Origin of the sequence: Streptomyces sp. NPDC088252, from assembly GCF_044740965.1 — a bacterium.
Taxonomy (GTDB): Bacteria; Actinomycetota; Actinomycetes; order Streptomycetales; family Streptomycetaceae; genus Streptomyces.
Genome location: NZ_JBIURS010000010.1, coordinates 170,311 through 284,992 on the forward strand (window position 1 = coordinate 170,311; position 114,682 = coordinate 284,992).

The window sequence follows — 114,682 nt, forward strand, 5'->3', positions numbered from 1 at the left end:
ACGGGCCACCGAACCACCCTGGGTGCGGGGCTTCTTGCCCGGCACCAGCGGCTGGAGGCCCTTGGAGAGCAGCTCCTGCTCGGCGGCGACGACGATCTTCGACATCGTCTTGACCGTCTCGATCGGGTACGCGCCCACGCTGGACTCGGCGGACAGCATGACCGCGTCCGCGCCGTCCAGGATCGCGTTGGCGACGTCGGACGCCTCGGCGCGGGTCGGCCGCGAGTTGGTGATCATCGACTCCATCATCTGGGTCGCCACGATCACCGGCTTGGCGTTCCGCCGGCAGAGCTCCACCAGGCGCTTCTGCACCATCGGGACCTTCTCCAGCGGATACTCGACGGCCAGGTCGCCGCGGGCGACCATCACACCGTCGAACGCCATGACGACGCCCTCCATGTGCTCGACGGCCTGCGGCTTCTCGACCTTGGCGATGACGGGGACCCGGCGGCCCTCCTCGTCCATCACCTTGTGGACGTCCTTGACGTCGTTGGCGTCCCGTACGAAGGAGAGCGCCACCAGGTCGCAGCCCATCCGCAGGGCGAACCGCAGGTCCTCGACGTCCTTCTCGGACAGGGCCGGGACATTGACCGCCGCGCCGGGCAGGTTGATGCCCTTGTGGTCGGAGACGACGCCGCCCTCGATGACGATGGTCCTGACCCGGGGACCGTCGACCGCGACGACCTTCAGCTCGACGTTGCCGTCGTTGATCAGGATCGGGTCGCCCTTGGCGACGTCGCCGGGCAGACCCTTGTAGGTCGTGCCGCAGATCGACTTGTCGCCGGGAACGTCCTCCGAGGTGATGGTGAACTCGTCCCCGCGGACCAGCTCGACGGGGCCCTCGGCGAACTTCGCCAGGCGGATCTTCGGACCCTGGAGGTCGGCCAGGACACCGACCGCACGGCCGGTCTCGGCGGCGGCCTTGCGGACCCGGTCGTAACGACCCTGGTGCTCCTCGTGGCTGCCGTGACTGAAGTTGAAGCGTGCCACGCTCATGCCGGCCTCGATCAGAGCGACGAGCTGCTCATGGGAGTCGACGGCGGGACCGAGTGTGCAGACGATTTTGGAACGGCGCATGAGGCGGATCCTATCGGTTTGTTTCGCTGCGGAATATTCCGTCTGGTGGAAGGTACAAAGGGGCGCGGGGGTGCTCAGTTGTGGTCCTGTTCGACGAGCGCGAAGGTCTGGACGGCGATCTCCAGCTCCTCGTCCGTCGGTACCACGGCGACCGCGACCCGTGCGTGGTCCGGTGAGATCAGCCGCGATGCGCCGGACCGTACGGCGTTCAGATCCGCGTCCACCGCCGGACCGAGCTCCTCGAGACCGGCGATCGCAGCCTCCCGTACCGGTGCCGAGTTCTCCCCGACCCCCGCCGTGAACACCACGGCATCCACCCGCCCGAGGACCGCCGAATAGGCGCCGATGTACTTCTTCAGCCGGTGCACGTAGATGTCGAACGCCAGCGCCGCGCGCTCGTCGCCCGCATCGACCCGGCGCCGGATCTCCCGCATGTCGTTGTCGCCGCAGAGCCCGAGCAGGCCGCTCCTCTTGTTGAGCAGTTCGTCGATCTCGTCCGTCGACATCCCCGCCACCCGCTTGAGATGGAAGGTGACGGCCGGATCGATGTCGCCGGAACGTGTCCCCATCACCAGCCCCTCCAGCGGGGTCAGCCCCATCGAGGTCTCCACGCAACGGCCGCCCGCCACCGCCGAGGCCGAGGCGCCGTTGCCCAGGTGCAGCACGATGACATTGACCTCCTCGGGGGTGCGTCCCAGCAGCTCGGCGGCCTTGCGGGAGACGTACGCGTGCGAGGTGCCGTGGAATCCGTAGCGCCGGATGCGGTGCGCGTCGGCGGTCTCGGTGTCGATCGCGTACCGCGCCGCGTACTCCGGCATCGTGGTGTGGAACGCCGTGTCGAAGACCGCCACCTGTGGAAGGTCCGGGCGCAGGGCCCGCGCGGTACGGATGCCGACGATGTTCGCCGGATTGTGCAGCGGGGCCACCGGGACCAGGCGCTCGATCTCCTTCAGCACCTCGTCGTCGACGACCACCGGCTCGGTGAAGCGCAGCCCGCCGTGCACCACCCGGTGCCCGATCGCCACCAGTGCGGGGGAGTCCAGACCCAGCCCGTCGGCGGCCAGCTCCTCGGCCGCCGCCTTCAGCGCGGACTCGTGGTCGGCGATCGGGCCGATCCGCTCACGCGGCTCGGCGCCTTTGCCGGCCAGCGGGGTGTGCACCAGCCGGGAGGTCTCCTCGCCGATCCGCTCGACCAGTCCGGCCGCGAGGCGGGAATGGTCGCTCATGTCCAGGAGCTGGTACTTCACCGACGACGAACCGGAGTTGAGAACGAGGACGCGATGCGCGGGCGCGGTGGAAGGGGCGGATGCGGTCGGGGTGGTCATGCGGTTCGCTCCTCGCTCTGCGCCTGGATCGCCGTGATGGCCACGGTATTGACGATGTCCTGGACCAGGGCGCCCCGGGACAGATCGTTGACGGGCTTGCGGAGGCCCTGGAGCACCGGACCGACGGCCACCGCGCCCGCCGAGCGCTGCACGGCCTTGTAGGTGTTGTTGCCGGTGTTCAGGTCCGGGAAGATCAGCACCGTCGCCTGACCCGCCACCTCGGAGCCCGGCAGTTTCGTCGCGGCCACGCTCGGCTCCACCGCGGCGTCGTACTGGATGGGGCCCTCGATCCTGAGGTCCGGCCGGCTCTCGCGGACCCGGTTCGTCGCCTCGCGCACCTTGTCGACGTCGGCGCCCGATCCCGAGGTGCCCGTCGAGTACGACAGCATGGCGATCCGCGGCTCCACACCGAAGCGGGCGGCGGTGGCGGCCGACTGGATCGCGATGTCCGCGAGCTGTGCCGCGTCGGGGTCGGGGTTGACCGCGCAGTCGCCGTACACCAGGACCTTGTCGGCGAGGCACATGAAGAAGACGGAGGAGACGATCGAGGCGTCCGCCGGGGCCTTCCCGTCTCCCGTCGCCCCGCCCGACGCGCTCCGCGCGGCCCCCTTGGTCCTGATGATCTCGAAAGCGGGGCGGATCGTCGCCGCGGTGGAGTGCACGGCCCCGGAGACCATGCCGTCCGCGAGCCCCTCCCGGACCATCAGCGTGCCGAAGTAGTTGACGTCCGCGACGACGTCGTACGCCAGCTCCAGGGTGACCCCGCGATGCGCGCGCAGTTGTGCGTACCGCTCGGCGAACGCCTGGCGCAGTTCGGAGGAGTGCGGGTCGATGAGCTGGGTGGCGGCGAGGTCGATGCCGAGGTCGGCGGCCTTCTTGCGGATGACGTCGGGGTCACCGAGGAGCGTGAGGTCGCAGACGTCGCGGCGCATCAGCACGTCGGCGGCGCGCAGCACTCGTTCCTCGGTGCCTTCCGGCAGGACGACCCGGCGCCGGTCGGCGCGGGCCTGTTCCAGCAGTTCGTGCTCGAACATCATCGGGGTGACACGGCCGCTGCGGGCCACCGAGATCCGGTCCAGCAGGGCGCCGGTGTCCACATGGCGCTCGAAGAGGCCGAGCGCGGTCTCCGCCTTTCGGGGCGTCGCCGCGTTCAACTTGCCTTCCATCGCGAAGAGTTGCCCTGCGGTGGGGAAGGAGCCGCCGGCCACCGAGACGACCGGGGTGCCCGGTGCGAGTCGCGCGGCCAGCTTGAGTATCTCCTCGCCGGGACGCTCGTCCAGGGTCAGCAGCACACCCGCGATCGGCGGGGTCCCGGCGCTGTGCGCGGCCAGTGACCCGATCACCAGGTCCGCCCGGTCCCCGGGCGTGACCACCAGACAGCCCGGGGTCAGCGCGTTCAGCATGTTCGGCAGCATCGCGCCGCCGAAGACGAAGTCCAGCGCGTCCCTGGCCAGCCCGGAGTCGTCGCCGAGCAGCACCGTGCCGCCGAGCGCAGCGGTGATCTGGGCGACGGTCGGCGCGGAGAGCGCGGCATCGTCCGGCAGCACGGAACAGAGGACGGGGAGCTGGGCCGCCAGCCGCTCGGCGATGGCATCGCGGTCCTCGGCCGCCACCCGGTTCACGACCATCGCGAGGACGTCGCAGCCCAGACCGGCGTACGCCCGGTAGGCGTTGCGGGCCTCGGCCCGTACGGACTCCGCGGTCTGGTCCTTCCCGCCGACCACCGTGATCACGGAGGCGCCGAACTCATTGGCGAGACGGGCGTTGAGCGCCAGTTCGTCGGGCAGCTGGGTGGCGGCGAAGTCCGTGCCGAGGACCAGCACCACCTCGTACTTCTGGGCCACCTGGTGGAAGCGTTCGACGAGCTGGGAGACCAGCTCGTCCGTACCCTGTTCCGCCTGGAGCGCGGATGCCTCGTGATAGTCCAGACCGTAGGCCGAAGCGGGATCCTGGGGGAGTCGGTAGCGGGCCCGCAGCAGTTCGAACAGCCGGTCGGGTCCGTCGTGGACGAGCGGCCGGAACACCCCGACCCGGTCCACCTGACGCGTCAGGAGCTCCATGACTCCCAGATCGACGACCTGGCGGCCGTCTCCCCGGTCGATACCGGTCACGTACACGCTGCGCGTCACGCGTGCTCTCCCGTCCAATTCTGTGGTTTGGGATGGTATTGCCATGTTGACGATACCCGTGGGGGCCGAGGCGCCGCCCGCCGGGCGAGAGGCCGTGTGCGCAGGGGTGCGGGCCCCCCGCCCGTCCGGTCGGACCGCCGTCGGATCCACTGCCATGTCCGGCGGGGCACCCGTGCGGGCACCCCGCGTCGGCCGGGAGCGCGAGGTCCAGACCTGACGTGGGACAATCGTGGTGGCTCACGGTACGGGGGATTCTGTAGTCGCCCCCGGAATGCACGACACTAGCGAGCAGGAGATACAGCACGATGCGCATCGGAGTTCTCACCGCAGGCGGCGACTGCCCAGGCCTGAACGCAGTGATCCGGTCGGTCGTGCACCGAGCCGTGGTGGGTCACGGCGATGAAGTCATCGGCTTCGAGGACGGGTTCAAGGGACTCCTCGACGGTCACTTCCGCCCCCTCGACCTCAACGCGGTCAGCGGCATCCTGGCCCGTGGCGGGACCATCCTCGGTTCGGCCCGGCTGGAGCGCGACCGGCTGCGCGAGGCCGCCGAGAACTGCGCCGAGCTGAGCCGCCGTTACGGCATGGACGCGCTGATCCCGATCGGCGGCGAAGGCACTCTGACCGCCGCGCGGATGCTGTCGGACGCCGGAATGCCCGTCGTCGGTGTTCCCAAGACCATCGACAACGACATCTCCGCCACCGACCGCACGTTCGGCTTCGACACGGCGGTGGGCGTCGCCACCGACGCCATAGACCGCCTCAAGACCACCGCCGAATCGCACCAGCGGGTCATGGTCGTCGAGGTGATGGGCCGGCACGCCGGCTGGATCGCGCTGGAGTCCGGAATGGCGGGCGGCGCGCACGGCATCTGCCTCCCCGAGCGCCGCTTCCAGGTCGAGGACCTGGTCAAGATGGTCGAGGAGCGCTTCGCGCGCGGCAAGAAGTTCGCGGTCATCTGCGTCGCCGAGGGCGCGCACCCGGCCGAGGGCTCCATGCCGTACGCCAAGGGCGAGATCGACCAGTACGGTCACGAGCGCTTCCAGGGCATCGGCAACCGCCTGGCCATCGAGCTGGAGACCCGGCTCGGCAAGGAGGCCCGGCCCGTCATTCTCGGCCATGTGCAGCGCGGCGGCACGCCGACCGCGTACGACCGGGTGCTCGCCACCCGCTTCGGCTGGCACGCGGTGGAGGCCGCGCACCGGGGCGACTTCGGCCGGATGACGGCCCTGCGCGGCAACGACATCGAGATGGTTCCGCTCGCCGACGCCATCACCCGGCTCAAGACGGTGCCCGCGGACCGGATGGACGAGGCCGAATCGGTCTTCTGACCCCGGGCGCGCGCGGCAGCGTCACCAGCGGTGGCCGACGGCCCCGACTGTCTCCCTTCACGGACGGTCGGGGCCGCTCGCCGTCCTGCGGCCCGCGGCCACCGAGGCGGTGCGGACGGGCTGCGACCCGGTGGTCCCGCACGTGGCCGACCGGTCGGAGGTCACCCGACAGGCTCTCAGGCGCTCGCCCCCTCCACCCCCGCCGTCCGCCAGAACCGATCCACGATCTCCGCCAGGAACTCCCGCCCCGCGTCGCCCGTCGCCCCGGCGCGTTCCGTGCCGGTGCTGCTCCAGCTGAGCGTCGACATCATCAGCGCCTGGTAGTCGGTGTGCAGCTGCTCCATCACGTCCTGCAGAAATCCGCGCTCCAGCGGAACCAGCCTGGCCACCGACCGGACATGCGCCTGCCAGCGCGTCGTCACCGCGCCGCGCAACAGCTCGGCCAGATCCTCCTCCCGGCCGGACACGGCCACGAACCCGGCGGCCGTCAGCCCCAGCACCTCGCTGAGCACCGCGGACTGGCGTTCATTGCCGCGCCAGCGGCCCGACTCCTCCATCCGTAGATACGCGGAGGTGCTCAGCCCCAGCAGACGCGCCAGTTCCTCCGCGGCCAGCTCCCGGGCCACCCGGTGCTCCCGCAGAGTGCGCGCGGCGGTGAGCAGCTCACCCGGTGAGCACCACAGCACCCCTGCCAGTGCCGTGAGTTCGTACTCGCTCGGGACGGTGAGCCCGCGCTCCCAGGCAACCACCGTCTCCGTGCCGACCCGGAGTCCGTACTGGGCCCCGAGGCCGTACGCGACATGGCCGGGAAGCATCCCCAGGGCCTCGCGGAGTCGGCGCGCGGCGGGAGCGTTGAAGGGCGGGGAGGGGTGCACGGCCCCACCGTAGGAGTCAACAGGTGGCCTGACTACGGTGTGTTCCACCGATATCACGGCTCGTAGGAACGTCCTAGTCGGCCCGCGTGTGCGGTGCAAGCCCCCTGCCCGCTTCCCCGTCACCCTCGGCCCAGGCCTCGACGCCTTCGGGTAACGGGCGCCCTGGGGGAACACACCCGGGGGCTCCTCGCCGGACCGGGCTCTCCGCCAAGCCGGCAGCGGGGCTCCGGCGCACGGTCCGCCGGCCTGCCGCCCGGGCCGTCCGGCGACAGGGCCGCCGACCGGTGGATGAGCTTCCTCGCGCTCCTCGCCGCACAGGCGTCCGGCGCCGCACAGGCTCAGCGCCCCTGGGCCACCCACCGGTAGTACAGCTCCGGACGCCCGATCTGGCCGTACTGCGGGCTGCGCACCGCGCGCCCCACCGTCACCAGGTGCTCCAGATATCGGCGCGCGGTGATCCGCGAGATGCCCAGCTCCGCCCCGGCCGCACCCGAGGTCACGCCGTCCGGAGCGGCCCGCAGGACGCGGGTGACGGCCTCCAGCGTCGGGCCGCTCAGCCCCTTCGGCAGCCGGGACGGCTGCGGGGCGCGCAGTGCGCCGAGCGCCCGGTCCACCTCGTCCTGGCCGCTCGCCTCACCGGCCGCCGCGCGGAACTCGGCGTAGCGCACCAGCCGGTCGCGCAGCGTCGCGAAGGTGAACGGCTTCAGCACGTACTGGACGACACCGAGCGACACCCCTTCCCGCACCACCGCGAGATCGCGTGCCGACGTCACCGCGATGACATCGGCCGAGTGCCCGGCCGCGCGCAGCGAGCGCAGCAACTGCAGACCGTGTCCGTCGGGCAGATAGAGATCCAGCAGCAGCAGATCGACCGGCACGCGGTCCAGCGCCCGCGCCGCCTCGGCGCGCGAGTGCGCGACCGCGGCCACCGTGAATCCGGGGACCCGGCCCACGTACAGCCGATGGGCGTCCGCCGCGACGGGATCGTCCCGACGACCAGCACCTGGATCATGCGGTGGCCTCCTTCGTGGTGTGCGTCGTGCGGTCGCCGACGGCCAGCGGCAATCGCACCGTGAACTCGGCACCGCCGTCCGGGCCGCGGTCCAGCGTCACCGTCCCGCCGTTGCGGTGCACCGCCTGCCGGACGAGGGCCAGGCCGATGCCCCGGCCCGCGCCGTGCGTCGACCAGCCCCGGTCGAACACCTCGGAGGCGTCGTCCGGATCGATCCCGGCCCCGGAGTCGGCGACCCGCAGCAGCAGCTCGCCCTCGTCCGCGAGCGCGGTGACGGTGACCCGCGCACGGGCGGCCCGGCCCGGCCCGGCCGTCCGCGGGGCGGGCACGGATTCCGGACCGGGCGCACCGGCCACCGCCTCCGACGCCGCGTCCACCGCGTTGTCGATCAGATTGCCGAGGACCGTCACCAGATCCCGGTGCGGCAGCGTCGCGGGCAGGGCGCCGTCGTCGATCAGACTGTCGTCCGCCAGCACCAGCTCCACCCCCCGCTCGTTCGCCTGCGCCGCCTTGCCGAGCAGCAGCGCCGCCAGCACCGGCTCGGCGACCGCGTCCACCACCCGGTCGGTGAGGGCCTGGGCCAGCTCCAGTTCCGCGGTGGCGAAACCCACCGCCTCCTCGGCCCGCCCCAGTTCGATCAGCGAGACGACGGTGTGCAGCCGGTTCGCCGCCTCGTGCGCCTGCGAGCGCAGCGCCTGGGTGAACCCCCGCTCGGAGTCCAACTCGCCGGACAGCGCCTGGAGTTCCGTGTGATCGCGCAGCGTCACCACCGTGCCGCGCTGCTCCCCGCCCACCACCGGGCGGGTGTTGACCACGATCACCCGGTCCGCCGTCAGATGCAGCTCGTCGACCCGCTTCTCGGAGGCGAGCAGCGCACCGGTCAGCCGGGGCGGCAGATTCAGCTCGGTGATCATGCGTCCGACCGCCTCCGGTTCGAGTCCGAGCAGCTCCCGGCCCGCGTCGTTGATCAACGCGATCCGGCGCCGCCCGTCGAGCATCAGCAGCCCCTCGCGCACCGCGTGCAGCGTGGCCTGGTGGTAGTCGTGCATCCGGCTCAGCTCGGCCGCGTTCATGCCGTGCGTGTGCCGCCGGAGCCGGGCGTTGATCACATACGTCCCGAGGCCGCCGAGCGCGAGCGCCCCGCCCGCCGCCATCCCCAGCGCCCCGAGCTGCGCCCGCACCTGCGAGGAGACCCGGTCGACCGTGATGCCCGCGCTGACCAGACCGACGATCCGGCGGCCGTCCCGGATCGGGGTGACGACCCGGATCGAGGGGCCGAGCGTGCCGGTGTACGTCTCGGTGAACGTCTCGCCGCGCAGCGCCTGCGCGGTGTGCCCGAGGAACTTCTCCCCGATCAGGCCGGCGTCCGGGTGCGTCCAGCGGACCCGGTCCGGGGACATGATCGTGACGAAGGCGATCCCGGTGTCCGCGCGCACCTTCTCCGCGTACGGCTGCAGCACGGCGGACGGGTCCGGGGTGCGGATGGCCTCCCGTACGGACGGCGAGTCGGCGATCGCCAGCGCGGCGGCCCTGACCTGCCGGGTCGCGGTCTGCTTCGCCTGCTCACGGCCGGAGACATAGGTGAAGAACGCACACCCGACCACCACGGCCGTGAGCAGCACCACCTGCATGGCGAAGAGCTGACCGGCCAGGCTGCGCGGGCGGGTACGGGGACGGGGGAAGCGCATGGCCACAGTGTGCCTGGCCGAAAACATATGAACGAAATGTACGTAACAGTGACCGGCGTCACAGCGAGGCGGGATAGTCGCCAAGCCCCCCAGGGACGGGGGAGCGACCCTGACGAGCCGAGGAGAACCCCGTGGGAGTGGCAGCCGCCAAGCGGGACCGTACGCATTATCTGTATCTCGCCGTGATCGCGGCTGTGGGCCTCGGCATCCTCGTGGGCTTCGCGGCCCCGGACGTCGCCGTCGAACTCAAGCCGATCGGCACCGGCTTCGTGAACCTGATCAAGATGATGATCTCGCCCATCATCTTCTGCACGATCGTGCTGGGCGTCGGTTCGGTGCGCAAGGCCGCCAAGGTCGGCGCGGTCGGCGGCCTCGCCCTGGGCTACTTCCTGGTGATGTCGACCGTCGCACTCGCCATCGGTCTGCTCGTCGGCAACCTCCTGGAGCCCGGCCAGGGCCTCCACCTCACGGAAGCGGTGCGCGCCGCCGGCGAGAAGCAGGCAGCGGGCGCGAGCGAGTCCACCGTCGACTTCCTGCTCGGCATCATCCCGACGACGATGGTCTCCGCCTTCACCGGGGGCGAGGTGCTGCAGACCCTGCTCATCGCTCTCCTCGCGGGCTTCGCGCTCCAGGCCATGGGGTCGGCGGGCGAACCGGTCCTGCGCGGCATCGGCCACATCCAGCGCCTGGTGTTCCGGATCCTCGCCATGATCATGTGGGCGGCCCCGGTCGGCGCGTTCGGCGCGATGGCGGCGGTGGTCGGTGAGACCGGGGTCGACGCGCTCAAGTCCCTCGCGATCATCATGGTCGGCTTCTACCTCACCTGCGCGATCTTCGTCTTCGTGGTGCTCGGCGCCATCCTGCGACTGGTCGCGGGGATCAACCTGTGGTCCCTGCTGAAGTATCTGGGCCGCGAATTCCTGCTGATCCTCTCGACTTCGTCGTCGGAGTCCGCCCTGCCCCGGCTCATCGCGAAGATGGAGCACCTGGGTGTCAGCAAGCCCGTCGTCGGCATCACCGTGCCGACCGGCTACTCCTTCAACCTCGACGGCACCGCGATCTACCTGACGATGTCCTCGCTCTTCATCGCCAACGCGATGGGTGACCCGCTGAGCGGCGGTGAGCAGGTCTCGCTGCTCCTCTTCATGATCGTCGCCTCGAAGGGTGCGGCCGGCGTCACCGGCGCGGGTCTCGCCACCCTCGCGGGCGGCCTCCAGTCGCACCGCCCCGGACTGGTCGACGGCGTCGGGCTGATCGTCGGCATCGACCGCTTCATGAGCGAGGCCCGCGCCATGACGAACTTCGCGGGCAACGCGGTGGCCACCGTGCTGGTCGGCACCTGGACCAAGGAGATCGACAAGGAGCGGGTGGACCGGGTCCTCTCCGGCGCGCTCCCGTGGAACGACGAGATGCTCAACCAGGACGCCGGGCACGGCGACGGCACGGACAGCGTTCCGGAGCCGCGCGACGGCGACCGGGAGCCGGCCGCGGCGAAGGGCTAGCCACCGGACCCCCGACCACACCACACGGCACAGGGCCGTCGCGGAAGCCTCCGCGACGGCCCTGTGCCGTCTTCTGCCGCGCTTCCTCCTTGCCTTGACGTCAGCGTCAAGGTCTACGGTCGAGGACATGCGAATCGGGGAGCTGGCCGAACGGGCCGGGACGACGACGCGGACCCTGCGGTACTACGAGTCACGTGGACTGCTGCCCGCGCGGCGGGCCGACAACGGGTACCGCGCGTACGACGAGGACGATCTGCGCCTCGTCCAGCAGATCCGGACCCTGCAGGACTTCGGGTTCGAACTGGAGGAGACCCGGCCGTTCGTCGAGTGCCTGCGCGCCGGCCACCCGGCCGGTGACGCCTGCCCCGCCTCGCTCGCCGTCTACCGGCGCAAGCTCGGCGAGCTCGACTCGCTCATCGAGCAGCTCCGGGTGGTACGCGCCCAGGTGGGCGCACAGCTCGCGAGAGCCGAGCTGGAGGCCGCGGCAGAACTTCCGGGCGGCCCGGAACCACGTTGTGAACTGGGAGGATGACAGATGATTCATGCGGCAGAGGGTGTGGCCGAGGTCACCGACGCGACCTTCGACGCGGAGGTGCTCGGGGCGGACCTCCCCGTCCTGGTCCAATTCACCGCCGACTGGTGCGGCCCGTGCCGTCAGCTCGCCCCCGTCCTCGGTGCCGTCGCCGCCGAGGAGGCCGGACGCATCAAGATCGTCCAGGTCGACGTCGACACCAGCCCCGGGATCGCGAGCAGGTACGCGGTACTGGCGACGCCGACCCTGATGGTGTTCCGCTCCGGCGAACCCGTGAAGTCGATGGTGGGCGCCCGGCCCAAGCGCAAGCTGCTCCAGGAGTTGGAGGACGTGTTCGCGCCGGCGTGAGACGGCGCGTACGGCCGAACCCTTCCACTCGGGCCCTGTCGGGAACGGCGGACCTCAACCGGGGATCAGAGCAGCGCTCGGCGCCCCTGCCTTGGGGGTGGGGCCGACCGGGGGCGATGTCGGCTGATGTCAGCGTCCAGCTTCGGGTCGTATGCCTCGGGCCGGACGCGTGCTGTACTCGCCGAACCGGTTGATGTGCCCAGCCAGATACGGCGAGATGTGCGCCAGGTCCTCCGGCTCGATCTCCCAGCCCTCCTCCAGCAGCGAGCAGTACGGCAAGGTGTATGCCTTGCTCCAGAGGGCCCTGGTGGAGTCGGACAAGGCGGGCATCGCGACCTTCGTGATGCGCGGGCGCGAGTACCTCGTCGCAAGGGGCTCGCCGGAGTTCACCCTCGCCACCGACATCCCGGCCTACTTCTGCGACCCTGCCAGCCCACGCCGACCAGCTCAAGGCCGTCCTCGCGAAACGCTCGGCTGGGAAACCCCAGCCGAGCGCCTGTATGAGTTGCTCACGGCCTGATCAACACGACCACGTGTTGCGACGACCCCTGGAAACCGCCGCGTACGGTTCCGGGGCCCTTCGCGGTGTGCGGGCGACGCGGTCACTCGGCCTTGATGGCCGCCGGCATGTTCAGCTTCGCCGCGCGGCGGGCCGGCCAGACCGCGGCCAGCATGCCGACCACGGCAGCCAGGGCGAAGAAGATGCCCATCCGGCCCCAAGGCACGACCAGCTCGTACGTCGTGAGCGAGGCGCGGATCAGCTCACCGGCGGCCCAGCCGAAGAACACGCCGAGCCCGATGCCGAGCACCCCGCCGAACAGGGAGATCACCAGCGACTCCAGGCGCACCATGCGCTTGACGCCGGAGCGGTCCAGGCCGATGGCGCGCAGCATGCCGATCTCCTGGGAGCGCTCGAAGACCGACATCGCCAGCGTGTTGACGACCCCGAGGACGGCGATGATCACGGCCATGGCCAGCAGCGCGTACAGCATGTTCAGGAGCAGGTTGACCGACTGGGAGATGCCCTCGGAGACGTCGTCCTGGTCCTGGACGGAGATCGCGGGGTTCTTGCCCAGCGCGTCGATCAGTTTGTCCTTGGCGGTCCCGGTGGCGCCGCCCTTCGTCTTGACCATCACCTGAAGGTCGCTGACGTGCTTCTGGTGCGTGCCGAGGACGCTGTTGTCGACGAGGGTCTGCCGGATCATCTCGTTGCCCTTGTAGACCCCCGAGACGGTCAGGGTCTCCTTCTTGCCGTCCTCGAACGTCACGGGGAGACGGGAGCCGACCTTCCAGCCCTTCTCCTTGGCCGTGCCGCTGTCGATCACCGCGTTGCCGCCGGCCAGGCCGTCCAGGGAGCCGGAGGAGAAGTCGAGACGGGTCAGCTCACCGAAGGCCGCGCCGTTGACGCCGGTCAGGTATGTGGTCCTGCCGCCGATGCGGACGGCGGAGCTGCGCAGCGCGCTGGAGGCGGTGACCTCGTCGAGGGAGGAGAGCTTCTTCTCCACCCCGGGGGAGAGCGGCGTCATACCGACCATGGACACCACGTAGTCGGCCTTGAGGGAATCCCTCGCCATCTTGTCAACACCCTTCTGGACGCTGTTCCCGATCACCGTCAGACCGGTGATGAGGGTCAGGCCCACCATCAGGGCGGAGGCGGTGGCCGCCGTACGGTGGGGGTTGCGTACCGCGTTCTGCCGGGCGATGGTGCCCACGATGCCGAACGCGCGGAGCGCGGGCCCGGCGAGGGCGATCAGTGGACGGGACAGCAGCGGCGTCAGGACGAACACACCGATCAGCAGCAGCACCGCGCCCAGGCCCATCACGGTCTTGCCGTCCTTCATGCCGGTGGCGACCAGCACGGCGGCGACACCGGAGCCCGCGAAGAGCGCGCCGACGGTGTTGCGGACGGCCAGCGACTTGGTGGTGGCGGTGGCGTGCACGCTGTTCATCGCGGCGACCGGCGGGACCTTCGCGGCGCGGCGGCCGGGCAGCCAGGCGGCGAGGACGGTCACGCCGACGCCGACCAGCAGCGCGGTGAGGACGGTGGAGACGGAGACGACCAGCGGGCCGTCGGGAACGATCGCGCCGGTGCTGCTCATCAGGGCGCGCATCCCGGCGCCGATGCCGACGCCGATGGCCAGACCCGTGACGGCGGCGACCGCGCCGACGACCACGGCCTCGATGAGCACGGAGCGGGTGACCTGGCGGCGGCTCGCGCCGACCGCGCGCATCAGCGCCAGCACCTTGGTGCGCTGGGCGACCAGCATGGTGAAGGTGTTGGCGATGAGGAAGACGCCGACGAACAGCGCGATGCCGGCGAAGCCCAGGAGGCCCGTCTTCACGCTGTCCATGCTCTTCTCGGTCTGCTCGGCGTCCTCCTCGGCGAGCTTCTTGCCGGTGGCGGCGTCGGCCCCCCTGGCGGGCAGGACCTTCTCGATCTCCGAGAGCAGCGCGGCCTGCGAGGTGCCCGGAGCGGCCTTGACGTGGATCTCGCTGTAGCGGCCGGGGCCGGTGAACAGCTTCTGGGCGGTGGCGTTGTCGAACAGCGCGAGGCTGCCGCCGGCCGTGACCGCGCCGTCGTCGGTGGTGAAGACGCCGGTCAGCGTGGTCTTGCGGACCGGTCCGTCGACGGAGATGCGGACGGTGTCGCCGACCTTGTAGCCGGCCTCGTCGGCGGTCCGGGAGTCCAGGGCGATCTGGCCGGTGCCGCGCGGGGCGCTGCCGTCGCGCATCGGGTAGCGGGGGTCCTTGCCGTCGGCGCCGGGGTAGTAGTTGCCACCGCGGGTGGAGAATCCGTGGCCGATCAGCTTGCCGTTCTTGTCAGCGATGGCGGTGAACCCTGTGACTGTGCCGGAGGCCGATTCGGCGCCGGGCACCTTGGCGGCCTGGTCGAGCAGCTTCCGGTCGAGGGAGGGCCGGGCACCGGGGCCGGTCTGGGAGCTGTCCGGCTGGATGGCGACGTCGACGCCGGCGTAGCCCTTGAGGGCGCTGTCGCGGAGGGCTTCGGAGATGGTCGAGGTGAAGACCAGGGTGCCGGAGACGAAGGCCACGCCGAGCATCACGGCGAGGACGGTCATCAGCAGCCGGGTCTTGTGCGCGAGCACATTGCGCAAGGCAGTACGGAACATGGGTGAGTCAGTCCTGGAGAAGAGGAGCGAAGTGCGGTCGGCTGCCGGGGGGTCAGTTGGTGCGTCCCTTGGCGTCGAAGCCCTTCATCCGCTCCAGCACCTTGTCGGCGGTCGGGTCGGGCATGTCGTCGACGATCCGGCCGTCCGCGGGGAAGACGACACGGTCCGCGTAGGAGGCGGCGACGGGGGCATGGGTGACCATGACGACGGTCTGGCCCAGCTCGCGTACGGAGTCGCGGAGTAAGCCGAGGACCTCGGCGCCGGAGCGGGAGTCGAGGTTGCCGGTGGGCTCGTCCGCGAAGATGATCTCGGGCCGGGAGGCCAGCGCGCGGGCGACCGCGACGCGCTGCTGCCGGCCGCCGGAGAGCTGGCCCGGGCGGTGATTGAGGCGGCCGGAGAGGCCGACGGTAGCCACGACGCGGTCCAGCCGGGCGTGGTCCGGCTTACGGCCCGCGATGTCCATGGGCAGGGTGATGTTCTCCAGAGCGGACAGCGTCGGCAGCAGGTTGAACGCCTGGAAGACGAAGCAGATCTTGTCGCGGCGCAGCTGGTGAGCTTCTTGTCCTTCAGACCGATCAGCTCGGTCTCGCCGATGCGGGCGGAGCCCCCGGATATCGTGTCCAGCCCGGCCATGCAGTGCATCAGCGTCGATTTGCCGGACCCGGAGGGGCCCGTGATCGCGGTGAACTGGGCCTGGTGGAACTCGACCGACAAGGCGTCGAGCGCGACGACCTGAGTGCCTCCCTCCCCGTAGACCTTGGTGAGTCCCGTGGCGCGGGCGGCCACCGCCGTGGCGTAACTGGCAGAGGGGAGGCCGAAGTGGATGGTGGTCACGGGGAGGAGCTCCTGTCGGGACATACGGGCCGCCGGAGGCGGCACGAGGTCGGATTTCGACGGTGGCTCAAGCGGCCGTGTCATGAGGACCCCTCCATCGTCGCCACGGAAACCGGCCCGGACGTCAACCCGTCTGACCGTCCCAGGGACAGTCCTGGGGCGCAGCCGTAACCTGCGCAGTCATCCCTGGGGATGATTGGGAGCCCTGACGAAAGTCGCGTGCGGGTGCGGTGCGGGCGATCGAACAGGCCCACGCCCAGTGTCGCCGCCAGGCCGCGGCGACCGAGGCCGCCGTGCTGCGTCAGGCCCGCGCAGCGCGCCGCCCGCGTACAAAGGGCGGCAGGGTGACCAGTACAGGACCGACACCCGGGCTCATCGGCTCCTGGTGCACCGTACGCCCGGCCCGCAGCGCGGGCCGGGCGCGCATCGGCTGTTTTCACGGGGATCTCCCGGCATCATCTCGCTTGCTTGGTCGAGGAGTTGGCCAGGCCGTGGCAGGCTGTTGTCGAAGGGCGCCGTTACGGAGCACGCGGTGGGGTCAGGAAGCGGGCTGCGGGGGCCGGCGCCCGGCACCAACTGGTTTTCGGCGACCGGTTGACGGCCACATTGATTCACCTGCGGCACGATCTTCCGCACTCGGTGTTCGGGCTGCTGTTCGGCGTCGACCGTTCCACGACCACTCGCGCGATCGGCGAGATACGTACCCTGCTGGCCGAGCGGGGATGTGCGGTCCCCGATCATTCCGGCCTGCGGCTGTGGTTCTTGGCGGATGTGTTCGCTTGACCTCGCCGTTTCGACGACTCGAAGCACCCCGGAGAACCCGACCACCGCGCCGGGCCCCCGCCATGCCCACAGGCAGGCCGGCAACCGGAATCACCGGTCCGACGCGATCGGTCCAGCCCACCCGCCCGGAGCGAAACGGCGAGGCCAAGGGGTGTCCCGTAATCCCTGGCGGGCGCGCGACGACAGCTACGGCACCTCGCCGCGTTGTCGGAAAGTCCGCATACATCCAGTATGCGGACGTCCCTCCGCCTTGCGATGCACCGCATCTGACGCCGCGCACTGATCCACCACGGATTACGGGACACCCCTTAGGACATGACGTCGAGCGGCCGCAGGAAGCGGCGCTCGTACCGCTTGATGCAGCGGGTGTTACGAGCCAGTTCGAAGGCATCCTGACACTCCGGGTCGGACATGCTGTCCGTGCGGTACTGCTCGTACGCGGCGAGACTGGGAAAGGAGAAGAGGGCGTAGGCGATGTCGCTGTCGCCCTCACTCGGCAGGAAGTAGCCGTGGTGCGTCCCGCCGAAACGGTTGACGAGCCCGACCCAGCGGCGCCCGTACTCCTCGAAGTCCTCAAGCTTGTCGGCGTCAATCTCGTATTTCAGATGAATGGTGATCACGCCCACATGATGCTGCATGCCGGTTCGGGCTCGAAGGCGGCCTTATGTACCCCGAGTCCCTTCCGAGCCTCGATCGCCCTGGCCTGGATGCTTTCCTTTTGGTGGGTATCTGAGAAACAAGTGGGTTCTTGGCGGGTGCATCCACCGCGTTGATCATGGCGCGTATGACTACGCATACGAACCCCGTCACCGTCACCGTCATCGGCCTCGGCGCCATGGGCCGGGCCCTCGCCGGCGCGTTCCTGGACGCCGGCCACCGCACCACCGTCTGGAACCGTTCCCCGGGCAAGGGCGAAGAGCTCGTCGCCCGGGGCGCGGTCCGGGCCGCTTCGGCCGAAGAGGCCGTACGGGCAAGTGAATTGGTGGTCGTCTGTGTTGTCGACCACGAGGCCTCGCGGCAGATCCTGGCCCCGTTGACGGACGCGCTCGCCGGGCGTGCCCTGGTCGATCTCACCTCCGACACCCCGGACCGGGTCCGTGCCTCCGCGGCCTGGGCCGAGGCGCATTCGCTCGACTACCTGGCGGGTGCGATCATGGTGCCGATCGAGGTGGTCGGCGGGCCGGAGGCGCTGATCTTCTACTCGGGTTCGCGGTCCGCGTACGACCGGCACGAGGCCGTGCTCAAGGCGCTCGGCGCCAACGTCCCGTTCCTGGGGCCCGAGCACGCACTCGCCGCGGCCTACGACATGGCGATGCTGGACTTCTTCTACGGGAGCATGGCGGGGCTGGTCCACGCCTTCGCCCTGGCCGGGGCGGAGAGCATTCCCGCCGCGGCCATCGCGCCGTATCTGCGGACCATCGTGGACATCCTGCCGCCCATCGTGGCCGGGACGGCGGTCGACATCGATGCGAAGCGGTACGACGGGGCCGGAGCCAACCTCGCCATGATGACCGCCGGTGTCGATCACGTGCTGCACGCGGCCGCCGGCAGGGGCCTGGACACGTCCCAGCTGGAGGCGATCAAGGCCGTCTCCGACCGTGCCATCGCCAAGGGGCACGGCGCCGACTCCTGGGCGAGCACGGTCGAGGCGCTCCGGGGCTGAGCGCGTCGATGGGGCGGGGGGCCCGCGGCCGGAGGTCGGTCGCGGGCCCCCGCCCCGTTCGGTTCACACCGGCTTGAACCAGACCGTCGCCAGCGGTGGCAGCGTCACCAGAATGCTGCCGGGGCGGCCGTGCCAGGTGAGCGGTTCGGACTTCAGCGGTCCCGGATGACGCACGTCGCTGCCGCCGTACCGCGCGGCGTCCGTGTTGAGGACCTCCGCCCACGCGACCTGGTCACCGAGGACGTCCGGGACGCCGATGCGGTAGTCGTGCCGCACCACGGGGGAGAAATTGCTGACGGAGAGAAGCGGCGAACCGTGCTTGTCGTAGCGCAGGAAGGCGAAGGCGTTGTCCTCGGCCGCACCGCCGTCCACCCAGTCGAAGCCCCCCGGGTCGGTGTCGCGCTGCCAGAGGGCCGGGGTCGCGCCGTACACCGCGTTCAGGTCACCGACCAGGGTGCGCACGCCCCGGTGGTCGCCCTCCGCCTCGTACGAGGGGTCGAGAAGCCACCAGTCCGGGCCGTGCCGCTCCGACCACTCCCCGCCCTGGGCGAACTCCTGCCCCATGAAGAGGAGTTGCTTGCCCGGGTGGGCCCACATGAAGCCGAGGTACGCCCGGTGGTTGGCGCGCCGCTGCCACCAGTCGCCCGGCATCTTGCTGACCAGGGCCTGCTTCCCGTGCACCACCTCGTCGTGCGAGATCGGCAGGACGTAGTTCTCGCTGTACGCGTACACCATCGAGAAGGTCATCTCGTCGTGGTGGTACTTGCGGTGCACCGGCTCCTTGGACACGTACTGCAGGGAGTCGTGCATCCAGCCCATGTTCCACTTCAGCCCGAAGCCCAGCCCGCCGAAACCGTCGGGGCCGACGACGTGGGTGGCGCGGGTGACGCCGTTCCAGGCGGTGGACTCCTCGGCGATCGTGACGACGCCCGGATTGCGCCGGTAGACGGTGGCGTTCATCTCCTGGAGGAAGGCGACGGCGTCCAGGTTCTCCCGGCCACCACGCTCGTTCGGCGACCACTGCCCGCTCCCGCGCGAGTAGTCGAGATAGAGCATCGAGGCGACGGCGTCGACCCGCAGGCCGTCGACGTGGAACTCCTCGCACCAGTAAGTGGCGTTGGCCACGAGGAAGTTGCGCACTTCCGTGCGCCCGTAGTCGAACTCCAGCGTGCCCCAGTCCGGGTGTGCCGCCCGCGACGGGTCGGAGTGCTCGTACAGCGGGCGGCCGTCGAACTCCGCGAGCGCCCAGTCGTCGCGCGGGAAGTGCGCCGGCACCCAGTCGACGATGACACCGATTCCGGCCCGGTGCAGCGCGTCGACGAGGAAGCGGAAGTCGTCCGGTGTGCCCATGCGCGAGGTCGGTGCGTAGAAGCCGGTGACCTGATAGCCCCAGGAGCCGCCGAAGGGATGCTCGGAGACCGGCATCAGCTCCACATGTGTGAACCCCAGGTCCTTCACGTACGAGGGGAGTTGCGCGGCCAGCTGGCGATACGTCAGGCCGGGTCGCCAGGAGGGCAGATGCACCTCGTACACGGAGAACGGCGCCTCGTGCACCGGTACGTCCCCGCGGTGCGCCATCCACTCCTGGTCCCGCCACTCGTGGTGCGAGGCCGTCACGATCGAGGCGGTGGCGGGCGGCACCTCGGTGCGGCGGGCCATCGGGTCGGCGCGCTTGGTGTGCGAACCGTCCGGGCGGCAGATGTCGAACTTGTAGAGCGTGCCCTCCCCGATCCCGGGCAGGAACAGCTCCCACACCCCCGAGGAGCCGAGCGAACGCATCGGGAAGCCGGTGCCGTCCCAGTAGTTGAAGTTCCCGATGACCCGCACACCGCGGGCATTGGGGGCCCAGACGGTGAACCGGGTGCCGACGACGCCCTGATGTTCCATGGGCTGGGCGCCGAGGGCCGTCCACAGCTCCTCGTGCCGTCCCTCGCCGATCAGATGCAGATCGAGGTCGCCGAGGGCGGGCAGGAAGCGGTACGGGTCCTGCACCTCTGTCTCGTCGTCCTCGTAGGCGACCAGGAGCCGGTACTCGGGAATGGAGGTCATCGGCAGCAGGCCCGAGAAGAGGCCGTCGCCGTCGTCGTGCAGCCGCGCCCGCAACCCCTTGGCCAGGACGGTCACGGATCGCGCGTACGGGCGCAGCACCCGGAAGGTCGCACCGCCGCGCACGGGATGGGCGCCGAGCAGGTCGTGCGGGGCGTGGTGCTCGCCGGAGAGCAGCCTGCCCCGGTCGGCGGCGTCGAGCGGGCGTGCCCGGCGTACTCCCTGGCTGCCGACGGCTTCCCCGGGGCGCGACGGTGCGGCACCGGTGGCCCGCTCGGCCGCCGGCTTCGTCCGCTCGGCAGGGGCGCCGGAGGCGGCCGGGGCGGCAGGGGTGTCGGAGGCGGATGCGTCGGAGGCGGCCGGGGACGCCGCCCTCGCCGTTGTCGGCGGCCGGACTTGGCGGACCTCGGGCTCGGTGGGGGCGGGCGTCTTGCGGGACGGCTTGCGGGCGGTCACAGGGACAGCCTCCTCGGAGGTGTTGTCGGGGCGGAACGGGGCGGCATGGGCACGGGCCGTGCGGGGGAGCGGGGCGGCGACGGCGGGGCCGCGAACGGGCGGGCGGCACCCGGGCCGTCAGTCGGCGACGGCGGCCAGGCGGTGGATCGCCGCCATCGGGACCGGAAGCCAGTCGGGCCGGTGCCGTGCCTCGTACAGCACCTCGTAGACCGCCTTGTCGGTCTCGTGGGCGCGCAGCAGCTCCGGTTCGCTGCGCGGGTCGACCCCCGCGGTCCTGGCGTACCCGTCGCAGTAGGCGGTCCGGCAGCGCGCCGCCCACTCGGCGTTCCACGGGCGGTGCGAGCGGGCCGCGTAGTCGAAGGAGCGGAGCATGCCGGCGATGTCGCGCACCGGGGGCTGCGGCCGGCGGCGCTCGGACAGCGGTCGGGCCGGTTCGCCCTCGAAGTCGATCAGTGACCAGAAGCCGTCGGTCGCGCGCAGGGTCTGGCCGAGGTGGAGATCGCCGTGGACCCGCTGTGCCGCCCAGCCGTGGCCCCGGTGTCCCAGCGCGGACACCGCGTCGAAGGCGGTGCGCAGTCCGGGGACGTACGGCGCGAGTGCCGGTACCGCCTGCGCGGCGGCCTCCAGCCTGTGCACCATCGCGGCGGCGAGATGCTCGGTCTGGGCGCGGCGCAGGGCGGGCGTCGGCAGGGCGGCGGCGAGCGCGGTGTGCACCTCGGCGGTGGCCCGGCCCAGTGCGTGGGCCTCGCCGGTGAAGTCGCGGCCCGAGGCCAGGGCGCGCAGGGCGAGCTGCCAGCCGTCCTCCGCGCCGCGCAGGAACGGCTGCAGCACACCGAGGGTGAGCGGTTTCGGTGCGGTGGCCTCGAACCAGGCGACGGGGGCGGGCACCCGTCCGCAGCCCTCGCGGGCGAGCGCGAGCGGCAGTTCCAGATCCGGGTTGGTGCCGGGGAAGATCCGGCGGAAGATCTTGAGGATGTAGGCGTCGCCGTAGACGAGCGAGGTGTTGGACTGCTCGGTGTCGAGCATGCGTGGTGCGAGCGGTGCGGTGATGGGGGCGCCGCCCCGGTCGAAGTGCAGGACGCCGAGGGTGCCCGGGGTGCGGAAGCGCTCCAGCAGGAGTGCGGCGAGACGCGGGTCGTGCAGGCCCTCGTAGACGGTGCGGCCCGCGAGCGGCCCGTCTGTCACATGGCCGATGAGCGCGGGCGCCAGCCGGGCCGGCAGCGCGGCCCTTACGCCGAGCAGCAGTTGGTAGCAGTCGTCCGGTGACTGGGCGGGCATGGACGGCTGGTGGGCCCGGACCAGCAGATGCAACAGCCCGGCCCCGGACCGGGCGCCCGCGGAATCGGTGTCCACCGGCAGTATTTCGGTCGCCGACACCAGCGAGAACGCGGTGATCGGCTGCCCCTTGCCCGCGAACCACCGCTGTCTGGGCAGCCATTCATGCAGCAGGGGAGCGAGAGACGGGAGCAGGGCTGTGCTGGCGGCAGCCAGGGCGACCCGGGTGGAGGCAGCCTCCGACATGGCATCGCGTCCTTTCCCCGGGCACACCACAGGATGCGAAGAGTGTCCCGGATTGCGGCAATAGCTGTCCGGCTGTGCGGGACGTGTCGGGTCAGGATGGTCCGTACGGACTCGACTCGAAGGGATCGAAACGCCGGAGGGGACCGGAAGAGACCGGAAGCGCTCGATATGGGGGAGAGGGTGCCCCGTGCGGGGCGGCGGAACCGCCCCGCGGTGGGTGGTGCGCGGTGGCGCAGGGTCAGCTCGGCGGCGCGTCCTTGCGCAGTCGGAACCAGTAGAAACCGTGTCCCGCGAGAGTCAGCAGGTAGGGCCACTGGCCGATGGCCGGGAACCGCACCCCGCCGATCAGCTCCACCGGGTGACGCCCGTCGTACGACCGCAGATCGAGCTCCGTGGGCTGCGCGAACCGCGAGAAGTTGTGCACGCACAGCACGAGATCGTCCCCGTGCTCCCGGGTGAAGGCGAGCACGGCCGGGTTCGACGAGGGCAGTTCGTTGAACGAGCCGAGTCCGAAGGCGTGGTTCTGCTTGCGGATCTCGATCATCCGCCGCGTCCAGTGCAGCAGCGACGACGGCGATGCCATCGACGCCTCGACATTGGTGACTTGGTAGCCGTAGACCGGATCCATGATGGTGGGCAGGTAGAGCCGCCCGGGATCACTGGAGGAGAATCCGGCGTTGCGGTCGGGCGTCCACTGCATCGGAGTGCGCACGGCGTCCCGGTCGCCCAGCCAGATGTTGTCACCCATCCCGATCTCGTCGCCGTAGTAGAGGATCGGGGAACCGGGCAGGGACAGCAGCAGTGCCGTGAACAGCTCGATCTGGTTGCGGTCGTTGTCGAGCAGGGGTGCCAGCCGCCGCCGGATACCGATGTTGGCGCGCATCCGCGGATCCTTGGCGTACTCCGCGTACATGTAGTCGCGCTCTTCGTCCGTGACCATTTCGAGGGTGAGCTCGTCGTGGTTGCGCAGGAAGATGCCCCACTGGCAGTTCTTCGGGATCGCCGGGGTCTTCGCCAGGATTTCGGAGACCGGGTAGCGGCTCTCGCGCCTGACGGCCATGAAGATCCGGGGCATCACGGGGAAGTGGAACGCCATGTGGCACTCGTCGCCGCCGGCCTGGAACTCGCCGAAGTAGTCGACGACGTCCTCCGGCCACTGGTTGGCCTCGGCGAGCAGCACGGTGTCCGGGTAGTGCGCGTCGATCTCCTTGCGGACGCGCTTGAGGAAGTCGTGCGTCTCCGGGAGGTTCTCGCAGTTGGTGCCCTCGCGCTGGTACAGGTACGGCACGGCGTCCACGCGGAATCCGTCGATGCCGAGGTCCAGCCAGAAGCGCAGCGCGGAGATGATCTCCTCCTGCACCGCCGGGTTCTCGTAGTTGAGGTCGGGCTGGTGGGAGAAGAACCGGTGCCAGTAGTACTGCTTGCGGACCGGGTCGAAGGTCCAGTTGGACGTCTCCGTGTCGACGAAGATGATCCGGGCGTCCGGGAACTGCTTGTCGTCGTCGGCCCAGACGTAGTAATCGCCGTACGGCCCCTCCGGGTCGGACCGGGACTGTTGGAACCAGTCGTGCTGATCGCTCGTGTGGTTCATGACGAAGTCGATGATCACGCGCATGCCGCGCTGGTGCGCGGCGTCGACGAACTCCACGAAGTCGGCCAGATCGCCGAACTCCGGCAGTACGGCGGTGTAGTCGGAGACGTCGTAGCCTCCGTCGCGCAGCGGCGACTTGAAGAACGGCGGCAGCCAGAGGCAGTCGACACCGAGCCACTGCAGATAGTCCAGCTTGGCGGTGATGCCCTTGAGGTCGCCGATGCCGTCGCCGTTGGAGTCCTGGAAGGACCGGACGAGGACCTCGTAGAACACGGCGCGCTTGAACCAGTCGGGATCGCGGTCCTTGGCCGGGGTGTCCTCGAACGTGTCGTGGACGGGCTCATTGACGATCATGGTGTGGGTGACCCTCCGGTCGGCGGGGACGGTCGCAGGACGACGATGTGTGCGGGCGTGACGCCCGGCTCCAGGCGCACATAGAAGGTCCTGCCCCAGTGATAGGTGACGCCGGTGAGCTCGTCGCGCACCGGCACGCTCTCGTGCCGGTCGAGGCCGAGTCGCGGCATGTCCAACGAGACCGTGGCCTCCTGGGTGTGGTGCGGGTCGAGGTTGACGACCACCAGAACGGTGTTCGAACCCGCGCGCTTGCTGTACGCGAGCAGCGCGTCGTTGTCGACGGAGTGGAAGTGCACGTCGCGCAGTTGCTGCAGCGCCGGGTGGCGGCGCCTGATGCGGTTGAGCCGGGTGATGAGCGGGGCCAGCGAGCGGCCCTCGCGCTCCGCCGACTCCCAGTCCCTGACCCGGATCTCGTACTTCTCCGAGTCGAGGTACTCCTCGCTGCCGGGACGGACCGGAGTGTTCTCGCACAGTTCGTAGCCCGCGTACACACCCCAGGCCGGGGAGAGCGTCGCGGCGAGAACGGCTCGCGCCTCGAAGGCCGGACGGCCCCCGTCCTGGAGATAACCGGGCAGGATGTCCGGGGTGTTCACGAAGAAGTTGGGCCTCATGTAGGAGGCGGTCCCGCCCGAAAGCTCCGTGACGTAATCGGTGATCTCCTGTTTGCTGTTGCGCCAGGTGAAATACGTGTACGACTGCTGGAAGCCGATGGCGGCGAGCGCATGCATCATCGCGGGCCGGGTGAATGCCTCGGCCAGGAAGATCACATCCGGGTCGGTCCGGTTGATTTCAGTGATCACCTTCTCCCAGAAGACCACCGGTTTGGTGTGCGGATTGTCCACGCGGAAGATACGCACCCCGTGATCCATCCAGAACCGCAGAATGCGAACGCTCTCCTCGACCAGTCCGTCCAGATCCTTGTCGAAGGCGATCGGATAGATGTCCTGGTATTTCTTCGGCGGATTCTCGGCGTAGGCGATCGTGCCGTCCGCGCGATGGTGGAACCACTCGGGATGTTTCTCCACCCAGGGATGGTCGGGAGAACACTGGAGCGCGAAATCCAACGCGATCTCCATGCGCAGGGTGCGGGCGGTTCCGACGAAATGATCGAAGTCGTCGAGGGTGCCGAGCTCGGGATGGACGGCGTCGTGGCCGCCCTCGGCCGAACCGATCGCCCAGGGCACGCCCACGTCATGGGGAGCGGGGGAGAGCGAGTTGTTGGGGCCCTTGCGATGGGTGGTTCCGATGGGATGGATGGGCGGCAGATAGACGACGTCGAAACCCATGGCGGCGACCGCGGGCAGCCGCTCGGCGGCTGTACGGAAGGTGCCGCTGACGATCCTCGCCGGGCGGGCCGTCGTCTTTCCCGCCCTGCCCTTCACGGCCGCTGCGGCCCGCCCGGCCGGTTCGACCCTGGCCCCCTCCGAGCGGGGGAACAGCTCGTACCAGGAACCGAACAGGGCCCGCCGGCGCTCGACCACCAGAGGGAGCGGGGGAGAAGCGGTGACCAGTTCGCGCAGCGGGTGACGGGTGAGGGCGGCTCGCGCCTCGGGGACGAGCGCCGCGGCCAGCCGGGCGGCGGCCGGGCGGGACTCGTCGCGCAGCGCGTCGGCGGCGGCCAGCACCGCCTCGCGCCCGTCCCGCTTGGGTACGCCCTTGGCGGCCCGTTCGTACAGTTCGGCGCCCTCCGCCAGGACGAGCCCGGTGTCGCTCCCCGCCGGGATCTTGATCTCGGCGCGCTGCCGCCAGGTGGCGAGCGGATCGCTCCAGGCCTCGACCGTATACGTCCAGCGGCCCTCGGAGTCCGGGGTGACATCGGCGCCCCAGCGGTCGGTGCCGGGCGCGAGTTCGCGCATCGGCGTCCAGGGGCCGGGCCGCCCGGCCGGATCCAGCAGCACCACATTGGCGGCGACGGCGTCATGGCCCTCGCGGAAGACGGTCGCGGTGACCTGGAAGGTCTCACCGGCAACGGCCTTGGCGGGCCTTCTGCCGCAGTCGACGAGGGGACGGACGTCGAGTACGGGAATGCGACCGATCATGGAATCACCTGGGGACTGGGGCTCGGGCTGAACGGGGCGCGACACGGCCGCGGGGCGCGGAATTCGCGCACCGCGAACGATGGGGTCCGTCCTTTCTAGCTGCTCCGTTGACGGCTGACGGGGTGTGGGCATGGCCGCTCCTGTCCGCATTCACTCGAATGGCACTCGAATGGCTGGGGTGCGGATGTGTTTCGCGGAGGTAAACCGGATGGACACCGGTCCCGCAGGTGCCTCGCATTCATGCTGCATTCGGGCGGCATTCGCGTGCTCTTGGGATGTGCTCGGAGTGTGTACCGAAGAAGCCTTCCCACATATCTCGGGGGGCCAATCCGGTGGTGTGTCAACTACTCGGGCGTATCCACGACGACCTGAATGCGCCGACGACCGCCCCGCGTGCGCGGGCTCACCGGTGCTCTTCCGGACGCCACTGGGCAGCTTTCTCCTTGGTGCGAAGTGCCACAAGACCGAACGAGGGAAGGGAATCGGCCATTACCCGTGTGACCGGTGTGCCTCGACCGGTCGAGAGGGGCCCCGGGTGCGAAAGAGGCGGGGTGGATGAGGCGTGGGGCGGGAAGCGCGGAGATCGCCCCGGAGCGGAGGCCGTGCGGGCGCCCCGTCCGGCGGCACACGCCGTGAGCCGTTCGCGCGCCGTGGCTGCGGAGTGCGGCCCGCCGTTAACGTCGGGGGTGACGGAGAGACGCACCCCGTGGTGCGTCCCGTCGGATTCGTACGTCCCCTGTAGAGGTGGAATGCGTGAAGGCCATTCGTCGATTCACCGTGCGTCCCGTTCTCCCCGATCCCCTTCAACCGCTCAGCGACCTCGCCCGCAATCTGCGCTGGTCCTGGCACACCGAGACCCGTGAACTCTTCCAGGCCGTCGACCCCCAGGTGCGGCGGACGGCGGAGTGCGACCCCGTCCGGCTGCTCGGTGCCGTGTCCGCTGGCCGGCTCGCCGAGCTGGCCCGGGACCAGCAGTTCCTGCACCGGCTGACCGAGGTCTTCGCCGACCTCCGGGACTATCTGGACGGGCCCAGGTGGTACCAGGAACAGCTGGCCCGAGGGGCCGGGCTCCCGGCCGCCGTCGCGTACTTCTCACCCGAGTTCGGCGTGACCGCCGCGCTGCCCCAGTACTCCGGCGGCCTCGGCATCCTCGCCGGCGACCATCTGAAGGCCGCCAGCGATCTGGGCGTACCTCTCATCGGGGTCGGCCTGCTCTACCGGCACGGCTACTTCCGCCAGAGTCTGTCCCGCGACGGCTGGCAGCAGGAGCACTATCCCGTACTCGATCCGAACGAGCTCCCGCTCACCTTGATGCGCGAGGCCGACGGCACCCCCAGCCGGGTGGTGCTCACGCTTCCCGGCGGCCGCTCGCTGCACGCCCACATCTGGCAGGCCCAGGTGGGGCGCGTACCGCTGCTGATGCTCGACTCCGGCGTGGAGGAGAACGCGCCGGGCGAGCGCGAGGTGACCGACCGGCTGTACGGCGGTGGCAGCGAGCACCGGCTGCTCCAGGAGATGCTCCTCGGCATCGGCGGCGTACGGGCCGTGCGGACGTACTGCCGCCTCACGGGACATCCCGCGCCGGAGGTGTTCCACACCAACGAGGGGCACGCCGGTTTCCTCGGACTCGAACGCGTCCGTGAACTCTCGGACAATGGACTGGACTTCGACTCCGCGGTGGAGTCGGTGCGGGCCGGCACGGTCTTCACCACCCACACACCCGTGCCCGCCGGGATCGACCGGTTCGACCGCGAGCTGGTCGCCCGGCACTTCGGGGACGACGGCGAGCTCCTGGGCGTGAGTGTCGAACGCATCCTGCAACTGGGCATGGAGACCTACCCGGGCGGCGAACCCCGGCTCTTCAACATGGCGGTGATGGGGCTGCGGCTCGCCCAGCGGGCCAACGGGGTCTCGACCCTCCACGGCTCGGTCAGCCGGGAGATGTTCGCCGGACTGTGGCCGGGCTTCGACGCGGCGGAAGTGCCGATCACCTCGGTGACCAACGGCGTCCACGCACCCACGTGGGTCGCACCCGAGGTCCTCCGGCTGCGCAACCGGTACGGCGGCACCCCGGGACGCTGGGACTCCGCAGCCGAGATCCCGGACCGGGAGATCTGGGACCTGCGGCGGCACCTGCGCGGACAGCTGGTCGCCGAGGTGCGCGAGCGGCTCCATGCCTCCTGGCGCACCCGGGGCGCGGAACCGGCCGAACTCGGCTGGATCGACGGCGTGCTGGACCCGGACGTGCTGACGATCGGCTTCGCCCGGCGGGTGCCCTCGTACAAGCGGCTGACGCTGATGCTGCGCGACCGCGACCGGCTGCGGGAACTGCTGCTCCACCCGGAGCGCCCGGTCCAGATCGTCGTCGCCGGCAAGGCCCACCCCGCCGACGACAGCGGAAAGCGGCTGGTCCAGGAGCTGGTGCGGTTCTCCGACGATCCCCGGGTGCGCCATCGCATCGTGTTCCTGCCGGACTACGGGATGGCCATGGCGCAGAAGCTCTACCCGGGCTGCGACGTCTGGCTCAACAACCCGCTGCGGCCTCTGGAGGCCTGTGGTACGAGCGGCATGAAGGCCGCGCTCAACGGCTGCCTCAACCTCTCGGTCCTGGACGGCTGGTGGGACGAGTGGTTCGAGCCGGACTTCGGATGGGCGATCCCCACGGCCGACGGTCTGGCCCTGGACGAGGACCGCCGTGACGATCTGGAGGCGGGCGCCCTCTACGAACTCATCGAGGACCGGGTCGCTCCGCGCTTCTACGACCGGGGCGGCGACGGGCTCCCCGAGCGCTGGATCGAGATGGTCCGCCGTACGGTGGGCACCCTCGGACCCAAGGTCCTGGCGGGGCGCATGGTGTCCGAGTACGTGGAGCGCCTGTACGCGCCCGCCGCGCGCGCCCAGCGAGCACTGGATCCCGGCACCGCGCGGCAGCTCGCCGGCTGGAAGGCCAGGGTTCGCGCCGCGTGGCCGCGGGTCGTCGTCGACCATGTGGAGGCCGTGGCGCCGGACGCCGCGGGCGGCTCGGCCGAGCTGGGCTCGGCGCTGGTGGTGCGGGTCAGGATCGCCCTCGGGGTACTGGAGCCGGACGACGTGGAGGTGCAGGCGGTGGCCGGCCGGGTGGACGCGGCCGACGGGATCTCGGACGCGCAGATGTTTCCGCTGAAGCCCGCCGGAGGCCAGGATCTGGAGGGACGCTGGCTGTACGAGGGACCGCTGGCCCTCGACCGCACCGGGCCGTACGGCTACACGGTGCGGGTGCTCCCCACGCATCCGCTCCTGGCCACCGGTGCGGAACTCGGTCTGGTGGCACTGCCCGCGGAGACGCTGGGGGACGGCGCGGGCCTGGTGATGCGCTGACGCACCTCCTTCCGGGCCCGGCATCCCCGTGGTGCCGGGCTCCTTCGTTCCTCGAACGCCGCGCCTTGACGTGTTCCATGCATGGCTTTAGTTTCCTCACCCGCTGCGGAGTTCACCATCGGATTCGATGTCCACATCTATGAACTCCATCGGCTGTCGGGCGAGTTGAGGACCGGACCTCCTACGACAAGGCGGTCGCCACGTTCCGCGGGCGCGTTCCCGCGTACATCTATCTGACGTCCGACGGGGCCCTGCCGAGGACCGCGCCGGGCAGCGGGCTCGACACCCGCGACAAGACCGTCAAGTACTGGCAGGGGCAGTCGACCTTCATCGACGGTCTCTCCCAGGAGACCTGCCGCGATCTCACGCACACCGGGTACGGACTCTCCGCCATCTCCCACATCGCCGAGACCGGCCGGATCCAGGGCCAGGACCTGTCCCCCGAGATCGCCGACCGCCTGCGGCACGCACTGGGGCTGCACGCCAAGTACCAGCTCGGTGCCGCGGTTCCCACGTCGTTGTGCGGCGGAACCCTGAAGGACGGCCTCGGCCCCGTCATCGAGGCCGGCTTCAACGCCCTGCACAACCGGATGGGCATCGCCATGACCAACACCCGGGCCCTCACCGAGCAGCAGCGGCCCGCCGGGTCCAACAACCTGTTCGTCGCCTGGGAGACCCTGACCCACGCGAACAACCCCGAGTGACTGGTGCCCGCCGCGCACAGGGGAACGCCCGGGAGGAGCGAGAGCTCCTCCCGGGCGTTCGTTGCCGGACCAGGCCCGGCTCCGGGTTCAGAAGGTCAGCTTGAAGCTGTTGATCTTGCCGGTGTCGCCCGTGTAGACGTCCTGGACCTTGAGCTTCCAGGTGCCGTTCGCCGCCACGGCCGAGGCGTTGACCGTGTAGGTGGTCTGGACGTTGGCCGCCGAGTCGGAGATCGAGGAGTTCTTCAGCCGGTAGGTCGTCCCGTTCGGGGCGACGAGGTCGATGACCAGGTCACCGCGCCAGCTGTGGGTGATGTCCACGCCGACCTTGAGGGCGCTGGGCGCGTTGCCGGTGATACCGGTGACGTTGACCGAGCTGGTGACGGCCGCGCCGTGGTCCGGGATGGCGACCGAGGTGGCGTTCTCGAAGACCTTGCCGCCCGGGTCCGGGTTGCCGCCGCCGTCACGGGTGCCGACGTTGATGCCGGCCCAGGCGTCGCCGACGGCCTTGTACTCGGCGCTGGTCGTGCCGTACAGCTCACCGGCCGCGGCGAGGGTGCCGGTGCGGGCCGCCGCGTAGTTCGTGGTGGAGGTGAACTTGGTGGTGAGCGCCTTGAACCAGATCTGCGCGGCCTTGTCGCGGCCGATGCCGGTCACCGGCAGGCCGTCGGAGGTCGGCGAGTCGTAGTTGACGCCGTTGATGGTCTTGGCGCCGCTGCCCTCCGAGAGCAGGTAGAAGAAGTGGTTCGCCGGACCCGAGGAGTAGTGGACGTCGACGTTGCCGATGCCCGAGTACCACGCGTCCTTGGACGCGCCGTCCTTGCTCGGCTTGTCCATGTAGCGCAGCGGGGTGCCGTCGCCGTTGATGTCGATCTTCTCGCCGATGAGGTAGTCGCCCTGGTCGGTGGCGTTGTTGGCGTAGAACTCGACCGCGGTGGCCATGATGTCGCTGGTCGCCTCGTTGAGACCACCGGACTCACCGCTGTACACCAGGCCCGCGGTGGCGGCGGTGACGCCGTGCGTCATCTCGTGCGCGGCCACGTCGAGGGCGGTCAGCGGGTTCGCGTTGCCGCTGCCGTCGCCGTACGTCATGCAGAAGCAGCTGTCCTGCCAGAAGGCGTTGACGTAGTTGTTGCCGTAGTGGACGCGGGAGTACGCGCCGACGCCGTCGCCCCGGATGCCGGTGCGGCCGTGGACGTTCTTGTAGTAGTCCCAGGTCTCCGCCGCGCCGTAGTGCGCGTCGGCGGCGGCCGTCTCGGCGTTCGACGGCGAGCCGTTGCCCCAGACGTCGGTGGAGTTGGTGAACAGTGTCCCGGTTCCGGAGGAGCCGTGGTTCAGGTTGTACGTCTTGTGGTTGCCGCGGCCCGTGTCGGTCAGCGTGTACGACGGCGCGGTGCCGAGGGTGACCTGGCCGCTGTACTCGGTGTTGCCGACGCCGTTCTCGACCGCCTGCCACTCGTACAGCTTCGCGCCGGAGGTCGCGTCCGTGATGACGTGCAGCTCGTTGGGGGTGCCGTCCTTCTGGAGGCCGCCGACGACGGTCTCGTAGGCGAGCTGCGGCTTGCCCTGGGCCATCCAGACCACCTTGCGGGGCGCCCGGTCGGCCTCGGTCTTCTTGGAGCCGTCGGCCCTGGCGAGGCCGAGTGCCTGCTTCTCGGCCGCGGCGGGGGCGACGTCGGCCTTCGTGTCCACGGCCTTCAGCGTGTTGCTGCTGACGCTGGACGCCTTGGTGACGCTCTCGGTCGCGCCGGCCTTGGACGCCTCGACGACCAGGTCGCCACCGAGCACCGGGAGTCCGGCGAGGGTGCGCTCGTAACGCGTGTGCGTGGTGCCGTCGTTGTCCTGGACGACGTCCCGGACGACGAGCTTCTCCTGCGAGCCGAGACCGAGCTCCTTGGCCGTGGCCGCCTTGGTCGCGTCGGCCTCACGGATCAGCTCGGCACGCTGGGACGGGGTGAGCTGCTTGGCCATGGCACCGTGCTTGGCGCCGGCGGTCGCAGCCGCTGCCGCGGTGGTGCCGGGGGTGGCGGTGGCCGTACCGGTCTGGACGCCGACGGCGAGGAGGGCTGCTGCGGCTATCAGAGCGCCGGTCGCGGTGGCACGACGGCTGGGCGTGGATCTCACGCGGACTCCTTCTGCGAGGGGGGTACCGGCGGCAGGGCGTGCCGTCCGGGGTGAGCGAGAAGTGCGCAGAACGGGGTGAAGAGTGTCAGCCGGAGGACGGTCCTGTCAGGACCGCGTCAACAAGTTGGCCGGAAGTCGTCCGTTGCCGTAAAGGTCATGTTCGTTAAGCGGACGTTTCGCCGATCATCACCGCGATGCCGTCCAGCGTGCGTCGCAGCCCGAATTCGAAGAGTGAGTCCAGGTCGAGCTCGAACTCATCGTGTTCGAACAGCGAGTTGAGGAACGGGTAGTCGCCGCTGGCCGAGATGGCATCGAACTGTGGCTCATTTCTTACCATCCACTCCGCGGCGGAGAGCCCGGTGTCCTGCCGTGCCTGTGTCTCCATGTCGCCGGCCATGGCCAGTCCCTGGACGTGGGCGAAAGGGGTGAGATGGATGTGCAGCTTCGTGTACGGCGGCAGCCCGGTGCCGGCCAGGGCGTGCAGTACCCACTCCGCGTACCGCATGGTGTGCGGGGACGCTGTCGGCCGGGTGAAGGAAGCCACGGCCTGTGCCATCCACGGATGGCGCCCGTACACCGACCGCAGCCACCGGGCGGCGAGTTCCGGCCCCGGCCGCCAGTCACGGGGCGCGGCGCCCGGCGGTCGTTCCCCGAAGACCTCGTCGGACATCAGCCGGACCAGCTCGGTCTTGCCCGGCACATGGCGGTACAGCGCCATGGTGGAGGTGGACGGAGTGGTCGCGACCCGGCGCATGGACACGGCGGGAAGCCCCTCGGCGTCGGCCAGTTCGATGGCGGTGCGCACGATCCGCTCACGGCCCAGGGCGGGGCCGGTCCCCGCGCCGGCGACCCCCGGAGCGGGACGTTCGGCGACCACCGTGCCGACCCCCGGCACCGCCCGTACGAGGCCTTCGCGGCGCAGCGCCGACAGCGCCTTGGTGGCGATGTGGAGCCCCGTGCCCTCCCTCGGCGTCGTGGTGGCCGCCCCGGTGGGCGGGGCGCTCGCCCGGCGCTTCGACCGCGGGTACGTCATGGGCGGCGGGTTCCTCGTCTCCGCCGCGGGCTTCCTCTCGCTCACCCGGATCGGGACGGACTCGCCGCTGTGGATGACACTCGCCGGGTCGGCCGTCCACGCGGGCGGGCTGGTCTCCGCGATGACGCTCGCCAATGAACTCGCCCTCGGTGCCGCGCCGCCCGAGCAGGCGGGCTCCGCCGCCGCCGTCCTCGAATCGGGTCAGGAACGCGGCGGCGCCCTGGGACGGCGCTGCTCGGTTCGGTCGGCGCCGCCGTGTACGGCCGTGACATGCGCGGCACCGCGACCTCCGTACCCGAGGCCGCGCGGGAGACGCTGTCCGGCGCGGTCGCGGTGGCCCGGCAGCTTCCGCACCGGATCCGGGACACGGTCCTGCCCACCGCGTTCCGCGCTTTCACCCACAGCATGAACACGGCCGCGGCGGAAGCCGCCCTCGCGATGGCCGGTGCCGCCGTGCTCTCCGTCGCCCTGCTCAGGGGCACGGGGTCCGCACCGGCCGGTGAAGCGGGCGGCGGCGCATCTGCCGAGGTGAAGCGCCGTCGTCCCGGGGCGGGGCCGGGTGCGTCAGCGGGTGGTGAGCACCATCCGGAAGCGGGCGGCGCCGGACATCATCTTCCGGTACGCCTCGTCCACCGCGTCCAGCGGCACGGTCTCGGTCATCGGGCGGATTCCGTGCAGGGCGCTGAACGCCAGGGTGTCCTGCACGTCCTGCGCGGTGCCCGACGCGTGGCCCCGGACGACCTTGCCGCTCATGATCAGCTGGGCCGGGCTGATGGCCAGCGGTTCGGGGTCCACGCCGATGACCACCAGCTCCCCACGTGGGGAGAGTCCGTCCACGGTCGCCGAGATCGCCTCGGAGTTGGCCGCGGTGGCCAGGACCGCCTTGGCGCCGCCGAGGGCCTGCAGCGCGTCCGCGACGGGGGTGTCCGCCGTGCTGTCGACGTAGTGGTGGGCACCGAGCTCCTTGGCGAAGTCGGCCTTGGCGGCTCCGCGGGCGATGGCCACGGTCTCGAAGCCCATCGCGGCCGCGTACTGCACCCCCAGATGTCCGAGGCCGCCGATGCCGAGCACGGCGACCAGGTCACCCGGCCGGGCGGAGCTGCGCCGCAGCCCGTTGTACGTGGTCACCCCCGCGCAGGCCATGGGTGCCGCATCCGCCGCCGCCAGTGCGTCGGGGATCCGGGCCAGGGAGTCCACCGGTGCGACCACCGTTTCGGCATAGCCCCCGTCGTACGCCCACCCGGGCACCTTCAGATACCGGCACACCACGAAGTCGCCCTGCCTGCAGGGCGTGCAGTGGCCGCAACTGCCGCCGAACCAGCCCACCGCCACCCGGTCGCCCACCTGCCAGGCGTTCTCCGCTCCCGCGCCGAGCTCCTCGATCCGCCCGGCGATCTCATGCCCGGGGACCACCGGAAACCGCACGCCCGGGAGCCCGCCGTTCACGAAGAGGGAGTCGCTGTGACAGACCCCGCAGGCCTCCACGGCCACCCGTACGTGGCCGGGTCCGGGCTGCGGCACCTCGCGTTCGACGATCTCGAACGGACCACCGGCGGTGGCGACCTGCGCGGTTCGATAGACGCTCATCTGGATCTCTCCGGGTCATGGGCGGACGCCCCCCGGATCCAGCAGACCAGCTCCGCCCCGGTCACGCGCGCCGGACGGGGCGGACGAGGGGCCGAACGGTGCGCACGGCGGACGGACCCGCGACGTGCGCACCGGACGCGCGTCCGGGCGCGTCAGCCGGCGAAGCCCGGCACCACCAGACCGGACTCGTACGCGATCACCACCGCGTGGGTCCGGTTCTGCGCGCCGAGCTTGGTCAGCACGTTCCCGACGTGCGTCTTCACCGTCTCCAGGCTCACCGTGAGGGACCCGGCGATCTCCGGGTTGGACAGGCCGGTGGCCGTCAGCCGCAGCACCTCCTCCTCCCGCCCCGTCAGCGCCGCCCGCGGCAACGCCTCGGTGGAGCCCAGCGGGCGGGCGGCGACCATCCGGCGCAGTGCCGCCGGGAAGAGGATCGCCTCCCCCGCCGCCACCACCCGCACTGCTTCCGCGATCTGCCGGACCGGAAGCCGCTTGAGCACGAACCCACTGGCCCCCGCACCGAGCGCGGCGATGACGTAGCCGTCGTTCTCGAAGGTGGTGATCACCACGACCTGCGGCGGTTCGGCCGACTCGGCAAGGAGTTGCCGGGTGGCCTCGATCCCGTTGCGACGCGGCATCCGCACAACCATCAGGACCACGTCCGGCCGCAGCCACCGCGCCTGCTCGACCGCCTCGACGCCGTCGACGGCCTCCCCGACCACCTCGATCCCCGGCTGTACCGCGAGCAGGGTGCGCGACCGCTGCGGGTCACCTCGTCGTCGTCCGCGATCAGGAGCGTGACGGGAGTGCCGGCAGGGATCGTGGTGCTGGTGCTGGTGCTGGTGCTGGTGCTGGTGCTGGTGCTGGTGCTGGTGCCGGTCAGGACGGCTGAGCTCTCGGGGCCGGTCGTGACGGCTTGTCCCGCGTCGGAGCCGATCACGCCGGCAACCGTACCGGCAGCCGGACCGCCAGCCGCCAGCGCTCCGGGCCGTCCGGGCCGGCCTCGATCTCACCGTGCAGCAGCCGCACGCGTTCGGCCAGGCCGGGCAGACCGTGCCCGGACGTCGGGAAGACACCCGGGCCCGTACCTCTGTCCGTGCCCGTCCGCTGGACCTGTGCCGACTCGCCCGAGAACTCCGGCTCCACCACCGCGCCCGCGTGCCGCAACCGGTCCAGCAGCTCGGGCAGGTCGGCCAAGGTCCGAGTCGGCGCTGTCTCCGCCTTCTCCTCGCGCAGCACGCCCAGCACGTAGTCCAGGTCCTCCAGCGCGGCCCGAGCCGACTCCTCGATGCTGCGCAGGGCGGCACGCGCCGCCACCGGGTCGGCGGAGAGGATCTCGCCCGCCACCGCCGCCTGGATCGTGGCCGCCGTCAGTGTGTGGCCGATCGAGTCGTGCAACTCGTGGGCCAGTCGGTTGCGTTCGGCCAGCCGCAGCTCCCGCTCGGCCGCCAGCGCGAGCCGCTCGGCCGACGACGGCCCCAACAGCCTCGGCGCCAACCACTGCAGCGCGTTCGTGATCACCACGCACACGACCGCCGCCAGCAGCAGGCAGCCGAGCGCCGCCACCCAGCCGCTCCAGCCACCCGTCACCCGCATCGTCCGGCCGAAAAGACTCAGGCCCGCCTCGGCGCGGAACCAACCCACTTGTGACGCCGTGAGCCCCGCCGCCTATCAGTGCGCGACTCTCAAGGTGCCGCTGGACTACAGCGATCCCGGCGGCAAGAAGATCGATATTGCGGTGTCCGACTGAAGGCAGGCAGTGCAAAGGAACGTCGCGGCGTTCTGCTGCTCAACCCCGGTGGACCCGGCGGACCGGGCCTGAACATGCCCGTCGACCCGGAATTGAACCTCCCCGAGAAGGTGAAGAGACAGTACGACCTCATCGGGTTCGACCCGAGGGGCGCCGGACAGAGCGCTCCCGTCGGCTGCGGTCTGACCGACGACGAGAAGAACGACGAGCGCTCGTACAAGGCCGAGACATTCGCGAAGGATGTGGAGTGGGCACGCACGGTGGCCGACAAGTGCCGGGCCAAGGGGGGTGACACGCTGCGGCACCTCATCACCGCACGCCCATCGACTCCGGCGAGGTATCCCTCACCGGTGACGACATCCGCTCCGAGCTGCGTGCCATGTTCTTCCACGTACAGAGAGCCGCCGAAAGGGTCGCCGAGCTGAAGAAGGCGGCAGAGGGCGAGGAGTCGGCCCGTCCGGCACGCCCGCGCGGGCCACGGGCTCCGTTCCACCGGCGTTCGCCCATGACGTCCCCCCCGGACAACGACGCCGCGAGCGCTTGGGCCGTGCTGTGCGCCGACACCCGTCCGTGGCCGCGCGACCCCGAGCAGTGCCGCCGAGACGCGATCCGTGACAAGGCCCGGTATCCGCTGTACGGCGACTTCGGGTCCAACATCAAGCCGTGTGCCTTCTGGAAGCGGGGCGGCGAGCTTGCGACAACGGTCGACAACGAGGTCGAGGTACTGATCCTGCAGAACCAGTGGGATCCCCAAACCCCCCTGGCCGGCGCTCAGGGCATGCACCGGGCAGTGCAGGCTCCCGCATGATCACTGTCGCCGGAGGGGAGGGGCATGGGATCTACGGCACGAGAACGAGACAGCTCGTCATACCGGCATCTTCACAGAGGACTTCAAGATGGTGCCCGCTCGGTGATGTCGGGCATGATGAATGTGCGCTGAACTCAAGTCTGAGGACAGGGGGTTGATCGATGCACGGACACGGCAGCGGCCGGTCCGCACGAGCTTCGGCGGTCGTCATAGGCGAGATTGACTGCGATGCTGCGACCGCATCGATGCTTGAAGAGGCAGGCCTCACCGGGTCGGTGCGTGAGGCGTCGCGCTTCCTCGCCGTCTCTGTCCCCGTCACCGTACGGTCCGTGCACGCGAGGTCCGGACTCGACCTGGTGGTCTCCGCGCGGCTCCATGCGCCTCGTGGCTGCCCGACTCCGGTGGTCTGTGCGCCGTCACCGTCCGTGGAGTACGTAGACACCCAGGCGACGACCGGCGCGAACGTCTCGGTCACCCCGGGCATCGGCACAGTCGGTGGCGGCGTGAATCGGACCACGAGCCGTCAGGAACTGGTCAGCAACGTCGTCGGAATCGGAACGGACCACCTGGAGTGGACAATTCCCGGCAGGCGCAGTGCAGTTGTCGGCAGTCGGGAGTTCCGGTTCTTCGTCCGTCAGGACGAAGTCCGGTACAGCTGGCTGGAATTGACGGCGGGGGTGAGTGCCTCCCGCGGCTTCTTGCGGCGCACGTCCTCGGAGCCCGCGGAGCAGCGCGTGTGGGTGCCGCTGGTCGCCGAGAGTTCCCCGCAAGCGGGTGCCACTCTTGTGCTTCTTGAGGGACAGCGTGAGGGGCGTGGTGGCGAGGCGGCGCGGTTCTACCTCGGGCGTCCGCTGGACCTGCCGCTCTTCATGACAGCGGACGGACCGGCCGTGGGAAGGCCGGATGACGGCGGCACCGTGGTCGGGGCCTTCCGCTGGTTCGACAGCGTCGACGGGCGGCCCGGCTTCCAGTGGGTCCAGAAGTCTTCGGACTGTGTCGTGTCGGTCGTGTCGGGCGAAGACCAGGGGGTGCGGATCCGCCCCGACACGACCGTGTTTGTTCCGGACGGAAGCGTCTTGCGTTTCCCCGACACCCGCTCTCTGCGCGTTCTGTACGAAGGCGAGCTGACGGCGGGCGGTCCCACCCTCCAGGACGTCCTCGATGTGTCGGTGGTCGTGGACGACACCGTGGTGACCACGCACCGCACCGAATCGAATTACGTGACGATTGGGCGCAGCCTCAAGGACATCAGCATCAGTCGGCCCGACATCAGCCGCACGCACGGAGCCCTCGAACTCTCCGATGACGGCTGGTCGTACACCCACCTGAGCGGCGCCGGCAATGCCGTGCTGCTCCGCGGGGACGACACCGTCGATGTGCGTCGAGACGCGGTCGTCCTTGTCCAGAGACACGACACCGTCGTGCTCAACGATCACGTGTCTCTCTCCATCGGCTGAAGCGATCTCGCTTTCCCCCGGGGCCTGACAGCGTGGAGGAGACGAAGACATGAGTACGAGTACGTCCGCGGAGCCGTCGACCGGGTGGAACACCGGTGATGTGATCGACGGGCTCTACCAGTTGACCCGCCTCGTAGGGCATGGAGGGATGGGTGTCGTCCACCGTGTGCGGCACCTGGGATGGGGCATCGACCTGGCGGTCAAGTCGCCGCTGCCGCAGCACGTGGCGCGCGCCACCGACGTGGAACGCTTCGTGGCCGAAGCGCATACCTGGGTTTCCCTGGGGCTGCACCCGAATGTCTGCAGTTGCTACTACGTGCGCGTGCTCAACGGGGTCCCGCGGCTGTTCGCGGAGTACGTTCGCGGCGGCAGCCTGCGCGATTCCATCGACACCGGCGCCCTGTACGCCGGGGACCCGGAGACGGTCGTCACGCGCATCGTGCGGATCAGCTGCCAGATGGCGCGCGGACTCGAATTCGCCCACGACAGCGGCGTGTTGCACCGTGATGTGAAACCGTCCAACGTGCTGCTCGACAGCGGCGTCGACGGGGTTGCGAAGATCACGGACTTCGGCCTCGCCCAGGCATTGAGCACGGCCCCCGGGGGTCCGTCCGTGGGCGGTCTGACTCCCGCGTACGCGTCGCCGGAGCAGCTCCAGGGCAGGCCGCTGGGCAGGGCGTCCGACGTCTACAGCCTCGCGGTGTCCGTGCGGGAGATGTTCAGCGCGGCCGCGTCGGCGCAGTCCTCCACCACCGTCGGACCGCTGACCCGCGTGACGTACGACAGCTCTCCGTCCGCCGACGCACCGACACGGCAGATGCCGGAATCCCTCGCTCTCCTACTGGACCGCTGCCTCGCGGAGAACCCGAGGTCCCGGCCCGGCTCGATGGCGGATATCGCGAGCGAACTGGAGGCCATCCATGGCCAGTTGGCCCCTGGGGCCCCGCTCCTCGTACCGCCCACGCAGGCTGAACTGAGGGCGGCCGAGTACAACAACCGCGCCCTGTCCCTGCTTGACCTCGGGCAACAGGAGCAGGCCGACGACCAGTTGCGCAAGGCACTCGAAGTGGATCCCCAGCACCTCGACGCAACGTACAACGCGGGACTGTTGCGGTGGCGGCGCGGCGAAATCAGTGACGCCGCCATGCTCTCCGCCCTGCGCGTCGCCGGCCGCCATGCCGAAGAGCCCTGGCACGCACACCTGTTGACGGCGCAAGCGCATCTTGAGCGCGGCGCCGTGGACAGCGCGCGAGAGGTCCTGGAACTGGTCGCGCGTGACCATGCCGATGAACCGGAGACGCGCTCCGCGCGGCAGGCTCTGGACTCCCCGGACCTCGGTCACTTCTCCGCCGCCGGGACGACGTCCGTGCCCTGGTACCCGGACCCGGGCCTCCCGCCCTTCGGCCAGGCCGGATTCACGCGGGACGGAACACGTGTGATCAGCGGAGACGCGAGCGGCGCGACCCGTCTGTGGGACGCGTCCACGGGGGAGTGTCTCCACAGCTGCCGGAACAGCGGGGTCTGGTCCGCCGATGTCAGCAGCATCGACGGCACATTCGGGCTCACGCTCGCCCGCGGTGAGTGCATCCGCCTGTGGAACTTCGCGACAGGGCGCTCGCTCCGTATGTACACCCCGGTCGGAAACGAGACCGTCCGTGCCCTACGCCTCTCCCCTGACCAGGCCAGAGCGTATGCCGTGACGGGGGACGGCGAACTGCTCGGCTGGAATCTCCAGCAGGGTACGACGGCGCCACGCGGCGCGCTGGTTCTCCGAGCGCTCTTGGACAAACGCGCGGCCTTCTCGATGGCGGAGGTGAGCCCCGACGGGGCCATGCTCCTCGTGTACCACGGAGACACTGAAGGCCGCCTGCATCTCGTGTGCCCCGGCTCCGCGGACCTCTCCCGTGCGCTCACGCAATCCTGCGCGCGGGTGTCGGCCATGGCGTGGACCGCGGACGGCGCGCGCGTGGTCGTCGCGAGTGACGACGCGATGGTGCGGGTCTGGAATGTGCGGACCGGCGAGTGCGAGCGTCGCGTGACGACGCTCCCCGGCATCACGGCGCTCGCTCTCGACGAGGAGGCCCGCTGGGCGTTGACAGGGAACGAGGACGGCACCGTCTGCCTGTGGGATCTCACCGAACTGCGCTGCCTTCGTACGCTGCACGGGCACACGGCGGGGGTGTGCGCGGTCTGGCTCTCCCCGGACGGCCGCCACGCGCGGTCGGTCGCCGCGGACAACACCGTCCGCTCCTGGGAACTGTGCGCTCCTGTTCGGTACACGGCCGCACTGCGCGTGAGCCGCCCCCGTCCAGTGGTCGACCTGACCCACTTCGGCGACCGGGCGCGCGAGCTGACGGCCCGGGCCGAGGTGGCCATCGCCGCCACCCACTACCGCTCCGCACACCAACTTCTCGGAGAGGCCCGCGCGTTACCCGGCTACGAGCGTGACGTGCGGCTCCTCCGTGCCTGGCGCGAACTCGCGGACCAGTTCCCCCGAACCGGACTGCGTACGGCGTGGATCAGACGGACGATGTCCGTCCCCGGTACCTCACTGCGCAGGGTGGGGACGAGTCTCTCCGACGACGGTCGATACGCGACGTGCGGGACTCTCTTCGGGGCGAACGTCTGGGATCTGCACAGCGGTGCGACACTGTTCGACCTCGACGACGGGGTGCTGGCGACCAGGCTCGACGCCGGAGGCCGCAGGGCTGCCGGAGTGATGTCCTCGGGAACCATGCGTGTCTGGTCGACGTCAGAGGGGGCGGAGGTCGCTTCGCTCGTCCCGGACGACCCGCACATCCTCACGTCGGCAGCCATCTCCGCCGACCTCAGCCGGGTGGTCGCGGCCGACACCGCTCACGTACTCCACGTCTGGGACCTGGCCGGTGGACGGCGCCTGCGCACGCTCACCGGACACACCTCGCGCGTCAACGCCGTCTGGATCAGCGCGGACCGGCGCACCGCGGTCTCCGGGGCGGACGACTCCCTGCGGCTGTGGGACCTGGCCGACGGCAGCTGCCTGCTCGACATCCCGGTCGATGACGCCTATGCCCCGCGCGACGTACGCGTGTCGGACGACGGCCGGCTGATCGTCGCGTGCGGGGACGAAGCGCCGTACCTGCGCATGTGGACCGGCACCGGGGATCGCGTGCACGCGTTCGCCGAGCAGTCGGACCGGCTGGTGTGCCTGGCGCTGAGCCGGGACGGCCGGTTCGTCTTCGCGGGCGATCTGGCGGGCACCGTGACGGTCCGGTCCGTCCGAACCGGTGACGTGGTGCACACCCTTGAGACAGGGCAGAGCGGGGTGCTCGACCTGCAGGTGACGCCGGACGGGCGGTACCTGCTCGTCGGCGGGCTCGACGGCACGGCGAGCCTGTGGGAACTGGACTGGGAGTTCAGCGTGCCGCACTCCTGAACCCGACCATGAAGAACCTGGGGGAACCTCATGCGCAATGAACTCAAGGTCGCCGACGACATCCGCGCGGAGCTCGGCACCGAGACGATGGACAGACTGCGGAACAACCTGGTGCCCGTGGACTGCCTGACCTGCGGCGAAGAGATCACTGGCGCGGATGTACTCAACCTCGCGATCGACGACGTGAACGTCGGACTCTTCGCCACCCTCCATCATCAGGAATGCCGCCCGTCGGCATGGGTGCACCACACGCCTGAGCAGGCCCAGAACCTCAAGGTCAACCTGACGTGGCGGGCGTGCGTGGTGGACTGGCAAGGGGGGACGCCCGTGCTGCTCGTGAACCCGTCGTGCGAGGCGGCGGTGCTGATCCGGACGAACGCGTTGGCGAACATGTTCGGCAAGGCCTGGAGCATCGGCACGTTGAACACGTACGCGGGTGCCGGATTCGTCTCGCCCGGGCAGGCCTCGTCGGCCCGCGACGTGGAAGGGCTCAAGGCGCGTCTCGAACCGACGCGGCTGACCGTGCTGGCCGAGAGCGGTCCCTTGGAAGGCACTTCGTGGCATGCGGAGATCTCCGCGGCCGGACTCTCCCGAGTACGGACAGCAGGGAATGTCCTGGTCGGGGTGACCACAGCGGTCGACCCGAAGCACGACGCCGTCACCGAAGCACGCCTCAGGGAACTGTCGCGCAGCGATGAGGTGTTGTTCTCACTGGTCCCGGTCGAACGTCCTGAGCCCGAGGTCGACCCGGAGGCCCTGATGGCGGTCATGGAAGTGGTCCGAAGGGGCATGGGTTCCGTGCCCGGCGAGGAGCACATCGCCATGACGTTGATGCTCTACCGCAACGGCAGCACCCTCGGGGCCCTGCCTCGCCCGACGGGGCGCGACCTGTTGGTGGTGGTGTCGATGGTGGCCGGGCTGTGCTGGGGAACCGGGCCCCTGCACGTGATGACCCATGACGATGGCACGGCTCGGCGCATCATGGACAGCTGCCGCAAGGTCTTCGGCCACGGCGGGTTCGTCGTCAGCCGCGTCGGCGAGCCGAGTTTCACGTCGGAACGACGCATCACCATCGGTACCTACCAGGAGATCGCCGCGGCGAGAGCGCGCTTCGACAGCGGCCCCCGCCCGTCCGCCGGCTTCCTGCCGATCGCTCTGGCGGTCGACCCTGTGCCCGACAGCGAGCGCGATGCCGTCCGCAGTCGCTACAGCCGGCTCATCGAACTGTGAAGCCGCAGTTGTCCAACGGCTGCTGCCACTGCGACGCGCTACAGGGCAACGTCCCCGTCCACGACGAGGCGTTGAGCCGCGTCGTCGCGGACGGCGCGGACGGGCCGGACACTGACGGCGTCGGCGATCAGGCAGTCGCGTGTCCCTCCGTGGGCGCCTCCCGGCTGACCGGACCGTGGAGAGCCGCCGCGTGCTCCCAGTCCAGGACGTGCCAGACGCGCGTCTCCGGGTCCTGGAAGTACGCCTTGGTGATGTCACCGGAGTCGACGGCGATCGGCCACTTCCCGGCGTCCACGCCCTGGTAGGGGCTGGGCTGGTTGCGGTAGTCGTTGAGTCCGTCGCCGTTGCGGCAGGCCCTCGATCTCCGCTCCGTAGTGGTGGTTTGCTCGGACGGTGCTCATGGTCACGCGGAATTGCTCACGGAGTCGCGGATCCTTGAAGCCCTCCCGTCACACCAGGCTCTCCCGCCACGCGCGGTGCAGGCCCGCGAACCTGCCCGTTCCGCCGATGAGTTCGGCCGGGGCGCCGTCCTCCACGATGCGCCCGTGCTCCATCACCAGGACCCGGTCCGCGATCTCCACCGTCGACAGGCGGTGGGCGATCACCACCGCGGTCCGGCCGTGCAGCACCGTGTCCATGGCCCGCTGCACCGCGCGTTCGCCGGGAATGTCCAGGGAACTCGTCGCCTCGTCGAGGATCAGCACCGACGGGTTCGCCAACAGGGCCCTGGCGAACGCGACCAGTTGGCGCTGACCGGCCGAGATCCGGCCGCCCCGCTTGCGCACGTCCGTGTCGTATCCCTCGGGCAGACCGGCGATGAAGTCGTGCGCGCCGATCGCCTTGGCGGCCTGCTCGATCTCCTCGCGGGTCGCGTCCGGGCTGCCGAGCGCGATGTTCTCGGCGACCGTCCCGGAGAACAGGAACGCCTCCTGGGTCACCAGGACCACACCCCGGCGCAACTCGGGCACGGCCAGGTCCCGCAGGTCGGTGCCGTCCAGCAGCACCCGGCCGTCGGTCGGGTCGTAGAAGCGGGCCAGCAGCTTGGCGAGCGTCGACTTGCCCGCGCCCGTCGAACCGACCACGGCCACGGTCTGGCCGGCCGGCACCGTCAGGTCGAAGCGCGGCAGCACCTCGCCGCCCGTGCGGTAGGCGAAACGCACCGAGTCGAAGACGACCTCGCGGCCCGGGTGCTCACCCGTGAGCGCGGGCAGCTCCCGCGGCTTCGACGGCTCGGGGACGGAAGGGGCCTGCGCCAGCAGACCCGCGATCTTCTCCAGCGAGGCCGCCGCCGACTGGTAGGAGTTGAGGAACATGCCGAGCCGGTCGATCGGGTCGTACAGCCGGCGCAGATAGAGCACGGCCGCGGCCAGCACACCGAGCGCCAGGGTGCCCGACGCCACGCGGTACGCACCCCAGAGCACGATCCCGGCGACCGCCGTGTTCGCGACCAGCCGGGAGCCGACGACATAGCGCGCCATCTCCAGCAGCGCGCCGCCGTTCGTCCACGCGTGTGTGCTGTTGAGGTCCTCGAAGTGCCGGTCGTTGATCCGCTCGCGGCGGAAGGCCTGGACGGGACGGATGCCGTTCATCGACTCGGCGAACTTCACGATGACCGCGGCGATCGCCGTCGACCGCGCCGCGTAGAGCACTCCGGCCCGCCGCTGGTAGAGCCGTACCAGCAGATACAGGGGAACGAAGGAGAGCACCGCGACCGCGCCCAGACCGAAGTCCAGCCAGAGCAGCATCAGCGAGATGGAGACGAACGACAGGATGACGCCGATCAGTTCCTGCAGACCTTCGCTGAGCAGTTCCCGCAGCGACTCCACATCCGTGGTGGAGCGGGAGATCAGCCGGCCCGAGGTGTAGCGCTCATGGAAGTCCACGCTCAGCGCCTGTGCGTGGCGGAAGATCCGCCCGCGCAGATCGAGCAGCACGTCCTGGTTGATCCGGGCGGATGCCTGGATGAACGCGTACTGCATGCCGCCCGCGGCCACCGAGCACAGTGCGTATCCCACGGCCACCGCGATCAGCGGCCCGTAGTCCTTGTCCCGGAAGGCGGGCACACCGCTGTCGATGGCGTACGCGACGAGCAGCGGGCCCGCCTGTACCGCCGCCTGCTGGACCAGCAGCAACAGGGCGGACACCATCACCCGGCCCCGGTGCGGCAGGAGCAAGGACATCAGCAGTGCGCGGGTCGCACCACGGGGCGTGGGCAGATCGTCCCGGTCGAACCGGTCCCCGGCACCGCCGGCGGGGGACGGGCCCTCGGGCGTCTTGCGCGCATCGCGCCGGTCGGCGGGCCCGGTCGTCGTCGTACTGGTCATCGGGTGCGGCCCTTCTCGGCGGGGACGTCCGGCACGAGGCGGTCCTCGGCGGACGGGTCGGGCAAGGCGTCCTCGGTGAGGGCACCCTCCTGCGCGCTTTTGGCGCCCGCCATCAGCCAGGCGTACTCCGCACTGTCGCGCAGCAGTTCCTGATGGGTGCCGACAGCGGTGATCCGGCCCTCCGACAGCAGCGCCACCCGGTCCGCCAGCATCACGGTGGACGGACGGTGCGCGACGACGATCGCCGTCGTCTCCTCCAGCACCTGCCGCAGGGCGGCCTCCACCAGAGCCTCCGTGTGCACGTCCAGGGCGGAGAGCGGATCGTCGAGCACCAGGAAGCGCGGCCGGCCGACCACGGCGCGGGCCAGCGCGAGCCGCTGGCGCTGACCGCCGGAGAGACTGAGCCCCTGCTCGCCGACCTGGGTGCCGATGCCCTCGGGCAGGTCGTGGACGAAGTCGGCCTGCGCGACCGAGAGCGCGCGCCGCAATTCTTCCTCCCCGGCGCCCTCGGCGCCCATCAGCACGTTCTCCCCGACGGTCGCCGAGAAGAGCGTCGGCTCCTCGAACGCCACGGACACCAGCTCGCGCAACTCCTGACGGGGCATGGTGGTGATGTCCCTGCCGTCCAGCGTGATCCGTCCCGCGGTGGCCTCGTGCAGCCGGGGCACGAGGGCGGTGAGCGTCGTCTTCCCGGAACCCGTGGCCCCGACCAGGGCCATGGTCTCGCCGGGGCGGATGCGCAGATCGATCCTGGACAGGACGGGTTCGGAACCGGCCTGCGCGTCGGGGTAGCGGAACTCCACGCCCTCGAAGACCATCTCGCCGTGGCCCGGCGTGTCCTTCGGAGCCGGGCCGTCGGCGGTGGCCGCGTCGTCCTCCTCGGCCACGTCCATCACCTCGAAGAACCGCTCGGTCGCCGTCGCCGACTCCTGGCTCATCGCCAGCAGGAAGCCGATCGACTCGATCGGCCACCGCAGCGCGAGTGCCGTGGAGAGGAAGGCGACCAGGGTGCCCGCCGAGAGCCCGCCGTCCGCGACCTGGACCGTGCCGAGGACCAGCGCCGCCCCGATGGCCAGCTCCGGGATCGTGGTGATGGCGGCCCAGATGCCCGCGAGGAGACGCGCCTTGTCCAGCTCCGTGCTCCGCAGCCGCTGCGAGAGGGCCCGGAACGCGAGGGCCTGGCTGCGGTGCCGTCCGAAGCCCTTGATGATGCGGATGCCGAGCACGCTCTCCTCGACGACCGTCGTCAGATCGCCGACCTGGTCCTGCGCCTTGCGCGCCACGAGCGAGTACTTCGTCTCGAAGATCGCGCAGATGATCACCATCGGCACCACCGGGGCGAGCAGCACCAGCCCCAGCGTCCACTGCTGCATCAGCAGAATGATGAAACCGACCAGGATCGTCGTGCCGTTGACCAGCAGGAACGTCAGCGGAAAGGCCAGGAACATGCGCAGCAGCATCAGGTCCGTGGTCCCGCGTGACAGCAACTGCCCCGACGGCCAGCGGTCGTGGAACGCCACCGGCAGCCGCTGCAGATGCCGGTACAGGTCGGCCCGCATCGCCGCTTCGACCCCCGCCAGCGGCCGGGCCACCAGCCACCGCCGTATCCCGAAGAGCAGGGCCTCGGCGATGCCCAGCAGCAAGAGGTACAGCGCGCCCAGCCAGACACCCCCCGGATCACGGTCGGCCACCGGGCCGTCGACGATCCACTTCAGTACGAGAGGGATCACCAGGCCGATGCACGAGGCGACTATCGCGACCAGCGCGGCGCCGAACATGCGGTTCCGCACCGGCTTCACATAGGGCCACAGCCGCAACAGTGAGCGTACGGTGGACCGTTCCTTGGGCTCTGCATCTTTTTCGGGCATCGCAGGTGAGCCTACGGTTCACCACTGACATCGCTCATGTGGTTTTTCGGCCGTCCGGTGGTGCCGGAGCCCCGGACCGGATCCCGTGGGACCCGCAGGTCGTACCCCGTATCAACCGATCGGCCGATGTCCGTTCGAGCGCGATGGACGATGGTGCGCCGGTGCCCGCGACACGATGCTCTTGGGCATGGCAATCATCGAAGTGGACGGGGTGCGCAAGGCCTACGCCGGGCGCCCCGCCGTGGACGGAGTGAGTTTCGCCGTCGACGAGGGGGAGATCTTCGGGATCCTCGGACCCAACGGCGCGGGCAAGACCACCACCGTCGAGTGCGTCGAGGGGCTGCGGGTTCCCGACGCCGGAACGGTCCGCGTCGCCGGTCTCGACCCCGTCGCCGACCACGACCGGGTCACCCGGCTGCTCGGCGCACAACTCCAGGAGAGCGAACTCCAGCCCAAGCTGACCGTGGCCGAGGTCCTGGAGCTGTACAGCGCCTTCTACCCGGAGCCCGCCGACTGGCGCGCGCTGGCCGAACGGCTCGGTCTGCACACCAAGTACGGAACCAGGTTCGCCAAACTGTCCGGCGGCCAGAAGCAGCGGCTGTCCATCGCGCTCGCCCTGGTCGGCAACCCGAAGGTCGTGGTCCTCGACGAGCTGACCACGGGTCTGGACCCGCGGGCCCGCCGGGACACCTGGAAGCTGATCGAAGACGTACGCGACAGCGGCGTGACGGTCCTTCTGGTCACCCACTTCATGGAAGAGGCCAGCCGGCTCTGCGACCGTCTCGCCGTGATCGACAAGGGCAAGGTCGTCGCCCTGGACACCCCGTCCGGCCTGATCAGCAGGGCCGGCAGCGCCACGGTCATCTCCTTCACGCCTTCACAGCCGCTCGACGACACCGAGCTGGGCCTGCTGCCCGGCGCGGTCTCCGTCGAGCAGAACGACGGCCGGATCGTCATCAACGGCACGGACGAGACGGTCAACGCGGTGATCTCGCTGCTGGCCCGCCACCGCATCACCGCACACCAGCTCCGCGTCACCGAGGCAACGCTCGACGACGCCTTCCTCGACCTCACAGAACAGGCGGCCTGAGATGACCACGGCGAACCCGGCCACGGCGACGGACACGCCGACCCCATGGGCGGCGGTGCTCAGGACCGAGACGCGGCTCTTCCTCCGCGAACCCGGCAGTCTGTTCTGGATCCTCGTCTTCCCGACCGCGCTGCTGACGATCCTCGGCCTGATCCCGTCCTTCCGGGATCCCGACGAGGCGCTCGGCGGCCGCCGCGTCATCGATCTGTACGTACCGGTGTCGGTGCTGCTCGCCGTGATCATGGCCGGGATCGGGGCCATGCCGCCCGTCCTCACCGGCTACCGCGAGCGCGGGATCCTGCGCCGGATGTCGACCACTCCGGTGCCGCCGTCCGCCCTGCTCACCGCGCAGATCGCCCTGCACGGCGCCGCGGCTCTCGGCTCCGCCGCGCTGGTGATGACCGTCGGCCGCGCCGTCTTCGGCGTGAGGCTGCCCGGACAGCCCTTCGGCTACGTCCTGGCGCTGCTCCTGGCGACCGCGAGCGTCCTCAGCCTCGGCGCGCTGCTGTGCGCGCTCTCCCGCACCACCAAGGCATCCTCCGCCATCGGAACGGTCGCCAACTTCGTGATGATGTTCACCGCCGGGGTCTGGATCCCGGTGCAGACCATGCCCGACACGCTCCGGCGCATCGTCGAGGTCACCCCGTTCGGCGCGGCCTCCCAGGCACTGGACCGGGCGGCGTCCGGCGGCTGGCCCGGCTGGGTGCAGCTCGGCGTCATGGCGCTGTGGGCGGCCGTGGTGACCGGGCTGGCGACCCGGCTGTTCCGGTGGGAGTGAACGTCCATGGGGGAGAATCCCCCCATGGACGCGGGGGACACGGCACAGGAGGGCGCGACCGGAGCGACGACGGCCGCGCAGTGGTGGGAACGGTTCTTCCGGTACGGGCCGTACGGCCTGCTCGGCCTGGGCACCGCGGTCTCTGCCGTGTCCGCCGGTCTCATCATGTCCCGCTCGGACGTGTACGCCGTCGCGGCGCTGGTCCCGGTGGCGCTCGTCCTCCAACTCTGGTGGGGGCGGGTCCGTCCGAGTGTTCCCGCGCAGTCGCGGGCGGCGCAGTTCTACTTCGTCGCCCGGACGTTGCTCGCCGCCGCACTGACCTCGTGCAACCCGTTCTTCTCCATGTTCGCGGTGCTCGGCTACTTCGACGTCGGCCGGCTGCTTCCGCAACGGGCCATGCGCGCCGGGCTGCTGGTCACCGCCGTCATCATGGCGGGCGCGCAGTCCGGCAGCGGCCTCCCGCCGGCCGACCTCATGAACTGGATCGCCTTCGGCGTCCTCTTCGCCCTGCACGCCACCCTCACCATGGTCTTCGCCCAGATCGGTGACCGGGAGGCCGAGCAGACCCGCGCCCGGGTCGACACCATCGCCGAACTGGAGTCCGCCAACGCCCGCCTCGAACAGGCCATGGCGGAGAACGCGGGCCTGCACGCCCAACTTCTCGTCCAGGCCCGCGAAGCGGGCGTCGCCGACGAGCGGCGACGGCTCGCCGCCGAGATCCACGACACGCTCGCACAGGGCCTGACCGGCATCATCGCCCAGCTCCAGGTGGTGACCTCGGTCGCCGACACCGACCCGGCACTGGCCCGGCAGCACCTCGACCGTGCGGCCGCCCTCGCCCGGCACAGCCTGGGAGAGGCACGCCGCTCGGTCCACGATCTGGTCCCCGCCGCCCTGGAGCACGACGACCTTCCGGGCGCGCTGAAGAAGACGGTCACCGGCTGGGGGGAACGCCAAGGGATCCGGGCCGAGTTCACCGTCACCGGGACCGTCGAGCCGGTCCACGACGAGATAGCCGCCACCCTGCTCCGCATCGCCGAGGAGGCCCTCGCCAACACCGGCCGCCACGCACGGGCCTCGCGGGTCGGCGTCACCCTCTCCTTCATGGGCGACGAACTCACCCTGGATGTACGGGACGACGGCCGCGGCTTCGACCCGGCCGCCCTGCAGCCGTACAGCGGCGCGGGGGGTTTCGGGCTCGGCGGCATGCGGGCCCGCGCCGAACGCGTCGCGGGCATCGTCGAGGTGGAGACGGAGCCGGGCCGCGGCACGGCGGTCTGCGCCCGGGTGCCACTGGTTCAGGACAGTCGATGACCAGTACGGTTGGCCTGCCATGGCTGAGGAACCCGCACGCGTCATCACGCTCGTCGTCGTCGACGACCACCCCGTCGTACGGGACGGTCTGCGCGGCATGTTCGATTCGGCCCCGGGGTTCCGGGTCCTCGGGGAGGCGTCGAACGGGGTGGAGGGTGTCGACCTCGTGGCCCGGCTCGACCCCGATGTCGTCCTGATGGACCTGCGGATGCCGGGCGGCGGCGGAGTAGCCGCCATCGCCGAACTGGCCCGGCGCGGTGACCGGTCCAAGGTGCTCGTCCTCACCACGTACGACACCGACTCCGACACCCTGCCCGCGATCGAGGCCGGTGCCACCGGCTATCTGCTCAAGGACGCCCCGCGCGACGAGTTGTTCAACGCCGTCCGAGCCGCCGCCGATGGCCGCACCGTCCTCTCGCCCGCCGTCGCCTCCCGCCTCGTCTCACGGGTGCGCAGGCCGGCGGCCCCGGACAACGACGCGCTGTCGGCCCGTGAGCGCGAGGTGCTGGCACTCGTCGCGAAAGGCACCTCGAACCGTGCGATAGCCGCCGAGCTGTTCATCAGCGAGGCCACGGTGAAGACACACCTCACCCACATCTTCGCCAAGCTGGGCGCCAAGGACCGGGCCGCCGCCGTCGCGATCGGCTACGACCGCGGCATCCTCGGCTGACGCCCGCGCCCCGCCGTTCACTCCCCGACCCGCAGCAGCAGCACCGATCTCTCCGGTACGGTCAGCGTCCCGCCACCGGGATGGACGGTGCCGGGGGCCGCCTCCTGGTCCTCCCGCGAGGTGTCCAGGACGAGTTCGTAGCTCTGCGCCCAGGGCGGCCCGGGGAGCACGAAGCCGCTCGGCCGGTGGTCCGCGTGCAGGATCGCCAGAAAGCTGTCGTCCGTGACCGGTTCGCCGCGCGCGTCCCGGCCGGGGATGTCGCGCCCGGAGAGATAGAGCCCGAGCGTGGCCGCCGGGGCGTACCAGTCCTCCTCCGTCATCTCCGCGCCCTGCCGGGTGAACCACGCCAGGTCCCGCAGTCCGTCCGCCGCCTGCGCCCGCCCGGAGAAGAAGGCGCGGCGGCGCAGTACCGGGTGGCCGTGGCGCAGGGTGAGCACCCGTGAGGTCAGCTCGGTCAGCGCCCGCCACTCGGGCTGGTCGAGCAGCGACCAGTCCACCCAGCCGACCTCGTTGTCCTGGCAGTAGGCGTTGTTGTTGCCGCCCTGTGTGCGACCCATCTCGTCGCCCGCGACCAGCATCGGCACCCCGGTGGACAGCAGCAGAGTGGTGAGCAGATTGCGCAGCTGGCGGCGGCGCAGCGCGTTGACGCCTTGGTCGTCGCTCTCGCCCTCGGCCCCGCAGTTCCAGGACCGGTTGTCCGAGGTGCCGTCCCGGTTGCCCTCGCCGTTGGCCTCGTTGTGCTTCTGCTCGTAGCTGACCAGATCGCGCAGGGTGAAGCCGTCGTGCGCGGTGATGAAGTTGACCGAGGCGTACGGGCGCCGGCCGCCCCAGGCGTACAGATCGCTGGATCCGGTCAGCCGGTAGCCGAGATCCCGTACGTCGGGCAGGGCGCCGCGCCAGAAGTCCCGTACGGCGTCGCGGTAGTGGTCGTTCCACTCGGTCCACAGCGGGGGGAAGGCGCCCACCTGGTAGCCGCCGTTGCCGACGTCCCACGGCTCGGCGATCAGCTTCACCCGGCGCAGCACCGGGTCCTGGGCGATCACCGCGAGGAACGGGGAGAGCATGTCCACGTCGTGCATCGAACGGGCCAGCGCCGCCGCCAGATCGAAGCGGAATCCGTCGACGCCCATCTCCGTGACCCAGTAGCGCAGCGAGTCGGTGATCAGCCGCAGGACGTGCGGCTGGACCACGTGCAGGGTGTTGCCGCAGCCGGTGTAGTCCGCGTACCTGCGGGCGTCGGGCTGGAGGCGGTAGTAGCCACGGTTGTCGATGCCGCGCAGTGACAGCATCGGGCCCAGTTCGCTCGCCTCCGCGGTGTGGTTGTAGACCACGTCGAGGATCACCTCGATCCCGGCGTCGTGCAGGGCTCGCACCATCCGCTTGAACTCACCGACCTGCTGGCCGGCGGTCCCGCTGGCCGAGTAGTCGGCGTGCGGGGCGAAGTAGCCGATGGAGTTGTAGCCCCAGTAGTTGTGCAGGCCGCGCCTGAGCAGATGGTCCTCGTGGGCGAACTGATGTACCGGCAGCAGTTCCACCGCCGTCACACCGAGCCGGAGCAGATGGTCGAGCGCCGCCGGATGGGCGAGACCGGCGTAGGTGCCCCGCAGTTCCTCCGGGATCCCGGGGTGCAGCCTGGTGAAGCCGCGCACATGGAGCTCGTAGATGACGGAGTCCGCCCACGGGGTCTTGGGGCGGCGGTCCTCGGCCCAGTCGTCGTCGTCGTGGACGACGACACCCTTCGGCACGTACGGGGCGGAGTCCCGTTCGTCGCGCACGGTGTCCGCGACCTGCTGGTGCGGCCAGTCCCTCACATGGCCGTACACCTCGGCCGGGAGGGTGAACGAGCCGTCCACGGCGCGGGCGTACGGATCGAGGAGCAGTTTCGCCGCGTTCCACCGGGCACCGGTCCAGGGGTCCCAGCGGCCGTGCACCCGGTAGCCGTACCGTCGGCCCGGCCGTACGCCCGGCACGAATCCGTGCCGGATCTCATGGGTCAGCTCGGTCAGCGCAAGGCGCGTCTCGTTTCCCTCCTCGTCGAAGAGGCAGAGCTCGACGGCCTCCGCGCCGCCCGCCCAGAGCGCGAAATTGGTGCCCGCCACGCCGTCGGGGCCGACCCGGAAGCGGGCTCCGAGCGGTGTCGGCGCGCCGGGCCACACGGTGGGCGGACGCCCCGTCACGGCCTGTCGCGCGCGCTCCCGCACGGGCGCCGTCTCCGTCTCCTGCGCTGCTTCCTGCTCGGCTGCGCTCGACACCTGCTCGCCTCCCGCGGCTCGTGGGGATCCGCACCGAAGAGGAGCGCACGGCGTCCCGGCCGCGGCTCCCCGAGTGTGGTCCTCCCCCTTGTTCTGCCCACCCGTGCGCCCGCGCTCACGTTTCCCCCGACCGGCCCCCGTCGTTGGGGGGACGTGAACCACGTAGCGAAGAGGGCGGTGGCGAACGCGGCCACCGCGCCGACTTGGGCAGGACTGCTCGTCGTGCTGGCTCTGCTGACCGGCTGCACCGGCACCGGAACCGTCTTCGAAGGGAAGGCGCGCTCCCCGCAGGACGCGATCCGGATCGTCCCGGAGGACGGGGCCAGCAACGTCGGCCCCGACGACCGGATGGAGGTGGAGGTCCCCGACGGGCGGCTGGAGAGCGTCAGGGTGACGCGGATCGAGGACGCGCAGAGCCAGGAGGTACCGGGCCGGATCGCGCGCGACGGCCGCTCCTGGACACCCCGGGAGAAGCCGGCCCGGCTCGGGCTCGCCGCCAAGTACCGGGTCGACGCGGTCGCCCTGGACGGCGCCGGACACCGCTCGGCCCGCCACACCACCTTCACCACGGTCGTCCCCGAGCACCGCTTCATCGGCTACTTCACACCGGAGAACCGGTCCACGGTCGGCACCGGAATGATCGTCTCGTTCAACTTCAACCGCCCGGTCAGGAATCGTGCGGCCGTGCAGCGCGCCATCCGGGTGAGCGCGGATCCGGCGGTCGAGGTGGTGGGGCACTGGTTCGGCGACAGCCGCCTCGACTTCCGTCCCGCCGCCTACTGGGTGCCGGGCACCGAGGTCACCGTCAAGGTGGGGCTGCGCGACGTGGAGGGCGCGCCGCACGTCTACGGCTCCCAGGACAAGACGGTCTCCTTCGAGGTGGGCCGTTCCCAGATCTCCCGGGTGGACGCGGCCGCCCACACCATGGAGGTGCGCCGCGACGGCCGGCTCCTGTCGACGGTCCCGATCACGGCGGGCTACCCGGGCATGGAGACGTACAACGGCAAGATGGTGGTCAGCGAGATGTACGACGTGACCCGGATGGACGGCCGGACCGTCGGCTTCGGCGGCGAGTACGACATCAAGGACGTCCCGCACGCCCTCCGGCTCACCGACTCCGGCACCTTCCTGCACGGCAACTACTGGTCGGACGAGGGCGTCTTCGGCTCGACCAACGTCAGCCACGGCTGCGTCGGGCTGCGCGACGTGCAGGGCGGCGGCGACGACACCCCGGCCGGCTGGTTCTTCGACCGGACCCTCGTCGGCGACGTGGTCGAGGTCGTCAACTCCAGGGACAAGCAGGTCGCACCGGACAACGGGCTCGGAGGCTGGAACCTGAGCTGGGCCCGGTGGAAGGCCGGCTCCGCCCTGCGCTGAGGCGCCGTCAGAGCGGCCGGGGGCCCGTCCGGCGGACGAGGACGGGCCCCCGGCCGGTCCCCGCGGTACGCCGTCCTCCGTCTCACCTGGTGAAGTCCTGGACAACTTGGGACTGAACGGTGACATCCGCAGGGTCAACTCCGCCGGTTCGGTGTGATTATCTTTCGCTGAGCGCGCATGTGCAGCGCGCGGGGGCGGGAACCTGTGGGTTCCCAGGGCCTTGGCGGGGCCGGGCCGTGTGAGGGGAGACGAGCACATTGAACGGGCAGCCGATATCGGGGACATCGGCCGGGGCGCACAGCGGGGGGCGGCGCGAGCGGCGAGCCACCGGGACGCTGGCTCTGGTACTTGGCGCGGTGCTGTTCCTGGTGACCGCGTGCGGCGGGGGAGACGCCGGTGACGCGGGCAAGGGCGGAAAGACCGAGGACACCACGGCCTCGCAGGCCGTGGTGACCGTCGCGCCGAAGGACGGGGCGGACTCCGTCGCCACCAGCGGGGCACTGAAGATCTCGGCCGCGCAGGGGAAGCTGACCACGGTCAAGGTCGCCGACCCCAAGGGCGCCGAGGTCGAGGGGAAGATCGCGGCGGACGGTGCGAGCTGGACGCCGGACCAGCATCTGGCCGCCGCGACCAAGTACAGCGTCCACGCGGTCGCCAAGGACGCGAAGGGCCGTGAGTCGGCGAAGGACACCAGCTTCACGACGCTGGTCCCGCAGAACACCTTCATCGGGCAGTACACCCCGGAGGACGGCTCCACGGTCGGTGTGGGCATGCCCGTCTCCATCCACTTCACCCGGGGCATCACCGACCCGGCCGCGGTCGAGAAGGCCATCAAGGTGACGGCCGAGCCGTCCGTACCGATCGAGGGCCACTGGTTCGGCAACGACCGGCTCGACTTCCGCCCCGAGGCGTACTGGGCCGCCGGTACCAAGGTGACCGTGAAGCTCAACCTCGACGGCGTCGAGGGACGCCCCGGTGTCTACGGCAAGCAGGCCAAGACGATCTCCTTCACCATCGGCCGCAGCCAGGTCAGCAGCGTCGACGCGAGCACGCACCGGATGAAGGTCGTCCGCGACGGCAAGCAGATCAAGGACATCCCGATCTCGGCGGGCGCCCCCGCGACCACCACGTACAACGGTCAGATGGTCATCAGCGAGAAGCTCAAGGTGACCCGGATGAACGGGGACACGGTGGGCTTCGGCGGCGAGTACGACATCAAGGACGTGCCGCACGCGATGCGCCTGTCCACCTCGGGGACCTTCATCCACGGCAACTACTGGGGCGGCTCCGGTGTCTTCGGCTCGGCCAACACCAGCCACGGCTGTGTCGGTCTGCAGGACGTGCGCGGCGCGTGGAGCAAGAAGACCCCGGCGGCCTGGTTCTTCGACAACTCGCTCATCGGCGACGTCGTGGTCGTGAAGAACTCCAAGGACCGGACGATCCAGCCGGACAACGGCCTCAACGGCTGGAACATGTCCTGGGCGGAGTGGACCAAGTAGCTCTCGTCGTACGGAACACGAGCGGGCCCAAGCTGTGACCGACAGCACCGGGCCCGCTCGCGTCAGGGGCGGCGGAGCCCGCTCGCTGTCGTGCACCAGGCCGTAACCTGCCTCTCATGACCGTAACCCTCGAAGTACGCGACGGCGTCGGCACGATCCTGCTGGACCGCCCGCCCATGAACGCCCTGGACGTCGCCACCCAGGACCGGCTGCGTGAACTCGCCGAGGAGGCCACCCGACGCGACGACGTCCGCGCCGTGGTCCTCTACGGCGGCGAGAAGGTGTTCGCGGCGGGCGCGGACATCAAGGAGATGCAGGCGATGGACCACACGGCGATGGTCGTACGGTCCAAGGCGCTGCAGGACTCCTTCACCGCGGTGGCCCGGATCCCCAAGCCCGTCGTCGCCGCAGTCACCGGCTACGCGCTGGGCGGCGGCTGCGAGCTGGCGCTCTGCGCCGACTTCAGGATCGCCGCCGACAACGCCCGGCTGGGCCAGCCGGAGATCCTGCTCGGGCTGATCCCCGGCGCGGGCGGCACCCAGCGGCTCGCCCGGCTGATCGGTCCCTCCCGGGCCAAGGACCTGATCTTCACCGGCCGCCACGTGAAGGCCGAGGAGGCCCTGTCGATCGGTCTGGTGGACCGCGTGGTGCCCGCCGCCGAGGTGTACGAGCGGGCGCACGCCTGGGCCGCCGGGCTGGCGAAGGGGCCGGCCCTCGCGCTGCGCGCCGCCAAGGAATCCGTCGACGCGGGGCTGGAGACGGACATCGACACCGGGCTCACGATCGAGCGGAATTGGTTCGCGGGTCTGTTCGCCACCGAGGACCGGGAGCGCGGAATGCGCAGCTTCGTGGAAGAGGGGCCGGGCAAGGCCAAATTCCTCTGAGCGAACGCCAGTTGGGCACAGGTTGACGCGGGTTCATCCGTGCGGGCGGATTGGCCGGACCTTGAGGGGCCCTTGAGGTCCGGCTGTCCGAAGAGGCTGGCAAAGTCGCCCGGACGGGATATCCGTGCAGGTCAACAGGGGTGTGAGGGGCGTCATTCTGCCACTGGCATATGCCGATCGACCTCTGCGGAATGATGTATTCCGGGGTGCGGATTCCCTGGGAACGGCCCCGGAGCGCCCGCCTTGCGGCCATGATGGTGTGCATGGCGGGCCTGGAGGGTGTGGAGCAGCCGCGACCGCGCAGCGGCGCGACGGCGGCGCGATGGATGCCGACCATCGAGGACGAACAGGCGTTCAAGGCGCTGGAGTTGTTCGGGAATCCGGCGGAGGGGGAGGTCCGGCTGCCGTCCCGCCCGGAGTCCGCGGCCACCGCCCGGCGGCTCACCTCGTGCGTGGTGCTGCGTCAGTGGGCGCTCCCTGCGCAGACCGCCGAATATGCCGTGCTGCTCGTCTCGGAGCTCGTCGGCAACGCCGTGCGGCACACCGGCGCCCGGGTCTTCGGGCTGCGGATGCTGCGGCGTCGCGGCTGGATCAGGATCGAGGTGCGCGACCCCTCGCGCGGGCTGCCCTGCCTGATGCCCGTCCAGGCGATGGATGTCAGTGGGCGCGGGCTGTTCCTCGTCGACAAGCTCTCCGACCGGTGGGGAGTGGACCTGCTGCCGCGCGGCAAGACCACGTGGTTCGAGATGCGGATCTCCGACCGCTGACCCCGGCGGCCCCGTTCCGGATGCACAGAAGCCCCCGGTCCGCCGTGGTGGGGCGCTTCGGGGGCTGCTGTGTGGGGGCCGTGAAATGGGGGGTGTGTCCACGGCCGCTTGTGACGACCGGGCTCGGGTCGGTGCGGTCGTGTGACCGACTATGGCAGATGGGCGACCTCGCCGCCAAAGGCGCAAAAAGGGCATTGATTGATATTATGGGGCGTATCTCATGTGAATCACAGGTGTGATGGGTCACTTGCCTGGAAAAGTGTGAATACTTATGGGATTCGGCGAATGATTCATTCGCTTCACCTATAAGTCCTTAATAATATCTTCTGACTGTTTCGCGCCTACTGTTCTGCACATGAACGCCTCCGACAGACCGGTGCACCGCCGCAGCGCCCTGTGCGCCGGAGCGGGGGCCGCCCTCGCCGGTGTCCTCACTGCCGGATGCGCGGAGCGCGGCGAGTCCACCGTGCCGGCCGGGAACGCCGCGAGCCCGCAGCGCTCCACCACCACGTCCACCGGGCATCCCGCCCCGCACCCCGCGCCCACCCCGCGCCGCCTCCCCGGACAGCCGGCCCAGATCGACCACGGCCCCCGCGACCGCGCCCGCGTCGCCCTCACCTTCCACGGCCAGGGCGACCCCGCCATCGCCCGGACCGTGCTCGCCGAGGTCGAACGGGCCCATGCCCGGATCACCGTCCTCGCCGTCGGCAGCTGGCTCGACGAGCACCCCGAGATGGCCCGCCGCATCCTCGACGGCGGGCACGACCTCGGCAACCACACCCAGCACCATGTCGACATCTCCTCGATGGGCGAGACCGAGGCGTACGCGGAGATCACCGGCTGCGCCCAGCGGCTGCGCCGGCTCACCGGCTCCATCGGCACCTGGTTCCGGCCCTCGCGCGCCAGGTACGCCACCCCGCTCGTCCAGCGGCTCGCCGCTGCCGCGGGCTACCCGCACGTCCTCTCGTACGACGTGGACTCCCTCGACTTCACCTCTCCCGGCGCCGCGGCCGTCACCCGCAAGGTGGCCGGGGAGATCCGCAACGGATCGGTGGTGAGCCTGCACTTCGGCTACGCGGACACGGTCGCCGCCCTGCCTCTCCTCCTCACCGAAATCGACCGCCGCCGACTGCGCGCGGTGACGACCACGGAGCTGCTGACCTGATGTCTACCTCCACCAAGCACACCGCGGCCCTGCTCGGGGGCGTCCTCCTCGCGGTACTCACCGGTTGTGGCTCCCCGGCCGAGAAGGGGAACGTCGAGGCCGTCGGCAGCGAGGCCGCCGTACCGCCAGAGGGACTCACCCCGCCCGCACCGCCGGGGCTGCCCGGCATGCCGCCGGTTCTCGACGCCAAGGACGTCTACGCGGCCGACCGGCCGGGGAAACTCTCTCCGGCGGTCAAGGGCTTCCCGTCCCGGGTGTACGTCCCCAACACCAACTCCGACACGGTGTCGGTCATCGACCCCGCGACGTACAAGGTCATCCAGACCATCAAGGTCGGCCGCCAGCCTCAGCACGTCGTCCCGTCCTGGGACCTGAAGACCCTCTGGGTCAACAACGACCTCGGTGACAGCCTCACGGCCATCGATCCCGCCACCGGGAAGAAGGGCCGCACGGTCCCCGTCTCCGACCCGTACAACCTCTACTTCACCCCCGACGGCAAGTACGCCGTGGTGATGGCCTCGATGGATCGCCAACTGGTCTTCCGGGACGCCCGCACCATGAAGACCGCCAAGGCCGTCCCGGTCACATGCGCGGGAGTCAACCACGCCGACTTCTCGACGGACGGCCGCTACTTCATCGTCTCCTGCGAGTTCTCCGGCGAACTCCTCAAGGTCGACACGGCGAAGATGAAGGTCGTCGCCCAGCAGAAGCTGCCGTTCGGCGGTGCGATGCCGCAGGACGTGAAGCTGTCACCCGACGGCGGTACGTTCTACATCGCGGACATGGTCGCGAACGGGGTGTGGGTCCTGGACGGGAAGAAGTTCACCACCCCGAAGCTGCTGCCCACCGGCAAGGGCGCCCACGGCCTCTACGTCAGCCGCGACTCCAAGGAGATGTACATCTCCAACCGGGGCGAGGGCACCATCTCCGTCTTCGACTTCGCCCAGCGCAAGCTGGTGAAGAAGTGGCGCCTGCCGCACGGCGGCAGCCCGGACATGGGTGGGGTCTCGACGGACGGCAAGGTCCTCTGGCTGAGCGGCCGTTACAACTCCGAGGTGTACGCGATCGACACCTCCACCGGCAAACAGCTCGCCCGGATCCCGGTGGGCAGCGGCCCGCACGGACTCGCCGTCTACCCGCAGCCGGGCCGGTACTCGCTGGGCCACACCGGCGTCTTCCGCTGACGGCCCGACGTCAATACTCCGCCTGACACGCTCGCCTTCGGGTGACGCTCCACGGCCCGGCACCGCACTGCCGAGACAGTGACCGTCATGATGATCACTTCTCGTCTGCGGCGTCGGGCCGCAGTCGCCGTTGTCGCACTCTCCGCCGTACTCGTCCCGGCCGCCGCCACCGAGGCCGCCCCCGCCGCCGCTCCCGCGGCCGTCGCGTTCAAGCCCGGTGGCTGCCCGGTCGTCGCCGACCATCTCTTCGCTGCCGCCGACCCGGTGGACATCCGCCGCATCACCCCGCGCCCCTCCTGGCGGGACAACTGCCGCCAGCTCTACCGGGCCGACGGCCGGGGCCCGCAGGCCGTCTTCGACGAGGGCTTCCACGCCAGGGACATCGTCTACGGCCAGTACGACCTGGAGAAGTACGTCCTGGTCAACCAGCCCTCGCCGTTCGTCTCCACCACGTACGACCACGACCTGTACAAGCGCTGGAAGAGCGAGTTCAACTACTACATCGACGCTCCCGGCGGCATCGACGTGAACAAGACGATCGGTGACACCCACAAGTACTCCGACCAGGTGGAGGTCGCCTTCCCCGGCGGCGTCGACCGCACGTTCATCGTCGGGGCATGCCCCATCGACCAGGCGACCAAGACCGAGATCATGAACAAGTGCGTCGACAACCCGCACTACAAGCCGTGGCGCAGCTGATCCGCCGGACCCTCACCCCGCGACCCACAGGGCCTCCGAGCCCACCGGCCGGTAGCCCGCCGCCTGGAACGTCCGCACACTGCGGGCGTTCCCCGGCGACTGCTGGGCCCACACCACCGAGTCCGGCACCAGATGCCGGGCCGCACGCGCCAGTTGCTCGCCCAGGCCTCGACCGCGCGCCTCCTCGGCCACCTCGATCGCCGTCTCCCAGCGTCCCGCGACACCCCGGCCGAGGATCACCACACCGCCGTCGGCGGACCAGACCCGCACCTCGTCGCGGTACTTCATCGCCCGTGCCACCCGCGGATGCTCCGGGTCCGCGATCTCCCGCAGCGCGATCTCCGGCTCGCCCGGCAGCGCGTCCGCGACCGTGAGCAGATCGATGGTGTTCATGTGCCGGCCGGTCCGGGCCAGCAGGGCGCTCAGGAAGTACGGATTCATCGTCGCGGCGAGCTCGTCGCCGGGGGTGGCGGCCAGGACGTCCCGTACCCACCCGGGATCCTCGTCGGTGAACACCACCGAGTGCGCGGTGAACGCCACCACGCCCGCGTCCCGTGCGTCGGGCTGCCCCACCACCGTCGTGGACCCGTCCGGAGGCGGAAACCGTCCGTGCGCCGCATCGGTCAGGATCCGTACCAGTGTGTCGTCCATCAGAGTCCCGCTCCCCGGCCGTGTCGTGTCCCGCCGGGCGACGGGTCACCCACCCATGATCGACGACCGGCCGCCGCGACCGCCATCCGCCGGGCCCGTTAATCTGACCCCCGTCAGTCAGACACTGGTCGGACCCCGGCCAGGCATGGGTGAGGCATCACGAAAGGGCGGAACTGTGGCGGACATCGAGTCGGCGCGCAAGGCATTCGAGCGGTTCGATCTGAACGGCGACGGGCTCATATCGGCCGCCGAGTACAAGAGCGTGATGGCTCAGCTCGGCGACCCGTACGTCACCGAGCCGGTGGCCCAGGCCGTCATCAACTCGCACGACGCCAACGGCGACGGGCTGCTCACGTTCGACGAGTTCTGGGCGGCGCAGAACAAGGGCTGACGGCCGGAAGGACCCCGGCCCGCGGGCCGGGGCCGTCGACCCGTCGCCTCCGGTCACGGCGGAACGGCTCTCGGGCGTTCCCGCGGTACGCGGCCCAGCCGCGCGGTTCGTCGTCGCGCGGGGCGTGCACCACGGCAGGGGCTCCCGGGCCGGGTGCCCCCGAGGCATCGGCGCGGGCGTCGGCCACCCGGTTCAACGGGGCGCGCAGCAGCAGATCGGTGGCCGTCACTGGGGGCGACCGGATCCGGCTGCGCCCGGGTGCGTCGGGCTCCCGCCTCCCCCGTGCCATGGCCCGCCGGTGCCCGTCAGGCGGCGAAGAACCGTGACAGCGACTCCCGTCGGTCGACCTCCACCAGATCGGGGCGGGTGTAGCGCTCCGCGCGGGCGTGGTAGTCGAAGTCGCCCCTGACCAGCCCGCGGTAGTCCTGCACGCACCGCTCCAGCGCGGCACGGGTCGGGCCGTGGATCCCGGCCGCCTCTATTTCCGCGATCAGTTCCCGCTCGGCACGCCGGACCCGTTCCGCTATCTCCGCGAGCTGCGTCCCGGCCTCGTCGACCGCCTCCTGGAGAGTCAATCCGTGGTCGCGCTGAATGAGGCGTACCGCATTGTGCTCGTACCCGAGCAGTGCCTCCTTCTCGAAGGAGCAGATATCGTTGCAGAGTCCCGAATGGTCGGTCACGGCGTTGCGCAGGGCGATATACGCGGGAAGGCTGCGGGCAGATTCCGGGAGGTCGATTCCGGCGGTGATCTCATGCAGGTCCAGGAAGGGCTGCATGGCCACCGAATCCCGGCGGTGCTTCACGAATTCGGCCCTGGTCGGCACCTGTCCGGCGGCCCGTTCCACGGCCTCGGCGTAGTAGGTCCACAACCAGGCGACCGTGTCCCGCCGGAACTGCCGGATCCAGCGCGTCGAGCGGTCCGGGTACGTCCGGGCCCGCAGTCCCGCGAGTGCCTGCTCCATGGCGCCGCGCGGCGGTGTGCCGTCCAGCACGGCCACCAGTCGGTCGATCGCCGCCCCGCACATGCGCGGATCCCGTCCGGCGGGCCCGTCGTCGAACTCGTCATCGACGAGGAAGGCCCAGAAGAGCCACTGGCAGAAGAGATCGAGGTGCTGCTGCGAAGCGGTGGGGAATATGAGGGATATCCAGAGTTCGGGCCTTGTCCGGATCATCTTCTTGTGGGCCACCGGAGAGAGAGTGAGACCATTGGTTTCGGCCCATTCCCATGCGGCCTTCCTGGTCTCCTCGATTCCTGGATTGCACCCGGCGCTCAGGAACGGCATATGAAACTCTGGCAGCGCGATCTGGCTCATTGATGCCCCTCGTCGAAACGATGCGGATGAATGATACGAACGTCGAGCTGATCGAATTCACGCGTCAAAGCCATGACGCACGGGGAGACGGACCGCCCGTTCCCGAGCGATCCCGGCCGAAGGCTCACCGCACGAGTCGAGGGGGTCATCCCTGCTCACTCTCCTCCGCCGGGGTCGGGGCATCGGGGCCGGGCCCGCGGGCCCGCGATGGCAAACGCCCTTGGCGCAGGACGGTGGCATCACCATGCGTGACTCCCAGTCAACCCCCAGTGTGCGAGGGAGGGAAGTCATGTGTGACCGAAATTGCGTGGTCGTGAGGGAGGCATGAACATCTCCGAGCGGTCGGCGACCACGTGAGACGATCAACGCGACGGCCGCGCCGACGGCCGCGAAAATCGTCGATTTCGCGCCGTTCCGGTGCGGCCCCCGAAGCGCCCCGGCAAGTCGGTGATCCCCCGCCGGGGCGCTTCACAGCAGGCTCAGGCGCCCTTCAGATGCCGCATCAGCCGCTCGAAGTCCTGCCACCCCGACAGGTCCGACGGGTCGCCCGGCAGCGGGTAGTACAGCGACGGACGGGAACTCGGGCCGAGCTGGACCGGCGGCTCGGACAGCGGAGTGCGCCGGGCACGGTCGCCGGGCATCTCGCGGACCTCCTCCGCGCCGAGCACGAAGGCCAGCGGGACACCGGGCCCCTCGAAGCGCGGCGGAACGGCCAGGTCGCGGCGGGCCTTGCGGAGCTGGATGAGCATCGACTGCAGGTGATGACGGGTGGCGAGGATCTCCGCGGCCCGGGGCAGGGCCTCCAGCGGCGGCTCCTCGTCGGGTCCGTAGCCGAACGCCAGCGTGACGTCCTCCTCCACACCGGCCTTCGTACGGCTGATGCGGACCGTCGCCAGGCCCGGCCGGTCCGGGCTGCCGACCACCACGAGCCAGGTCGGCTCGGGCGCCCGCTCGTAGGCGACATCGGTCAGCCGGCGCAGCGACCAGGGCAGGTTGGCGGGTTCCGCGGTGCCCCAGCCGGCCGGAGCCTCGCCGGTCAGCTCGCGCCACACCGATTCCACGGCCCCGCCGAGCACCAGCCGGTCGTCGGCGGGGTGGACCGTGCGGAACGAGACGGCCAGCTGACGCTCGCCGGTGTTCGCGACCTCCTGGTAGGCGGCGGCCACCGGAGTACGCGGGTCCCCGGGCACCGGGTCGGCCGCCTCGACCGGCGAGAACAGACCGTTCTGCCACCGCAGTACGGCACCTGACAGCCCGTCGTAGTAGCCGTCCTTCTCGTCCTGCACCACCCAGCGCGACGGCCAGCCGCTCAGGCTGTTGCGTACGGCGGGCGAGAGCGTGACCCCCGGCGAGGTGACGATCTGGAGGCCCAGTTCGGCGTTGGCGGCGGCCCGGAACGCGTCCGAGAGCCAGGCCGTCATGGCGATCACCGGACGGTCCTGGATGACGACGGCCACCTTGTCGGTGAGGGCGTCCACGGCGGGCTGCGCGGCGGCGGGCGTGGGCGCGACACTCACGCCGTCGGTCTTCACCACGGCGAGGGAACGCGCGGCCTCCGGCGGCCAGGCGGAACCCCCGGCCAGAGTGGCGATCCGGGCCGCGAAGGTCCCCGCGAGCAGCTCGGCCTCCTCGACACCGGTGGTGGCACGGGCCTCCGTCCACCAGAACGGGACCGGGGGAGCGGTGGCCCCCAGCAGCCGCTCGGCCTCGCCCGCGACCTGCACCAGCAGCGGTGCCTCGACGGAGACGAGCGGACGACCCTGCTCGTCGCAGAGCTGCACGACGGCATCCTCGCCCGCCGTCCCCACCAGCTTGTCGGGGCCGCCCGAGAGCAGACCCGCGAGCACGGTCAACGGATCGGGCATGCGCGTGGTGAGGGCGATGACGTCCTTGGTCATGTGGTCGGCCGTTCCTTCTTCGTCCGGGGTGCGGATGCGCTGCGGGGCGCGCCCCGCGGGTACGGGACGGCTCCCCGGTGCGTCACTCGGCGGTGTACACGGTCTGGATCAGGCGGTGGGGCCGGCCCCTCTGGACGAACACACCGCGGCCCGGCGGCTGCTGCGCGGCGTACACACCGGGGAACAGCTGCCCCTCGCTCCGGTCGCCCGCCATCAGGAGCGCCGAGGAGCCCGACTCGCGCAGCCCCAGCACCAACGGGTCGTACATGCCGCGCGACGCGCCCGCGACCCGGCGCGTCAGGACGAAGTGGAGCCCGATGTCGACCGCGGACGGGATGTACGGCAGGAACGGATCGAGCGGCGCCTGGCCCGCGGTGGTCAGCACGTCGTAGTCGTCGACGAGGATCACGATCCGCGGACCGCTGCCCCAACTGCCCGGCTCCAGGTCCTCCGTGTCCGCCCGGTCGTCGGGCAGCCGCTTCTCCAGCTCGGTGGCGATACCGGCGGCGAGGCCGGCACACATCTTGGGGTTGTACGCGTAACCGCCCCGGAATTCCTCCGGAATCGCGCCGCGCAGGCCGCGCCGCGGGTCCATGACGGCGAAGACCAGCTCCTCCTCGCCGTAGCGCTCGATGAGTCCACCGGCGATGGTCTTCAACAGGTTCGTCTTGCCGCACTCGCTGTCGCCCATGATCAGCAGATGCTGGTCGTGCTGGAACAGGTCGAGCATGGCGGGCGCCAGCGCCGTCTGGTCCAGCCCGATCGGCACCCGTCGGGGCTCGGCGACCGGGCCCGGCAGCAGATGCGGCTCCAGCACGTGCGGCAGGATCCGTACCGGCTGGGCGACCTCGCCGCTCCAGGTGGCACGGACCGTACGGGCCGTGTGCTCCAGGACGGCGCCCAGGTCCGAGGTGTCGGCCAGCCCGTCCGTACGCGCCAGCGCGACCTGCGCGAAGAGCTTGCCGTCGGTGAGGATGCGGCCCGGTTCGTCCGGCGACAGGGTCTGGGCGAGCTTGCGGTCGATGCTGGACTCGCTGGGGTCGTTCAGCCGCAGCTCGACCCGGGTGCCGAAGTTCGACTGGGTGGCGATGCGCACGTCGTTCCAGCGGAGCATGCCCGCGACGACATGGATGCCGTAGCCGCCACCGCGCTTGAGGATGTCGACCACGGCGTCGTCCAGCTCGTCGAAGTCGTCGCGCAGCGCGCCGAACCCGTCGATGATCAGCACGATCTCGGCCGACGCCAGCTGCGGCAGCCGGCCTGCGGCGTGCAGGGAACGCAACTGCTCCACGGAGTCGATGCTGTGCTCGCGGAACAGCTCCTCACGGATCGCGAGCATGCCCCGTACCTCCTCGACGGTACGGGCCGCGCGTTCCCGGTCCGCCCGGCCGGCCACCCCGCCCACGTGCGGCAGGCCCGACAGGGCCTGGAGACCGCCACCGACCAGATCGAGGCCGTAGACGCCGACCTCCTGAGGGGTGTGGGTCAGCGAGATCGAGAGGGCGAGCGTGCGCAGGAGCGTGGTCTTGCCGGACTGCGGGCCGCCGATGATCGCGGCGTGACCGCCCGCCACCGTCAGGTCCAGGTACCACTGGCCCTGCCACTGCTTGGTCGGGTCGTCCAGCAGCCCGAGCGGCACCTGGAGCGGACCTTGCCGCTTGGCGAGCTGCATTCCGCGCGAGCCCACCTCCAGCGGACCCGCGACCTTGTCCAGGGCGATGGCGTCGGGCAGCGGAGGCAGCCAGATACGGCGCACCGGACCGGCCGCGTCACGCAGCTGATCGACGATGACGCCCATCTCGGTCGGCCCGGTCTCCCGGCGCCGCACCTTGGGCTCCTCGCCCGTGCTCTCCGGCTCGGCCAAGGTGTTGTAGGCCTTGTACTCAAGGGCGAGCGGACCCGAGTCGGCCTCCTCCGTACGCTCCACCGGACCCCGGTAGGCGCCCGAGACATAGCTCGCCTTGAAGCGCTCGTAGTGGCTGGTGTCGACCTTCAGATAGCCGAATCCGGGCAGCGGCGGCAGATGGAAGGCATCCGTGGTGTCCAGGACCGTACGGGACTCGTCGGCGGAGAAGGTGCGCAGACCGAGCCGGTACGAGAGATAGGTGTCCAGGCCCTTGAGCCTGCCGCCCTCGATGCGCTGGCTGGACAGCAGCAGATGCACCCCGATGGAGCGGCCGATGCGCCCGATCGACAGGAACAGGTCGATGAAGTCCGGCTTGGCGGTGAGGAGTTCACCGAACTCGTCGATGACGACGAACAGATGCGGCAGCGGGTCCAGATCGGGCCGCCGGTCCGCGCGCAGCGCCGCGTAGTCACCGATGTCGGCGACATTGCCCGCGTCCTTCAGGACCTGCTGACGGCGCTTGACCTCACCGGCGAGCGAGGCGTGCACCCGCTCGACGAGGCCCGCCTGGTTCTCCAGGTTGGTGATGACACCGGCCACGTGCGGCAGGTCGGCGAACGGCGCGAAGGTCGCACCGCCCTTGTAGTCGACGAGGACGAGGGCGAGATCCTCCGGCGGGTGCGTGGCCACCAGGGCCAGGACGAGGGTGCGCAGCAGTTCCGATTTGCCGGAACCCGTGGCGCCGACGCACAGCCCGTGCGGGCCCATGCCCAGCTCGGAGGACTCCTTCAGGTCGAGGAGCACCGGCTGGTGGGAGTCGCTGATGCCGATCGGCACGCGCAGGAAGGCCCGTTCGCCGCGCGGCGCCCACAGACGTGACAGATCGAGCTGTGCCACGTCGTCGATGCCGAGCAGATCCGCGAAGTCGACAGGCCCCGACAGCGGGGCGTCGACGAGGGACTCGGCGGACAGCCGCATCGGCGCCAGCATCCGGGCCAGCCCCTCGGCGAACGGGACGCCGACCTCGTCCACGGTGCCGCGGGCACTGATCGGTTCCTGCTCCCGCAGATCCTCGATCACCACCGCGTCGCCGTCGACGGTGATCCGGACGCTGACGTGTCCCGGCTCCTGCACCCGGTGTTCGAGCAGATGCAGCACGCTGACGCTCATCTCGCGCAGGCCGACCGCGTCGTCCGGGCGCGGCAGGTCGACGGCGTCCTCGCCGTGCCCGTCGGTGACGACGAGCAGCCGGGACGTCATGGACAGCGCGTCCTTGCCGGACAGACCGCGCCGCACCTCGGCCGCGTACGAGGCGCGACGACGCAGCTCCGGGCCGATCTGACGGGCGAGCCGGGGCGCCGAGGGGGCGATCCGGCGCGCGGCGACAGGACCGTCGAACTGCTCCGGGTCGAGCAGGTGCGGCATCCACTTGGCCCACTCCCAGTCGGCCAGCCGGTCGCCGGGCACGGCGAGGGCCATCGCCACGTCGTCCGGGGCGTGGGTGGCGGCGGTCTGGACGAGCAGGGCGCGCGCGACGCGCAGGCAGTCCTCGCGCGGGCCGATGACGCTGATGTTGCCGACCCGGTCGAGCGGGACGGTGAGCGGCAGTTCGGTGCCGGTACGGAACCGGTCCATCAGCGCCGACGCCTCGTTGAGCATGAACGTGTCGGGCGGGGAGAGGACCGACGAGCCCTGCTGGGCGACCTTCAGATCGCGTACCGGCATCTCACCGGTACCGACGCGCACCCGCAGGAAGTCGCCGTCGAGACGGCGGCGCTCCCACACCCGGGCCGGGTCGCGCACTATGTCGTACAGCGCGTGCGGCGGGGGGTTGAGGACATCGGCCCGTTCCGCCCGTTCGCGTTCCTCGACGGACAGCTCCTCGCGCAGGTCCTCCAGATAGGCGAGGTAGGCCTCGCGCTGGGTGCGGCGGGTGCGCTGTGCCTTGCCGCGCTGCGAGAAGACGAGCGCGACGGACCCGATGACGGTGACGACGAGGATGATCGCGCCGAGCCCGGCGAACTGACTGTTGCGCACGACCGTCATCATCACGACCGAGGACATCACACCGGCGACGGGCAACAGCGACATCGCGATGTTGCCCGACTTGCCCTCGGGCAGGTTCGGCGGGGCCTCGATGGTGCGTGCCTCGGAGGCGGCCGGCGGCCGGGTGGTCCTGGCCGGGCGGTGGATCAGTCGGGTACTCATCGTCGTCCGTCACTCGGGGTCGGGCTCGGCATCGGGGATCAGTGGGCGACCGGGGATCGGCGGTGCCGCCGACCCTCGTCGGTGGTGCCCCGGTCGTGGTCGTTGGTGCTGCCGGTCGTGGTCAGTGGTGCTGCTGGGAGAGCCGGAACACGTCCGCGGCGAGACGGGTGGCGGCCTCCCTGGTCGCGTGCGCGAGGAGTTCGGTACGGATCGCGCCGCCGGCCGCCAGATGCCGGTCGTACGGCAGGACCTGGACGCCCGCTCCGGTCGCCTTGAGCTTCTCGGCGGCCTCGGCGAGGTCGAGTCCGGGATGCGGCACGAGTGCGCTGAGCACGACGACCGTGCCGGCGATCACCTGCCGGGGCAGCGACTGCATCCACTGCAGCACCGCGTACGTACTGGTGATGCCCTCCAGCGTGGCGGGGGCGGCCAGCACGCGGGCCTGCGCGGCGGAGAGCGCGACCCGGGCGACCTCGGCGGGCAGCGTCTCGCAGTCGACGACGGTGACGCCGAAGTACCGGCGCAGCGAGACCATGACCCGCTCGTACGCCCTGCTGTCCAGCATCGCGCCGATCTGGCCCTGGCTGCCGGGCAGCAGCCAGGCATTGCCGGGCAGCTGCACGAGATAGCCGGTGATGTCCATCAGCGACATCTGCGGCTCGATGATGCCCGCCAGGTCGCCGGTGGTCCAGCGCAGCGTCTCGGCGCCGAGCCGCAGCGGCAGCGAACCGAGCGCCGGGTCGGCCTCGACGAAGAGGACCGGGTCCTGGCGGTAGTGCGCGTACGCGGTGCCGAGCAGCGCGGCGACGGTCGACTTGCCCGCGCCGCCGCGGATCGAGGTGACGGCGATCTGCCGACCGGTCGTCACGGGCTGCTGGAGCATCTCGGCGGTGGCGGTGGTCCGGGCGACCTCGCGGGCGGCCGACGAGGACACGCTCACGCGCAGGGCGCGCGCCGCCCGAGCGGCGAAGGGCTCGCCATGGCGCGCCTTGCGGCCGACGGCGGCGAGGCCCTTGTCCACCACGGGCCGGGAGTCGGGGGTGCGGTGGGGGCGGGTGCCGGGGGTGTACGCGGCCCGGGCCTGCTGCGGCTGCGGCTGACCGACGGGGTGGGGCGCCGCCTGCTGCGGTTCGGCGGGGCCGGGGCGCTGGGGCGGCTGTGGCCGTTGCTGTTCGGGGTAGCCGGGAGATGGGGCTGCCTGCTGGGCGTGCTGCTGTTCCTGCGGTCCGGGGTACGGGGCGGCTGCCTGCTGCGGTTGCTGGTGGCCGACCTGCTGTAGGGGCGCCCCGTGAGCGGGGGCGCCCTGTGCGGGGAGGCCGGGGTTCGGCGCGGGGGCGGCGTACGGCTGACCGCCCTGCCCCTGCGCGGGGGCACCGTACCCCTGCCCGCCGGGGCCCTGCGCGCTCTCCTGGGCGGCACCGCCCCTCATGGCGCGCAGTACGTCGCCCTGCCAGTTGTCTTCGTTCGGCATGTCTGCCCTTCTTTTTCGCCCTGCTGCCCCGCCCGGAGCACCTGCGCGTCGAGTCAGAACTTGTTGAGCAGCTGTCCGTACACGCCGAACACACCGACGGCGAGCGGGAAGAGCCCCACCACGCCGATGGATTCGACCAGATCGGCCATGCGCCGCAGCCGGACCTGCACATGCTCGGGCGGCTGCACCGCCAGGACGAACAGCGGCAGCACCGCGGCCACGCACAGCAGGGCGAGCGGCCCGGCACCCCCCGCGTGCTGCGTCCACAGCATGACGAGGCGCACGACCAGGATCGCGGCGGCGGCGAAGAGCGCCACGACCTCGGCGACCAACGGGAAGGCCCGCGCCCGGGAGAGCAGCACGAGAGCGACGAGCGAGGGGAGCGCCACGGTCCACACGGACGGCTTGTCCGCCAGGGTGAGCAGCCAGCCGCCGGCCGCCGCGGAGACCGCGGTGACCACCGTCGCGAGGGCCAGGCCGCGGTGAGTGGCCGCGAGCGCGTTGCCCACCTGGTGGCGGCTGACGGAAACGCCGCCGGACCGGCGGTCGTCGAGGGCGGTGAGCCCGGACGCCGCCAGTGCGAGCCGGGGAAGCAGCCCGAGGAGCACCACGGAGAAGACGGCCATGACGGCGCCGAGCCGGGCCGGATCGTCCTGGACGACGGCAACGGCCTCCCACACCACGACGATCGCGGTGGTCGCGGCGGCGCCGATGAGTCCGCCGCGGCCGAGCGGTGAGAAGTAGCCGAGCAGGACCAGCATCAGCACGATCGCGCCCGCGACGGCCGCGAGCCGTGCGGTTCCCGACCAGTCGTAGGCATCGGCGGCGGTCCACGCGGTGACGATGCCGAGGCTGCCGGACGCGAGCAGGAGCGCGGTCGCCAGGCCCCGGTTGCCCTGCCCGATCCTCGAAAAGAGCGCACCGGCCGCCAGCAGGACGACCGTCGTGGCCACGAGGGCGCCGGTCAGCGTTTCGAGCGCGAACTCACGACGGGCGAGCAGCGCGGCGACCACCGCGAAGGCCACCGACGCCACACCCGCACTGGTCCGCCGCGCGGCGGGACGCCAGCGCCAGGCCTGCAGATCGAGGTCGTCGGCCACCAGATCGGTGACGTCGTGCACGACCGGGGCGGGGGGCGCGGAGTGGGCCCGGACGAGACGCAGTACGGCACCGTCCGCGATCCCGGCCGAGGACAGTGTGCTGTCGTGCGGCAGCGCGGAGCCGTCAGACGTGATCAACTGTCGTGTCATCGGACGCGCTGCGGCCCGGTCGTCCAGCAACTGCAGAATGTCCGGCAGCAGTTGCCCGATCGGCGTATCGGACGGCAGGACGATATCGGCCCGGCGTCGTTCGCCGACCAGGGTCACCCGGCTGAGCTGCGCCCGGGAAGTCGTTGCTGTGCTCACCACTTTACGGGAACCTATCATCGCGACGTTTGAGGAGTCGGGCAGCTTGGCGTGCCCATGCTACTAGCGCCTTCTCCGGCCCCTTTGTGGAGAACTCTTTCTGAATGGGCCGGAGCTATCGAGCTATTGGGGATTCTTCGTCGATTCCCCATTTTTCTCCGGTTGTGGTGATTTCGCGGGCTGCTGGTACTGCTGCTCCTGGCGCTGCTGCTTCTGCTGCTCGGCCTTCTGCTTCTCCAACATGTTCTGGACAAAGGACCATCCGATACATCCCGCACACAGCACGGCGGCGATGGCGATCCCCGCGAACACCTTCCCGAGCCGCTCGTCCGCCGTACGCCGCGCCCGCTGCGCGCCGAACAACAGCGCGTCCCGCATCCTGCGCCGGCGTACCGCCACCGACTCCAGAAGCTGGCTGTCGTAATCCCGTGCCATTCGTCTCGTCGTCCGTTGCCTCAGTCGTACGTGGTGTCGGTCGTGGTCGTTACGTCAGCGGCCGTCGGCGCGAGGAACGGCGGCCGGGGCCGGGTCTCTCCCGTGAGTTCCGGGGAGCGGCACATTCCGCATCAGTCGCCGGGCACCGTACGGGATACCCCTAATTCACTCCTGCAACATAAGGCATGGGCGAGCAGGCAGTACAGCCCAGGTTGCGGCACGAGGGGGCACGGCGAACGCGCATTCCGTATGCGTCAGGGATCGTCCCGCGGACCGTCGGCCACGCGCTCGTACCAAGCGCACAACGACTCTGCCACGGCGTCGAGAAGACCGCTCTCCGCCGCCTGGGCGATCGTCCCGTCGGAGAACCGTTCCCCGCGCACCACGGCCGTGGCCGCGCGCACCGCGTCCGCCGGGCCCAGCCGTCCGTCGGCGGGCACGGCCGGCGGCGGGTTGTCCTGCCACAGGTACGCGGGAGTCACCGCGCCGACGGCGGACAGTGCGTGCACCAGGCGTTGGAGCCGCTCGCTGTGGAGCGGGTGGCTCATCCGCCGGGTGCCGTCGGGCCGCTGCCCGCCCTCGGACCACCGCACGGCGCGGTCCTCGTCGGTGAGCGCGGCGAGCGCTTCCCCCAACTCGTGCCACGAGTCGGCGTTCTCGCGGTCGAGCTGAGCCAGCAGACGCCGGTCGTCGGCCTCGGTGACGACGCGGGCAAGCTCCGTGAGCGCGGCCAGGGTCGGGGCCGTGGTCAGGGAGTCCGGGACGACATGGCTGACGCGCCTCGGGTCCGAGTCACGGGCCAGCTCGGCGAGCGCGGCCGTGGGAAGGAGCCCGCGCGCCTTGGCCGTGTTGAGTTTCGCGGACCATTCGAGCCCCTCGTCGAACCCGGCCCGGTCACCGGCGGGCCGCAGGCACCAACCGGCGGCGTCGTCCGCGTCGTTGGCCCACAGGTAGCCCATTGCCTCGCCGCGGACATCGGCGACGGTGAGGTGATGAACCGGCTTGTCGGTCCCGGCGCGGTAGCGCGGTGCCTCGGATTCGTACGTCATGGTCAGCTCGCGGCGGCGAGACTCCTGACCACATCGACGTTCGGCGCCTCGGTCAGGGAGCCGGGCACGACATGGCTGCTCTTCGAGGGATCCGATTCCTCGATCATCTCCGCCAGGGCGGCCGTCGGGGCGATACCCCGGGCCTTCGCGTCGTGGAGCTTCCGGGCCCACCTCGCACCCTTGTTGAACGCCTCGTCGCCGCCCGCCTTGCGGACCAGCCAACCGGCGGCGTCGTCCTCGTCGTTCGCCCATACGTAGCCGATCGTCTCGCCGTCCCTGTCCGCCACCGTCAGGTACTGGACGGGCTTGTGGGACCGGGAGCCGTAGCGCGGCGGCCCGCCGGGCGCCTCGTCGAACAACAGATCCTCGTTCAGCCGCGGATTGGGCCGCTGCTCGCTGCTCATTCGTGTACCACTCCCTTGTTCGGCGGCAGGACTTCCCCGTAGACCTGGACCTGGCCATTCTCCATAAAGACGCGGGTCACCTTGAACTCGGAACCGCGGGCCAGGAGCAGCTCGCGCTCCGACACGTCGAACTTGGAGACCTTCTCCAGCCACAGGGCGGGCGTCCCCTTCGGCACGCGGAGGTGCAGGATCGCCTCCTTGCCGGCGAAGCCGGACACCGGGTGGTTGCCGAGAGACGTGGAGGTGTAGCCCTTGTCCGGGTACGTCTTGCCCAGCATGTCGAGCGGGGAGTCCAGCTTGAGGTGGCCCAGCCCCGTACCCCGGACGACCATGATGTCGTCGGGCACGGGACGCGTCGACATGACCCTGTCCATTTCGGCGATGTCGTGCAGCACCTCCGGCTTCGGACCGAATCCCGGAGTACCGCGCAGATGACCGTTCATGTCGTGGTACGACGGGAACGTCTCACCGGTGTAGTCCCAGAGAGCCTGCTTCGCGGACGGGTCCAGGTTGTCCACGTAGTCGTTCCAATAGTCCTGACCGTACTTGATCGCCGCCGTGTCGTCGGGGAACGGGACCGTTCCCTCCGTGAGTTCGGCTGCGGCGACCCGGTGCTTCTCGGCCGTCGTGAGGTCGTCGAAGTCGTCGGCGGAGATGTGCGGGGTGTACGTGAAACCGTCGCCCGGACCGCCGTTCCCCACCCCGTCCCCACCGTGGTGGCCGGCGGCCGTCGCGTCGTCGGCGCCGTGCGTGAGGTCGTCGGCCGCGCTGTGCGGGTCGACGTGGCCGCTGTGGCCACTGTGGTCACCGGCGTGCGCCGCGTCGTCGGCGTGCGCGGCCACGTCGTCCGCGTGCCCGCCGTGCGAGGTGTCGTGGCCGCCACCGTGCGAACCGTCGTGCCCGTGCGTTCCCGGGCCGTCGTGGCCCGGGGTGTGCGGGGCGTCCGGGCTGTGCTGGGTGCCGTGGGGCAGGTCGTGGCCCGGCCCGTGCGGCCCGGTGGGCGGCAGATCGTGCCCCGGAGCCGTGTGACCGGGGATGTCGTGCCCGGCGCCGGTGGGGAAGTGGTTGGTGGGAACGTGACTGCCGACGCCGCCCGGGACGTGGTTGGCCGGGTCGAAGTGTGCCGGGGCGGGGCCGAACGATCCGTTCGGTATGTGGTTGGGTACGCCGCCCGGGACGTGGTTGGCCGGACCGTACGGCACATTGTCGAAGCCGCCGCCGGGGGTGTGCGGCGCCACGTCGGGGAAGCCGCTTCCCGCGTGGACGCCCGTCGGCACCGGCTGCTGAATCTGCCAGGACGACGGCAGGCCCGATGTATGGGGGACCGTGTCGTGCGGGATCGGGGTCGTGTCGATGACACCGTTCGGGGTGACCAAATTGCCGTTGGGTTCCAGCAAGCGCCCGTCGGGCAACTGCACCGAACCGTCGGGGAGTTTGGGGATTTCGATGTTGCTGATGCCTTTGAGGCCTTTGGTGATGTCGCCGATCTTGGAGAGGCCGGCGCCTGTGCCCTTGGCGATGTAGGTCATGGGGTCGATGACCTTGCCGGCCTTGCCCGCGACGGAGAGTGCTTTGGCGACGGCACCCGCTTTGCCGGCTCCTGCGGCGGCGCCGCCGGCGCCGCCGGTGCCGCCGGTGAAGCAATCGAGGGCCTCAAGGCTGTGGACAGGCTGTGAAACGGCTGCCGAAGCGCGGCACAGCAATGAGGTGCGGAAACACGGCACTTGACCGGATCGCGGAGGACGGGAGTCCTCCGGGCGTGACGGGGCTCCCGAGGATCTTCGGTCTCTTTTCACGCCGTGCACACGATCGTGAGGGGCGGGCCGACCACCTGCGGACCCGGTGGGTCATCAGGATCCGATGAGCGTCTTGGTCGTCGATTCGATGAATGCGGCGGCCTCGATCTCGGTGATCGGTACGTGGCCGACCTCGTTGTGCCCGAGCACGTACAACCGGAGGTATTCGATCGGCTGCCAGCGGAGGTTGCGCGTGAACGCCTCGTCATACATCCGGTCGTCGTCGACCCGGTGCCGGGGCGCTCCGCAGCACGGCCCACCGAACGGCGCCCCGGCACTCCTCTCGAGCGAGGACGGAGCCAGGCCTGTGAGCACCTTTTCCAGTTCAGCGGCGACATCGGACGGCGTCCGGACCTCAGGCGCGACATGCTCCGCGATGTCGAAGAACGGCCACGACTTTTCAACGCCGTACGCCTGCGCCCACCGAGCCGCACGGCGCAGGTATTCACGCATCAGCAGAGCACGCGAATTCGCGTGCTCATACGCTGCGGAGTCGTCGCTCCAGTTGATGGTGTGCAACCGCTCGATCACCACGCGTGGGCGGTCGCCGGTCATTTCAGGTTCAGCCCACTCACCGAGATCCGTCGCCACGTCACGCGTGAGCCGGCTCGATGTACTCGCGGACGTCGAAGAACGGCCGGCCCTCCTCGGCACCGCAGGCGTGCGCCTGATGTGGCGACGGTTCGCTGTTCACTCGTTGGCCTACGGGGCCGGAGTCAGCCCTCGCTCGCGCTCCAGTTCTTCGTCGGCCGGCTCTCTTCGTCTCGGCAGCGCTCGGCGAGCATGGTCGTACCGTCCTCGGAAAACTCCACCTCGGAGGCGAGCACACCGTTCGGATGCCATTCCCTGGACACCCCTACCGGACGCCCCTCGCGGGCCGTCGCCTCGGAACGGAGAGTGCCGTCCTCGTACCACTCGCGGCTGGGACCGTGTTGCACCCCCGCCACGTAGGAGTCCAGACTGACCACGGCATCGCCAAGACGCTCCTCGACCTCGCCGGTGAAGAGTTCCCCCCTGTACAACAGGCGCTGCCCCTGATCCATGTCGACTCCGGGGTCGTCGATGTCGACCCGGCTCGGCATCAACCGCGCTCGGCCCGCCACTCCTTCGTCAGGTTCCCCGCGTCGTCCCACTCGGTGATCTCCAACTGACGCAGTCCGTTCGCGCTCATGAACACGCGTGCGGCCGGCCTCCCGTTGGGATGCCAATCCTTGGACTCACCGACCGGGAGCCCTTCCCGCAGCACTCCATCGGACCTCAGGGTCCCATCCATGTACCACGCCTTGGAAGAGCCGTCCTCAACCCCTTCCTTGTAGGTGACGAGGCTGACCAGCGCACCCTTTTGGTATTCGACGACCTCGCCGGTGAATCGCTCTCCTCGATAGAGGACGACCTCACCTTCGTCCATTTCGAATTCCGGGTCGTCGATGTCGATTCGTGTCATGTCGAGACGCGACGCGTCAGGGGCGGGAGGCGCCGAGGACGGCCGACTGGATGAGCTCGGCCGCTTCGATGTCGCCGATCTGCGTGTAAACGGCATCGGTCTTCTTCTCGTCGGAGAGCCGGAGCAGGTCCGTAGGCTCCCAGCGCAAGTCCTGTGTGAAGACCTCGTCGCGCTGCTCTCCGGCCTTGAGCAGGCGCCGTCGCACGACGAGCCCCGAACGGTCGGCCGGCGCGTGGTAGGAGATCCGTCCCTTGGTGTCCAGGGCGTCCAGCGTGCGCCTGTCAAGTGTGAGGAAGGGCAGGTCCACGAGGTGATGGCGAAGGCCGCGGGGCTTGATGGACACACCGGTCAGGTCGAGAAATCCGGCCCCGTCCTGAAGGAACTCGCCGCCCCGCTCGTAGAAGAGGATCAGGGGCTCGTAGAGGTCGGGCAGGTCGGGCGTCGCGATGTCGCCCCGCGCGCGGAGCTCCGCAAGTCGTACGGCCGCCCCGCAGGTCTTCCGGGCGCTGTACGCGACCTTCTTGAGGCACTCGTCGAGCTCTGTGGCAAGTGCCGGTGGAAGCCGGAACTCCTTGTCGATGTATTGAGTGACGTCGAAGAAGGGCCAGTCGCCCTCGGCGCCGTATGCCTGCGCCCACAGAGCAGACCGTCGAAGGTACTCGTGCATCAGCAGGCGGCGGGACTGCGCGTGCTCGAAGGCGTGATCCCAGTCGCCGGACCAGTCGGCTGCACGCACCCTTTCCAGCAGGGCGAGCGTCGATTCATCGGTCATTTCAGGTCCAGTCCCTTCGAACGGAGCTCCTGGAAGGCAGCCTCCATCACCTCGTTGATGTTCGAGAGGTCGGGCGCCAGCTCAATCTTCGGCGCATCGAGCCCGAGCCCTTCCCACTGCGCGAACCCGCCCTTGCGCTCGCTCACCGTGAGTTCGTGAGCTCCCGCGTCCACCCAGCTCTCGGGCCAGGCCCGGTAATGGCCGTCGGGGACACCGTTCACCATGTCGACCTCCCATGACTGCGGGCGGTCGAAGACGTAGGGGAGCCCCGCTTCCATGAGGTGACTTTCCATGTATTCATGAGCAATAAGGCGCTGGAGTTTGAGCGCCTCGTCTGCGTCCAGGCTACGCTGTCCAGCTGCCTTCCAGAGATCGCCGATGTCATCGCGCGGGGTGAAAAGCCCTTCCCGGGCGACACCCTTGTCCGCGACGACCACGTGCTCGGTACGGAACAGGTGTGTCTTGACCCGTTTCAGTACGGATTCGTCGATGCCGGTGTGCCTGGAGATCTCCGGAATGTCCACCGAGTCGGGGGTGGCCCGGATCTCGTCGTAAACCTGCCCCGCGTGTGCGGTGGGCTCATCGACGTAGCGTGCGCCGTCCGGCCTGACCGCGGACAACGGTTCCGACGGTGGGTGGTCGAGGCTGTTGACGTGTTCCTCGGGCAAGCCCGGCCCGTCGCCGTGGCCGCCGGAGCCGTCCGGGACGTGGTCGCCGCCGGTGCCCGGTCCGTCGCCGTGGTTGCCAGGTCCATCATGTCCGCTGCTGCCGTGTCCGCCGGTGTCGTGGCTGCTGGGGCCGTCGCCGTGGCCGCCGGTGTGAGTGTTGGGCGGTTCGTGTCCGGCGGTGGGGCCGTGTCCGAGGTCGTCGGCGTGGCCACCGGGGAGGTGGTTGCCGACTTCGCCGTGAGGCAGGTTGTCGCCCACGTGGCCGGTGGGGAGGCTGTCGGCCGGGTTGTGGGTGCCGGGCAGGTTGTCGGCGAGGTGGGCGGGGTCGGTGAGGTCGCTGCCGACGTGGATGACGTTGTCGCCCGCGTTCGCGCCGACGTGCGCGACATTGTCCGCGGTGTGGGCGCCGACGCCGACCAGGGCCGGTTCCCTGCCCTGGGCGTCGGGGGTGGCGGGGTCCGTGGTGTTGGTGTGAGGGGTGGCGGGGTCCGTGCCGTCCGTGTGCGGGACGTTGGGGGAGCCCTCCTTGGGCGCGTCCTCGACTCTCTGGACGATGTCGCCGTGCTCGTTGAGGAGGTTGCCGTCGTGGTCGAAGTACTGGACGGGGACGTTGGTGTGGGTGGGGAGTTTGGTGGTGTTCTCGGGCAGGAGGGGGGCGTCGTCGGGGAACTTGATGTTCCCGTCGGGGAGTTTGACCCCGCCCTCGGGAATCGCCGCGCCCTCGGGGAGGTGCACGGTGCCGTCGGGGAGCTTGAAGGAGCCCTCGGGCAGGGTGATCGCGTCGTCGGGGAGTTTGGGGATTTCGATGTTGCTGATGCCTTTGAGGCCTTTGGTGATGTCGCCGATCTTGGAGAGGCCGGCGCCTGTGCCCTTGGCGATGTAGGTCATGGGGTCGATGACCTTGCCGGCCTTGCCCGCGACGGAGAGTGCTTTGGCGACGGCACCCGCTTTGCCGGCTCCTGCGGCGGCGCCGCCGGCGCCGCCGGTGAAGACGGTGGTCAGGACGTTGAAGGTGACGGCTCCGGCGGCCCGGCCGGGGTTCTTGCCCCACTCGTCCCAGGCGACCAGGGCCTTGCCGGTCTCCTTCATCGCGGTGCGTGAGTCACGCAGCCAGGAGGGGAGTTTGTCGTCGGGCAGTGCCCAGAACAGGGTCCCGGCGCCGGGGACCGCGGTGATGACGAGGCCGGTGGCGAGCTGGGCCAGTCCCTTCCAGGCCTGGCCCATGGCGTCCCAGCCACCGAACCCGACGAGGGTGCCCAGGCCCTTGATGGTGCCCCATACCCCGTCGACGATCAGTCCGTCCCAGACGAACGACTTGACCCAGTGTCCGACCTCCCAGACATGGTGCTTCTCCTCGACCGGGTCGCCCCAGGGGAGTTTGGCGTTCTTCAGGTCGTCGGCGTTGAACCCGTACTGGTCCTTGCGTTCGGATCCGTCGCCCGCGACCATCTGGACCCCGCCGGGGATCAGGGCGGTGATCTTGTTGTGGCAGGTGCGCTCCGCCGCCCAGAACGCGGCGACCGTCGCGGTGATGTCGTCGCGGAGCTGGTTGTGCTCGTCGACCTTGTCCTCGTCGTACTCCCAGTCGTCGTCGTCCTTGTTCGCGTTCACGAACTTCGTCGCGTCCGCCTTCAGCTGTTCCAGCTTCGTGACCAGCGGGCGGATCTCCGTCGCGTAGTCGGACAACGAGGAGGCGACCTTCTCCAGATCGTCCGCGAAGCCGTCGGCACGGTCCTTGACCGGTTTCGTCGACGCGAACAGCTGCTCGGCCTCGGGGGCCTTGTAGTAAGCGGACAGGCCCTGGAAATGGGTGTGGACGGACGAACCGGTGTCCCGGATGTGCCCGGCGTCGGTCTTCAGACCGGCATGGTCCTTCTCCAGCTGTTCCAGATTGCCGGTGTACTGCGGAATCGCTTCGGGCTTGATCACCTGGACTGCACCCCGGGCTTCTTCGGATCCAGATCCACCGCACCGAGTGCCTTGCGCTGCGCTTCGGCGGCCATGTCGAGATCACCGTTCAGATACGCGGTGGTCGCATCGACCGCGCCCTGCAACGACTTGCCCGCCCGCGCCGCGACGAACTTCAGATCCGGTGTCGTGTGCTCCGCGAACTGCGACAGGGCCAGTGCGACAAGACCGCCCACGGCCTTCTCACCGTTCTTGCCGCCACCACCGCCGCCACCACCGCCGCCGCCCTCGGCGGTGATCGTGCCCGCACTCGACGCCGCCGACGACAGATGATCCCCGTACGACGTCGCATACGTCTGCAACTTCGACGAGACCTCACCCGTCGTCTTCAGCACACCCGAAATACCCTGCGGCTTCAGATCCCACCCAGTCACCAGTACACCCCCGTGAACTGCCTGCCGAACCAATCGGACGTCTACCAGGAACGACTCAGCCGATGTTGTCGACCGCGGCCTTCGCGCGAGTGATCGTGTGCTGCGCCGTGCCGTCGTTCTTCTCCAGCGTCGTCTTCAGCAGCTGGATGATGTTCTTGACCTCCTGCGAGGAGCGGTTCCACCGCAGTTCCTTGCCGTGGTACTCATCCGCCACACCATCGGCCGCGAAGTCCGCCATCGCCGCCTTCACCTGCGCGTCCCGCGCGGCGATCACTTCCTCCAGACGCGCGATCACCACCTGGATGTTGCCCTGCGCATCAGCCGACGCGCCCGTGTCGTACGAACGACGGTCACCGTCACCAGCCATCAGAAACCCAACCCCCCGTGATCAACGGCCGCCGAAGCGCGCCGCATCGAAATTCGCCGCCGACATATGCTGCCGCGCGTTGTCACCCTGCTCCTGATCACCCGAACCGAACGCCTGCTCCATCCCCGACTGACCACCGAGGAGAGCCGACAGCGAACCGTTCAACGCAGCCGTGATCTCGTCCGAACGGCTCTTGAACGAATCGAAGGCCACACGCCCCGCACCGTTGAACTTCCCCTCCAACGGCGCCGCCGCCTGCACCAACTGACGAATCAACGTACCCAGATCATCACTCGACCCACGCGACTTCGACGACAGAGTCGTCAGAACCTGGGCCCCCATGTCGAACTTCATCCAGTCCCCCTGCCGAACCTGAGCAAACAAATGTGCCCCCCATCCCTATCAACTCCACTGTGCTGAAGCAATCGAGTACCTCGTGGCTGTGGACAGGCTGTGACACAGCCGTCGAAGAACAGGCGCGGGCAAGGAGGTGCGAACGTGGCGCACTTGTCACCGGTCGCGAAGCACAGGAGTTCTCCCGGCGTGACGGGGCTCCCGAGGACCTCCGGCCGCTCTTCGCTCCGTGCGCACGATCGTGAGGGGCGGGCCGACCACCTGCGGACCCGGTGGGTCATCAGGATCCGATGAGCCTCTTCGCCGTTGAAGAGCGGGGCCGGCTGGACGAAGCCGGTCGGGTCGGCTGCTCAGAGATTCACATCGACGTATTTGGCGATCTCCATCATCTGGGTCTCGTTCTCGGCGGGCACCAGATAGTCGTGCTGCCTGATCCGTGCGAGGAATTCTTCGGGGAGTTCTACTCGGTGTGTCCGGACGTAGAACCAGAGGTCTGCCCTCCAGATCCAGTCTCCGTCGGAGAAGATTGAGTCGCCGCCGAGCACGGTCTTGCCGGAGCCGAGCACGTCTTCGGAGGAGCCCATGACGCTGAAGATCCTGTGTCCTCCGAGCAGATACTCAGTGATCTGCTGGGCATCTTCGTAAGAGGCCGGCGCAAGGAAGTCCCGCACACTTCCCCTCGGAGTTCCGAACGAGGGTGCCCAGAGTTCCTGGAAGAAGTCGGCGATCTGCATGGGAGATCCTCTGCTAAGGGCCCTGGGAAGGAGCGTTCGCCGGCATCCTCCACCAAAGATCTGCGGGGTCTCGCCGGGGCCGCGGTCGGTGTTCACGCCGACCGTGTTGGTCGGGGCCGTCACGGGGACTCCGAGTTCGGATGCGCGCGCAGTATCCGCAGTGCGGTTCGGCGGGCAGAACCAGCAGATCGGCGCCCTGGTCGCCGGCACGGCGGACCAAGTCGGCGGCGGTGGCGGCGTTGGCTGCGACATCCAGTGCGGCGCAGGCCGCCTGGCCGGCCGCCACGGTGAGCGGGGCAGAGGGCAGGGCATGAAGATCAACCATGACGGGTCAAGCCACCCCGAGCACACTCGGACGGCGGCATCACGGGCATCTCCGCGCCCGTTCCCCATCCCTCGCACACATCGGATGAACCATCATCGAAGCAGACATAGTTCCACTCTGCCGAGGCCCTGCCCGCCAGAGGCCCCGGCGTACGGCCCGATTCGTCCGCCGTCCTGACCTGCCACAGGCCGGGACGGAGCGTCACGTCTCTGTCGGGGAGGCGTGAGCTGCGTCGCGCTGGCCGCCGATCAGCGGGGAAGAGGCCACGGCAGGGATTCTGCTCAGGCAAAGAAATCCTCCGCGTCAGGATCGGGTGCGCCGATCAGGAATCGGGAGAAAGCATCCGCCGCGTTTTCTCCCAAATAGTACCCGCCTGTGTGGTGGAGGTGGAAGAAGCGTTCCCTTTCGTCGACCAAGAGAATTCCATACTCGGACGACTCGTAACCAATAGGGAAAAGTTCTGTGCCCAGTCCGAATGCCAGTTCTTGGATGATTTTCGCATCGCCCTCGTACCCGAGGGTCGGTTCCATGATCCAGGCGATGTGCTGCGCCGTGGGATGGGTAAGGTGCAGCAGGCCGAACGTGTGGATGACGTGCACCGCGGCGGGTGCCGGAGTCAGGGTGAATCCTTGTCGCTGGGCGTCCTGTACCCGCACTTGAATGAGCTCGTCTGCGCGCTCCTTGATGTCGCGGCCCGGGGACCAGCCGTTTGTGATGAGCCAGTCGCGTACCTCGGGAGCCAACTGTTCAGAGGTCATTGTCCGTTCGGTTCCGTGAGCCGACGCATCACGAGTGCCTGGGACCACTCCGGACCACTCCGGACCACTCCGGAGGACTGTCCGGAGCCGCCTGGGGTCGTTCGGGCAGCTACGGGCAGGGATGCTTCTCCGCCTCCGCCTGTTCGATCAGCTCCGCGTAGGAGTCGTTCTCCCCTGGCTGCCCCGGCACGTGGCGAACGGACGCCGACCACGGAATGGGGCACGGCGGCGCGTGGTCCGGGTCCGGGCACAGCAGCCTGGCGATGCGTTCCTCGACCTCTTCGGCCTGCTGCTGAGTGGCGTAGACACCCAGCCGCACTTCCCAGATACTTGGGTTCTCAGACATCGCTCACGTCCCGGATCGGCGGAGAAGGAGGGGGAGGGAGGGGGAGAGGGAGGGAAAAAGCATAAAGGGGAAAGGTGTAGATAAAACAAAACAGGGGGCGAAACGGAATGCCCCTTGCTGAGGCTATCAGGAGCGCTTGGCGTCGCAGCCGCACTCCTCGCCGTGTGGGCCTCCGGCAGTGCCGGTCAGCGGCCCCGGCCCCGTCCCTGGGGGAACTCTCCGAGATGAACCGCGCGATGGACCACCGTGGCCAGCTCCCGCATGTCCTCGGTGAAGGCGTCCACGCGGATCCGGCGTCCGCTGCGCAGTCGTATCTCGCACGTGGAGCCCATGCCGCGGGCATCGGCGAGCGCACGGCCGTCGCCGCCGGAAGCGCTCACCAGCGCCACGTCCTCCCAGGGGATGACGATGGCACCGCCCGCCACGCGGTGGGTGAACCCCCGTTCATGGATGTCGAAGGACTGTTCCCGGGTACGGAACGCCTGCACCAGGCGCCAGATCCCCAGCCCCCACCCCACCAGGCCGACCCCGAGCAGCAGCCCCGCCAGCTTCGGAGCCCCGTGGACGGTGCCCACCGACGCGATCGCCACCGGCAGCCCGACGGCTGTGCCCGCCGCTCCGACCACCAGCCAGATGCCCGCCTGCCGCAGGCGTTTCGCGCCGTCGGTGCGGTGCTCCCGTACGAATCCGCCCAGCTGTCTGGCCACTTCTGTACGCCTCATCGGGCCCCCTCCCGGATCGTGGACATCTCCCACACTGCCCGCTGCCGGAGGATCCACTCACCCGCAGACCGCGAAGCCCGCGCGGACCGGCTCACGGGTTCGTCAGGTTACGCCGAAACCGTCATGACGGGACGTCAATCACTCTGCTTCGTAGTTGAGTTGTGGAACGCTTGCGCTCCGGCACGACAACGGCCCACGCCGCTTGGCGAGGGCCGGTCGCGCGAATGCTGTCGCATGGCTCGGACGGTGAACTCCCCGCCCTTGGCGGCGGTCACGAACGACGACCAGGCGGCCGACTCGAAGATGAGCGCGGGGCCGCCCGAGTTCTTGCTGTCACGTACGGGCACGACAGCGGGGAAGCCGTCGCCCACCTCGATGCACGCGCCGCATCATGTCTGCGCTGCACACGTTCAACCCTGCTTGCTTCCTTGATCAGTTCACCGTGTACGTCGTTCTCGGTGCAGGCCACCGTCCGACCGTCCGGCAGCCGCAGGAACATCGCATCGGTGCTCATCAGGCCGTGCGGACCGGCGCTGAACGGCAGTACGTGGAGGGTGATGCCGGGGCGGTCCGAGGCCTCGGCCAGATACTCCACCTGCTCCCGCCACGCCTGGTGTCGCACAGCCGCGACTTGGCGGCGTGGGACCACCGCAGCGAGCACCTGGACGACTTCGGCGAACTGGAGCCGGACGACCCCGAGGAGGAGGACGACCCGGCCGAAGCCGCCCGGGTCGCCTTCGGAACGAAGATCAGGGACGGGCTCCGCGGCCAGGACCCGGCCGCCTTCAGGGACGACGTCGCCACCTGGTGGCAGCGGGTCTACGAGGAGGTCGAGCTCGACGCCGTCCGACGCCGGGCACGAGGGTCACCGATGGCCGGAAGGAACCGGGCGCGAGGGTCACCGGTCCCGGTTCCGTTTTTCGGCGGCCGACCGGGCACCGATGCTGTCGCTCAGCACTCGATGATGTTCACCGCGAGCCCGCCCCGGGCCGTCTCCTTGTACTTCACGCTCATGTCCGCGCCCGTCTCCTTCATGGTCTTGATGACCTTGTCCAGGGAGACCTTGTGGCTGCCGTCGCCGCGCAGCGCCATCTTCGCCGCCGTGACGGCCTTGACCGCGGCCATGCCGTTGCGCTCGATGCACGGGATCTGGACGAGACCGCCGACCGGGTCGCAGGTCAGCCCGAGGTTGTGTTCCATGCCGATCTCGGCGGCGTTCTCGACCTGCTCGGGGGTACCGCCCAGAACCTCGGCGAGGGCGCCCGCGGCCATGGAGCAGGCGGAGCCGACCTCGCCCTGGCAGCCGACCTCGGCACCGGAGATGGAGGCGTTCTCCTTGAAGAGCATGCCGATGGCTCCGGCGGCCAGGAGGAAGCGGACGACGCCGTCCTCCTTCTCCGCCTCGGTGGCACCGCCCGCCGCGAAGTTCATGTAGTAGTGCAGCACGGCCGGGATGATGCCCGCGGCGCCGTTGGTGGGTGCGGTGACGACGCGTCCGCCCGCCGCGTTCTCCTCGTTGACCGCCATCGCGTAGAGGGTGATCCACTCCATCGCATGGGTCTGCGGATCGCCCTCGGCACGCAGCTGTCGCGCTGTGGTCGCGGCACGGCGGCGGACCTTGAGACCGCCGGGCAGGATGCCCTCGCGGGACATGCCGCGCGCGACGCAGGCCTGCATGACGTGCCAGATGTCCAGCAGCCCCGAGCGGATCTCGTTCTCGGTGCGCCAGGCCTTCTCGTTCTCCAGCATCAGCGAGGAGATGGACAGGCCGGTGTCCTTCGAGAGCCGCAGCAGTTCGTCGCCGGTGCGGAAGGGGTACTTCAGCACGGTGTCGTCGAGAACGATCCGGTCCTCGCCCACCGCGTCCTCGTCGACCACGAAGCCGCCGCCGACCGAGTAGTAGGTCTTCACCAGCAGCGTCGAGCCGTCCCGGTCGAAGGCGAAGATCGTCATGCCGTTGGCGTGGTACGGCAGGGCCTTGCGGCGGTGCAGGACGAGCTGCTCGTCGGCGTCGAAGTCGATCTCGTGCATGCCGAGCAGATTGATCCGGCCGGTGGTGCGGATCCTCTCGACCCGGTCGTCGGCGGATTCCACGTCGACGGTGCGGGGCGACTCGCCCTCCAGGCCGAGCAGGACGGCCTTGGGGGTGCCGTGGCCGTGACCGGTCGCGCCGAGGGAGCCGTACAGCTCGGCCCGTATCGAGACGGTGTGGGCGATCAGGCCCTCGTTCTTCAGCCGGCGCGCGAACATGCGGGCGGCGCGCATCGGGCCGACCGTATGGGAGCTGGACGGGCCGATGCCGATCGAGAACAGGTCGAAGACCGAGATGGCCACGGGTGACTCCTAAGGGGTTGGTAGACGCCGTTGTCTGCCGGGTGGTGCGGTACGGACCGGTCGGCCCGAAGAGCAGCGGGGACAAGGGATGGGGCACCGCGCTCACTGACCAGTGTGCGTGGTGCCCCGCCCGAAAGGTGACGAACTGTGTCCCGTATTACTCGGGACGAGCCGCGTCCCGGACTACTTCAGACCGGGGTACAGCGGGAACTTCTCGGCCAGCGCGACGACACGGGCCTTCAGGCTGTCCGCGTCGTAGGACGGCTTGAGCGCGGAGGCGATGATCTCGGCGACCTCGGTGAAGTCCTCGGCCTGGAAACCGCGGGTGGCCAGGGCGGGCGTACCGATCCGCAGACCCGAGGTGACCATCGGCGGCCGCGGGTCGTTCGGGATGGCGTTCCGGTTGACCGTGATGCCCAGCTCGTGCAGCCGGTCCTCGGCCTGCTGGCCGTCCAGCTCGGAGTTGCGCAGGTCGACGAGGACCAGGTGGACGTCCGTACCGCCGGACAGCACGGAGACACCGACCTCGGTGACGTCCGGCTGGACCAGCCGCTCGGCGAGGATGCGGGCGCCGTCCAGGGTGCGCTGCTGGCGCTCCTTGAACTCCTCGGTCGCCGCGACCTTGAACGAGACCGCCTTGGCCGCGATCACGTGCTCCAGCGGACCGCCCTGCTGGCCCGGGAAGACCGCCGAGTTGATCTTCTTGGCGAGCTCCTGCGTCGACAGGATGACGCCACCGCGCGGACCGCCGAGGGTCTTGTGCGTGGTGGTCGTGACGACGTGGGCGTGCGGCACCGGGTTGGGGTGCAGACCCGCGGCCACCAGGCCGGCGAAGTGCGCCATGTCGACCATGAGGTACGCGCCGACCTCGTCCGCGATGCGGCGGAAGGCGGCGAAGTCCAGCTGACGCGGGTACGCGGACCAACCGGCGACGATCAGCTTCGGCTTGGACTCCTTGGCCAGACGCTCGACCTCGGCCATGTCCACGACGCCGCTCTCGTCGACGTGGTACGGGACCACGTTGTAGAGCTTGCCGGAGAAGTTGATCTTCATGCCGTGCGTCAGGTGACCACCGTGGGCCAGGTTCAGGCCCATGATCGTGTCGCCCGGCTTCAGCAGCGCGAACATCGCGGCGGCGTTGGCCTGCGCACCGGAGTGCGGCTGGACGTTCGCGGCCTCGGCGCCGAACAGCGCCTTGATGCGGTCGATGGCGATCTGCTCGACGACGTCGACGTGCTCACAGCCGCCGTAGTAGCGGCGGCCGGGGTAGCCCTCGGCGTACTTGTTGGTGAGGACGGAGCCCTGGGCCTCCATGACCGCGACCGGAGCGAAATTCTCCGAGGCGATCATTTCGAGGGTGGACTGCTGACGGTGGAGCTCGGCGTCGACGGCGGCGGCGACGTCCGGGTCCAGCTCGTGGAGGGAGGAGTTGAGAAGCGACATCAGGTGGTCCCTTGGGGTCTTTAGTTGCCGGAGAACTCGGTGTACTCGTCGGCGGAGAGCAGGTCCTTCGGCTCCTCCGCCACACGTACCTTGAACAGCCAGCCGCCTTCGAAGGGAGCGGAGTTCACCAGCGACGGGTCGTCCACGACGTCCTGGTTCGCGGCGGTGACCTCACCGGTCACCGGCGAGTACAGGTCGCTCACCGACTTGGTCGACTCCAGCTCGCCGCAGGTCTCGCCCGCGGTCACCGTGTCACCGACCTCGGGGAGCTGGGCGTAGACGACATCGCCGAGCGCGTTGGCGGCGAACTCGGTGATGCCGATCGTCGCCACACCGTCCTCGACGGCCGACAGCCACTCGTGCTCCTTGCTGTAACGCAGCTGCTGGGGGTTGCTCATGACCTGAATTCTCCTGTACGCGTGGGAGTGCTGATGAACGGTGGTCTTACGGTGTGAGACGGGAATGCGTCACTTCCGAGGTGCGCGGACGTCACTTCTGACGCTTGTAGAAGGGCAGCGCCACGACTTCGTACGGCTCGTGGCTGCCCCGGATGTCCACCCCGACGCCCGTGGTGCCGGGCGTGGCGTGCGCGGCGTCCACGTACGCGATGGCGATCGGCTTGCCCAGGGTGGGCGACGGAGCGCCCGAGGTGACCTCGCCGATGATCTCGCCCCCGGCGACCACGGAAAAACCGGCGCGCGGCACCCGGCGGCCCTCGGCGATCAGCCCGACCAGCTTGCGGGGCGGGGCGGTCTCGGCGCGCTCGGCGGCGGCCGTCAGGGCCTCGCGGCCGACGAAGTCGCCCTCCTTCTCGAACTTCACGACCCGGCCGAGGCCGGCGTCGAAGGGGGTCAGCTCGGTGGTCAGCTCGTGCCCGTAGAGCGGCATGCCCGCCTCCAGGCGCAGCGTGTCGCGGCAGGAGAGCCCGCACGGGATCAGGCCGTGGGAGGCGCCGGCCTCGGTGAGGGCCTTCCACAGCTGCTCGGCGTGCTCGGGGGCGACGAACAGCTCGAAGCCGTCCTCGCCGGTGTAGCCGGTGCGGGCGATCAGCGCGGGCACACCGGCGACCGTGCCGGGCAGACCGGCGTAGTACTTCAGCCCGTCCAGGTCTGCGTCGGTGACCGAGGCCAGGATGGCGGGGGACTCCGGGCCCTGGACGGCGAGCAGTGCGTACGCGTCGCGGTCGTCGCGCACCGCGGCGTCGAAGCCGTCGGCCCGCGCGGTCAGCGCGTCCAGCACGATCTGGGCGTTCCCGGCGTTGGCGACGACCATGTACTCGTCGTCACCGAGGCGGTAGACGATCAGGTCGTCCAGGATGCCGCCGTCCTCGGCGCAGATCATGGTGTAGCGGGCGCGGCCCACGGCGACGGTGCCGATGTTGCCGACCAGCGCGAAGTTCAGGAAGGCCGCGGCCTCGGAGCCGGTGACGGTGATCTCGCCCATGTGGGACAGGTCGAAGAGACCGGCCCTGGTGCGCACCGCGTTGTGCTCGTCGCGCTCACTGGCGTACCGCAGGGGCATGTCCCAGCCCGCGAAGTCGGTCATGGTCGCGCCCAGCGAACGGTGCAGGGCATCGAGGGCGGTGAGACGGGGGGCGGTGCTCATGGATGTGACTCCCGGGGCATGACGACGAGGACAATCCCTCCCCATCTGTCATCGGAACCTGAGAGGTTCGCCGAGAGCCCCCTGAGGGGTTCGGCTTGCACCTTGGGTGGAGCCGCGGAGCGGCCCGCTTTTCAGATCTGCCTCATCCACGCGGTACGGGGCCTGAGAGATTCAAGGGAGGAACTTGCTCCTTCGGCGCCCGGCACATGCAGTGACCGGAACTCTCCCGCGCGGATTCAAGCGGCCTTTATGTAGTTGGCCGGGTCATCATCGCACGCATTCCGTTGGAGTGGGGCCCCGGTCCCCCTTCGGAATCGACGGCGTGGACGGTTGTGTCGCATTACCTTTTCTTTACACTTCAGAGGCATACGCGGGTGACCCGACAGGGGGAGGGCGATGACGTTGCAGCGGTACGCGACAACCGCGGGAGTCGCGCACGACGCGATGCCCGCACAGCCGGGGATCCCGGCCGGCGAGACGCTCGACCCACGCACGCCCGTCGTACGCGACCTGCGGGCGCGGGCCGGGCGTGGCCCGCGCAGCCTGCACTTCGCGGCGGGCGACGTGGTGGTGGTCTCCGGACTGCCCGGCAGCGGCAAATCGACGCTCATCCGGCGGACGGTGACGACGGCCCGCGCCATCGACTCCCAGGACACCCGGGACCGCTGGGCCCGGGTGATGCCCCGCTTACTCCCGTACGCCCTCTACCGCCCGCTGGTCCGCGCCGCCCACTACCGGGGACTGTGGCGGGCGCTGCGCTCCGGCGAGTCCGTCGTCGTCCACGACTGCGGAACCCAGGCGTGGGTGCGCGGCTGGCTGGCCCGTGACGCCCGGCGCCGGGGCCGCGTCCTCCATCTCGTCCTGCTCGACGTCACGCCGCAGACGGCGAAGGAGGGCCAGCGGGAGCGCGGACGGGGTGTCTCCGGATACGCGTTCGCCCGGCATCGCAGGGCGGTGGGGAAGCTGCTGCGGGGCGCCGAGAGCGGCCTGCTGCCGCCCGGCTGCGCCTCGGCGGTGCTGCTGGACCGCGAGGCGGCGGGGGCGCTGGCCCGGATCACGTTCGCCACGGCACCGAAGAGGCGGGCGGCCGGACGTTAATCTTCTGCGGGAAGGCTCGGGCAAGAAGGGGAAGCAGTGGACATTCCGGCGCAGGTCCAGTCCCATCCGCAGAGCGGATGGCCGGCCAATGAGCTCGAAGAGGTGCTGATGGCCTCGGTCGGCAGCCCGGAGGCGGGCGGACGGCTCGTCGAGGTGCTCGGGCGCAGCCAGGTCTGGGTGCCCCTGCCCAATGGCGGCGGACCCGACTCCCCGGACCTGGACCTGCCGACGCTGGAGATCGACGGCGCCGCGTTCGTTCCCGTGTTCAGCTCCGAACAGCAGTTCCTCGCCTGCGTCGGCACCCATATGTCCTTCACCGTCGCGCCCGCCCGCGACTTCGCCCGCGGCCTGCCCCCGCAGCTCGGTATCGCGGTGAATCCGGGCGGCGCCGTCGGGATGCCGCTGCCGCCGCCCGCCGTGGCCGAGCTCTGCCGCGCCGGACGCACCCCGCTGGACGGGCCGGCCAGCGGCGGCCGGGTCCGGCTGTACGAACCGTCCTGGCAGGAGGAGCCCGTCGACTTCCTCGCCGCGGCGGCCGGCGAATTCGAGGAGAGCGGCGTCGTGCTCACCGCCCGCCGGACGCTGGCCAGCATCGAGGGCGGCGAGCCCGTCCTCTTCATAGGGGTCGAGTTCTCCACCTGGGAGGGCGCCGGACGCAACGCCCCGATGGACGCCCTCGGCCGTGCGCTGGGCCGGGTCGAGGTGCCCTGGCCGGTCAACCTGGTCCTGCTCGACGTGGCACAGGACCCGGTCGGCGACTGGATACGGGAGAAGGTCCGGCCGTTCTATCGGCGCGAGACCCGGTAGCACGCCGACGGCTCCGGAGCCGCCTGCCACGTCGGTCCATGGCGTCAAGTCGGTGTCAGGACCGACGCATAAGCTGGTTTGATGGCTGGTGCCCAGACACCATGCCGCACCCGTGTGCCCCGGGGCGGCGGGCCGACACAGTGGATCGAAGAGGGGCGGGACCAGGTGAGTGCGTCAGGCACCGCAGCGGCCGGGCAGGTCGAGCACATGCTGCGCCAAGTGACGCCGGGACGCTACGACGCGTACGAGGCGCTGCTGCAGGCCCTGGTGAACGGCCGGATCTGGATGCTCCTCTGGCACGGCCAGGCGGGCTCGCCCGACGCCCAGTACGGAAACATGGAGATCGACGGTCTCGGCTACGCCCCCTGTGTGACCTCCGCCCAGGAGCTCTCGGCCAGTGGCTGGAACCGGGCCCATGAACTGGTCGGCGGGCGCGACATCGCCCGTGCCCTCTTCCCCGACCGCTGGGGCATCTGGCTCAATCCGCACGCCCCGGGCGGCGGGATCGGCATCCCCTGGCTGGATCTGCGCCGGATCGCCACCGGCCTCGACCGGATGCCCGCGGGCCCCCTCCGGCTCACCGAGCCGGCCATCGAGATCCCGCAGTTCTACGCGCTGCTCGCGCAGAACGCCCACCACACCCCCGCGATCCGCTCGCTGCGCCGCGCCTGGGTGCAGCCCGCGCTCGGCGTCCCCTATCTCGCCATCGGCCTCGACCTGTACGACACGAGCCAGACCTCGGTCGACGCGGTGCGCGCGATGATGCAGCAGTCGATCGGCGCGGTCCCGGACGGGCTGCCCGTCTCCACCGTCGCGATGTCCGACGAGTACGACCCGGTCGCGATGTGGCTGCGCGCCAACGCCCGTCCGTTCTACGACCGCGAGGCCCATGCCCCGGCGGCCCCGGTGGCGGGCTACGGCTATCCGCCGCCGCAGGGCGCGTACTGAGCGCGGGCCGTCGCAGTCGCGCGTACCGGTAGGGGTGCGCGGCCGGCCGTACCCGGTGTCCGTGGCGCACCGGCCGTTCCCGGCGCTGGTGCTTGTCGGCGCACCGTGCGTTCCCGGCGTCCGTAGGCGCGTCGGCCGTTCCCGGTGCCCGTGGATGCGGACCAGGGTTCCGGGCGTCCGGAAGTTCCGGGCACCCGTGGATGCCCCCGAAGGCGCCGAGCGCCCGTGATGCGACCGCGTGAGCCCGGTGTGCCCGGAATGCAGGTGTACGTTCCTGATTCCCGGGACATACCCATAGAGGTTCAACTCCCGAAATGCGGGTGCGTGTTCACGGCTTCCCGGTGCATCTCGCTCTCCATGTCCGGGATTTCCGCGCTGGGGACGTCTGGTGGTGAAAGCGGTGCGAATCTGCGTGCGTGCCCCTCTTCCGCCTCAACTGGCCCGTGTTCGAGGGGCGTTCACATCCGTCCGGATAACGGAACACCCCTGACCGCATCACGGTTAGGCATCCATTCGCCTGACGCTATGGCTACCTGTCGCGGCGGCAATGAAGACTCCCGCAGCAAGGGCGTCTTGCCGCCTCTGCGTACGACTGACTGATCGCGCCGCCACAGCGGCCAGTTCGGCCCGGCCACCGCCGGTTGAGAGGGGTCCTTGCCACGATGACGGCACCACTGCACGAGCCGACCACGGAAGCGGACCCGATCGCGACCGGCGGTCCCGCAGTCGACTCCGGGACGAAGAAGGTCGAGGGGCGCTCCCTCAAGCAGATTGCCTGGAACCGCCTCAAGCAGGACAAGGTTGCGCTGTCGGGTGGCATCGTTGTCCTCGTCCTGATTGTTGTGGCCGTCTTCGCGCCCCTGATCGTGGGCCTGTTGGGGCACCCGCCGAACGACTTCCATCAGGAGATGCTGGACCCGCTGACGAACCTGCCCAAGGACGGGCTCGGCGGCATGAGCGGCGACTTCCTCTTCGGTGTCGAGCCCAACAAGGGGCGCGACGTCTTCAGCCGCATCGTCTATGGCGCCCGGATCTCGATGATGGTGGCGTTCCTGGCGGCCCTGGTCGCCGTGGCGCTCGGCACATTCTTCGGCATCGTCGCCGGCTACTTCGGTGGCTGGGTGGACGCTCTGATCAGCCGGGTGATGGACGTGTTGCTGTCCTTCCCGCAGCTGCTGTTCATCATCTCCCTCGTCTCGGTCCTCCCCGACGATCTGCTGGGGCTCACCGGCACCGGGGTGCGCGTCGCCGTACTGGTCGCCGTCATCGGCTTCTTCGGATGGCCCTATGTGGGACGCATCGTCAGGGGGCAGACACTTTCGCTGCGTGAACGCGAATACGTGGAGGCGGCGCGCAGCCTCGGTGGCGGGAGAGTGCACATCCTCTTCCGTGAACTGCTACCGAACCTGGTGGCGCCGATCACCGTCTACGCGACGCTCATGATCCCCACGAACATCCTCACCGAAGCGGCCCTCAGCTTCCTCGGTGCCGGTGTGCGGCCGCCCACCGCCTCCTGGGGCGGAATGCTGCGGGACGCCCTGGAGACGTACGAGCACGACCCGATGTTCATGGTTTTCCCCGGTGTGACGATCTTCATCACCGTGTTGGCCTTCAACCTCTTCGGGGACGGGCTGCGCGACGCCCTGGATCCCAAGGGGACCCGATAGTCCACGACTTGCCCCTGCCGCACTGTCAGGTGGCTCTTCCCATGGTTCTCCGGCAAGCAATGGCCTGGGACCGCGATCTCGGAGGTTGCGAGAAAATGCCCACAGTTACCTCGAAACGACGGCTCACCGCTGGTGCGGCCCTCGTGGTCGCGGCGCTGATGACCACCACGGCGTGCGGCGGCGGCAACGGCGGCGACAGCAAGTCGAAGGGTGCCGGCTTCAACGCGGCGTTCAACAAGGTCGCCAACGCGTCCACCAAAAAGGGTGGAACGCTGAAGATGATCGCCAAGCAGGACCTCGACTCCGCCGACCCCCAGCGTGCCTACTACGGCATGGTGTGGGACTTCATGCGCTTCTACACCCGCCAGCTGGTCACGTACGACACCAAGCCGGGCGCCGCTTCCACCAAGCTGGTCGGCGACCTCGCCACCGGCCCCGGTGAGATCACCGACGGCGGCAAGACGTACACGTACAAGCTGCGGGACGGCCTCACTTGGGAGGACGGCTCCAAGCTGACTTCCAAGGACGTCAAGTACGGCATCGAGCGCATCTGGGCGACGGACACCATCACCGGTGGCCCGCAGTATCTGAAGCAGACGCTGGACCCGAAGGGCGAGTACAAGGGCCCCTACAAGGACTCGTCCCCGGACAGGCTCGGTCTGAAGGCGATCGAGACGCCCGATGACAGCACCATCGTCTTCAAGCTGCCCAAGCCCAACGGTGACTTCGAGCAGTTCCTCGCCATGCCGTCCGGCACGCCCGTGAAGGCGTCGAAGGACACCAAGGCGAAGTACACCCAGCGGCCGTTCTCCTCGGGCCCGTACAAGTTCGAGACGTACCAGGCGGGCAAGAGCATCGTGCTCGTCCGTAACGACAAGTGGCAGAAGTCCTCGGACCCGCTGCGCCCTGCGCTGCCGGACAAGATCACCGTGACGTTCTCCGCCAACAAGGAAGAGAACGACAAGAAGCTGATGGAGGGGGACTACGACGTCGACCTCAACGGCACCGGGATGACCCAGTCCGGCCGCGTCACCGCCGTCCAGGACCACAAGGGCAGCGTCGACAACATGCAGACGGCCTTCGTCCGCTATGTCGCGCTGGTCCACACGGCGAAGCCGCTGGACAACGTCCACTGCCGCAAGGCCGTCTTCTACGCCACGAACTTCGCGAGCCTTCAGCAGACCCGTGGTGGTGAGATCGCCGGTGGTGAGATCGCCAACAGCACGCTTCCGGTCTCCATCAAGGGTCACAGCGACTACGACCCGTACGGCGTCCTCGCGCGCAAGGGCAAGCCGGACGAGGCCAAGGCAAAGGATGAGCTGAAGCAGTGTGGTCAGCCGAGTGGCTTCGCCACGAAGATCACCGCTCGTACGAACAACCCGGGCGAGGTCGACGCGGCCGAGGCTCTGCAGGCACAGCTCAAGAAGGTAGGCATCCAGGTCGAGGTCGATGCGCTGGACGGTGCCGAGACCTCCAGCATCACCGGCTCGCCGACCGTCGTGAAGAAGCGCGGCTACGGCATGACGATGAGCGGCTGGGGTCCGGACTTCCCGTCCGGCCAGGGCTTCGGACAGCCGCTGTGGGACAGCCGGTTCCTGTCGGAGACCGGTAACTACAACGAGTCGCAGATCAAGGACCCGCAGATCGACAAGCTCTTCGACAACGCGATCGCGGAGACCGACCCGGACAAGGCCGGCGAGATCTACAAGGCTCTCGACAAGCGAATCCTCGACCAGGCCGATTGGATGCCTTTCCTCTACGAGAAGAACATCACCTGGCGCGGCGATCGACTGACCAACGTCTACATGTCCGACGCCTACAGCGGCCGTTACGACTACGTCTCGCTCGGCGTCGTCAAGTAGTCGCTGTAGTCAACAGCATTTGCAGTCGACCTGGTTGACTGCACCACCGCCGCCGAAACCCGCCAGTCCGAAGGGCAGGTGATGGCCGTGGCCGTGGCCGGGAGCTCCCATAAAGGGCCCCGGCCACCGCCGGGCCGCGCACAGTGCTTGCTTATCTCATCCGGCGCCTGTTCGCCGTAGTCATCATGGTGCTCGTCGTACTGCTCGCGACCTTCACCATCTTCTTCATGCTGCCCAAGTGGGCGGGTCAGGACGTCGCCGTCCTGTTCGCAGGCAAGGCCACGGGTGCCGAGCAGCTCGCAGGCATCCGGGTCAAACTGGGTCTCGACGACCCCCTTCTCGTCCAGTTCTGGGACTTCGTCAAGGGCATCCCGCTGGGGCGCGACTACGCCAACGGTGACGACGTCACCCACTGCGCCGCACCCTGCTTCGGGTACTCCTTCCGCACCGAGGTACCGGTCTGGACCACGCTCAAGGACGCCCTGCCCGTCACCGGCGCGCTCGCCGCCGGCGCCTGCGTCCTGTGGCTCCTCGGCGGGGTCGCCACCGGTGTCGTGTCCGCGCTGCGGCGCGGCAGCATCTGGGACCGTGCCGCGATGACCACCGCCCTCGGCGGCGTCTCCCTGCCGATCTTCTTCACCGGCATGGTCGCGATGGGCCTGTTCGTGCACAACCTCGGCTGGGTGCACATCGCCGACAACCTCTCCACGGACGACGGCATCGGCACCTGGTTCCAGACACTGGTCCTGCCGTGGATCGTGCTCGCCTTCCTGAACGCCGCGATGTACGCCCGGCTCACCAGAGCCACCATGCTCGAAGTGCTCGGCGAGGACTACATCCGTACCGCCCGTGCCAAGGGTCTGGGCGAGGGCACCGTCATCACCCGGCACGCCCTGCGTTCGGCGATGACCCCGATCCTCACCGTCTTCGGCCTCGACATCGGCGTGCTCCTCGGTGGCGCCGTCCTCACCGAGTCCACGTTCAACCTGCCGGGGCTCGGGCTCGCGGCGGTCCAGGCCATCAGCAGCAAGGACCTGCCGGTGATTCTCGGCGTCACCCTGTTCGCGGCTCTCGCGATCGCCGTCGCCAACCTCGTCGTCGACATTCTGTACGCCGTCATCGACCCGCGAGTGAGGCTGGGATGACCGAACTGCACAAGAGCGGTGCCGCGCTGGGCGAACCCGCCCCGGCCGGCTCGCCCGCTCCCACCGCCTTCCTCGAAGTGCGCGACCTCAAGGTGCACTTCCCGACCGACGACGGCCTGGTCAAGTCCGTCGACGGGCTCAACTTCCAGCTGGAGAAGGGCAAGACCCTCGGCATCGTCGGCGAGTCCGGCTCCGGCAAGTCCGTCACGTCGCTGGGCATCATGGGCCTGCACACCACGGGCCAGTACGGAAAGCGCAAGGCGCAGGTCTCCGGCGAGATCTGGCTGGACGGCAAGGAACTGCTGTCCGCGGACCCGGACGAGGTGCGCAGGCTGCGCGGCCGGGACATGGCCATGATCTTCCAGGACCCGCTCTCCGCGCTGCACCCGTACTACACGATCGGCAAGCAGATCGTGGAGGCGTACCGGGTCCACCACGACGTGGACAAGAAGACCGCCCGCAAGCGTGCGATCGAGATGCTCGACCGGGTCGGCATCCCGCAGCCCGACAAGCGTGTCGACAGCTACCCGCACGAGTTCTCCGGCGGGATGCGCCAGCGCGCGATGATCGCCATGTCGCTGGTCAACAACCCCGAGCTGCTGATCGCCGACGAACCGACGACCGCGCTCGACGTGACCGTCCAGGCGCAGATCCTCGACCTGATCAGGGACCTGCAGAAGGAGTTCGGCTCCGCGGTCATCATCATCACCCACGACCTGGGGGTCGTGGCGGAGCTCGCCGACGACCTCCTGGTGATGTACGGCGGGCGCTGCGTGGAGCGCGGACCGGCCGAGAAGGTGTTCTACGAGCCCCGGCACCCCTACACCTGGGGTCTGCTGGGCTCGATGCCGCGCCTCGACCGCGACCAGACCGACCGGCTCATCCCGGTCAAGGGGTCCCCGCCGTCGCTCATCAACATCCCCTCGGGCTGCGCCTTCAACCCGCGCTGTCCGTACGCGGACGTACCCAAGGACGACGTGACCCGCACCGTTCGGCCCGAGCTGCAGGAGGTCGGCAGCCGGCACTGGGCGGCCTGCCACATGTCGCAGGAGCAGCGGGAGCGTATCTGGACCGAAGAGATTGCGCCCAAGCTGTGAGCGAGGACAAGGCCGTGACGAGCGAGGACAAGGGCGTGGACGTTCCGGCGCAGAGGTCTGCAGGGAGCGGCGCGGCGGCCGAGGACGCCGCCTCCCGCGAGGTGCTGCTCAAGGTGACCGGGCTGCAGAAGCACTTCCCTCTCAAGAAGGGGATGCTGCAGCGCAACGCCGGTGCCGTGAAGGCGGTCGACGGGATCGACTTCGAGGTGCGCTCGGGAGAGACCCTGGGCGTGGTCGGGGAGTCCGGCTGCGGAAAGTCGACGATGGGCCGGCTGATCACCCGGCTGCTCGAACCCACCGCGGGGAAGATCGAGTTCGAGGGGAGGGACATCACGCACCTCGGCGTCGGTGCCATGCGCCCGATGCGCCGCGACATGCAGATGATCTTCCAGGACCCGTACTCCTCGCTGAACCCCCGGCACACGATCGGCACGATCGTGGGCGCCCCCTTCAAGCTGCAGGGCGTCACGCCCGAGGGCGGCGTGAGGAAGGAGGTGCAACGGCTGCTGGAGGTCGTGGGCCTCAACCCCGAGCACTACAACCGCTATCCGCACGAGTTCTCCGGCGGCCAGCGCCAGCGCATCGGGATCGCGCGAGCGCTCGCGCTCAACCCCAAGCTGGTCGTGGCGGACGAGCCGGTCTCGGCGCTGGACGTCTCCATCCAGGCCCAGGTCGTGAACCTGCTCGACGACCTCCAGACCGAGCTGGGTCTCACGTACGTGATCATCGCCCATGACCTGTCGGTCGTCCGGCACGTCTCGGACCGGATCGCGGTGATGTACCTCGGCAAGATCGTGGAGCTGGCCGACCGCGAGTCGCTCTACAAGGCGCCGATGCACCCGTACACCAAGGCGCTGCTCTCGGCGGTTCCGATTCCGGACCCGAAGCGCCGTTCGGCCAAGAGCGAGCGCATCCTGCTGAAGGGCGACGTGCCGTCGCCGATCTCGCCGCCCAGCGGCTGCCGATTCCACACCCGGTGCTGGAAGGCCACGGAGGTCTGCAAGACGCAGGAGCCGCCGCTGGTCGCGCTGAAGACCGGACACCAGGTGGCCTGCCACCACCCGGAGAACGCGCCCGACCAGGTGCCCGGTGAGACGGTGACGGCGGCGGCGCGCGAGGCGATCGAGATCGTCACGACGGGGCCGCCGGAGCCGGACGGGGCGCAGGAGGCCAAGGCCGTCACGGCGGCGGAGCCGCAGGCCGCCACGGCGGAGGATCCGGAGTCAGCCGCGGCGCGGAAGCCCGAGGCCGAGGAGGCCGAGGAAGCCGCCCCGGACGGCGGCACCGGATCGTCCGATACGCCGGAGGGCGGTCCGAAGGAGTAGTACCGGCACAATTGCCCGGTGCTCAATGAACTGTTCACGCCCTCCGTCCAGCATGCGCTCGACATCGCCGGGATCTTCGTCTTCGCGATCTCCGGCGCACTGCTCGCCGTACGCAAGAACTTCGATGTCTTCGGCATCGCGGTGCTTGCCGAGGTGACCGCGCTGGGCGGGGGGCTGTTCCGTGACATCGTCATCGGTGCGGTCCCGCCTGCGGCCTTCACGGACCTCGGCTACTTCACCACCCCGCTCCTCGCCGCCGGCCTGGTGTTCTTCCTGCATCCGCACGTCGAACGGATCCAGGTCGGCGTCAACGTCTTCGACGCGGCCGGTCTCGGGCTGTTCTGCGTCACGGGCACGGTCAAGGCGTACGCCTACGGTCTCGGCCTCACGGCGTCGGCGGCCCTGGGGCTGGCCACCGCGGTCGGCGGCGGTGTGCTGCGCGACGTGCTGGCCAACGAGGTGCCTTCGCTGTTGCGCTGGGACCGCGACCTGTACGCGGTGCCCGCGATCGTCGGCGCCACGATGATCGTGCTGTGCATCCGCTTCGGCGTGCTCAACGCCTTCACCAGCGGCACCGCGGTGATCCTGGCGTTCCTGCTGCGGCTGCTCGCGATGCGCTTCCACTGGCGGGCACCGCGCGCCTACAACCGGCGGTCGGCGACGGCCGAGGAGGGACCCGCGACCACCTGACACGGCTCTCGCGGGCCGGTCGACGACGCGCGCCGCCGACATCTTCCGGCCACAAAAAAGCTACCGCTCAGTAATAATATCGGTGTACGGTGCCTCGCATGGCACACGCAGCAGAGCAGGTCGCGCGGACCGCGCAGGCGACCATCGGCGACAGCGAGTTCGACCGCGACACCGCCGTCACCCTTCGAGGAGAAGGCGTCTACGACGCCGAGCTCTCCGCCGGATGGACGATCATCCACGCGGTCAACGGCGGCTACCTGCTCGCCATGCTCGGCCGTGCGCTGGGCGAGGCCCTGCCGCACCCGGACCCCTTCTCGGTCTCCGCGCACTACCTCACCGCCTCCGTCCCGGGGCCCGCGGTGATCCGCACCCAGACGGTCCGCACCGGCCGCACCCTCTCCACCGGCCAGGCCTCCCTCTTCCAGTACGCGCAGGACGGCACCGAGGTCGAGCGCATCCGGGTGATCGCCACCTACGGTGATCTGGGCACGCTGTCCGACGAGGTGCGCACCTCGGCGAAGCCGCCGGCCATCCCGCCGCCGGCGCACTGCCTCGGCCCGGCCGACGGTCCGGCCCCGATCCCCGGCAGCTCCGCCATCACCGAGCGGCTCGACATCAAGCTCGACCCGGCGACGGTCGGCTGGGCCGTCGGCGCCCCCTCGGGCAAGGGCGAGATGCGCGGCTGGTTCGGTCTCGCGGACGGCCGCGACGCCGACCCGCTCTCGCTGCTGCTGACCGTCGACGCACTGCCCCCCACCTCGTTCGAGCTGGGCCTCAAGGGCTGGACGCCGACCGTCGAACTCACCACCCACATCCGCTGCCGCCCCGCCCCCGGCCCGCTGCGTGTCTCCATCACCACCCGCAACCTGGCGGGCGGTTACCTGGAGGAGGACGCGGACGTCTGGGACAGCGCGGACCGGCTGGTGGCCCAGTCCCGCCAACTGGCGCGGGCACCCCGCGCGTAGCCCGTACGGGTGCGGCGCACCGGCGAGCGCGGCCGCGGAGGAAGCTAGTGGCGTGAAATCCGACCGGCTGCTCTCGATCCTCCTGCTGCTCCAGACCCGCGGCCGCGTGCCCGCCGGTGAGCTCGCCGAGCGCCTCGAAGTCTCCGTGCGCACCATCTACCGCGACATCGAGGCACTCTCGGCCGCCGGTGTCCCCGTCTACGCCGAGCGGGGCCGGCACGGCGGCATCGCGCTGCTGCCGGGGTTCCGTACGGACGTCACCGGGCTCACCGCCGACGAGGCGCGCGCCCTGTTCGTCCTCGCCGCGCAGGGCGCCCATGCCGCGCTCGGCCTCGACGCCGCGCTCGGGTCCGCGCTGCGCAAGGTGATGGCCGCCCTGCCCGCGCCGCACCGGCCCGCCGCCGAACTGACCAGCAGACGCATCCTGGTCGACCCGGTGCGCTGGATGAGCGGCCCGCGCCCGGTCGTGGATGTCGCCGAACTGCACGAGGCCGTGTTCGCCGACCGACGGTTGCGGCTGGACTACCGGCACAGCGGTACGCGGACCCCGCGTGCCTACACCGTCGATCCGTACGGCCTCGTCGTGAAGGCGGGCGTCTGGTACCTGGTCGCGGACCGCGACGGGGTGCCGCAGCTCTTCAGGGCGGACCGGGTGCGACGGGCCGCCCCCACCGACGACGCGGTCGTGCGCCGGCCCGGGGTGGAGCTCGCGGAGCTGTGGGACGCGTTGCGCAAGCAGGTCGAGGAGCGGCCCGGCGGCGTACGGCTGCGGGTGCGTGTGCACCGTTCCCGGCTCGATCTGTTCGTACGCCTGCACGCCGGGGCGCTGATCGGGGAGCCGCGGCCCGAGGAGGAGGGGGAGTGGGTGCGGGCCGAGCTGGCCGTCGACTCGGTGGAGTGGGCCCGCTCCCTGCTCTCCTTCGGCCCGAACCTCGAAGTGCTCTCCCCGCCGGAGGCGCGGACCGTGCTCGCCCGTCACGCGGCGGCGGTCGTGGCGCTGTACGGAGAAGCGGGCCGCGGGCCGGACGCGGAGGGCGGATGAGGTCGCGCGCGGGGCCGATGGGATTGCGTGCGCACCCCGGCGGGTCCGGCGGACCGGTTCCGGGCGGGCCTCAGATGTCCGCGTCGTCCAGCCAGTGCAGCCTGCCGCGGGTGACGAGTCTCAGCCGGCGGCGGGCCACCTCCGCCACCCGCTGCTCGCCGCCCGGCCCCGCGTCCAGCAGGGCCGAGGCCGTGATCACCATGTGGTCGACGTACAGGCCGCCCAGCATCAGCAGGTCCTCGTCGCTCCAGCCCCGGGACTGCGGCTCCTCGGCGAGTGCCGCGGCCACCTCCTCGGCGAAGCCTCGCAGTTGGGCCGCTATGGCCTCGCGGACCGGGCCCACGCCGCCGTGCTGCTCACGGGCGATGAAGCGGAAGTGGGCCGGCTGCTCACGTACATGACGTGTGATCAGCTCCACGCCGCGCTCCAGCCGCTCCTCGCTGTCGCCGGTCTCGGCGAGTGTCGCGCCGATCACCCCGTGCAGGCTGCCCAGTGTCTCCTCGACGAGTGCCACGCCGAGTCGGGCGGTGTCGTCGAAGTGCCGGTAGAAGGCGGTGGGTGTGAGTCCCGCGGCCCGGGTCACCTCGCGCAGTCCCAGGCTGCTGAGGCTCTGGTGCTCCAGGAGTCCGAGCGCGGCGTCCAGGAGCGCCTGGCGGGTCCTCAGCTTCTGGGTCCGGCGGATGCCGACGGTGTGACTCATGCCATTCAGTAAACAACTGTTCTCCGGGGTGGGGAAGGAGGAAGCGGTCTAGACTGAGTGGTCAGTGAACAGTCGTACTCTCAAGTGCTCGTGGAGAGCCCGCAGAAAGGCTGAACATGGTCGTCCTCGTCGCCGCCCTGCTCCTGCTCGGAGTCGTACTCGGAGCGGTGGTCCAGATTCCGCTCCCGCTCACCTTCGCGCTCGCCGCCATGATCGGCTGCTGGTTGCTGATCTTCGCCGTACGGGAGTGGCGGGGGGCGCAGCGCGGGCCCCGGTGACCGTCTGTCCGCATTGCCCCCGCATTCCCTTCCGGTTGCCGAATGCCCGATCGCCGATCGTCCGATCACCGATTGAAGGAGCTCGCACCATGACACTCACCGCATCCGTCCGCCGCCCCGCCGGAAAGCCCGCCGGCGGCACCGGCATCGGCGTCGGCACCGGCACCGAGATCGGTGCCGGGACCCCGCCGGGCGGGCGGACGGGCCGTGCCCGGGACGCCGACGGGCTTGCCGTCGCCTCCTTCGTGCTCGGGCTCGTCGGCCTGCTGGTGATGAACATCCTGCTCGGCCCGGCAGCCATCGTCATGGCGGTCATCGCCCTCGCCCGTTCCACCTCCCGGCGCGGTCGTGCCTTCCTCGGGCTCGCCCTCGGCATCGCCGACCTCGTGGTGTTGGCCCTCCTGGTCACCAGCAACGGAACCGTCTCCTGGAACTTCGTCGGCTGACCGAGGCCGAGACGTACGGCCGAGACGTACGGCCGAGACGCACGGCCCGCACTCGGCAGCCGGCGCCGACGGCCCGCACCGGCGGGCTCCGTCGACGCCGTCCCTGACCGGATCGGGCTCCGGATCGGGGTGCGCGATCGAGTGCCCTGCCCGATGCGCGGGCACCGGGCTGCGATGCGCCCGGCATACGCCCCACCGAGGGCTCGTAGAATCGAGCCCACCATGGCCTACCTCGACCACGCCGCGACCACGCCGATGCTTCCGGAGGCGATCGCGGCGATGACCGCCCAGCTCGCCGTCACCGGTAACGCGTCCTCACTGCACGCCGCCGGGCGCCGGGCCCGCCGTACCGTCGAGGAGTCGAGAGAGACCCTCGCCGACGCCCTCGGCGCACGCCCCAGCGAGGTGGTCTTCACCTCCGGCGGCACCGAGGCCGACAACCTCGCGGTGAAGGGCCTGTACTGGGCCCGCCGCGCCGCCGACCCCCGTCGCACCCGGGTGCTGGCCAGCCCGGTCGAGCACCACGCGGTGCTGGACGCCGTGGACTGGCTCGCCGAACACGAGGGCGCGAACGTCGAATACCTCCCCGTCGATCAGCATGGACGCGTCCACCCCGACGTGCTGCGCGAGGCGATCCTCCGCGACCCCGACGACGTCGCGATGGTCACGGTGATGTGGGCCAACAACGAGATCGGCACGATCATGCCGGTACGTGAACTGGCCTCCGTGGCCCGTGAGTTCGACGTACCGATGCATGCCGACGCGGTCCAGGCGTTCGGGCAGCTGGAAGTCGACTTCGCCCGGTCCGGGCTGGCCGCGATGACGGTCAGCGCGCACAAGATCGGCGGACCGTTCGGCATCGGCGCGCTGCTGCTCGGCCGCGCGTACACCCCCGTACCCGTACTTCACGGCGGTGGTCAGGAGCGGCACGTGCGCTCCGGGACGCTCGACGTGCCCGCCATCGCCGCCTTCGCCCTCGCGGGGCGTCTGGCCGCCGACGGCCGCGAGGAATTCGCCCGGGAGATCGGCGGCCTTCGCGACGATCTGGTCGCAGCCGTGCTGGCCGCCGTGCCGGACGCCGTCCTCGGCGGCGACCCGGCCCCGGGCGGCCGACTCCCCGCCAACGCCCACTTCAGCTTCCCCGGCTGCGAGGGCGACTCCCTGCTCCTGCTGCTGGACGCCCAGGGCATCGAATGCTCCACCGGCTCCGCGTGCACCGCCGGAATCGCCCAGCCGAGCCATGTCCTGCTGGCCACCGGCACCGACCCGGACCTGGCCCGGGGCACTCTGCGCTTCTCGCTCGGCCACACGTCCACCAAGCAGGACATCGACGAGGTGGCCCGCGCGATCGGACCGGCGGTGGAGCGGGCACGGACGGCGGGACTCAGCTGAAACCGGGCCCGTCCCCCAGCCGCTCCGTCCTCAGGCGCCGGACGGCTTCGCACGTGCCGCCCGGACCAGCTTCAGATAGCGGTCCCAGTCCCAGTGCTTCCCCGGATCGGTGTGATCCGTGCCCGGCACTTCCACGTGCCCGATGATGTGCTCGCGGTCCACCGGTATCCCGTACCGCCCGCATATCGCCGCCGCCAGCCGCGCCGACGCCCCGTACATCGCCGCCGTGAAGTCCTGCGGACGGTCCACGAAGCCCTCGTGCTCGATGCCGACGCTGCGTTCGTTGTACGACCTGTTCCCCGCGTGGAACGCCACATCGAGCTCACGGATCATCTGCGTCACATGGCCGTCCTTGCGCACCACGTAGTGCGCCGCCGCCCCGTGCCCCGGGTCCTGGAAGGCCTTCACCGCGCCCCGGTAGCCGCCCTGGGTGACATGGATGACCACCCGGTCGACCGGATAGTCCGCGGGGCGGTCGGCTCGCCGCCAGTTCGCCGGGGACGCCGATATCCATTCGGCCCGCGCGAAGTCCACCTCGCCGGGCGTCCGGGGCTTGTCCACCCCGGGCAGCCGCCACCAGGCGCGCTCCAGCTTCTCCCGCGCCAGCGCGGCCGTACCCACCGCCGTGACGGCGGCGCCGATCAGCAGCCCGCGCCGACCGATGCCGTGCCCGGGCTTCGCCGCCGCGGAGCCCTTGGCGCCCGCCGTCCCCTTGGTCCCCATGTGATCCACAACGCATATCCGGGAGCGTTCGGTTCCCGGAGCCCCGTACTCTGGTGGAGCTATGACTCAGACTTCCCAGCGCCCCCTCCGTGTGCTCGCCGCCATGTCCGGCGGTGTCGACTCCGCCGTCGCCGCGGCCCGCGCCGCAGAGGCGGGTCACGACGTGACCGGTGTGCACCTCGCCCTCTCCGCGAACCCGCAGTCCTTCCGTACCGGGGCGCGCGGCTGTTGCACGATCGAGGACTCCCGCGACGCGCGCCGCGCCGCGGACGTCATCGGCATCCCGTTCTACGTCTGGGACCTGGCGGAACGCTTCCGCGAGGACGTCGTGGACGACTTCATCGCCGAGTACGAGGCGGGGCGCACCCCGAACCCGTGTCTGCGCTGCAACGAGAAGATCAAATTCGCCGCGCTGCTCGACAAGGCCCTCGCGCTCGGCTTCGACGCCGTGTGCACCGGCCACTACGCCACGGTCGTACTGCGTGAGGACGGCAGCCGCGAACTGCACCGTGCCTCCGACATGGCCAAGGACCAGTCGTACGTCCTCGGTGTGCTGGACGAGAAGCAGCTCGCCCACGCGATGTTCCCGCTCGGCGACACCCTCACCACCAAGGACGAGATCCGCGCGGAGGCCGAGCGCCGGGGCCTCGCCGTCGCCAAGAAGCCCGACAGCCACGACATCTGCTTCATCGCCGACGGCGACACGCAGGGCTTCCTGGCGAGCCGGCTCGGTACCGCCGAGGGCGACATCGTCGACGAGTCCGGCACGAAGGTCGGCACCCACGAGGGCGCCTTCGGCTTCACCATCGGCCAGCGCAAGGGGCTGCGCATCGGCCACCCCGCCCCGGACGGCAAGCCGCGCTACGTCCTGGACATCTCCCCGGTGAACAACACCGTGACGGTCGGCCCGGTCGAGTCCCTCGACGTCACCGCGCTCACCGCCATCAGGCCCCGCTGGTGCGGCAACGCCCCGACCGGCGCCGGCACGTACACCGCCCAGCTGCGCGCCCACGGCGGCGAGACCGAGGTGACGGCGGAACTGGTCGACGGCACGCTGAACGTCACCTTCACCGAGCCGGTACGGGGCGTGGCCCCCGGCCAGGCGGTCGTGCTCTACGACGGCACCCGCGTCGTCGGCTCGGCGACGATCGCGACGACGGTGCGGCGGGAGACCGCGGCGGCCGGCTGACCGGCGGGGCCGGTACAGAGCCCATTCCAACCCGACGGAGTGGCCGGGCGGTTGGTGGACGGCTTACGAAGCGAAGCTCCTGGTAGACGGGTTCACGACATCGGCGGTCCACCGGGAGTGCTCTCGAACCTGGGCTCGACGAACAGCGCCAGGTAAGTCCCGCCGCGCCCCGGCCACCGATGAACGCGCACACCAGAGGCTCGCCCACACCTCTCTCCGGGGGTGCCGCTCTGGCTTCGATCCGCTTCCGCCTGGCCATCGCCGCCTGAGCCCGTGGGTCACTCACTGGCGCTACGCTGTAAGGAGTTGACGCAGCGCCAGTGGAGCGGACGGGGGACCACGTGACGCAGGACGAGGGCCGGATGGACGTGGACTCCATAGTCCGGGCGGCTGCGGAGGTTGCGAAGGTCGCTGAGGAACGCGGCACGCCTATTAACCACTACATCGCCGCTGGCAACATGGCCATCAACCTTGGTCGGATTGAAGGTGACCAGCACGCATCCGACCAGGATCTGTCAGGTGGGGCCGAACCCGCTGCGGCTGCGTCCACACGACCGGAGTCGTTGGCGGAGCAGCGGCAGAAGTTCCACTTTGAGTTCCTGAACCACTCGCTCAAGCAAGCCGAGTGGACGTTCCGCTTGAGCGTTTGGTTTATGACGGGCGGTGCTCTGGTGATCCTTGCGGGGGCGGTCCTGGCGCTCGTGTATGCCGGGAACCCAGACGTCAGCTTCCTGCCGTACGTTACGGCCCTGACGGGTGCGCTGATCACAGTTGGGGGCGGAGCGTTGGCGTTGCATTCGAAGCGCACGATGGCCAACCTCACGAAGCAGGCGGAGCACAACGAAGGCAAGATCGATGTTGATCACAAGCTCGAAATGGCCACGATCTTCATTGACCGTGTGGACGACCCGGAGCGCAAGGACCGGCTCAACTCGGCCGCAGCGATGAAGGCGCTCGACATGCAGTCGAGTCCAGAGGTGATGGTCGACCGCCTCTTGCCTGGGCAGGAGCCCCGGCGGCTCGGTGAGATCGAGCCGGGCGGTTCCGCCCGCTGAACAGCACGAGGCCCCCGGAGATACCGCCGGGGGCCTCGTGCGTACTCGCTGGGCCTGGGGGCCGGGGCGGGGGCTCGTACGCTCCGTGGTGCCACCGGAGGCCGGGACGACCTACGCGGAAGGCTGGGACTGCGATCCCTCCGGTTGTTCTTCCTCAGTGCGCTCCTGCCTCAGGTCACGCCAGGCGATCCGAGCACGACGTGCCGAAGCGAAAACGTCGGGCAACTGGTCGAGGAACCCTCGGATGGCGAAGAGCAGGATCGACAGCACACCAAAGAATGCGAGGATGCCGAGCGTCACGGCCGCGTCCAACAGTCTCAGTACCTTTCAGACAGGTGACCGAGCCGGGTCTCTTGCGCAGGGCATTCGTCAGCTCGGCCACGGTGAAGTGGCTCGAACCGAGAAGCCCCACGCTCGACGCAACGCTGGGTGTCTCAGTGGCCGAGGCGGGTGCGCTCGGCAATACAGTGGTTGGTGCGCTAAGTCCGTGGCGAGTCGAATGCTCCTCAAGCGACTTTGCGAGCCGACATCGATTGGATGTGACCGGCAGGTATCCAACCCGCCTGTCTCATCCCGGTCTCGCGCCTCCTGGAACGCCCTGCACCATCTGGATGCAGATCACAAGAAGCGAAGCAAAGGGCTTCGACTGCGTGCGAGAGCTTGCAACCTCCCACACGCAGAACTGATGGTAGGTCAAGCGCACTCGGTCGCGCAGCTCCACCTGGCACAAGTGAGCCCCGTCTCAGTCGGATTGACTGGACGGGGCTCAGGTGCCGGAGACCGGGGCGACCTACGCGGCGATGGGCGGCTCCTCGTCATGTGCCGGGGGCGGCAGCTCCTCGTCAATCCGGGGCGGAAGCTCGGGCCCCTTGAAGCGCTGCCAGGCGTCGCGGACTCGACTGGCCGAGTCCATCATCTCTGGGATCTGGTCGAGCAGCCCCTTCAGAGCGAAGAGGAGGATCGAGGCCACGCCAGCGGTGGCGAGAATGGTGTTGGTAGCGGTGTCGTCCACCGACCCTTGCCTTCCCTGTCATGGGTCGGATCGGGTGGGCAGGCAGCCTCGATCCGAACCCAACGGTTCGGAACGAGACACCTGCGCCGACGCGGTACGCGGATGTTCTCGGGTGCGGCCCCGGGAGGGCCGCCGTGCAGCAAGATTCAAAAATGCAGAAGTATGTATGTAGGTCGCGCCATCCAAACTGCTTTGCCTACGCGTCTCGGGTGCCTTGCACCCCGGGCTCATCAGGTTCGGACGGTCCTGAACGCCTCGTTCAGGCGACCAAGTGCGCGTTTGATGCAGTACGTATGTGTGTGTATGTATATATGTGAGTTCAGCAATCTTACCGATGTCAATCATACCATCGGGTGATGCGCCGTCAAATATAACGCCACCCCGTCATTTAGCAGTTGATATGACGGAGCGGCGGGCTGGGTGTAACTACTCAATAGCCTGGATCTTTCGTGGCGGGCTGCCGGATCTTCCGGCGGTCCGTTTTGGGCTGTCGCGCTGGTGACTGGCAGAACTGCGGCCCGGCTGTCGCGTCGGGTGGGCGCCGGGTTCCACGTTCCGGTGATGCAGTTCAGGCTCGTTGGGACGGGTCGTTGTTTCTGATCACTCAGGGTTCGGGAGGGCGTTGAGCCGCTGGATCGCGCCTGTGATGACGTCGGTCCAGGGCCAGTGGCGGGTGAACCGCAGGTATCGCCGGCGGCCGGTGGTGACAAGCTGGGCGGCGGCGGAGAACAGGCGAAGTCGCAGGCGGTGGGGCTCCCAGAGACGTGGTTTGCCTGCCAGGGCGAGCATCGGCAACCAGGCCAGCATCCACAGCCGATACAAGACCTGGCGTACCTGCGGCGTCTGAGGCGAGGTCATGGCCGCCCTGCTCGACGCGGGGTCACCCGTGTGGACGACACCGTCCCTGGTGCCGCCGCTGCGGGTAGAGGGGAGGGCCGATCCCTCTGTCCTGACCGGCGCCGACATCCAGGAAGAATGGGTGCCCGCCCGAACGGATCTCCCTGCCCCTCCCACCCACCGCACCTCCGCCGGCGTCACATTGAAGTTGTCCGGGTATCGGAATATACGAGGTGCGACGTGCGCCCGTTTTCGATTGCGTTCGGAGGGTCGCCGAAACGGCAGCAGAGCCGCTACCAGATGGCGAAGGGGAAGTGCGCCACCAAATCAGGGGCGCCAGGCCGGGCCTGACGCGGTGGCCGTCCGGGTGTCTCTCCCGGAGTTCGGTGTTTCTCGATCAGCTGAGACCGATCCCGTCGGCCTTCACTCCGAGCACCAGCGCACGGAGTGCGGCCCGGTTCGTCGTGACGACGCGTTCCGGGCTCTCGCTCTCGCGGATCGCGATGTCTGTGCCCTCTGCTGCGGCAACCTCGACGCAGTTGTTGCCTCCTGCGTCGGAGAACGACGACTTCTGCCAGTGCAGGCCGGACACGTGAGACACCTCTACAACTCTCTGAGGACCGAGCGGATGATATCCCTGGACTTGACGGGAGTCAACGCCACCTTCTCGACCATGTCCAGCCTGGTACGGAAGTTCGCCAACTGTGTTGGGGAATCGATGAAGACGGCTCCGGTGGGCGAGTCCAACTGCACCGTGTCCAGATGCCGATTGGGAGCCTCTGCGTACAGGACGGATGAGTCGCCGAGGAGCGGGAAGCCGCCGGCTGCGAACGGGATGACGTGCAGCGTGACATTGGGGCGTTCACTTGCATCCAGCAGCTGCAGAAGCTGAGCGCGTGTGACACCGAGGCCTCCGATCTGCATCCTGATCGCGGCTTCGTGGATCACGCCGGTGTAGGGGATCGGGTGCTCTCCGGTGACCACTGACTGGCGGGCCAAGCGGTGTGCCACGCGTAGCTCGATTTCGAGGCGTGGCATGGCCGGGACGAAGAGTTCGAAAATTGCGCGTGCATGGTCCTCGGTATGAAACAGGCCAGGAAGGTGGGCGATCTGGACGGTTCGTAGGCGCACGGCGTAGTGCTCAAGGGCCGATACGTCCAGAAAGCCTGGCGGGATCTTGCCCCGGTACTCCTCCCACCAGCCTGACTTCCGTCCGCCGGTCAGCCCGGCCAGTGCGTCGACAAGGGAGGAGTCGTTGCACTCGTAGATGCTGGCGAGTCGATGCAGGCGCTCTTCGCTGATGCCGAAGCGGCCGGCTTCCACGTTGGAGATGACTGTGCGGTCGGTGCCCAGGAGATCGGCCGCTGCAGGGGCGGTCATTCCTGCCCCTTCGCGTAGCCGCCGAAGTTCGATGCCGAATCGACGTTGCAGGATGGTTGGGGTCTGTCGCGGTGCCATGCGCCCTCTCCTTGGTTCGCGCACAGTGTGCCTATTCAGAGTGCGACGTTCCACCGAGTGCGGGAAGTTAACTCTACGGAGTGACTTGGTAGCACCGTTATGAGTTTCTCTCTTACTCTGTGATGCGTGCCACTCGCGCAGTCGATGACGGAAGCGCACCGATCCACCCCGCCCGCCCGGGAGCGGCGGGCCTCGGACCGGCATTGCCACCGCCACCCCAACCGCAACCACTCGTGGCACACGTCTACTTGAGACCACTCGACCACTCGCACGCGCCCCAGGAGGTGCCCGTGAGGGCTGAACCCACCCCCTACGCCCCGCACATCCACCAGCACCCCGCCCCCATCCCGTTCGCCGAGCCCTGGCAGTACGAGCTCGCCTTCCCCTGCGACCCGCGCAGCCCCCGCATCGCCCGTACGACCCTCCGGGCCATCCTTGGTGCTCACGAACTCGACGAACTCAGTTACCGCGCCGAGCTGTTGACGTCCGTGCTGACCACCAACTCCGTACGGCACACCAAGGGGCCGGCCGCCGTGCGGCTCCAGTGGCGGTACCCCGTGCTCCGGATCAGCGTCCGGGACATGAGCCCGGACCTGCCCAAGCCGTACGCCCCGCCCGCCGACCCCCACGCCGAAGCCGGGCGAGGCATGGCCATCCTCGAACTCGTCGCCGACCGGTGGGGCGGGTGCGCCATAGGGGAAGGGGCGCTCGGACCGGGCGGAAAGACCGTCTGGTTCGAGCTCGCGCTCGGTGCCTGAGCCGCAGATGCGGCGACGCCCCGTTCGGCCACGTCCGACCCCTGTACGGGCGTGGCCGCGCGGGGCGGATCGAGGAGGGGCCCGAAGGCCCCGGGGTCAGGAGACCTGGCGCGCGAACATGTCCCTGCCGAAGAACTCCGCCAGGACCGGGGCCACCGCATGGGGAGCCAGATCGTGCGTCTGGCCCGTCAGGGTGCGGTGACGGGCGCGCGGGAGGGCGTCCGCGAGGGCGCGGGTCGCGAGCCGGGCCGGGGTCGGGCTGAAGCCGCCGCAGACCACCAGCGTGCGTGACGCGACGGACGCGAACCGTTCGGCCGGGATCGATCCGTCGCCGAGCAGTGCGTCGTCGTACGCGAGGGTGTGCGCCATCGACACCAGGTCCCGCCACAGCGGCGCGCGCCGCATCCGGGCGATCATGTCGGCCGGGACGCCCGTCACGGACAGGAACAGCTCCACGGCCCCGGCGCGGTCCCCGGCGGTCAGCAGCCGGTGCAGCCGGGCCGTGCAGCAGGCTTTGAACCGCTCTCCCGAGGCGCCGGGGGTGTAGGGCGGCTCGTACACCGCCAGAAGGTCGACGGGGAGCCCGGCGGCCTGTGCCTCCAGGGCCAGCGCCCCGCCGGCCCCCGTGCCGAACAGCGAGGCCCGTCCGCCGGCCGCCGCGACGAGCGCGGCCAGGTCCTCGATCTCGCGCTCCACCCGGTACGGCCCGCTGTCGCCGCTGGAGCCGCGGCCGCGTCTGTCGTACGTGATGACGCCGAGGCGGGGCGCGAGGAGCCGTGCCAGGGGGGCGTCGGTCGCGGCCGTGCTCAGAGCCCCGCCGACCAGGATCACCGGCGGCCCTTCACCCCGGCGCCGATACGCGATCAAGGTGCCGTCGCGGGAGAGAATCTTGTCCATGTGAGGGTGGACTGCGGCGCCCGCGAAAACTCATCGCCGGTGCCGGGATTTTTTGAGATCTCCCAATTCTCCAGGGTGGTTGACGGTCATTCGTCGACGGTCTCGGTGTCGTAGAAGCAGAAGTGGCCCTTGATCGCGGCGACTTCGGGCTTCGGTTCGGGGTAGGCCCAGACGAGATCGGCCGCGTCCGGCAGCGACCAGTAGGAGGCCTCGCCCTTGAACGGGCAGTGGGTGTGGGTGTCCGAGGCCGTCAGCAGCTCCGTGCGGACGTCCTCGGGCGGCAGGTAGTAGCGGGCCGGACAACCCGTCTCGCGCAGGACGAGCGGGCGCCGGCTCTCGGCGAGCACCTGCCCGTCGCGCACCACACGTACATGCTCGGTGCCGGGTTCGACCGTGATGTGGTGTCCTGCTGTGGCAGTCATGTCAGGTTCAGCCGTGCCTCGCGCCGTTTTCTTCCCGGCGGCTTCCATTCCCGACGGATTCCTTCCGGGGGGTCTCCCTCCCCGAGGGACTGTTCGCCCCCTCCGCCGGGGCTGTCGGTGGTGCCCTTTACGGTTACTGCATGAATATCTGCGTCTTCCTCTCCGCCGCCGACCTCGACGACCGCTACACCCAGCCGGCCCGCGAATTCGCCGAGCTGCT

Annotated in this window: 97 protein-coding genes, 7 pseudogenes and 1 riboswitch (2 of these 105 running past the window's edge); of the genes and pseudogenes, 44 read left to right on the top strand and 60 right to left on the bottom strand. The window is 69.9% G+C overall.

The window, feature by feature from the left end; all coding sequences use genetic code 11:
• From pyk to pta, 3 genes are all read right to left on the bottom strand, one after another.
• Positions 1–1,077 carry the 5' portion of a pyruvate kinase gene (gene pyk / locus ACIOHC_RS22100; RefSeq protein ID WP_351074715.1) on the bottom strand. Its footprint begins 354 nt before the window's first position, so only the first 1,077 of its 1,431 coding nucleotides appear in the window; the start codon lies at positions 1,075–1,077; its stop codon lies off the left edge, out of view.
• Between the two features lie 74 nt (positions 1,078–1,151).
• Positions 1,152–2,402 carry an acetate kinase gene (locus ACIOHC_RS22105; protein WP_401843625.1) on the bottom strand — a complete coding sequence of 417 codons (1,251 nt, stop codon included), beginning with the start codon at positions 2,400–2,402 and terminating at the stop codon, positions 1,152–1,154.
• Entirely contained in the window at positions 2,399–4,531 is a 2,133-nt protein-coding gene (gene pta, locus ACIOHC_RS22110; RefSeq protein WP_365690054.1) for a phosphate acetyltransferase, read from the bottom strand. Before pta ends, ACIOHC_RS22105 begins: the two co-directional genes overlap by 4 nt.
• A 305-nt stretch (positions 4,532–4,836) precedes the next feature.
• Here pta and ACIOHC_RS22115 point away from each other — a divergent pair, with 305 nt between their 5' ends.
• Positions 4,837–5,862, top strand: coding sequence for an ATP-dependent 6-phosphofructokinase (locus tag ACIOHC_RS22115; RefSeq protein WP_351074711.1), 1,026 nt, complete (start codon positions 4,837–4,839; stop codon positions 5,860–5,862).
• A 176-nt stretch (positions 5,863–6,038) separates the two neighbouring features.
• Here ACIOHC_RS22115 and ACIOHC_RS22120 read toward each other — a convergent pair whose 3' ends face one another.
• From ACIOHC_RS22120 to ACIOHC_RS22130, 3 genes and pseudogenes are all read right to left on the bottom strand, one after another.
• Positions 6,039–6,677 (bottom strand): XRE family transcriptional regulator, encoded by a 639-nt coding sequence (locus tag ACIOHC_RS22120; RefSeq protein WP_389636714.1) that lies wholly within the window; start codon positions 6,675–6,677, stop codon positions 6,039–6,041.
• A gap of 398 nt (positions 6,678–7,075) precedes the next feature.
• Positions 7,076–7,749 (bottom strand): annotated as a pseudogene (locus ACIOHC_RS22125) (response regulator).
• Entirely contained in the window at positions 7,746–9,437 is a 1,692-nt protein-coding gene (locus ACIOHC_RS22130; RefSeq protein WP_351074707.1) for a sensor histidine kinase, read from the bottom strand. The pseudogene ACIOHC_RS22125 and the gene ACIOHC_RS22130 overlap by 4 nt, the downstream one beginning before the upstream one ends.
• Before the next feature lie 131 nt (positions 9,438–9,568).
• Between ACIOHC_RS22130 and ACIOHC_RS22135 the strand changes: the two genes are divergently transcribed.
• From ACIOHC_RS22135 to trxA, 3 genes are all read left to right on the top strand, one after another.
• The gene (locus tag ACIOHC_RS22135; RefSeq protein WP_351074705.1) at positions 9,569–10,939 is read left to right on the top strand and encodes a cation:dicarboxylate symporter family transporter; all 1,371 of its coding nucleotides are present in this window, start codon (positions 9,569–9,571) and stop codon (positions 10,937–10,939) included.
• A 127-nt stretch (positions 10,940–11,066) separates the two neighbouring features.
• Positions 11,067–11,471 carry a MerR family transcriptional regulator gene (locus ACIOHC_RS22140; protein WP_351074703.1) on the top strand — a complete coding sequence of 135 codons (405 nt, stop codon included), beginning with the start codon at positions 11,067–11,069 and terminating at the stop codon, positions 11,469–11,471.
• A 3-nt stretch (positions 11,472–11,474) separates the two neighbouring features.
• Positions 11,475–11,819, top strand: coding sequence for a thioredoxin (gene trxA, locus ACIOHC_RS22145; RefSeq protein WP_351074701.1), 345 nt, complete (start codon positions 11,475–11,477; stop codon positions 11,817–11,819).
• Between the two features lie 129 nt (positions 11,820–11,948).
• Here trxA and ACIOHC_RS22150 read toward each other — a convergent pair whose 3' ends face one another.
• Entirely contained in the window at positions 11,949–12,149 is a 201-nt protein-coding gene (locus ACIOHC_RS22150; RefSeq protein WP_351074734.1) for a Tn3 family transposase, read from the bottom strand.
• Here ACIOHC_RS22150 and ACIOHC_RS22155 point away from each other — a divergent pair.
• Entirely contained in the window at positions 12,127–12,339 is a 213-nt protein-coding gene (locus tag ACIOHC_RS22155; RefSeq protein WP_401843628.1) for a hypothetical protein, read from the top strand. The genes ACIOHC_RS22150 and ACIOHC_RS22155 overlap by 23 nt on opposite strands.
• Before the next feature lie 82 nt (positions 12,340–12,421).
• Here the strand turns inward: ACIOHC_RS22155 and ACIOHC_RS22160 are convergent, their stop codons facing one another.
• Positions 12,422–14,947, bottom strand: coding sequence for an FtsX-like permease family protein (locus ACIOHC_RS22160; RefSeq protein WP_351074700.1), 2,526 nt, complete (start codon positions 14,945–14,947; stop codon positions 12,422–12,424).
• 52 nt (positions 14,948–14,999) lie between these two features.
• Positions 15,000–15,805 (bottom strand): annotated as a pseudogene (locus ACIOHC_RS22165) (ABC transporter ATP-binding protein).
• Positions 15,806–16,225: 420 nt separating this feature from the next.
• On the opposite strand from ACIOHC_RS22165, the pseudogene ACIOHC_RS22170 reads away from it, so the two are divergent.
• Positions 16,226–16,561 (top strand): annotated as a pseudogene (locus ACIOHC_RS22170) (transposase family protein); the annotation flags it as partial.
• A gap of 311 nt (positions 16,562–16,872) precedes the next feature.
• Here ACIOHC_RS22170 and ACIOHC_RS22175 read toward each other — a convergent pair.
• A complete protein-coding gene (locus ACIOHC_RS22175; RefSeq protein WP_351074698.1) occupies positions 16,873–17,184 on the bottom strand; it encodes an NIPSNAP family protein in 312 nt (103 codons plus the stop codon).
• 164 nt (positions 17,185–17,348) lie between these two features.
• Here ACIOHC_RS22175 and ACIOHC_RS22180 point away from each other — a divergent pair, with 164 nt between their 5' ends.
• Positions 17,349–18,227 carry an NAD(P)-binding domain-containing protein gene (locus tag ACIOHC_RS22180; protein ID WP_351074697.1) on the top strand — a complete coding sequence of 293 codons (879 nt, stop codon included), beginning with the start codon at positions 17,349–17,351 and terminating at the stop codon, positions 18,225–18,227.
• A 63-nt stretch (positions 18,228–18,290) separates the two neighbouring features.
• Here the strand turns inward: ACIOHC_RS22180 and glgB are convergent, their stop codons facing one another.
• From glgB to ACIOHC_RS22200, 4 genes are all read right to left on the bottom strand, one after another.
• Positions 18,291–20,729 (bottom strand): 1,4-alpha-glucan branching enzyme, encoded by a 2,439-nt coding sequence (gene glgB, locus ACIOHC_RS22185; protein WP_401843632.1) that lies wholly within the window; start codon positions 20,727–20,729, stop codon positions 18,291–18,293.
• Positions 20,730–20,846: 117 nt separating this feature from the next.
• Positions 20,847–22,250, bottom strand: coding sequence for a maltokinase N-terminal cap-like domain-containing protein (locus ACIOHC_RS22190; RefSeq protein WP_365690049.1), 1,404 nt, complete (start codon positions 22,248–22,250; stop codon positions 20,847–20,849).
• Between the two features lie 238 nt (positions 22,251–22,488).
• Entirely contained in the window at positions 22,489–24,195 is a 1,707-nt protein-coding gene (treS, locus tag ACIOHC_RS22195) for a maltose alpha-D-glucosyltransferase (protein ID WP_351074694.1), read from the bottom strand.
• A complete protein-coding gene (locus ACIOHC_RS22200; protein ID WP_351074693.1) occupies positions 24,192–26,234 on the bottom strand; it encodes an alpha-1,4-glucan--maltose-1-phosphate maltosyltransferase in 2,043 nt (680 codons plus the stop codon). The genes treS and ACIOHC_RS22200 overlap by 4 nt, the downstream gene beginning before the upstream one ends.
• A gap of 753 nt (positions 26,235–26,987) precedes the next feature.
• Between ACIOHC_RS22200 and glgP the strand changes: the two genes are divergently transcribed.
• The gene (gene glgP, locus ACIOHC_RS22205; RefSeq protein ID WP_351074691.1) at positions 26,988–29,591 is read left to right on the top strand and encodes an alpha-glucan family phosphorylase; all 2,604 of its coding nucleotides are present in this window, start codon (positions 26,988–26,990) and stop codon (positions 29,589–29,591) included.
• A gap of 164 nt (positions 29,592–29,755) precedes the next feature.
• Positions 29,756–30,295: pseudogene (locus ACIOHC_RS22210) on the top strand (hypothetical protein); the annotation flags it as partial.
• Between the two features lie 87 nt (positions 30,296–30,382).
• Here ACIOHC_RS22210 and ACIOHC_RS22215 read toward each other — a convergent pair.
• From ACIOHC_RS22215 to ACIOHC_RS22235, 5 genes and pseudogenes are all read right to left on the bottom strand, one after another.
• A complete protein-coding gene (locus tag ACIOHC_RS22215) occupies positions 30,383–32,416 on the bottom strand; it encodes a M4 family metallopeptidase (protein WP_351074689.1) in 2,034 nt (677 codons plus the stop codon).
• A gap of 163 nt (positions 32,417–32,579) precedes the next feature.
• Positions 32,580–33,449: a TetR/AcrR family transcriptional regulator C-terminal domain-containing protein gene (locus ACIOHC_RS22220; RefSeq protein ID WP_389636707.1), complete on the bottom strand. Its 870-nt coding sequence runs from the start codon at positions 33,447–33,449 to the stop codon at positions 32,580–32,582.
• Between the two features lie 564 nt (positions 33,450–34,013).
• Positions 34,014–35,036 carry an alcohol dehydrogenase gene (locus ACIOHC_RS22225; RefSeq protein WP_351074685.1) on the bottom strand — a complete coding sequence of 341 codons (1,023 nt, stop codon included), beginning with the start codon at positions 35,034–35,036 and terminating at the stop codon, positions 34,014–34,016.
• Positions 35,037–35,188: 152 nt separating this feature from the next.
• Positions 35,189–35,856 (bottom strand): annotated as a pseudogene (locus tag ACIOHC_RS22230) (response regulator).
• A gap of 116 nt (positions 35,857–35,972) precedes the next feature.
• Positions 35,973–36,680, bottom strand: coding sequence for a sensor histidine kinase (locus ACIOHC_RS22235; RefSeq protein ID WP_401843637.1), 708 nt, complete (start codon positions 36,678–36,680; stop codon positions 35,973–35,975).
• A 180-nt stretch (positions 36,681–36,860) separates the two neighbouring features.
• Here ACIOHC_RS22235 and ACIOHC_RS22240 point away from each other — a divergent pair, with 180 nt between their 5' ends.
• The 5 genes from ACIOHC_RS22240 to ACIOHC_RS22260 all read left to right on the top strand — a co-directional run bounded on the left by ACIOHC_RS22240 (position 36,861) and on the right by ACIOHC_RS22260 (position 43,696).
• Positions 36,861–37,211, top strand: coding sequence for a hypothetical protein (locus tag ACIOHC_RS22240; RefSeq protein ID WP_401843639.1), 351 nt, complete (start codon positions 36,861–36,863; stop codon positions 37,209–37,211).
• 80 nt (positions 37,212–37,291) lie between these two features.
• Positions 37,292–37,594 carry an alpha/beta hydrolase gene (locus tag ACIOHC_RS22245; RefSeq protein ID WP_401843641.1) on the top strand — a complete coding sequence of 101 codons (303 nt, stop codon included), beginning with the start codon at positions 37,292–37,294 and terminating at the stop codon, positions 37,592–37,594.
• A gap of 245 nt (positions 37,595–37,839) precedes the next feature.
• Entirely contained in the window at positions 37,840–39,051 is a 1,212-nt protein-coding gene (locus ACIOHC_RS22250; RefSeq protein ID WP_401843643.1) for a hypothetical protein, read from the top strand.
• A gap of 49 nt (positions 39,052–39,100) precedes the next feature.
• The gene (locus ACIOHC_RS22255) at positions 39,101–42,466 is read left to right on the top strand and encodes a protein kinase (protein ID WP_401843645.1); all 3,366 of its coding nucleotides are present in this window, start codon (positions 39,101–39,103) and stop codon (positions 42,464–42,466) included.
• 30 nt (positions 42,467–42,496) lie between these two features.
• Complete coding sequence (locus ACIOHC_RS22260; protein ID WP_389636702.1) at positions 42,497–43,696, top strand: hypothetical protein; 1,200 nt, start codon at positions 42,497–42,499, stop codon at positions 43,694–43,696.
• A 127-nt stretch (positions 43,697–43,823) separates the two neighbouring features.
• Here ACIOHC_RS22260 and ACIOHC_RS22265 read toward each other — a convergent pair whose 3' ends face one another.
• The 3 genes from ACIOHC_RS22265 to ACIOHC_RS22275 all read right to left on the bottom strand — a co-directional run bounded on the left by ACIOHC_RS22265 (position 43,824) and on the right by ACIOHC_RS22275 (position 47,888).
• On the bottom strand, positions 43,824–43,991 hold the full coding sequence (locus ACIOHC_RS22265; RefSeq protein WP_389636701.1) for a hypothetical protein: 168 nt from the start codon (positions 43,989–43,991) through the stop codon (positions 43,824–43,826).
• A 154-nt stretch (positions 43,992–44,145) separates the two neighbouring features.
• Positions 44,146–46,020: an ABC transporter ATP-binding protein gene (locus ACIOHC_RS22270; protein WP_401843647.1), complete on the bottom strand. Its 1,875-nt coding sequence runs from the start codon at positions 46,018–46,020 to the stop codon at positions 44,146–44,148.
• Complete coding sequence (locus tag ACIOHC_RS22275) at positions 46,017–47,888, bottom strand: ABC transporter ATP-binding protein (RefSeq protein ID WP_351074673.1); 1,872 nt, start codon at positions 47,886–47,888, stop codon at positions 46,017–46,019. The genes ACIOHC_RS22270 and ACIOHC_RS22275 overlap by 4 nt, the downstream gene beginning before the upstream one ends.
• 187 nt (positions 47,889–48,075) lie before the next feature.
• On the opposite strand from ACIOHC_RS22275, the gene ACIOHC_RS22280 reads away from it, so the two are divergent.
• From ACIOHC_RS22280 to ACIOHC_RS22295, 4 genes are read left to right on the top strand one after another with little or no spacing between them, the layout of a single operon-like run.
• The gene (locus ACIOHC_RS22280; RefSeq protein ID WP_351074672.1) at positions 48,076–48,978 is read left to right on the top strand and encodes an ABC transporter ATP-binding protein; all 903 of its coding nucleotides are present in this window, start codon (positions 48,076–48,078) and stop codon (positions 48,976–48,978) included.
• Position 48,979: 1 nt separating this feature from the next.
• Positions 48,980–49,756 carry an ABC transporter permease gene (locus ACIOHC_RS22285; protein WP_365691001.1) on the top strand — a complete coding sequence of 259 codons (777 nt, stop codon included), beginning with the start codon at positions 48,980–48,982 and terminating at the stop codon, positions 49,754–49,756.
• A gap of 6 nt (positions 49,757–49,762) precedes the next feature.
• The gene (locus tag ACIOHC_RS22290) at positions 49,763–51,070 is read left to right on the top strand and encodes a sensor histidine kinase (protein ID WP_401843652.1); all 1,308 of its coding nucleotides are present in this window, start codon (positions 49,763–49,765) and stop codon (positions 51,068–51,070) included.
• 19 nt (positions 51,071–51,089) lie between these two features.
• The gene (locus tag ACIOHC_RS22295; RefSeq protein WP_351074666.1) at positions 51,090–51,740 is read left to right on the top strand and encodes a response regulator transcription factor; all 651 of its coding nucleotides are present in this window, start codon (positions 51,090–51,092) and stop codon (positions 51,738–51,740) included.
• Between the two features lie 17 nt (positions 51,741–51,757).
• On the opposite strand, the gene glgX is transcribed toward ACIOHC_RS22295, so the two are convergent.
• A complete protein-coding gene (glgX, locus tag ACIOHC_RS22300) occupies positions 51,758–53,992 on the bottom strand; it encodes a glycogen debranching protein GlgX (RefSeq protein ID WP_351074664.1) in 2,235 nt (744 codons plus the stop codon).
• Between the two features lie 153 nt (positions 53,993–54,145).
• Here glgX and ACIOHC_RS22305 point away from each other — a divergent pair, with 153 nt between their 5' ends.
• From ACIOHC_RS22305 to ACIOHC_RS22335, 7 genes are all read left to right on the top strand, one after another.
• On the top strand, positions 54,146–55,369 hold the full coding sequence (locus ACIOHC_RS22305) for an Ig-like domain-containing protein (RefSeq protein WP_365690999.1): 1,224 nt from the start codon (positions 54,146–54,148) through the stop codon (positions 55,367–55,369).
• A 257-nt stretch (positions 55,370–55,626) separates the two neighbouring features.
• Positions 55,627–56,868, top strand: coding sequence for an Ig-like domain-containing protein (locus ACIOHC_RS22310; protein WP_351074661.1), 1,242 nt, complete (start codon positions 55,627–55,629; stop codon positions 56,866–56,868).
• A 116-nt stretch (positions 56,869–56,984) separates the two neighbouring features.
• Entirely contained in the window at positions 56,985–57,752 is a 768-nt protein-coding gene (locus ACIOHC_RS22315; RefSeq protein WP_351074659.1) for an enoyl-CoA hydratase-related protein, read from the top strand.
• Between the two features lie 251 nt (positions 57,753–58,003).
• On the top strand, positions 58,004–58,519 hold the full coding sequence (locus tag ACIOHC_RS22320) for an ATP-binding protein (protein WP_351074731.1): 516 nt from the start codon (positions 58,004–58,006) through the stop codon (positions 58,517–58,519).
• A gap of 355 nt (positions 58,520–58,874) precedes the next feature.
• Complete coding sequence (locus ACIOHC_RS22325) at positions 58,875–59,684, top strand: polysaccharide deacetylase family protein (RefSeq protein ID WP_401843657.1); 810 nt, start codon at positions 58,875–58,877, stop codon at positions 59,682–59,684.
• Complete coding sequence (locus ACIOHC_RS22330; RefSeq protein WP_351074655.1) at positions 59,684–60,868, top strand: YncE family protein; 1,185 nt, start codon at positions 59,684–59,686, stop codon at positions 60,866–60,868. Before ACIOHC_RS22325 ends, ACIOHC_RS22330 begins: the two co-directional genes overlap by 1 nt.
• Positions 60,869–60,958: 90 nt before the next feature.
• Complete coding sequence (locus tag ACIOHC_RS22335) at positions 60,959–61,567, top strand: ADP-ribosyltransferase (protein WP_351074730.1); 609 nt, start codon at positions 60,959–60,961, stop codon at positions 61,565–61,567.
• 12 nt (positions 61,568–61,579) lie between these two features.
• On the opposite strand, the gene ACIOHC_RS22340 is transcribed toward ACIOHC_RS22335, so the two are convergent.
• Positions 61,580–62,218 carry a GNAT family N-acetyltransferase gene (locus ACIOHC_RS22340; RefSeq protein ID WP_351074654.1) on the bottom strand — a complete coding sequence of 213 codons (639 nt, stop codon included), beginning with the start codon at positions 62,216–62,218 and terminating at the stop codon, positions 61,580–61,582.
• Positions 62,219–62,393: 175 nt separating this feature from the next.
• Between ACIOHC_RS22340 and ACIOHC_RS22345 the strand changes: the two genes are divergently transcribed.
• Positions 62,394–62,609 carry an EF-hand domain-containing protein gene (locus ACIOHC_RS22345; protein ID WP_123461777.1) on the top strand — a complete coding sequence of 72 codons (216 nt, stop codon included), beginning with the start codon at positions 62,394–62,396 and terminating at the stop codon, positions 62,607–62,609.
• A gap of 305 nt (positions 62,610–62,914) precedes the next feature.
• Here ACIOHC_RS22345 and ACIOHC_RS22350 read toward each other — a convergent pair whose 3' ends face one another.
• From ACIOHC_RS22350 to gcvT, 27 genes and pseudogenes are all read right to left on the bottom strand, one after another.
• Positions 62,915–63,892 (bottom strand): terpene synthase family protein, encoded by a 978-nt coding sequence (locus ACIOHC_RS22350; protein WP_351074728.1) that lies wholly within the window; start codon positions 63,890–63,892, stop codon positions 62,915–62,917.
• Between the two features lie 509 nt (positions 63,893–64,401).
• Complete coding sequence (locus ACIOHC_RS22355; RefSeq protein WP_401843660.1) at positions 64,402–65,820, bottom strand: DUF6177 family protein; 1,419 nt, start codon at positions 65,818–65,820, stop codon at positions 64,402–64,404.
• Between the two features lie 82 nt (positions 65,821–65,902).
• The gene (gene eccCa, locus ACIOHC_RS22360; protein WP_401843662.1) at positions 65,903–69,874 is read right to left on the bottom strand and encodes a type VII secretion protein EccCa; all 3,972 of its coding nucleotides are present in this window, start codon (positions 69,872–69,874) and stop codon (positions 65,903–65,905) included.
• Between the two features lie 121 nt (positions 69,875–69,995).
• Entirely contained in the window at positions 69,996–71,345 is a 1,350-nt protein-coding gene (locus tag ACIOHC_RS22365) for a MinD/ParA family protein (protein ID WP_401843664.1), read from the bottom strand.
• 53 nt (positions 71,346–71,398) lie between these two features.
• Positions 71,399–72,772 (bottom strand): type VII secretion integral membrane protein EccD, encoded by a 1,374-nt coding sequence (gene eccD, locus ACIOHC_RS22370; RefSeq protein ID WP_401843666.1) that lies wholly within the window; start codon positions 72,770–72,772, stop codon positions 71,399–71,401.
• A 102-nt stretch (positions 72,773–72,874) separates the two neighbouring features.
• The gene (locus tag ACIOHC_RS22375; RefSeq protein WP_351074646.1) at positions 72,875–73,186 is read right to left on the bottom strand and encodes a hypothetical protein; all 312 of its coding nucleotides are present in this window, start codon (positions 73,184–73,186) and stop codon (positions 72,875–72,877) included.
• A gap of 254 nt (positions 73,187–73,440) precedes the next feature.
• Positions 73,441–74,235 (bottom strand): DUF6508 domain-containing protein, encoded by a 795-nt coding sequence (locus ACIOHC_RS22380; protein ID WP_351074644.1) that lies wholly within the window; start codon positions 74,233–74,235, stop codon positions 73,441–73,443.
• A 2-nt stretch (positions 74,236–74,237) separates the two neighbouring features.
• Positions 74,238–74,639, bottom strand: a complete 402-nt coding sequence (locus ACIOHC_RS22385) for a hypothetical protein (RefSeq protein WP_351074643.1) — start codon at positions 74,637–74,639, stop codon at positions 74,238–74,240.
• Positions 74,636–76,363 (bottom strand): ADP-ribosyltransferase, encoded by a 1,728-nt coding sequence (locus tag ACIOHC_RS22390; protein ID WP_365690995.1) that lies wholly within the window; start codon positions 76,361–76,363, stop codon positions 74,636–74,638. Before ACIOHC_RS22390 ends, ACIOHC_RS22385 begins: the two co-directional genes overlap by 4 nt.
• 126 nt (positions 76,364–76,489) lie before the next feature.
• A complete protein-coding gene (locus ACIOHC_RS22395) occupies positions 76,490–77,026 on the bottom strand; it encodes a hypothetical protein (protein ID WP_351074640.1) in 537 nt (178 codons plus the stop codon).
• 125 nt (positions 77,027–77,151) lie between these two features.
• Positions 77,152–77,478, bottom strand: a complete 327-nt coding sequence (locus ACIOHC_RS22400) for a hypothetical protein (RefSeq protein ID WP_351074639.1) — start codon at positions 77,476–77,478, stop codon at positions 77,152–77,154.
• A gap of 38 nt (positions 77,479–77,516) precedes the next feature.
• Positions 77,517–77,879, bottom strand: coding sequence for a hypothetical protein (locus ACIOHC_RS22405; RefSeq protein WP_351074638.1), 363 nt, complete (start codon positions 77,877–77,879; stop codon positions 77,517–77,519).
• A 16-nt stretch (positions 77,880–77,895) separates the two neighbouring features.
• Positions 77,896–78,651 carry a hypothetical protein gene (locus tag ACIOHC_RS22410; RefSeq protein WP_351074636.1) on the bottom strand — a complete coding sequence of 252 codons (756 nt, stop codon included), beginning with the start codon at positions 78,649–78,651 and terminating at the stop codon, positions 77,896–77,898.
• Positions 78,648–81,248: a hypothetical protein gene (locus tag ACIOHC_RS22415; RefSeq protein WP_401843671.1), complete on the bottom strand. Its 2,601-nt coding sequence runs from the start codon at positions 81,246–81,248 to the stop codon at positions 78,648–78,650. Before ACIOHC_RS22415 ends, ACIOHC_RS22410 begins: the two co-directional genes overlap by 4 nt.
• Positions 81,245–81,622 (bottom strand): DUF6507 family protein, encoded by a 378-nt coding sequence (locus tag ACIOHC_RS22420; protein ID WP_351074634.1) that lies wholly within the window; start codon positions 81,620–81,622, stop codon positions 81,245–81,247. The genes ACIOHC_RS22415 and ACIOHC_RS22420 overlap by 4 nt, the downstream gene beginning before the upstream one ends.
• Before the next feature lie 94 nt (positions 81,623–81,716).
• Positions 81,717–82,028: a pore-forming ESAT-6 family protein gene (locus ACIOHC_RS22425; protein ID WP_351074632.1), complete on the bottom strand. Its 312-nt coding sequence runs from the start codon at positions 82,026–82,028 to the stop codon at positions 81,717–81,719.
• 21 nt (positions 82,029–82,049) lie between these two features.
• A complete protein-coding gene (locus ACIOHC_RS22430; protein WP_401843676.1) occupies positions 82,050–82,382 on the bottom strand; it encodes a hypothetical protein in 333 nt (110 codons plus the stop codon).
• Between the two features lie 350 nt (positions 82,383–82,732).
• The gene (locus tag ACIOHC_RS22435; RefSeq protein ID WP_401843678.1) at positions 82,733–83,116 is read right to left on the bottom strand and encodes a hypothetical protein; all 384 of its coding nucleotides are present in this window, start codon (positions 83,114–83,116) and stop codon (positions 82,733–82,735) included.
• 606 nt (positions 83,117–83,722) lie between these two features.
• Positions 83,723–84,199: an SUKH-3 domain-containing protein gene (locus tag ACIOHC_RS22440; RefSeq protein ID WP_351074625.1), complete on the bottom strand. Its 477-nt coding sequence runs from the start codon at positions 84,197–84,199 to the stop codon at positions 83,723–83,725.
• A 109-nt stretch (positions 84,200–84,308) separates the two neighbouring features.
• Positions 84,309–84,545 (bottom strand): hypothetical protein, encoded by a 237-nt coding sequence (locus ACIOHC_RS22445; RefSeq protein WP_389636693.1) that lies wholly within the window; start codon positions 84,543–84,545, stop codon positions 84,309–84,311.
• Positions 84,546–84,730: 185 nt separating this feature from the next.
• Positions 84,731–85,267 carry a hypothetical protein gene (locus ACIOHC_RS22450; RefSeq protein WP_351074622.1) on the bottom strand — a complete coding sequence of 179 codons (537 nt, stop codon included), beginning with the start codon at positions 85,265–85,267 and terminating at the stop codon, positions 84,731–84,733.
• Between the two features lie 134 nt (positions 85,268–85,401).
• Positions 85,402–85,638 (bottom strand): DUF397 domain-containing protein, encoded by a 237-nt coding sequence (locus ACIOHC_RS22455; protein ID WP_401843682.1) that lies wholly within the window; start codon positions 85,636–85,638, stop codon positions 85,402–85,404.
• An 8-nt stretch (positions 85,639–85,646) separates the two neighbouring features.
• A pseudogene (locus ACIOHC_RS22460) lies at positions 85,647–85,877 on the bottom strand (Scr1 family TA system antitoxin-like transcriptional regulator); the annotation flags it as partial.
• A 341-nt stretch (positions 85,878–86,218) separates the two neighbouring features.
• Positions 86,219–87,601, bottom strand: coding sequence for an L-serine ammonia-lyase (locus ACIOHC_RS22465; protein ID WP_401843685.1), 1,383 nt, complete (start codon positions 87,599–87,601; stop codon positions 86,219–86,221).
• 183 nt (positions 87,602–87,784) lie between these two features.
• Positions 87,785–89,044: a serine hydroxymethyltransferase gene (gene glyA, locus ACIOHC_RS22470; protein ID WP_351074616.1), complete on the bottom strand. Its 1,260-nt coding sequence runs from the start codon at positions 89,042–89,044 to the stop codon at positions 87,785–87,787.
• A gap of 20 nt (positions 89,045–89,064) precedes the next feature.
• A complete protein-coding gene (gene gcvH, locus ACIOHC_RS22475; protein WP_266748730.1) occupies positions 89,065–89,442 on the bottom strand; it encodes a glycine cleavage system protein GcvH in 378 nt (125 codons plus the stop codon).
• Between the two features lie 91 nt (positions 89,443–89,533).
• Positions 89,534–90,649: a glycine cleavage system aminomethyltransferase GcvT gene (gcvT, locus tag ACIOHC_RS22480; RefSeq protein ID WP_401843688.1), complete on the bottom strand. Its 1,116-nt coding sequence runs from the start codon at positions 90,647–90,649 to the stop codon at positions 89,534–89,536.
• A gap of 141 nt (positions 90,650–90,790) precedes the next feature.
• Positions 90,791–90,888: riboswitch (glycine riboswitch) on the bottom strand.
• Positions 90,889–91,045: 157 nt separating this feature from the next.
• Between gcvT and ACIOHC_RS22485 the strand changes: the two genes are divergently transcribed.
• From ACIOHC_RS22485 to ACIOHC_RS22535, 11 genes are all read left to right on the top strand, one after another.
• The gene (locus ACIOHC_RS22485) at positions 91,046–91,747 is read left to right on the top strand and encodes an AAA family ATPase (protein ID WP_401843691.1); all 702 of its coding nucleotides are present in this window, start codon (positions 91,046–91,048) and stop codon (positions 91,745–91,747) included.
• Positions 91,748–91,783: 36 nt separating this feature from the next.
• Positions 91,784–92,554 (top strand): enhanced serine sensitivity protein SseB, encoded by a 771-nt coding sequence (locus tag ACIOHC_RS22490; protein WP_351074611.1) that lies wholly within the window; start codon positions 91,784–91,786, stop codon positions 92,552–92,554.
• Positions 92,555–92,719: 165 nt separating this feature from the next.
• Positions 92,720–93,502 (top strand): enhanced serine sensitivity protein SseB C-terminal domain-containing protein, encoded by a 783-nt coding sequence (locus ACIOHC_RS22495; protein WP_365690987.1) that lies wholly within the window; start codon positions 92,720–92,722, stop codon positions 93,500–93,502.
• Between the two features lie 662 nt (positions 93,503–94,164).
• Positions 94,165–95,169 (top strand): ABC transporter permease, encoded by a 1,005-nt coding sequence (locus ACIOHC_RS22500; RefSeq protein ID WP_365690986.1) that lies wholly within the window; start codon positions 94,165–94,167, stop codon positions 95,167–95,169.
• A 95-nt stretch (positions 95,170–95,264) separates the two neighbouring features.
• Positions 95,265–97,031: an ABC transporter substrate-binding protein gene (locus ACIOHC_RS22505; protein ID WP_351074607.1), complete on the top strand. Its 1,767-nt coding sequence runs from the start codon at positions 95,265–95,267 to the stop codon at positions 97,029–97,031.
• 143 nt (positions 97,032–97,174) lie between these two features.
• Positions 97,175–98,176: an ABC transporter permease gene (locus tag ACIOHC_RS22510; protein ID WP_351074605.1), complete on the top strand. Its 1,002-nt coding sequence runs from the start codon at positions 97,175–97,177 to the stop codon at positions 98,174–98,176.
• On the top strand, positions 98,173–99,273 hold the full coding sequence (locus ACIOHC_RS22515) for an ABC transporter ATP-binding protein (RefSeq protein ID WP_351074603.1): 1,101 nt from the start codon (positions 98,173–98,175) through the stop codon (positions 99,271–99,273). Before ACIOHC_RS22510 ends, ACIOHC_RS22515 begins: the two co-directional genes overlap by 4 nt.
• Before the next feature lie 35 nt (positions 99,274–99,308).
• A complete protein-coding gene (locus ACIOHC_RS22520) occupies positions 99,309–100,598 on the top strand; it encodes an ABC transporter ATP-binding protein (RefSeq protein ID WP_401843746.1) in 1,290 nt (429 codons plus the stop codon).
• Between the two features lie 18 nt (positions 100,599–100,616).
• Complete coding sequence (locus ACIOHC_RS22525; RefSeq protein WP_351074599.1) at positions 100,617–101,288, top strand: trimeric intracellular cation channel family protein; 672 nt, start codon at positions 100,617–100,619, stop codon at positions 101,286–101,288.
• Positions 101,289–101,386: 98 nt separating this feature from the next.
• Positions 101,387–102,253, top strand: coding sequence for a thioesterase family protein (locus tag ACIOHC_RS22530; protein WP_351074597.1), 867 nt, complete (start codon positions 101,387–101,389; stop codon positions 102,251–102,253).
• Between the two features lie 52 nt (positions 102,254–102,305).
• Entirely contained in the window at positions 102,306–103,295 is a 990-nt protein-coding gene (locus ACIOHC_RS22535; RefSeq protein ID WP_351074595.1) for a YafY family protein, read from the top strand.
• Between the two features lie 70 nt (positions 103,296–103,365).
• Here the strand turns inward: ACIOHC_RS22535 and ACIOHC_RS22540 are convergent, their stop codons facing one another.
• Positions 103,366–103,995, bottom strand: a complete 630-nt coding sequence (locus ACIOHC_RS22540) for a TetR family transcriptional regulator (protein ID WP_351074593.1) — start codon at positions 103,993–103,995, stop codon at positions 103,366–103,368.
• 116 nt (positions 103,996–104,111) lie between these two features.
• On the opposite strand from ACIOHC_RS22540, the gene ACIOHC_RS22545 reads away from it, so the two are divergent.
• The 3 genes from ACIOHC_RS22545 (at position 104,112) to ACIOHC_RS22555 (ending at position 106,111) form a co-directional block, all read left to right on the top strand.
• Entirely contained in the window at positions 104,112–104,273 is a 162-nt protein-coding gene (locus tag ACIOHC_RS22545; protein ID WP_351074591.1) for a hypothetical protein, read from the top strand.
• Between the two features lie 89 nt (positions 104,274–104,362).
• Positions 104,363–104,719, top strand: a complete 357-nt coding sequence (locus tag ACIOHC_RS22550) for a DUF4190 domain-containing protein (RefSeq protein WP_389636690.1) — start codon at positions 104,363–104,365, stop codon at positions 104,717–104,719.
• Between the two features lie 222 nt (positions 104,720–104,941).
• Positions 104,942–106,111 carry a cysteine desulfurase family protein gene (locus tag ACIOHC_RS22555; protein ID WP_365690984.1) on the top strand — a complete coding sequence of 390 codons (1,170 nt, stop codon included), beginning with the start codon at positions 104,942–104,944 and terminating at the stop codon, positions 106,109–106,111.
• 30 nt (positions 106,112–106,141) lie between these two features.
• Here the strand turns inward: ACIOHC_RS22555 and ACIOHC_RS22560 are convergent, their stop codons facing one another.
• On the bottom strand, positions 106,142–106,834 hold the full coding sequence (locus tag ACIOHC_RS22560; protein ID WP_401843699.1) for an N-acetylmuramoyl-L-alanine amidase: 693 nt from the start codon (positions 106,832–106,834) through the stop codon (positions 106,142–106,144).
• Between the two features lie 61 nt (positions 106,835–106,895).
• On the opposite strand from ACIOHC_RS22560, the gene mnmA reads away from it, so the two are divergent.
• Both mnmA and ACIOHC_RS22570 read left to right on the top strand, forming a co-directional pair.
• Positions 106,896–108,023, top strand: coding sequence for a tRNA 2-thiouridine(34) synthase MnmA (mnmA, locus tag ACIOHC_RS22565; RefSeq protein WP_365690982.1), 1,128 nt, complete (start codon positions 106,896–106,898; stop codon positions 108,021–108,023).
• A gap of 341 nt (positions 108,024–108,364) precedes the next feature.
• Positions 108,365–109,078 carry a hypothetical protein gene (locus tag ACIOHC_RS22570; protein ID WP_389636688.1) on the top strand — a complete coding sequence of 238 codons (714 nt, stop codon included), beginning with the start codon at positions 108,365–108,367 and terminating at the stop codon, positions 109,076–109,078.
• 111 nt (positions 109,079–109,189) lie between these two features.
• On the opposite strand, the gene ACIOHC_RS22575 is transcribed toward ACIOHC_RS22570, so the two are convergent.
• The 5 genes and pseudogenes from ACIOHC_RS22575 to ACIOHC_RS22595 form a co-directional block, all read right to left on the bottom strand.
• Positions 109,190–109,378 carry a hypothetical protein gene (locus tag ACIOHC_RS22575; RefSeq protein WP_365690980.1) on the bottom strand — a complete coding sequence of 63 codons (189 nt, stop codon included), beginning with the start codon at positions 109,376–109,378 and terminating at the stop codon, positions 109,190–109,192.
• A gap of 490 nt (positions 109,379–109,868) precedes the next feature.
• Positions 109,869–110,090, bottom strand: a complete 222-nt coding sequence (locus tag ACIOHC_RS22580) for a hypothetical protein (protein WP_389636687.1) — start codon at positions 110,088–110,090, stop codon at positions 109,869–109,871.
• A 600-nt stretch (positions 110,091–110,690) separates the two neighbouring features.
• Positions 110,691–110,903, bottom strand: a pseudogene (locus ACIOHC_RS22585) (transposase); the annotation flags it as partial.
• Between the two features lie 421 nt (positions 110,904–111,324).
• Entirely contained in the window at positions 111,325–111,528 is a 204-nt protein-coding gene (locus tag ACIOHC_RS22590; RefSeq protein ID WP_351074577.1) for a DUF397 domain-containing protein, read from the bottom strand.
• A gap of 2 nt (positions 111,529–111,530) precedes the next feature.
• Positions 111,531–112,385 carry a helix-turn-helix domain-containing protein gene (locus tag ACIOHC_RS22595; protein ID WP_389636686.1) on the bottom strand — a complete coding sequence of 285 codons (855 nt, stop codon included), beginning with the start codon at positions 112,383–112,385 and terminating at the stop codon, positions 111,531–111,533.
• Positions 112,386–112,675: 290 nt separating this feature from the next.
• Between ACIOHC_RS22595 and ACIOHC_RS22600 the strand changes: the two genes are divergently transcribed.
• Positions 112,676–113,143 (top strand): ATP-binding protein, encoded by a 468-nt coding sequence (locus ACIOHC_RS22600; protein ID WP_365690977.1) that lies wholly within the window; start codon positions 112,676–112,678, stop codon positions 113,141–113,143.
• 96 nt (positions 113,144–113,239) lie between these two features.
• Here the strand turns inward: ACIOHC_RS22600 and ACIOHC_RS22605 are convergent, their stop codons facing one another.
• Both ACIOHC_RS22605 and ACIOHC_RS22610 read right to left on the bottom strand, forming a co-directional pair.
• On the bottom strand, positions 113,240–114,040 hold the full coding sequence (locus ACIOHC_RS22605; RefSeq protein ID WP_365690976.1) for an alpha/beta hydrolase: 801 nt from the start codon (positions 114,038–114,040) through the stop codon (positions 113,240–113,242).
• Positions 114,041–114,126: 86 nt separating this feature from the next.
• Positions 114,127–114,462 (bottom strand): DUF427 domain-containing protein, encoded by a 336-nt coding sequence (locus ACIOHC_RS22610; RefSeq protein WP_351074570.1) that lies wholly within the window; start codon positions 114,460–114,462, stop codon positions 114,127–114,129.
• 140 nt (positions 114,463–114,602) lie between these two features.
• Here ACIOHC_RS22610 and ACIOHC_RS22615 point away from each other — a divergent pair, with 140 nt between their 5' ends.
• Positions 114,603–114,682 carry the beginning of a TIGR00730 family Rossman fold protein gene (locus tag ACIOHC_RS22615; protein ID WP_365690975.1) on the top strand. Its footprint extends 460 nt past the window's final position, so the window shows 80 of its 540 coding nt (coding positions 1–80); it begins with the start codon at positions 114,603–114,605; the stop codon falls past the right edge of the window.

What these genes read in the sequence shown, in the direction of transcription:
- ACIOHC_RS22545 (WP_351074591.1), top strand. Translation starts at nt 104,112, where the DNA reads ATGGTCGTCCTCGTCGCCGCCCTGCTCCTGCTCGGAGTCGTACTCGGA.
- ACIOHC_RS22375 (WP_351074646.1), bottom strand. Translation starts at nt 73,186, where the DNA reads ATGGCACGGGATTACGACAGCCAGCTTCTGGAGTCGGTGGCGGTACGC.
- ACIOHC_RS22440 (WP_351074625.1), bottom strand. Translation starts at nt 84,199, where the DNA reads ATGACCTCTGAACAGTTGGCTCCCGAGGTACGCGACTGGCTCATCACA.
- ACIOHC_RS22295 (WP_351074666.1), top strand. Translation starts at nt 51,090, where the DNA reads ATGGCTGAGGAACCCGCACGCGTCATCACGCTCGTCGTCGTCGACGAC.
- ACIOHC_RS22605 (WP_365690976.1), bottom strand. Translation starts at nt 114,040, where the DNA reads ATGGACAAGATTCTCTCCCGCGACGGCACCTTGATCGCGTATCGGCGC.
- ACIOHC_RS22240 (WP_401843639.1), top strand. Translation starts at nt 36,861, where the DNA reads ATGCCCGTCGACCCGGAATTGAACCTCCCCGAGAAGGTGAAGAGACAG.
- ACIOHC_RS22595 (WP_389636686.1), bottom strand. Translation starts at nt 112,385, where the DNA reads ATGGCACCGCGACAGACCCCAACCATCCTGCAACGTCGATTCGGCATC.
- ACIOHC_RS22150 (WP_351074734.1), bottom strand. Translation starts at nt 12,149, where the DNA reads ATGCCCGCCTTGTCCGACTCCACCAGGGCCCTCTGGAGCAAGGCATAC.
- ACIOHC_RS22140 (WP_351074703.1), top strand. Translation starts at nt 11,067, where the DNA reads ATGCGAATCGGGGAGCTGGCCGAACGGGCCGGGACGACGACGCGGACC.
- ACIOHC_RS22270 (WP_401843647.1), bottom strand. Translation starts at nt 46,020, where the DNA reads ATGACCAGTACGACGACGACCGGGCCCGCCGACCGGCGCGATGCGCGC.
- ACIOHC_RS22225 (WP_351074685.1), bottom strand. Translation starts at nt 35,036, where the DNA reads ATGAGCGTCTATCGAACCGCGCAGGTCGCCACCGCCGGTGGTCCGTTC.
- ACIOHC_RS22285 (WP_365691001.1), top strand. Translation starts at nt 48,980, where the DNA reads ATGACCACGGCGAACCCGGCCACGGCGACGGACACGCCGACCCCATGG.
- ACIOHC_RS22450 (WP_351074622.1), bottom strand. Translation starts at nt 85,267, where the DNA reads ATGAGGCGTACAGAAGTGGCCAGACAGCTGGGCGGATTCGTACGGGAG.
- ACIOHC_RS22385 (WP_351074643.1), bottom strand. Translation starts at nt 74,639, where the DNA reads ATGAGCAGCGAGCAGCGGCCCAATCCGCGGCTGAACGAGGATCTGTTG.
- ACIOHC_RS22355 (WP_401843660.1), bottom strand. Translation starts at nt 65,820, where the DNA reads ATGACCAAGGACGTCATCGCCCTCACCACGCGCATGCCCGATCCGTTG.
- ACIOHC_RS22365 (WP_401843664.1), bottom strand. Translation starts at nt 71,345, where the DNA reads ATGCCGAACGAAGACAACTGGCAGGGCGACGTACTGCGCGCCATGAGG.
- ACIOHC_RS22180 (WP_351074697.1), top strand. Translation starts at nt 17,349, where the DNA reads ATGACTACGCATACGAACCCCGTCACCGTCACCGTCATCGGCCTCGGC.
- ACIOHC_RS22445 (WP_389636693.1), bottom strand. Translation starts at nt 84,545, where the DNA reads ATGTCTGAGAACCCAAGTATCTGGGAAGTGCGGCTGGGTGTCTACGCC.
- ACIOHC_RS22340 (WP_351074654.1), bottom strand. Translation starts at nt 62,218, where the DNA reads ATGGACGACACACTGGTACGGATCCTGACCGATGCGGCGCACGGACGG.
- ACIOHC_RS22425 (WP_351074632.1), bottom strand. Translation starts at nt 82,028, where the DNA reads ATGGCTGGTGACGGTGACCGTCGTTCGTACGACACGGGCGCGTCGGCT.
- eccD (WP_401843666.1), bottom strand. Translation starts at nt 72,772, where the DNA reads ATGATAGGTTCCCGTAAAGTGGTGAGCACAGCAACGACTTCCCGGGCG.
- ACIOHC_RS22190 (WP_365690049.1), bottom strand. Translation starts at nt 22,250, where the DNA reads ATGTCGGAGGCTGCCTCCACCCGGGTCGCCCTGGCTGCCGCCAGCACA.
- ACIOHC_RS22275 (WP_351074673.1), bottom strand. Translation starts at nt 47,888, where the DNA reads ATGCCCGAAAAAGATGCAGAGCCCAAGGAACGGTCCACCGTACGCTCA.
- ACIOHC_RS22325 (WP_401843657.1), top strand. Translation starts at nt 58,875, where the DNA reads ATGAACGCCTCCGACAGACCGGTGCACCGCCGCAGCGCCCTGTGCGCC.
- ACIOHC_RS22335 (WP_351074730.1), top strand. Translation starts at nt 60,959, where the DNA reads ATGATCACTTCTCGTCTGCGGCGTCGGGCCGCAGTCGCCGTTGTCGCA.
- ACIOHC_RS22435 (WP_401843678.1), bottom strand. Translation starts at nt 83,116, where the DNA reads ATGCAGATCGCCGACTTCTTCCAGGAACTCTGGGCACCCTCGTTCGGA.
- ACIOHC_RS22400 (WP_351074639.1), bottom strand. Translation starts at nt 77,478, where the DNA reads ATGGATCAGGGGCAGCGCCTGTTGTACAGGGGGGAACTCTTCACCGGC.
- ACIOHC_RS22560 (WP_401843699.1), bottom strand. Translation starts at nt 106,834, where the DNA reads ATGGGGACCAAGGGGACGGCGGGCGCCAAGGGCTCCGCGGCGGCGAAG.
- ACIOHC_RS22290 (WP_401843652.1), top strand. Translation starts at nt 49,763, where the DNA reads ATGGGGGAGAATCCCCCCATGGACGCGGGGGACACGGCACAGGAGGGC.
- ACIOHC_RS22160 (WP_351074700.1), bottom strand. Translation starts at nt 14,947, where the DNA reads ATGTTCCGTACTGCCTTGCGCAATGTGCTCGCGCACAAGACCCGGCTG.
- ACIOHC_RS22330 (WP_351074655.1), top strand. Translation starts at nt 59,684, where the DNA reads ATGTCTACCTCCACCAAGCACACCGCGGCCCTGCTCGGGGGCGTCCTC.
- ACIOHC_RS22320 (WP_351074731.1), top strand. Translation starts at nt 58,004, where the DNA reads ATGATGGTGTGCATGGCGGGCCTGGAGGGTGTGGAGCAGCCGCGACCG.
- ACIOHC_RS22255 (WP_401843645.1), top strand. Translation starts at nt 39,101, where the DNA reads ATGAGTACGAGTACGTCCGCGGAGCCGTCGACCGGGTGGAACACCGGT.
- treS (WP_351074694.1), bottom strand. Translation starts at nt 24,195, where the DNA reads ATGATCGTCAATGAGCCCGTCCACGACACGTTCGAGGACACCCCGGCC.
- ACIOHC_RS22280 (WP_351074672.1), top strand. Translation starts at nt 48,076, where the DNA reads ATGGCAATCATCGAAGTGGACGGGGTGCGCAAGGCCTACGCCGGGCGC.
- ACIOHC_RS22540 (WP_351074593.1), bottom strand. Translation starts at nt 103,995, where the DNA reads ATGAGTCACACCGTCGGCATCCGCCGGACCCAGAAGCTGAGGACCCGC.
- ACIOHC_RS22245 (WP_401843641.1), top strand. Translation starts at nt 37,292, where the DNA reads ATGACGTCCCCCCCGGACAACGACGCCGCGAGCGCTTGGGCCGTGCTG.
- ACIOHC_RS22430 (WP_401843676.1), bottom strand. Translation starts at nt 82,382, where the DNA reads ATGAAGTTCGACATGGGGGCCCAGGTTCTGACGACTCTGTCGTCGAAG.
- ACIOHC_RS22200 (WP_351074693.1), bottom strand. Translation starts at nt 26,234, where the DNA reads ATGATCGGTCGCATTCCCGTACTCGACGTCCGTCCCCTCGTCGACTGC.
- gcvH (WP_266748730.1), bottom strand. Translation starts at nt 89,442, where the DNA reads ATGAGCAACCCCCAGCAGCTGCGTTACAGCAAGGAGCACGAGTGGCTG.
- ACIOHC_RS22350 (WP_351074728.1), bottom strand. Translation starts at nt 63,892, where the DNA reads ATGCCGTTCCTGAGCGCCGGGTGCAATCCAGGAATCGAGGAGACCAGG.
- glyA (WP_351074616.1), bottom strand. Translation starts at nt 89,044, where the DNA reads ATGTCGCTTCTCAACTCCTCCCTCCACGAGCTGGACCCGGACGTCGCC.
- ACIOHC_RS22250 (WP_401843643.1), top strand. Translation starts at nt 37,840, where the DNA reads ATGCTTGAAGAGGCAGGCCTCACCGGGTCGGTGCGTGAGGCGTCGCGC.
- mnmA (WP_365690982.1), top strand. Translation starts at nt 106,896, where the DNA reads ATGACTCAGACTTCCCAGCGCCCCCTCCGTGTGCTCGCCGCCATGTCC.
- ACIOHC_RS22130 (WP_351074707.1), bottom strand. Translation starts at nt 9,437, where the DNA reads ATGCGCTTCCCCCGTCCCCGTACCCGCCCGCGCAGCCTGGCCGGTCAG.
- ACIOHC_RS22105 (WP_401843625.1), bottom strand. Translation starts at nt 2,402, where the DNA reads ATGACCACCCCGACCGCATCCGCCCCTTCCACCGCGCCCGCGCATCGC.
- eccCa (WP_401843662.1), bottom strand. Translation starts at nt 69,874, where the DNA reads ATGAGTACCCGACTGATCCACCGCCCGGCCAGGACCACCCGGCCGCCG.
- ACIOHC_RS22610 (WP_351074570.1), bottom strand. Translation starts at nt 114,462, where the DNA reads ATGACTGCCACAGCAGGACACCACATCACGGTCGAACCCGGCACCGAG.
- ACIOHC_RS22405 (WP_351074638.1), bottom strand. Translation starts at nt 77,879, where the DNA reads ATGACACGAATCGACATCGACGACCCGGAATTCGAAATGGACGAAGGT.
- ACIOHC_RS22220 (WP_389636707.1), bottom strand. Translation starts at nt 33,449, where the DNA reads ATGACGTACCCGCGGTCGAAGCGCCGGGCGAGCGCCCCGCCCACCGGG.
- ACIOHC_RS22260 (WP_389636702.1), top strand. Translation starts at nt 42,497, where the DNA reads ATGCGCAATGAACTCAAGGTCGCCGACGACATCCGCGCGGAGCTCGGC.
- ACIOHC_RS22530 (WP_351074597.1), top strand. Translation starts at nt 101,387, where the DNA reads ATGGCACACGCAGCAGAGCAGGTCGCGCGGACCGCGCAGGCGACCATC.
- ACIOHC_RS22115 (WP_351074711.1), top strand. Translation starts at nt 4,837, where the DNA reads ATGCGCATCGGAGTTCTCACCGCAGGCGGCGACTGCCCAGGCCTGAAC.
- ACIOHC_RS22380 (WP_351074644.1), bottom strand. Translation starts at nt 74,235, where the DNA reads ATGACGTACGAATCCGAGGCACCGCGCTACCGCGCCGGGACCGACAAG.
- trxA (WP_351074701.1), top strand. Translation starts at nt 11,475, where the DNA reads ATGATTCATGCGGCAGAGGGTGTGGCCGAGGTCACCGACGCGACCTTC.
- ACIOHC_RS22500 (WP_365690986.1), top strand. Translation starts at nt 94,165, where the DNA reads ATGACGGCACCACTGCACGAGCCGACCACGGAAGCGGACCCGATCGCG.
- ACIOHC_RS22315 (WP_351074659.1), top strand. Translation starts at nt 56,985, where the DNA reads ATGACCGTAACCCTCGAAGTACGCGACGGCGTCGGCACGATCCTGCTG.
- ACIOHC_RS22555 (WP_365690984.1), top strand. Translation starts at nt 104,942, where the DNA reads ATGGCCTACCTCGACCACGCCGCGACCACGCCGATGCTTCCGGAGGCG.
- ACIOHC_RS22120 (WP_389636714.1), bottom strand. Translation starts at nt 6,677, where the DNA reads ATGCTTCCCGGCCATGTCGCGTACGGCCTCGGGGCCCAGTACGGACTC.
- gcvT (WP_401843688.1), bottom strand. Translation starts at nt 90,649, where the DNA reads ATGAGCACCGCCCCCCGTCTCACCGCCCTCGATGCCCTGCACCGTTCG.
- ACIOHC_RS22505 (WP_351074607.1), top strand. Translation starts at nt 95,265, where the DNA reads ATGCCCACAGTTACCTCGAAACGACGGCTCACCGCTGGTGCGGCCCTC.
- ACIOHC_RS22550 (WP_389636690.1), top strand. Translation starts at nt 104,363, where the DNA reads ATGACACTCACCGCATCCGTCCGCCGCCCCGCCGGAAAGCCCGCCGGC.
- ACIOHC_RS22485 (WP_401843691.1), top strand. Translation starts at nt 91,046, where the DNA reads ATGACGTTGCAGCGGTACGCGACAACCGCGGGAGTCGCGCACGACGCG.
- ACIOHC_RS22515 (WP_351074603.1), top strand. Translation starts at nt 98,173, where the DNA reads ATGACCGAACTGCACAAGAGCGGTGCCGCGCTGGGCGAACCCGCCCCG.
- ACIOHC_RS22410 (WP_351074636.1), bottom strand. Translation starts at nt 78,651, where the DNA reads ATGACCGATGAATCGACGCTCGCCCTGCTGGAAAGGGTGCGTGCAGCC.